This is a genomic window from Paenibacillus ehimensis NBRC 15659 (assembly GCF_004000785.1).
GTDB lineage: Bacteria > Bacillota > Bacilli > Paenibacillales > NBRC-103111 > Paenibacillus_G > Paenibacillus_G ehimensis.
The window spans coordinates 1-101,592 of sequence record NZ_BILX01000020.1; the positions used below are offsets into that span (position 1 = coordinate 1).

87 protein-coding genes and 1 pseudogene are annotated in these 101,592 nt (G+C 57.1%); 32 read left to right on the forward strand and 56 right to left on the reverse strand.

The window, feature by feature from the left end; translation table 11 throughout:
• Positions 1-80 precede the first annotated feature (80 nt).
• The 3 genes from PEH01S_RS13730 to PEH01S_RS13735 form a co-directional block, all read right to left on the reverse strand.
• Positions 81-2,837, reverse strand: a complete 2,757-nt coding sequence (locus tag PEH01S_RS13730) for an adenylate/guanylate cyclase domain-containing protein (protein WP_127486081.1) — start codon at positions 2,835-2,837, stop codon at positions 81-83.
• An 81-nt stretch (positions 2,838-2,918) separates the two neighbouring features.
• Complete coding sequence (locus tag PEH01S_RS34590; RefSeq protein ID WP_164827829.1) at positions 2,919-3,065, reverse strand: hypothetical protein; 147 nt, start codon at positions 3,063-3,065, stop codon at positions 2,919-2,921.
• The gene (locus tag PEH01S_RS13735; protein ID WP_127486083.1) at positions 3,062-4,513 is read right to left on the reverse strand and encodes a TolC family protein; all 1,452 of its coding nucleotides are present in this window, start codon (positions 4,511-4,513) and stop codon (positions 3,062-3,064) included. Before PEH01S_RS13735 ends, PEH01S_RS34590 begins: the two co-directional genes overlap by 4 nt.
• 214 nt (positions 4,514-4,727) lie before the next feature.
• Between PEH01S_RS13735 and PEH01S_RS13740 the strand changes: the two genes are divergently transcribed.
• Together PEH01S_RS13740 and PEH01S_RS13745 are read left to right on the forward strand one after the other, a co-directional pair.
• Complete coding sequence (locus PEH01S_RS13740; RefSeq protein WP_127486085.1) at positions 4,728-5,114, forward strand: DUF4280 domain-containing protein; 387 nt, start codon at positions 4,728-4,730, stop codon at positions 5,112-5,114.
• 14 nt (positions 5,115-5,128) lie between these two features.
• On the forward strand, positions 5,129-6,676 hold the full coding sequence (locus PEH01S_RS13745) for an MORN repeat-containing protein (RefSeq protein WP_127486087.1): 1,548 nt from the start codon (positions 5,129-5,131) through the stop codon (positions 6,674-6,676).
• A 76-nt stretch (positions 6,677-6,752) separates the two neighbouring features.
• Here PEH01S_RS13745 and PEH01S_RS13750 read toward each other — a convergent pair whose 3' ends face one another.
• The 20 genes from PEH01S_RS13750 to PEH01S_RS13845 form a co-directional block, all read right to left on the reverse strand.
• Positions 6,753-8,099 carry a hypothetical protein gene (locus PEH01S_RS13750; protein ID WP_127486089.1) on the reverse strand — a complete coding sequence of 449 codons (1,347 nt, stop codon included), beginning with the start codon at positions 8,097-8,099 and terminating at the stop codon, positions 6,753-6,755.
• Between the two features lie 365 nt (positions 8,100-8,464).
• Positions 8,465-10,159 (reverse strand): hypothetical protein, encoded by a 1,695-nt coding sequence (locus PEH01S_RS13755; RefSeq protein ID WP_025846059.1) that lies wholly within the window; start codon positions 10,157-10,159, stop codon positions 8,465-8,467.
• Positions 10,160-10,187: 28 nt separating this feature from the next.
• Positions 10,188-12,269, reverse strand: a complete 2,082-nt coding sequence (locus PEH01S_RS13760; protein WP_025846057.1) for a phage tail protein — start codon at positions 12,267-12,269, stop codon at positions 10,188-10,190.
• Positions 12,270-12,285: 16 nt separating this feature from the next.
• The gene (locus tag PEH01S_RS13765; RefSeq protein ID WP_127486090.1) at positions 12,286-14,541 is read right to left on the reverse strand and encodes a putative baseplate assembly protein; all 2,256 of its coding nucleotides are present in this window, start codon (positions 14,539-14,541) and stop codon (positions 12,286-12,288) included.
• A 20-nt stretch (positions 14,542-14,561) separates the two neighbouring features.
• On the reverse strand, positions 14,562-17,615 hold the full coding sequence (locus PEH01S_RS13770) for a putative baseplate assembly protein (protein WP_127486092.1): 3,054 nt from the start codon (positions 17,613-17,615) through the stop codon (positions 14,562-14,564).
• A 36-nt stretch (positions 17,616-17,651) separates the two neighbouring features.
• Complete coding sequence (locus PEH01S_RS13775) at positions 17,652-18,050, reverse strand: GPW/gp25 family protein (RefSeq protein ID WP_025846052.1); 399 nt, start codon at positions 18,048-18,050, stop codon at positions 17,652-17,654.
• Positions 18,051-18,071: 21 nt separating this feature from the next.
• Positions 18,072-18,803 carry a phage baseplate assembly protein V gene (locus PEH01S_RS13780; protein WP_127486094.1) on the reverse strand — a complete coding sequence of 244 codons (732 nt, stop codon included), beginning with the start codon at positions 18,801-18,803 and terminating at the stop codon, positions 18,072-18,074.
• A 1-nt stretch (position 18,804) separates the two neighbouring features.
• Positions 18,805-19,896, reverse strand: coding sequence for a phage late control D family protein (locus tag PEH01S_RS13785; protein WP_127486096.1), 1,092 nt, complete (start codon positions 19,894-19,896; stop codon positions 18,805-18,807).
• A gap of 47 nt (positions 19,897-19,943) precedes the next feature.
• Complete coding sequence (locus PEH01S_RS13790) at positions 19,944-20,567, reverse strand: CIS tube protein (protein WP_127486098.1); 624 nt, start codon at positions 20,565-20,567, stop codon at positions 19,944-19,946.
• A gap of 43 nt (positions 20,568-20,610) precedes the next feature.
• A complete protein-coding gene (locus tag PEH01S_RS13795; protein WP_127486100.1) occupies positions 20,611-24,444 on the reverse strand; it encodes a hypothetical protein in 3,834 nt (1,277 codons plus the stop codon).
• Between the two features lie 49 nt (positions 24,445-24,493).
• A complete protein-coding gene (locus PEH01S_RS13800) occupies positions 24,494-24,937 on the reverse strand; it encodes a phage tail protein (protein WP_025846045.1) in 444 nt (147 codons plus the stop codon).
• A gap of 5 nt (positions 24,938-24,942) precedes the next feature.
• On the reverse strand, positions 24,943-25,134 hold the full coding sequence (locus tag PEH01S_RS36010) for a DUF6760 family protein (protein ID WP_127486166.1): 192 nt from the start codon (positions 25,132-25,134) through the stop codon (positions 24,943-24,945).
• Positions 25,131-25,508, reverse strand: a complete 378-nt coding sequence (locus PEH01S_RS13810; RefSeq protein WP_025846044.1) for a hypothetical protein — start codon at positions 25,506-25,508, stop codon at positions 25,131-25,133. The genes PEH01S_RS36010 and PEH01S_RS13810 overlap by 4 nt, the downstream gene beginning before the upstream one ends.
• Before the next feature lie 83 nt (positions 25,509-25,591).
• A complete protein-coding gene (locus PEH01S_RS13815; protein WP_025846042.1) occupies positions 25,592-26,026 on the reverse strand; it encodes a phage tail protein in 435 nt (144 codons plus the stop codon).
• Positions 26,027-26,059: 33 nt separating this feature from the next.
• Positions 26,060-27,790: a phage tail sheath family protein gene (locus tag PEH01S_RS13820; protein ID WP_025846039.1), complete on the reverse strand. Its 1,731-nt coding sequence runs from the start codon at positions 27,788-27,790 to the stop codon at positions 26,060-26,062.
• Positions 27,791-27,905: 115 nt separating this feature from the next.
• On the reverse strand, positions 27,906-28,733 hold the full coding sequence (locus tag PEH01S_RS13825; RefSeq protein ID WP_127486102.1) for a hypothetical protein: 828 nt from the start codon (positions 28,731-28,733) through the stop codon (positions 27,906-27,908).
• A gap of 2 nt (positions 28,734-28,735) precedes the next feature.
• Positions 28,736-29,311: a DUF4255 domain-containing protein gene (locus tag PEH01S_RS13830; RefSeq protein ID WP_025846036.1), complete on the reverse strand. Its 576-nt coding sequence runs from the start codon at positions 29,309-29,311 to the stop codon at positions 28,736-28,738.
• A gap of 27 nt (positions 29,312-29,338) precedes the next feature.
• Positions 29,339-31,549 carry an ATP-binding protein gene (locus PEH01S_RS13835; protein WP_164827831.1) on the reverse strand — a complete coding sequence of 737 codons (2,211 nt, stop codon included), beginning with the start codon at positions 31,547-31,549 and terminating at the stop codon, positions 29,339-29,341.
• 5 nt (positions 31,550-31,554) lie between these two features.
• Positions 31,555-32,052 carry an eCIS core domain-containing protein gene (locus PEH01S_RS13840; protein ID WP_025846032.1) on the reverse strand — a complete coding sequence of 166 codons (498 nt, stop codon included), beginning with the start codon at positions 32,050-32,052 and terminating at the stop codon, positions 31,555-31,557.
• Between the two features lie 236 nt (positions 32,053-32,288).
• A complete protein-coding gene (locus tag PEH01S_RS13845) occupies positions 32,289-32,972 on the reverse strand; it encodes a hypothetical protein (RefSeq protein ID WP_025846030.1) in 684 nt (227 codons plus the stop codon).
• Positions 32,973-33,397: 425 nt separating this feature from the next.
• Here PEH01S_RS13845 and PEH01S_RS13850 point away from each other — a divergent pair, with 425 nt between their 5' ends.
• From PEH01S_RS13850 to glsA, 3 genes are all read left to right on the forward strand, one after another.
• Positions 33,398-33,868, forward strand: coding sequence for a GNAT family N-acetyltransferase (locus PEH01S_RS13850; RefSeq protein ID WP_025846026.1), 471 nt, complete (start codon positions 33,398-33,400; stop codon positions 33,866-33,868).
• Positions 33,869-33,871: 3 nt separating this feature from the next.
• On the forward strand, positions 33,872-34,492 hold the full coding sequence (locus tag PEH01S_RS13855; RefSeq protein WP_025846024.1) for a pyridoxamine 5'-phosphate oxidase family protein: 621 nt from the start codon (positions 33,872-33,874) through the stop codon (positions 34,490-34,492).
• Positions 34,493-34,621: 129 nt separating this feature from the next.
• Positions 34,622-35,566, forward strand: coding sequence for a glutaminase A (gene glsA, locus PEH01S_RS13860; protein WP_025846023.1), 945 nt, complete (start codon positions 34,622-34,624; stop codon positions 35,564-35,566).
• Between the two features lie 698 nt (positions 35,567-36,264).
• On the opposite strand, the gene kduI is transcribed toward glsA, so the two are convergent.
• Together kduI and PEH01S_RS13870 are read right to left on the reverse strand one after the other, a co-directional pair.
• Positions 36,265-37,098 carry a 5-dehydro-4-deoxy-D-glucuronate isomerase gene (kduI, locus tag PEH01S_RS13865; protein ID WP_025846022.1) on the reverse strand — a complete coding sequence of 278 codons (834 nt, stop codon included), beginning with the start codon at positions 37,096-37,098 and terminating at the stop codon, positions 36,265-36,267.
• Between the two features lie 149 nt (positions 37,099-37,247).
• Entirely contained in the window at positions 37,248-38,024 is a 777-nt protein-coding gene (locus PEH01S_RS13870) for a DeoR/GlpR family DNA-binding transcription regulator (RefSeq protein ID WP_025846020.1), read from the reverse strand.
• Between the two features lie 246 nt (positions 38,025-38,270).
• Between PEH01S_RS13870 and PEH01S_RS13875 the strand changes: the two genes are divergently transcribed.
• The 4 genes from PEH01S_RS13875 to PEH01S_RS13890 all read left to right on the forward strand — a co-directional run bounded on the left by PEH01S_RS13875 (position 38,271) and on the right by PEH01S_RS13890 (position 41,992).
• Complete coding sequence (locus PEH01S_RS13875) at positions 38,271-39,578, forward strand: aminotransferase class I/II-fold pyridoxal phosphate-dependent enzyme (RefSeq protein ID WP_025846019.1); 1,308 nt, start codon at positions 38,271-38,273, stop codon at positions 39,576-39,578.
• Positions 39,579-39,828: 250 nt separating this feature from the next.
• Positions 39,829-40,194, forward strand: coding sequence for a hypothetical protein (locus tag PEH01S_RS13880; protein WP_127486106.1), 366 nt, complete (start codon positions 39,829-39,831; stop codon positions 40,192-40,194).
• 55 nt (positions 40,195-40,249) lie between these two features.
• Positions 40,250-40,747 carry a cation:proton antiporter regulatory subunit gene (locus PEH01S_RS13885; protein WP_127486108.1) on the forward strand — a complete coding sequence of 166 codons (498 nt, stop codon included), beginning with the start codon at positions 40,250-40,252 and terminating at the stop codon, positions 40,745-40,747.
• Between the two features lie 3 nt (positions 40,748-40,750).
• A complete protein-coding gene (locus PEH01S_RS13890; protein ID WP_127486110.1) occupies positions 40,751-41,992 on the forward strand; it encodes a cation:proton antiporter in 1,242 nt (413 codons plus the stop codon).
• A 60-nt stretch (positions 41,993-42,052) separates the two neighbouring features.
• Here PEH01S_RS13890 and ilvA read toward each other — a convergent pair whose 3' ends face one another.
• The gene (gene ilvA, locus PEH01S_RS13895; RefSeq protein WP_036712675.1) at positions 42,053-43,306 is read right to left on the reverse strand and encodes a threonine ammonia-lyase IlvA; all 1,254 of its coding nucleotides are present in this window, start codon (positions 43,304-43,306) and stop codon (positions 42,053-42,055) included.
• Between the two features lie 232 nt (positions 43,307-43,538).
• Between ilvA and PEH01S_RS35130 the strand changes: the two genes are divergently transcribed.
• A complete protein-coding gene (locus PEH01S_RS35130; RefSeq protein WP_218032698.1) occupies positions 43,539-43,853 on the forward strand; it encodes an MBL fold metallo-hydrolase in 315 nt (104 codons plus the stop codon).
• A gap of 21 nt (positions 43,854-43,874) precedes the next feature.
• Positions 43,875-44,381: an MBL fold metallo-hydrolase gene (locus PEH01S_RS35135; protein ID WP_218032699.1), complete on the forward strand. Its 507-nt coding sequence runs from the start codon at positions 43,875-43,877 to the stop codon at positions 44,379-44,381.
• A 91-nt stretch (positions 44,382-44,472) separates the two neighbouring features.
• Here the strand turns inward: PEH01S_RS35135 and PEH01S_RS13905 are convergent, their stop codons facing one another.
• Positions 44,473-45,711, reverse strand: coding sequence for an S-layer homology domain-containing protein (locus PEH01S_RS13905; protein WP_025846009.1), 1,239 nt, complete (start codon positions 45,709-45,711; stop codon positions 44,473-44,475).
• Positions 45,712-46,052: 341 nt separating this feature from the next.
• Between PEH01S_RS13905 and PEH01S_RS13910 the strand changes: the two genes are divergently transcribed.
• From PEH01S_RS13910 to PEH01S_RS13930, 5 genes are all read left to right on the forward strand, one after another.
• Positions 46,053-47,675 (forward strand): FAD-dependent oxidoreductase, encoded by a 1,623-nt coding sequence (locus PEH01S_RS13910; protein WP_127486112.1) that lies wholly within the window; start codon positions 46,053-46,055, stop codon positions 47,673-47,675.
• A gap of 167 nt (positions 47,676-47,842) precedes the next feature.
• Positions 47,843-48,289: a MarR family winged helix-turn-helix transcriptional regulator gene (locus tag PEH01S_RS13915; RefSeq protein WP_127486114.1), complete on the forward strand. Its 447-nt coding sequence runs from the start codon at positions 47,843-47,845 to the stop codon at positions 48,287-48,289.
• A gap of 57 nt (positions 48,290-48,346) precedes the next feature.
• The gene (locus tag PEH01S_RS13920; protein WP_127486117.1) at positions 48,347-49,828 is read left to right on the forward strand and encodes an MDR family MFS transporter; all 1,482 of its coding nucleotides are present in this window, start codon (positions 48,347-48,349) and stop codon (positions 49,826-49,828) included.
• A gap of 211 nt (positions 49,829-50,039) precedes the next feature.
• Positions 50,040-52,019, forward strand: a complete 1,980-nt coding sequence (locus PEH01S_RS13925) for an AraC family transcriptional regulator (RefSeq protein WP_127486119.1) — start codon at positions 50,040-50,042, stop codon at positions 52,017-52,019.
• Positions 52,020-52,023: 4 nt separating this feature from the next.
• Positions 52,024-52,779, forward strand: coding sequence for an IucA/IucC family C-terminal-domain containing protein (locus tag PEH01S_RS13930; protein ID WP_127486121.1), 756 nt, complete (start codon positions 52,024-52,026; stop codon positions 52,777-52,779).
• A 54-nt stretch (positions 52,780-52,833) separates the two neighbouring features.
• Here PEH01S_RS13930 and PEH01S_RS13935 read toward each other — a convergent pair whose 3' ends face one another.
• The 3 genes from PEH01S_RS13935 to PEH01S_RS13945 form a co-directional block, all read right to left on the reverse strand.
• Complete coding sequence (locus tag PEH01S_RS13935; RefSeq protein WP_127486123.1) at positions 52,834-53,376, reverse strand: hypothetical protein; 543 nt, start codon at positions 53,374-53,376, stop codon at positions 52,834-52,836.
• 86 nt (positions 53,377-53,462) lie between these two features.
• The gene (locus tag PEH01S_RS13940) at positions 53,463-54,887 is read right to left on the reverse strand and encodes a DEAD/DEAH box helicase (RefSeq protein ID WP_025845999.1); all 1,425 of its coding nucleotides are present in this window, start codon (positions 54,885-54,887) and stop codon (positions 53,463-53,465) included.
• A gap of 82 nt (positions 54,888-54,969) precedes the next feature.
• Entirely contained in the window at positions 54,970-55,824 is an 855-nt protein-coding gene (locus PEH01S_RS13945; RefSeq protein ID WP_127486168.1) for an alpha/beta hydrolase family protein, read from the reverse strand.
• An 88-nt stretch (positions 55,825-55,912) separates the two neighbouring features.
• Here PEH01S_RS13945 and PEH01S_RS13950 point away from each other — a divergent pair, with 88 nt between their 5' ends.
• Positions 55,913-56,191: a DUF2573 family protein gene (locus tag PEH01S_RS13950; protein ID WP_025845995.1), complete on the forward strand. Its 279-nt coding sequence runs from the start codon at positions 55,913-55,915 to the stop codon at positions 56,189-56,191.
• A 33-nt stretch (positions 56,192-56,224) separates the two neighbouring features.
• On the opposite strand, the gene PEH01S_RS13955 is transcribed toward PEH01S_RS13950, so the two are convergent.
• The 10 genes from PEH01S_RS13955 to PEH01S_RS13995 all read right to left on the reverse strand — a co-directional run bounded on the left by PEH01S_RS13955 (position 56,225) and on the right by PEH01S_RS13995 (position 65,226).
• Entirely contained in the window at positions 56,225-57,001 is a 777-nt protein-coding gene (locus PEH01S_RS13955; protein ID WP_127486125.1) for an SDR family NAD(P)-dependent oxidoreductase, read from the reverse strand.
• Between the two features lie 132 nt (positions 57,002-57,133).
• The gene (locus tag PEH01S_RS13960; RefSeq protein ID WP_025845992.1) at positions 57,134-57,592 is read right to left on the reverse strand and encodes a chemotaxis protein CheX; all 459 of its coding nucleotides are present in this window, start codon (positions 57,590-57,592) and stop codon (positions 57,134-57,136) included.
• A gap of 179 nt (positions 57,593-57,771) precedes the next feature.
• Entirely contained in the window at positions 57,772-58,629 is an 858-nt protein-coding gene (locus PEH01S_RS13965) for a VanW family protein (RefSeq protein ID WP_127486127.1), read from the reverse strand.
• A 136-nt stretch (positions 58,630-58,765) separates the two neighbouring features.
• Positions 58,766-59,218, reverse strand: a complete 453-nt coding sequence (locus PEH01S_RS13970) for an NUDIX hydrolase (protein WP_127486129.1) — start codon at positions 59,216-59,218, stop codon at positions 58,766-58,768.
• Between the two features lie 94 nt (positions 59,219-59,312).
• Positions 59,313-60,116, reverse strand: a complete 804-nt coding sequence (locus PEH01S_RS13975; protein WP_025845989.1) for an ABC transporter permease — start codon at positions 60,114-60,116, stop codon at positions 59,313-59,315.
• A 25-nt stretch (positions 60,117-60,141) separates the two neighbouring features.
• The gene (locus tag PEH01S_RS13980) at positions 60,142-60,945 is read right to left on the reverse strand and encodes an ABC transporter permease (protein ID WP_174807134.1); all 804 of its coding nucleotides are present in this window, start codon (positions 60,943-60,945) and stop codon (positions 60,142-60,144) included.
• The gene (locus tag PEH01S_RS13985) at positions 60,942-61,928 is read right to left on the reverse strand and encodes an ABC transporter ATP-binding protein (RefSeq protein WP_025845987.1); all 987 of its coding nucleotides are present in this window, start codon (positions 61,926-61,928) and stop codon (positions 60,942-60,944) included. Before PEH01S_RS13985 ends, PEH01S_RS13980 begins: the two co-directional genes overlap by 4 nt.
• A gap of 227 nt (positions 61,929-62,155) precedes the next feature.
• The gene (locus PEH01S_RS13990; protein WP_127486131.1) at positions 62,156-64,189 is read right to left on the reverse strand and encodes a methyl-accepting chemotaxis protein; all 2,034 of its coding nucleotides are present in this window, start codon (positions 64,187-64,189) and stop codon (positions 62,156-62,158) included.
• A 271-nt stretch (positions 64,190-64,460) separates the two neighbouring features.
• Positions 64,461-64,625, reverse strand: a complete 165-nt coding sequence (locus PEH01S_RS34595) for a hypothetical protein (protein WP_164827833.1) — start codon at positions 64,623-64,625, stop codon at positions 64,461-64,463.
• A gap of 103 nt (positions 64,626-64,728) precedes the next feature.
• Positions 64,729-65,226, reverse strand: coding sequence for a cysteine dioxygenase (locus tag PEH01S_RS13995; protein WP_127486133.1), 498 nt, complete (start codon positions 65,224-65,226; stop codon positions 64,729-64,731).
• 336 nt (positions 65,227-65,562) lie between these two features.
• Here PEH01S_RS13995 and PEH01S_RS14000 point away from each other — a divergent pair, with 336 nt between their 5' ends.
• From PEH01S_RS14000 to PEH01S_RS14010, 3 genes are all read left to right on the forward strand, one after another.
• Entirely contained in the window at positions 65,563-66,255 is a 693-nt protein-coding gene (locus tag PEH01S_RS14000; protein WP_025845983.1) for a response regulator transcription factor, read from the forward strand.
• On the forward strand, positions 66,248-68,056 hold the full coding sequence (locus PEH01S_RS14005; protein ID WP_025845980.1) for an ATP-binding protein: 1,809 nt from the start codon (positions 66,248-66,250) through the stop codon (positions 68,054-68,056). The genes PEH01S_RS14000 and PEH01S_RS14005 overlap by 8 nt, the downstream gene beginning before the upstream one ends.
• A 136-nt stretch (positions 68,057-68,192) precedes the next feature.
• The gene (locus tag PEH01S_RS14010) at positions 68,193-68,990 is read left to right on the forward strand and encodes an HAD-IIA family hydrolase (protein ID WP_246062920.1); all 798 of its coding nucleotides are present in this window, start codon (positions 68,193-68,195) and stop codon (positions 68,988-68,990) included.
• Here PEH01S_RS14010 and PEH01S_RS14015 read toward each other — a convergent pair.
• The 4 genes from PEH01S_RS14015 to PEH01S_RS14030 form a co-directional block, all read right to left on the reverse strand.
• A complete protein-coding gene (locus tag PEH01S_RS14015; protein WP_127486137.1) occupies positions 68,987-69,865 on the reverse strand; it encodes a DinB family protein in 879 nt (292 codons plus the stop codon). The two genes, PEH01S_RS14010 and PEH01S_RS14015, sit on opposite strands and share 4 nt — an antisense overlap.
• Before the next feature lie 144 nt (positions 69,866-70,009).
• Positions 70,010-71,380: a dicarboxylate/amino acid:cation symporter gene (locus tag PEH01S_RS14020; RefSeq protein ID WP_051570195.1), complete on the reverse strand. Its 1,371-nt coding sequence runs from the start codon at positions 71,378-71,380 to the stop codon at positions 70,010-70,012.
• Between the two features lie 130 nt (positions 71,381-71,510).
• Positions 71,511-71,723 (reverse strand): hypothetical protein, encoded by a 213-nt coding sequence (locus PEH01S_RS14025; RefSeq protein WP_025845974.1) that lies wholly within the window; start codon positions 71,721-71,723, stop codon positions 71,511-71,513.
• A 28-nt stretch (positions 71,724-71,751) separates the two neighbouring features.
• Positions 71,752-76,299: a DEAD/DEAH box helicase gene (locus PEH01S_RS14030; protein WP_127486139.1), complete on the reverse strand. Its 4,548-nt coding sequence runs from the start codon at positions 76,297-76,299 to the stop codon at positions 71,752-71,754.
• A gap of 233 nt (positions 76,300-76,532) precedes the next feature.
• On the opposite strand from PEH01S_RS14030, the gene PEH01S_RS14035 reads away from it, so the two are divergent.
• A complete protein-coding gene (locus PEH01S_RS14035) occupies positions 76,533-76,967 on the forward strand; it encodes a MarR family winged helix-turn-helix transcriptional regulator (protein ID WP_127486141.1) in 435 nt (144 codons plus the stop codon).
• 106 nt (positions 76,968-77,073) lie between these two features.
• Here the strand turns inward: PEH01S_RS14035 and PEH01S_RS35410 are convergent, their stop codons facing one another.
• The 3 genes from PEH01S_RS35410 to PEH01S_RS14050 form a co-directional block, all read right to left on the reverse strand.
• The gene (locus tag PEH01S_RS35410) at positions 77,074-80,514 is read right to left on the reverse strand and encodes a PQQ-dependent sugar dehydrogenase (protein WP_127486143.1); all 3,441 of its coding nucleotides are present in this window, start codon (positions 80,512-80,514) and stop codon (positions 77,074-77,076) included.
• 391 nt (positions 80,515-80,905) lie between these two features.
• A complete protein-coding gene (locus PEH01S_RS14045) occupies positions 80,906-81,460 on the reverse strand; it encodes a PadR family transcriptional regulator (protein WP_246062921.1) in 555 nt (184 codons plus the stop codon).
• A gap of 21 nt (positions 81,461-81,481) precedes the next feature.
• Positions 81,482-83,044: an MDR family MFS transporter gene (locus PEH01S_RS14050; protein WP_127486146.1), complete on the reverse strand. Its 1,563-nt coding sequence runs from the start codon at positions 83,042-83,044 to the stop codon at positions 81,482-81,484.
• A gap of 241 nt (positions 83,045-83,285) precedes the next feature.
• On the opposite strand from PEH01S_RS14050, the gene PEH01S_RS14055 reads away from it, so the two are divergent.
• Both PEH01S_RS14055 and PEH01S_RS14060 read left to right on the forward strand, forming a co-directional pair.
• Positions 83,286-84,188, forward strand: coding sequence for a LysR family transcriptional regulator (locus PEH01S_RS14055; protein ID WP_025845965.1), 903 nt, complete (start codon positions 83,286-83,288; stop codon positions 84,186-84,188).
• 9 nt (positions 84,189-84,197) lie between these two features.
• Positions 84,198-85,004: a histidinol-phosphatase gene (locus tag PEH01S_RS14060; RefSeq protein ID WP_025845962.1), complete on the forward strand. Its 807-nt coding sequence runs from the start codon at positions 84,198-84,200 to the stop codon at positions 85,002-85,004.
• 88 nt (positions 85,005-85,092) lie between these two features.
• On the opposite strand, the gene PEH01S_RS14065 is transcribed toward PEH01S_RS14060, so the two are convergent.
• Positions 85,093-85,617 (reverse strand): hypothetical protein, encoded by a 525-nt coding sequence (locus PEH01S_RS14065; protein ID WP_127486148.1) that lies wholly within the window; start codon positions 85,615-85,617, stop codon positions 85,093-85,095.
• Positions 85,618-85,773: 156 nt separating this feature from the next.
• On the opposite strand from PEH01S_RS14065, the gene PEH01S_RS14070 reads away from it, so the two are divergent.
• The 6 genes from PEH01S_RS14070 (at position 85,774) to PEH01S_RS14095 (ending at position 90,892) form a co-directional block, all read left to right on the forward strand.
• A complete protein-coding gene (locus tag PEH01S_RS14070; RefSeq protein ID WP_127486150.1) occupies positions 85,774-86,253 on the forward strand; it encodes a GNAT family N-acetyltransferase in 480 nt (159 codons plus the stop codon).
• Between the two features lie 32 nt (positions 86,254-86,285).
• The gene (locus tag PEH01S_RS14075; protein ID WP_025845959.1) at positions 86,286-87,017 is read left to right on the forward strand and encodes a response regulator transcription factor; all 732 of its coding nucleotides are present in this window, start codon (positions 86,286-86,288) and stop codon (positions 87,015-87,017) included.
• Positions 87,014-88,417: a HAMP domain-containing sensor histidine kinase gene (locus PEH01S_RS14080; RefSeq protein WP_127486152.1), complete on the forward strand. Its 1,404-nt coding sequence runs from the start codon at positions 87,014-87,016 to the stop codon at positions 88,415-88,417. The genes PEH01S_RS14075 and PEH01S_RS14080 overlap by 4 nt, the downstream gene beginning before the upstream one ends.
• An 83-nt stretch (positions 88,418-88,500) precedes the next feature.
• A complete protein-coding gene (locus tag PEH01S_RS14085; RefSeq protein WP_127486154.1) occupies positions 88,501-89,412 on the forward strand; it encodes an ABC transporter ATP-binding protein in 912 nt (303 codons plus the stop codon).
• Positions 89,409-90,140 carry an ABC transporter permease gene (locus PEH01S_RS14090; RefSeq protein WP_127486156.1) on the forward strand — a complete coding sequence of 244 codons (732 nt, stop codon included), beginning with the start codon at positions 89,409-89,411 and terminating at the stop codon, positions 90,138-90,140. The genes PEH01S_RS14085 and PEH01S_RS14090 overlap by 4 nt, the downstream gene beginning before the upstream one ends.
• 26 nt (positions 90,141-90,166) lie before the next feature.
• Positions 90,167-90,892 carry an ABC transporter permease gene (locus PEH01S_RS14095; RefSeq protein WP_164827835.1) on the forward strand — a complete coding sequence of 242 codons (726 nt, stop codon included), beginning with the start codon at positions 90,167-90,169 and terminating at the stop codon, positions 90,890-90,892.
• 168 nt (positions 90,893-91,060) lie between these two features.
• Here PEH01S_RS14095 and PEH01S_RS14100 read toward each other — a convergent pair whose 3' ends face one another.
• Positions 91,061-91,501 (reverse strand): hypothetical protein, encoded by a 441-nt coding sequence (locus PEH01S_RS14100; protein ID WP_127486160.1) that lies wholly within the window; start codon positions 91,499-91,501, stop codon positions 91,061-91,063.
• A 303-nt stretch (positions 91,502-91,804) separates the two neighbouring features.
• Here PEH01S_RS14100 and PEH01S_RS14105 point away from each other — a divergent pair, with 303 nt between their 5' ends.
• A complete protein-coding gene (locus PEH01S_RS14105; RefSeq protein ID WP_127486162.1) occupies positions 91,805-92,188 on the forward strand; it encodes a winged helix-turn-helix transcriptional regulator in 384 nt (127 codons plus the stop codon).
• 375 nt (positions 92,189-92,563) lie between these two features.
• On the opposite strand, the gene PEH01S_RS14110 is transcribed toward PEH01S_RS14105, so the two are convergent.
• The 4 genes from PEH01S_RS14110 to PEH01S_RS14125 form a co-directional block, all read right to left on the reverse strand.
• The gene (locus PEH01S_RS14110) at positions 92,564-92,944 is read right to left on the reverse strand and encodes a hypothetical protein (protein WP_174807135.1); all 381 of its coding nucleotides are present in this window, start codon (positions 92,942-92,944) and stop codon (positions 92,564-92,566) included.
• An 84-nt stretch (positions 92,945-93,028) separates the two neighbouring features.
• Positions 93,029-93,898 (reverse strand): glycine betaine ABC transporter substrate-binding protein, encoded by an 870-nt coding sequence (locus PEH01S_RS14115; protein ID WP_164827837.1) that lies wholly within the window; start codon positions 93,896-93,898, stop codon positions 93,029-93,031.
• A 26-nt stretch (positions 93,899-93,924) separates the two neighbouring features.
• A complete protein-coding gene (locus PEH01S_RS14120) occupies positions 93,925-94,770 on the reverse strand; it encodes an ABC transporter permease (RefSeq protein ID WP_025845945.1) in 846 nt (281 codons plus the stop codon).
• Entirely contained in the window at positions 94,760-95,968 is a 1,209-nt protein-coding gene (locus PEH01S_RS14125; protein WP_025845944.1) for a quaternary amine ABC transporter ATP-binding protein, read from the reverse strand. Before PEH01S_RS14125 ends, PEH01S_RS14120 begins: the two co-directional genes overlap by 11 nt.
• A gap of 272 nt (positions 95,969-96,240) precedes the next feature.
• Here PEH01S_RS14125 and PEH01S_RS14130 point away from each other — a divergent pair, with 272 nt between their 5' ends.
• Both PEH01S_RS14130 and PEH01S_RS14135 read left to right on the forward strand, forming a co-directional pair.
• Positions 96,241-96,816 carry a GbsR/MarR family transcriptional regulator gene (locus PEH01S_RS14130; protein WP_025845942.1) on the forward strand — a complete coding sequence of 192 codons (576 nt, stop codon included), beginning with the start codon at positions 96,241-96,243 and terminating at the stop codon, positions 96,814-96,816.
• A gap of 240 nt (positions 96,817-97,056) precedes the next feature.
• The gene (locus PEH01S_RS14135) at positions 97,057-99,648 is read left to right on the forward strand and encodes an Ig-like domain-containing protein (protein ID WP_246062922.1); all 2,592 of its coding nucleotides are present in this window, start codon (positions 97,057-97,059) and stop codon (positions 99,646-99,648) included.
• A 54-nt stretch (positions 99,649-99,702) separates the two neighbouring features.
• On the opposite strand, the gene PEH01S_RS14140 is transcribed toward PEH01S_RS14135, so the two are convergent.
• The 3 genes and pseudogenes from PEH01S_RS14140 to PEH01S_RS14150 form a co-directional block, all read right to left on the reverse strand.
• Positions 99,703-100,629 carry a DMT family transporter gene (locus tag PEH01S_RS14140; RefSeq protein WP_127486175.1) on the reverse strand — a complete coding sequence of 309 codons (927 nt, stop codon included), beginning with the start codon at positions 100,627-100,629 and terminating at the stop codon, positions 99,703-99,705.
• A 19-nt stretch (positions 100,630-100,648) separates the two neighbouring features.
• Complete coding sequence (locus tag PEH01S_RS14145) at positions 100,649-101,065, reverse strand: MerR family transcriptional regulator (RefSeq protein WP_127486177.1); 417 nt, start codon at positions 101,063-101,065, stop codon at positions 100,649-100,651.
• Positions 101,066-101,200: 135 nt separating this feature from the next.
• Positions 101,201-101,592 (reverse strand): annotated as a pseudogene (locus tag PEH01S_RS14150) (glycoside hydrolase); the annotation flags it as partial.

A 101,592-nucleotide genomic window follows, 5' to 3' on the forward strand; every position in this document is an offset into this window, starting at 1 on the left:
AAAAAAAGAAACGGCCGGGCCCCTCTGCCCGCCGTCTCTTTGCCGCGTACCCAAACCGTGAACCGAATCCGCCCCTCCGATCAGCTCAGAATCAGCGTGCCGTCCCAATCCGCAGGCGCCCCGTTCTGGAAGTAGTCGTCGCACAGGTAAAAATACAGCCGTGCCGCTTGATCCCAACGGTTGCGCCTGATGATTTGCAGGAAAGCCTCGCGGGCATCGTAAAATCGTCCGTTCTGATACCATTCGACGGCCGCTTCAAAGGAGGACCGGGTCTCCTCCTTCAATTTCCGCGCCTCGGCCCGGTCTCCCTCATAAACATCGTAGAGCCGGATCGCGCGATCCTCGCCGTACGGAAGCACCCGACCGAGCGACCGGATGGAAAACTCCGCAGGATTCGCAAGCTGCTTGTAGAACGCCTCCGTGATCAGGACGGATACCCCGAGCTTGTCCGTTAAGGCTTCGAGCTGCTCAGTCCGGTTCACATGCTCGGAGATGACCCCTCCCTCCATCCGCTTCTCTTCCCCGATAACCCCCAGCATGACGGGACCGTGATGAATGGCGATTCCCATATCGATTGGCGCTTTGCCTGCGCTTGCCCGCCCGTCGTTATATTGCTCGAGCACCCTTCTCATCTCCGTCGCCGCTTTCAAGGCCCGATCGGCTTGCGACGGAAACAATGCCAGAAAGCCGGCGCCAAAATATTTGCTGACGAAGCCCTCCTGTTGGCGGACGACCGGACCGAATCGTTGCAAATAGGCGTTAATGAGGTTGAAATTTTGCTCCGGCGTCAGATCGCGTGAAAACCGGTAAAAGTCCCTCATATTCGAAACCAGAATGCACATTTCCTGCTGCACCTGATCGCCCAAGTGCACGTCCACAATGCTGTCTTTGCCGATAAACTTCAAAAACTGCTGCGGGACAAAGCGGTAGTAAGCCTCGCTGAAGCTGGTGATTTCAGCGATGTAATTTCGGATATGGAGCGCCATCATGTTGAAGCGGTCCCCCAAATCCGCAAGCTCGTCCCGCGAACGGATATCGACAGCCGCTTCCCATTTTCCGCCTGCGATTTCGTTGACGCTGGCGCGCAACCGGCGGATCGAGATCGAGATCGACAAGGCGATCGCGCTGAATAAGAGCAAAATAACGAGCGTGATCAGCCCCATATTGCGGATAATGACCAGCTTCAAGTCCTGATTATGCTCCTTGAGGCCGTTCGCGTCCTTGCCTGTTTCATAAACCCCGACCATCTTCCCGGAGGAGTTGTACACGGGGCTGAGCGCATATATCCAATACCCTCTGGAGTCGTCCGTCGAGCCGGTAACCGCCTTCCCCGTCTCGATGGCCTGCCGGTAATCCGGCGTCAGCTCCATCGGCCGGAACATCGGCACGCTGCTGTCATCATCCATGACGATAAACAGCTTCCCATTCTCCAGCTTGTATAAGGTCGTATACTGCCCTTCGCGTTTGCCGCCCAAGGAGCCGTACAGCGCCGATAGGCTGTCGTGAATCGTGCGGTAATCCCCGTTCATGTAATCCAGCGGGGAATTCAGCCTCTCCAATTCGTCGCCCTTTACAAAATAATTGCTTCCGGCGGCAACCAACAGGAAGTTATTCTCCACCTCATGCTCCAGCTTCTCCGACACTCGCTGGTAAACCACCTCCGACAGCCAGAGCATGGAAGCGATGACAATCGGCACAAAGGCGATCAGGAACTTGAGCATCAGCGGTACCTTCCGGTCCAGCATATGAACGTAAACGAACCGGTGCAGCCAAATGACCAGTGCCAGCTCCGCCAGGGCAAGAAACCAGAATAGGTAGCCGAGGGCCTTGTCTTGTGCCGTATAACCGAAGGATGAAAAAGATTGCGCGATCGTCCCGTCCCTGTCCCTCTTGACGAACTGGTTCTCGGTCACGGCAAACAGGCTGCCATGGGGCGATGCATATACATGCAGCAGCGTTCCCAGCTTGCCCCGACCGGCTCTGTCAAAAAGCGTCTGATTCAACAGCGATTCGACGACGTACGGCTCCTGCGGATCGAGCCGGCTAATATCGTTCAACTGCTCGTTGACAAACACGAGGCGCTGCTGCGGATCGACCCGCAAGGACAAGGCGATGTCGCGGCTCGTTCTGTCCATTCCAGGCAGCGGATAAACCAGACGGGATTCCCCATTCGGAAGAGCCTGGTATATCCGGTCCTTTTTGGTGGAGTAAAATCGCCCCTCCGGACTTACGCCCGCCACATCGGCCGGCAATTCGCCGTCCGGCAGCGCCGTGCGGAACACTTCCTCGCCGGTGCCGCCGCTCAGCGGCAATGCATGCAGAATGATCGAGCTGCCGTCCAAGATGTAGTAGTACAACCGGTTGTCCTGCACCGTCAACGATCGGATCTTCCCGACGCGGAGCATCGATTCGGAAGGGGTGTCGTAGCGGTATTCGGCCAGTGTGCGGATGCTGCTTCCGTCCGCATTGATTTTGACGATGTTCTCCCCGGTCACGTACAGGCCGTACGGATCGAGCCGCGTATTCAGCGCATAGACGTTGCCTTCGTCGTCGGCCGCCAAGCCGTTATATTGATTCATCCCGCCCGATCCATCCTTGCTTGCCGAGTGGGTGAACAATATACCGCCGTCCCTGTCCGTTTTGATAATCGAGCGCTTGGACTTGCCGATGAAATACAAGCGGTCCGCCGAATCTGCGGTCACCTTGAAGATGCCTTCAAACGCCAAGGAGCGGTCCCACGGAAGAAGAGCGACGCCTTGCTCCGCCGTGCGGTATAGTCCCCAGCCCGTCAAGCTAATGGCCGCGGCCAGCAGTAAAAGGAATATTTTCTTATTCATCCGCTATGCTTCTCCCCTATTCGTCGAAGCCGTCGATCGGCTCCGCTTTCTTCACGCCGTTCCATTGCTTCCGCAGCTTCGTCAGCGCACCCGAAGAACCGTCCCGTCCAGCCGAACTTTGCCGCCAATCGGCTTCATCTTCGTGAGCAGCGCAAAGGCGGTTGCGCCCAGCTCCTTCGGCACTTGGAGCGTCAGCTCGCCGGTGACGCCGTCGACCGTGTCTTTCACGGCCCATTGTACGCTGAAGGTACGTCCCCGCCCGGTTCGGACGGCTGCTCCTTGATCGGCTCCAGACCGTCGTCAATGGTTAGGTAAGGCAGCGGTCCCGGCTTCCAGGCCGAATCGAGCGCGCCCGCGGATACGACGTTCAGCGCCGACAAGGCGCTCATGTAAGCGTAGTACCCGGATATCGCCCCTTTTTGCGCTTCTTCCGAAGCCTGGCTCGCTTTCTCGAATTCGTCATCCTTGATCCAGCCGGCGGCGTGCTTTTTGCTTGCCGCCTCCAGCTCGGTTTTTCGCGTGTCCGCCAGCTTTAACGCCTGCACATAAGCTTCCTCGGCCGTCTTGGCGTCGAGGTACGACTTTTTCACATTGTTGATCAGCTTCTTGCGGGTATCCTGTTCTTTCAGCCGGGCTTTGTCCGCCTCCAGCATCGACACCGGAAGCGAATACGGCGATTCGTCGAAATAACGCAGCCCGCCATATTCCCCCTGCAGCAAAGCTTTAGGCACCGGCAGTATGATCGGAACGACAGGAACCGGGATCAAGAAAAGCCCCTCCCACTTCCGCTTAATCTCGCCGAGCAGGCTGTCGTAGTTTGCCATGAACGGCTCGTAAGCCATCGCCGGAGTAGAATACATCGCTTCGATCAGCCGCATGTCCTTCCCGCCGAATTCGGCGGAGTACAGCTTGCGCGTCAGATGGACTTTTTCCTCTGCCATTGTCCGGGTTTCCATATCTTTATACAGCTCGAAATCATGCTCCTCCGCATAAGCGACAAACTTCCACATTTGCTCCTGCGTGAGCACGACATAATCGGGCTTGGCCTCGACCGTAAACGCCGATGCCGGATCGATGCCCAGCTTCTCCCCGAGCTGCAGCTTGGCCGATTTGAGCGCCAGACGGGCGGCTTTCAGCTCGGATTGCGCGCGATCCACGGCTTCCTTCTGCTTATCCGCCTCGTCTTGTCCGGCGGCACCGAACTTCAGCTTCGTCTCCAGCGTGGCCAGCCGTCTTTGCGCCTGCGCCCATTTTTGCTCGAGCAGCGCTGCGTTATCCGCCGCTTGAAGCGTCGTGAAATACAGCTTCTCCACCTCCGAGCGCAGCTGCAGCTCCTTGCTCGCCAGCTCCCGTTTGGCCTCACCCAGCAGCTTGCGCGCTTCCGGAACCTTGAGGCCGATGTCCAAATCCTGGGCTAAGCTGTGCGGCTTCGCAATCAGGCTGCTGTCCTTTTCGCTCCGATTCGCTGCGGCGCCCTGCGCTTGCGCCAGCTCTATGGTCTTCGCTTGAATCTGAAGGCGGGATTGCGCAAGCTCCCCCGACTCCGCCGCTGCCAGCTTTAACGCCTCCTCAAGCGCAATCCGCCTCTCTTCCGCCAGCGCGCCCGAAGGCATCGAGCACTGTACGATCACTGCTGTTGCCGCAAGCACGACCGTTGCTTTTTGCAGCCTTCTCAAAAAATCCACTCCCGCCTATTCATTTCGACATTTTTCGATATGTTTCGCCATTCCTTTTTTTCCATGTCTCCATACTACTATAAATTCCCAATTCGACACATCCATTTTGTTCTAAAAATGTAGAACTTTCGTTGCCTGCTTGGGGTGAGTATAGTAGTATGAAGGTAACAAAACAAAGCCTGCGATGATAGAAAATAAAAAGGGGTGCGGCAAGATGGGACAACTTGTATGCGGAGGGGCGACGATCCGTTGCAGCTTCGGCAATGCGCCGGCTTCCCTCCAGGTATTGCCGGCAAACCGGGTCACAACCTCCATGCCGATCGCCAATATTATGGACAACAAGCCGATGGTCAACGTGCTTCCTTTCGGCATGTGCAGCTCTATGGCCAACCCGCAGGTCGCTGCGGCAACGGCGGCCAAGTTCGGCGTCATGACCCCCATGCCTTGCGTGCCCGCGACCGTCGCGCCATGGGCGCCAGGCTCTCCGACCGTTCTTATCGGCAACATGCCCGCCCTGAACAACAGCTCGAAGCTCGCCTGTTCCTGGGGCGGATTGATCGAGATTGCAGTTCCCGGCCAAACGACCATTCAAGTGCCGTAGAAGGAGCGACAGTAATGATTGAATCGATGATCAAGCCGTTTATCGCCCCGCTGCAGAAGAAATTAGCCGCTCCGCTGAAGCAAACGGCCGCTCTGCCGAAGCTGGCGGTCAAGAAGGCTGCCGAAGCCTGCAAAACGATTCTGAACGCCAAGGAGGTCACCAGGCAAAGCTACGTGCCGATCGGCAATTACTATGTGCAAAAGAAGCTGATCGTCATTGTCATGCTGGTCCTGCTGGCGCTCGTCTATTTCATCTGGATCAAGCCCCCCGCCTTCGTGAGCCGCATGTTCGGATTCGTACCCGCCTTCCATGAGCAGAGCGGAACTCCTCTCACCTATACGGGCAAAGCCAAAGTATTTGATCAAACCGGCTGGTTCAAATACGAAGGCGAGTTAAAGGACGGCGTCTTTCAAGGCCCCGGAAAGCTGTACGATCCCAAGGGGTGGCTGAAGCGGCAGGGGGATTTTGACAAAGGGCAGCTTGCCTCCGGCGAAGAGCTCGGTCCCGACGGCACGCTGCTTTACCGCGGAGGCTTTGCCGAAGGACTGTATGCGGGCACGGGCACCCTGTTCCACCCGAACGGCAAAATCCGCTACCAGGGCGAGTTTCAAGCGGGCATGCCCGCAGGCAAAGGCAAGGCGTTCGATGAGAACGGCAAGCTCGTCTACGAGGGAAGCTTCGCCGGCGGCCTCTACTCCGGAGACGGCACCGAATATGATTCCGGCGGCGCCGTGAAGTACCAGGGACAGTTTCTGGCAGGAAAATATAACGGCGCGGGCAAGCTGCTTGCCGAATCGGGCGCAGTGCTGTACGAAGGCGGATTCACCAACGGATTATACTCCGGAGAAGGCACGGAGTATTTTGGAACGGGCTCGGCCAAGTATAAAGGGGCATTTATGGCAGGCCGGTACAGCGGAACGGGACAGGCCTATTACGAAAACGGAAACCCGAAGTACAGCGGGGACTTTGTCGCCGGCGTATACAGCGGGAACGGAGAGGCCTTCTCCGAAGAGGGCCGGCCGGTTTATAAAGGAAGGTTCGCAAACGGACTGTACGATGGCTTGGGACAGCAGCTCGGCAAAGATGGAAAGCCGACCTATCTCGGTTTCTTTCGGCAGGGCCAGCCGGATTATACCGCTTTTCTGGGGATGACCGGAGCCAAAATCGAAGAGCTGCTCGGTAAGGCGCCGGAAACAACTGTCATCGACACGCCCGACGGAACGCCGGAGCTGCTTATGAGCTACCGCAATTACCGGATGGCGTTTACCGTGAAGTTATCGGAATCCGACCCGCAGACCACCTATATTGCGGCCGTGAAGCTGACCGATCCGGATACGATCGAAGCTCTTGCTGCGAGCTTTGACGAGCGTTACCGAAAGCTTGTCAAAGACGATCCGAAGCAGATGGTGCTGGCGAAAACAAGCCTCAGCGTATCGCCGGACGAGCGGAGAGACATCTATATCGCCGATTCGTATGTTTACCGGTTCCTTTACAGCCCCGCCCATACGCTGAAGGAGCTGGAGGTGTCCGGCGGCCAAAAAGCGGAGAAATCGAAGCATTAGCGTCGTTTTCCGCTCGGCCGCCGGCCTTCCCGATCGGCTGTCTTACTTTGCTCGAATTGCGTTCCCATAATCGCGTTCACCGTTTTCGTTTGCCAAGTGCCGAACGTATGTCGTCTTCTCGTTCATCGTCCGCCCATTCACTCAGCTCCATTTCATCCTCGTCCTTTAAAGAGCTCCTTTCTTCCTCGTCCATGAAAACGCTTGATTCTTCTTCCCCTTCCGCCACATCCATCGGCAATCCGTATTCTTCTTCCTCGATCCAGAACGGTTCCTCCTCTTCCAACGTATGACTCCGTTCGTCTCCGTCCATTTCATCCTCCGATTCGGACTCGTCCACATCCGATTCCGAATCGGTATCAATGTTGTAAGAGAACTTGGGAACGTAGTACGGATCTTTGTCCATCTTTTCTTTTTCCGACTTCGGAATACTGGCGTACGTTCTCGGGATGAGTTGGTTAACCGTGTCCGCATTCGCTTCAATATCGTATCCGTAAGTTGCCGCCTCGCTCAACCATCCCGGGCCGCTGTGCTCCGGAATATGAGGGCATTGGTCCATCCAGTCGTCGTTGCCGGCCTTGTACTCCCCGTAGTTGGCCATCATGCAGATTAAGCAAGGACGCTTCAAGCCCTTCACATGCCCCGCTCTAAACTTCTCGTCATCGTTCAAATATTTCTTGATCCGCCGCTCCGCATGGAGATCCACTTTCTTCCCGTTTGCTTTCTCCGCTTCCATCGCAACGATCGGCTTGGCGTTAAGGGCATCCGACAAATGGGCGTACTCCTCCGGCAGTTCATCCTGCAAGAGACGCGCTTTAATTTTTTCCAAATGCCGGATCACTCGTTCCTTCACTTCCGGGAGCATGCCGGGAAATTTTTCGGCTTCGGTTTCTTCGTATTCGTTCACAATGTTTTCCAACAATTCCTTCGTGCTTAGTCCGGTCTCATCCACCTCTTGCTTTTTGTTTTTCCTGACGAAATGTCTCTTATTCTGATTCTCGTTCGCAGCGAGATAAAACCGGTTATCGTCGAACAGGCCGGCTTGAACCTCTTGCGTCTTCCCTTTAAGCTTGAAGTAGAAGGCGGACGAAATCCAACGCAGCACTTGATCCGTCCGGTTGTTCTCATAGCTTTTGGGTGCTATCAAGGACTCCGTGTTATGGTTATACAAATCGTTGACGCCGACGTGCTCTTGATCCGATCCCGCTTTTTTCTCTGCCGCAGCTGCGAACTTTAAAGGAACCTTATGAATTTCCCCAGCCGCCAAGCTTACGTTCGAATTTTCCCATTTGGTGTCGGTTAATCCTTGATTCAATTTGGCTTTTACTTTCTTGAAAAAGGCCTTCTTCTGCTCCAAACGTCTTTTGGCCAATGCCGATTGCTGCTGCTTCCGTTCTTCTTTACTCAGCTTTTTGGATTTGATCACTTTCTTTTTCTTTTTTTCCGGTTCCGCATCGTCTTTTGTTTTTTTCCTTTTCGTTCCTCGTTTAGACGTATCAGACGCTTCCCCCTTCTTCCCCATAAGCTGCAAGACCGCTTGGTTCCCCACGCTCCTCTGGAGCTGTATCATCGCTTGCAGGGGCGAAAGTAAAGCCCCCGATCCCGCTCGGGTCCTTGCTTGGCCGGATTCCGACGCAGAATCGGCCGTTCTGTGCACAATCGTCGGACGAATGGGCATTGGAGGTTCCTCGCTTTCTGGCTTTTGGGCAATCATCCGCCGGACAGGGGCTTCCTCTGTGAAAACCCGGGATGCCTCACCGGGGCTTCGTCTCGATTTGTCGCACGCGCCGCTTATTTGCTGTCCGTACCGGCTGCCGCTTCGCGCTCGGAAAAGGATAGATCGGTTGCGGCCGCCTGTTGTGCCGTGTCCTTGCTGCTGCGCACCGCCCACCATCTCAACCGCAAACTGGAGCCTTCGGCCGGAGACAGCAGCTTCAGCCCGATCCGAAACGTTCCTCTCCGCGGGTAGACGACGGTCCCTACGGATACTTTAGGGAGGCCGATATCGTAATCGCTTCCCTGAAACACATCGGAAGCTCCGTAAAATACGCTCTCGTTCACATTCAGAAGATCAGGAATCATATCGTTATCGGCGACCTCCACGCCGACCGTAACCATAACCTGCCCCGGCCCAAGACCGTGGCTGATCTCGTCCGTATAATAGCTCCGCTCTTGCTTGCCGAACGAAATCATGCCGCTTTTGATGATCCCTCCGGCCAGAGGAAGGTCCACGACGCCGCTGCCGATGTCTTCTTGAGCGGACTTCTGCTGCGGCAGCCCTAACGTGAAGTCAAAATGGCCCTTGTCCGCCCGGTAGCCTACGGAGAACTGCGGCGGCTCGTCCGCTCCCAGCTGATGCACGGAGGCGCCGGCCGTAAACGCCGCCCTGTCGCTGCCGCCGCCCGGCAAGCTGCCGCCTGTTCTCCTTGCCAGGATGCCCAGCAGAGGGGAATTCGCGATCAGCTCGTTAAACGGCAGCGGCGTCACATGGTCGATGACGTAGCTCGGTCCCATCTGCAGCAGGCTGATTTTGGCCAGCACGACCTCCGGCTCCGCCGGCGAGCCCAGCGCCTCGTCCATCGATCGGGACGCATATGCCTCCCACAGCTTCTCTTCCACATCCTCGACAATTTCAATCGTCTGCGAACAGGCGGACTCCACCTGAATGCGCCGGTCGCCGATCGTGAGAACCGCCGTACCGGGCTTCGAGCCGAAGTCTCCTTTTTCCCCGGCGCGTCCGGCTGCCCTTACCGGCCACCGGGCGACGAAATCGTCAGATTTATTGTCCGATGGTACATCGACCCGGATTTTGCCGGCGGTTGCTGAACCGGAGCCCTCCACTAATGGAAAAAGCCCGCCGAGCGGTTCGTATTCAAAGGTAATCGGCGGCGTTTGCAGCGTTTTCTCGACCCGGAGCCGGGCTTCGAACGCCTCGCCCTCCGTCACATACCGGGGCACGGTTTGCAGCACCCGAACGTGCCCGTCATCGTACAGGACCGCGGTCCCCAGCGCGAACTCGTTCCACTCGAATTGCGCGGGCTCCGGCGCGTCCTCCCGGATGAACAAGCGGTACCCCTCCACCACCCGGTTATATTCGCTGATCTCATCCGGGCGGGCCGAGCTGTTCGCCACCGCATGCACGGGCTCTTTGCCCTTCTCGTCATAAGCGATGCACAGGTAGACGTTTTTGGCGTAATCGTTATTGTTGAAGCCCTCCATCATCGAGAGCTTGAGCGTTACCGGCGAAGAGACGGTAATTTCCCGTCCGAGGCCGTCCAGCGCGAGCCCGGACTGCACCGATACCGACTTGTCGTCCACCGCGACCACCTGCAGGCCCGCCACCACACCGCTTCCGAACAGCAGCCGGTTGAGCAGACGCCGCTTGTCGTTGAAATATTTTTGTTCGGATTCGAAATCTCGGACCGTCAGCAGCTTGCCGTAAAAGTACCGGTTGCGTTCAAACGGAAAAAACCTGGACTTTTTCATGCTCCGCTTCCTCTTTCATCATTTAATGTTATTCAAGCTCCGAATCGAGACCGAGTCTCGTATGAATGTCCATGCGGTTGTCGCGCTCCACATCGATCAGCACCGTATGGTAGGGCAGGGTGGCGCGATGGTCCAGCTTCAGCCAAGACGGCTCGGCCAAAGTCGTATTGATGCCGAGATACGTATGCATATCCATATTCATCCACGGCTGCAGCACAACCAGCTTAGCCTCCGTGAAGGCCGGCTTCTGGGCGTCCAGCAGTTGCTGCAGCACATATTTTTGTTTATCCGATGCGGCATGCTCCGGTTTCACCAGCACGCAGAATGTGTAGGGATCGTCGCTGTACAGCCGGCTTGCGGTTTCGCGGAACTCGGCATTTTCCAGCAAGTGCCGGATTTGAAAATGCTCGATAATCATCGGCGCCTCGCCCGTGTAAATCTCCACCATCCGCGATATGGCCGCCCGGGTCCCCCGGAACCGGTATAAGTCGGGGGCTTCGCGCATCCATAATCGCAGCTGCTGCTCCGTCCAGTGCTCATCCGGCGAAAGGCCCAGCCACGAGGCAAGCCAACGCAGGTAAGGGCCGTCGGTCGCGTCCGGGTCGAAATAGCGCGCGATTCCGGCGATCGTCTCGTCCATATCCTCCATGAAGGTCGCAAACAGCGATAAATATCGTTCCAGAAAGCTCCGGCTCTTCTCGTCCTCCTGGTACACGGCCGGCAGATACGATAAATAGGACATGCGCGGATCGTAAATGCGAAGCCTGCGAAGCAGCGGGGAGGCCGTTTCGCTGCCGACCCACTCCAGCTTTAACCATAAGTACCGCCCCTTCGCCGACACCAGCAGCGCATCCTGCGGATTCGTCAGCGTATGCGTCCACAGCGGTTTCAAAGTTTGCAGCTTCTCCTCGGCCGGGATGTCGGGATCGGAGATATATTGATCCAGATCGAGCACGCGTCCGCCGAGCGCCACCGTTTTACGGTCGGATGCGAACCAGGACAGACGCAGCTGCAGCCCCTCTTCCACGTCTGCCTCCAGCACCGCTTTGTGCCACTCGTTCTCGCTGCGGGTGCTGTCCAGAGAGCAGGAGATCCATGTTCCTTCGTAGCGGCCATTCCCGCAGGAATTCGTGCGGGGCAGCAACTGCAGCACGGTGACGGTCGCTTCGGCGCGGTTCCAGGCATAGAGCTGTCCACTCGCATTCGTCAGCAGCTTGTCGGACCGGCCGTGGTACGAGGCCATCGGCCGGACGGTGCATTGTTCTCCGGACATTTCGGCCAGGAGCAGGGTATGCCGGTTATCGCCGGCCGCTTCGCCCGAGGCGTCCCCGATAAACAAACTTCCCCGTCCGTCAAGCGCGATGCCCGAAGGCGTTGGCTGCCGGACGGCTTCGCTAAACCACTCCGGCTCGCTGCCGTCCGGCAGGCGAAGCAGCCGCCCTGTCCCGGTATCCAGCAGCCAGGCGGTCCCGTCCTCCGTTCCCGCCAGTTGAAACCGGCCCTGCAGCGCTGCAAGCGGCGCTTCCATTCCTTCAGGCAGCACCCGGGCCGAATCGATCTCCGTTTCCGCCAGCAGCTGACCTGAGGAACCGAGCCTCAGCAAGACGATTCTGCTGTCATCCGCCATGGCGAGCACCAGAAAACACCCGCCCGCCTGAGTTGCGCTCAAGGGATATAGCCTTTCTCCACGGTAATCACCGTAGCTCCATACCGCCTGACTGTTGGCGGCATGAAAGGCAATAAGCGGCGTATCGGCATAGGGATCTGCGGCCAGCACCGTATCTCCTGCGGCCGCCAAATAAGCGGAGGAGGTGAATATGCCGTGCCCTTCGCGCAGCAGCGGCTCCAGATGACGGTTATCCGGATCGTAAAGCCACAAGGCGGCGGACTCATCCAGCAAATAGATGCGGTCCTGCCGGCCGGGAGCCAAATCCGCAATCGCTCCGGGTCCCTCGACTTCCCATTCCGACAGTGAAATTTTCGCCGCAATGCCGTACTGCTCCGTTTGCTTGAGTGCCAATCCGGCGGAATCGATGCTGACGTTGCAGGTCATTCCCCGTTTCCAGTCCGACGGCTTGTTCAGCGAGAAAAAACGGAAAGGTCCCATCATGCGCCCGCCCCTTTCGTTACAGCTCGGTCAAGCTGATCAGTTCAATATCATGCTCTCCGGAATACACGAGCCCATGCGGCGGGATTTGAATATCGCCGTCGGCATCTTTGTGAAATCCTTTGCCTTCGGCCGAAATCCATAAGTCCTGAATGTAGCTGACTCCTGGAATCCGATTGATGACGCCGTAAATGTCTCCCTTGTACACGGTCCGCCCGAAAGCCCAGCCGCTCGTTCCGTCCTTGTTGTCGAAAGGCTGCAGCAATCGGGTTAGCTCCCGGATGACGATGTTTGTTTCGTCCTTGAACGAAGCCTCTACCACAATAACGGCATGCACGCTAATCCCGATATATTCCGGCGGCAAAATTTGAATATCCGTCGTTATCATCCGGTGCTTGTCCAGATGCCGTCTCACGGTTTCCATAAAGCCGCGGCTCGGCAACGGCTTCGGCGATTCGCTGTAGGGCACCACCACGACGGAAAGGGCCGCCGGCGCCCGATCCGCAGGATACTGCTTCAGCCCTTTGCGGAATAAAGGCAGCGCCCGCGCTCTGGCTACGCGAAGGCCCGGCGTATGCAGCACGATCCGCTCCACGTCCTCCGCCGTTACGGCCGTTGCGGGCTGCTGGAGCTCCCTTCTCGCTCTCAGCTTGGCCTCCTCCAGCGTTTCCGGAGCGCAGCCGCCGGAAGCGACCGTCCGGTTCACGGGACGCACAAGCTCCACCTCCGGCCACGGCTCGGCCAGACGTTGCATCAAAGCGGCGTTAATATTCCCGGATACGCCTTCGGTCGAACGAAGTGAAATCACGACGATGTTCGGCTCGTCGGATGGCGGAGGCGCCATTCCTTTCTCGTTGTTGCCGAAGAGGACGGTCCCGTTCAGCGGATCGAGAAGAAAATGCCGGTCGGCCGGACCGGACCGGTCAAAATCGTCGACCCGGTGCCAGTCATACCACAGCCAATCGCCGGATACAGGGTCTTTTTCCCCGATTTGAAGCCGGAATGCTTCGGCAACGACGGAAGCGCAAGGAAGCTCGAAGCGCTGATGGGGCAGCCCGTTTCCGGCGCCGAGCCTCCGCTGATCGCGAAACCGTCCGGAATGGCAAATGACCCTTACCCGTGCAAGGCCGTCCGGCGGTATCTGTCCGTCCGCACCAGCCCCGAAAGCGATCCGAACCGTCTTGCTCTCGCGGTTGCGGCTTAAAGCGTAAGCTTTCCTTTGCTCCCCAGGGACAAGAGGCGGCAGCTCGCCAGCCTCGCTCCATTCCTCCCAGACCCCTTGGTCCTCCGTACGCACTTGAATCCGCAACGCGCCAAAGAAAGCCAAATAATGACTGATTTCCAGCGATTGTCCTTGTCCACTCGATCCGTCCCAGTCGAACTCCTCCATCAGACTCCAGGTGTCGTACTGGAAGGCGGTCACCGCATTGAACGCCACATGCTCGATCTTGGGCGGAAGCTCGAAGCCCGGTTCGACGACCTCGCAGCAGATCCAATACCGCTCCCGGTCCGACGCCGGTCCGACGATACTCGGCTGCATAGGCCGCTCCAGCCGGAACAACAGCTTGCCGCTTTGCGACAAATGGTTCGTCTCGTCCCGCCGCAAAACGATCGGCTGCCAGTCCGCCGGAAGTCCCTCTCCGCTGTCGCCGAACATCCGCCACGCCAGCCTGGCCGAAGGAATGCGTTCCCTTTCGGTGTCCTGCACCGGAACGATTGGATAATTCTCGTATAACCGGATCGACAGGGTAAGCAGCCGATTCGTCGGCAGCGGTTCGGCGAATCCGATGTACAATCGGCAGCCCGCTTCCGCTTTGGCCCCGAATGCCGGAAACGATACGTTGCGCCCTTCGTTGGAAGCGGTATAGTCGAAATAACCGGAGTCGGTGGAGACCATCAGCTTGTCCGGGATGGCAGGAACGAGCAGGAGCGGCTCCGCCGTCTCGAAGATCAGCCCGCCCGCTAACAGCTTGGTTCCTCGGGGAAGCTTGGATTGTACGGCGACGCCTTCGAATTGAACTTCGACCGAAGCCGGTACGGCTCCCTTGGGCTTCACGCCAAGCAGCTTGAGAAATTTCAGCTCGTTGGCTTCGGTAACCCGGTTTAAGTAATACTGCTGCATCTCGATAAGCCAAGTCAGCATTTCGAGCATCGTCATGCCCGGATCATGCGCGTTCTCGTCGGTCCATGCCGGATAAAGCGCAGGGATTTGCTTCCGGGCCGCCTCCACCATGTGCTCGTACAGGCGGTCATCCAAATTCGGCAGCTTGAGCACGCTTGCTTACCTCCCTCCCTTTAAACGATCTCGATAGCCAGCTTATGGATGCCTTCGGTAATGAGTCCGTGCGGAACCAGGGACATGTTCTCGGGCGGCAGCTCCGTGCGCTCTCCGTCCTCCAGCTTCGTTACCGTCATCGTCAGACGGTCGACATGATGGATCGACCCGATGGACTTCAGCAGCGCATAGAACATGGACAGGTGCAGCGGCTTGCCGATTTCCCATCCGTTTCCGTTCAAGCCTCCGTACAGCGGATGCAGGAACCGGCTGATTTTGCCAAGCGCCTGACTTTCAACCGCAGCCGCTTCCTCTATGCTTTTCACGGCCAACACCGCTTGCGCGCCGATCTCCAGCCAGGCAGGCCCGATCACTTGAATGCTGCCCGGGAAAGCCGTCGGATAAGCTGCCCGCTCCCGGAGATAGCGCTCGACCCGCTTTTTCAGCTCGACAAAAGGCGGGCCTTCCGCAAAGCCTGTTTTCGGCAGGACGACCAGCGTGACGCAGCCCCTTTCTTTCTCCATGCGGACGTTGCGGCCGGGCAGGCATTTCACCTTGCCGATGCCCGGATAAGCTTCCCGCACGAGCCATTCATAATCCTCCGCGGTCACCGCGCGCCCCCGGTGCTTGACCAGCTGCGGCCCGCGTTTCAGCGCCTCCTGCAGCGATTCGGGCTCGCAGCCGCCGGAAGCGGGCTCGTGGTTCACGACGCTCTGGATGAAGGCAATGGACGTTTGCAGCTGGTTGATCGCCAGCCGGTCCAAATTTCCCCGTGCTCCTCCGCCGGTCTTGTAGTTCACCTTGATCCGTTCGATATCCGAGTTGGGAAGACGCTTGCCGTGAACCCCGTCCCCGAAATAGATCCGGCCGGTCGAACGGTCAATCCGGTAGTGACGGTCGGCCGGACCCGAATTGAGGAAATTCGCCACCGGCTCGTAGCGGATCCAGCACTTCAGCACTTGGCCTTCCGAATCCCGCACGATGTCCGCCCATTCTTCGGCAGGCCCCAGCCCGGCCAGCTCTTCCTCGGTCAAATGCCCGGTTTCGTCCACCCACACTTCCTCCGAAATGACCGGTGTGCGGGCCAGGACGACGGCGGGCGTCTCATCGGGGAATTCGCCGGCGGCCGACGCCTGCGGCGTTTCCTGCTTGACCGTCTCCTGTTGGGTCGCCGCCACAGTGTTCAAATGGACCCCCCGGACTTGCGGACAGGGGCTCGGCGGGCCGTCCGAATCGAACCTTGCGTCCTTATTCACCGCGCGAATCCAGTACCGGTCCCGACCCCACATCCGAAGCTCCGCCAAGTCGGACGGCGAATAAAAAAGAACCGTCCCGCTTTGCGTAAACCCGTTCGTGCCATCCGTCGTTTTCAACGGACGCCAGCTTCCCGCGCCCGTCCCATATTCCCACTCGATAAGCGGGATGTCGCCGGACGCCGCTTTTTGCGTTAATACGGAAAAATATAGACTGATCGGCCCGCGGACGGGAGCCCGGTCAAATCCGAAATAAACGGCCGGCTTGCCGCCTTCCGGCAGCCGGAAAGGAGCAAAGGGACGGCCGGTGCCCCCGGTTAGAGCAGAGAAGTCCCGGCTCTCCGCGTTGTTGCGGGTCCAGCACGCTTCAGGAGGGTAGAGCGGCTCGTCGTAAGCGTATTTCAGCCGGACCTGCTCGATCCAGGGCGACAAATAAACCGCGTTGGCCGAATACAAATGCTCGATATGCAAAATCCGCGCGCGAATCCAGTAGTTCCATTCCGAATTGACGAACGTCTGCTCCAGGTCGGCCGGACAACCAAAGGCAAACTCCGCGCGGCCCTCCACAGGGTGATAAAACAGCGTTTCCGCCGCTGCCGGAACAGGCAGCCTCACCCAGGCCGAACCGTTCCAATATTCCCAAACGACGCGGGTGATCGAAACCGGATCGGGGATATCGATCTTGTCCATGTCTTTCTTCTTCATGATCGGCTTCCAGTCGATGTGCGGCGGCTTCTCCGGGATCAGCCGGTGCTCTCTGCGCGATAAACGGAAGCTGACCGTTATTTTGCCGCCCCGCTTGCTGAGCGGTTCCGCGCAAGCGGCATAAAACGTCCCGAACGGCGCGAACAAATCCCCGAACGGGTAACCGCCTCCCGAATCGATTTGGATATCGCCGAAATACATCCGCTCCGGCTCGATCCCGCCGTTGCCGTGCAGGTCCGCATAATCCGCCTTGAGTCGCAGTCCGTCCAGCTCCAGCTCCGCCAGATCGGGGGTGCCCGCAGCTCTGCCGAGCGAACGAGCCTTGCACCGCAGCCATCTTCCGGCGCCTTCCTCCAGCTCCGTTTCTTCCCAAGGGGCAAGCGAACGTTTGGTCAAAATCAAGCGGTTTCCCCGGCTTTCCACCTCGTCGAACGGAACCCAGGCCCCGCCCGAGGTATAGCTCCACGTCACCGCCCTGCTGTCCGCCAAACGTTCCGATAAGGCGGCCTCCATGAACCGCTTCAGCGAATGCGTCAGCTCCAGCTCGATTCTTGCCTCGTGCCGCAGCCGGAACAAGTGGTCGTGCTTCAGAAGCAGACTGTGCTCCTGCACGTCGCCCTCCGCCTCGAACCGGAACAGCGCCGCCGGCTGTTCCTCTCCCGAGGGAATGTCAAGCCGAACGATCCGGTCGTGGCGGACGCTCACATTGTACACGTCCGTTAGACGGGCGGGCGTCACCATGACGGGATGCGCCGTTTCGAAGATGACCGGCTCCCCGCCCTCCGGAGACGTGCCGGCCACCTTCGTTCCTTTTGGCACCGGAACGGTCTCCTGCGCTCCCTCGCTTAAATAAAAGGTAAGGTAGCCCTTGGCCGGAAGGGAGGACTGCTGGGACACATCCAGCATATTGAGGAAAGCGACGAAATTTTTATGCGGGACTTGGTTGAGCCTGGAGATATTGTCCCCCAGCATCCTCGCGAACAGCAGAAACAACGCCGTTCCCGGATCGGGGTCCTCCGGCGTGAATCTCCATTCAGGCGTATAGAAGGGCGTCATCTCCTGCATTTGTCGAATCAGCGCCGGGACATCCCGGGCATCGATCGGAGGAACCCGCATCCGTGAACCGCCTCCTTTCCCAGCCTATTCGGCTGCTCATTTCGTGCCTTCATGAATGTAGAACGGATACACCTGATTAAATAGGTTGTTCGTCGACCGGACCTCGTACCGGATACGGATCATCACTTTACCGGGATCGTCCGTATCCGGCTCCGCCCGGACCTCGACCTCGTGCACCCGGGGCTCCCAGACGCGGATCGCTTCCGCGATCTCCGACTCCAACAGATGCATCGTCGTCTCGTCCGTCGATCCGAACAGAAAGCGCGCCACGCCGCAGCCGAAATCCGGCCTCATCACACGCTCCCCTTTGCCGGTCCATACAATAATGCGAATCGCTTCCGCGATGTCCTCTTCATATTCGGACATTTTGACCCGGCCGGTCACCTCGTCCACTTCGACGGGGAACTTCCATCCTCTGCCCAAAAACGACTTCACCCGTGCGCCTCCCTTGGCCGATTAGTTGATTTTGACCAGGCTGCCCTTAATGTTCACGACCCCGTCCGATTTGATATCGACGGAGGCGCTGCCTTTCAGCGCCAGACTCGCGGAAGCCTCGATGTTGACCTGGGTCGATTTGACGGTAATTTGCTTGCTGCTCTCAATCTGGATATCGCCCTTGGCGCTCATCGTAATGACTGAAGTGCCCGACGTGATTTTAATTTCGTTCGCGGACCCGCCTTGAACGACAATGGAATGGTTTCCGCTGGAATCGGCGATTTTGACCGAGCTTTCCTTATCCAGCAGCTCGACGATCTGGCCTTTTTGGGTCTTGACCGTGATCTTGCCTTCCGTGTCATTGTCGTCAAAAATCAGCTCATGGCCCGCCCGCGACTTGAATTTGCGCACGTCGTTCTTGTCGTTCTTCCCCTCGGGAGAAGGGTCCTTCTTATTCCAAAGCGTGCCGATCACATAAGGCTGCCGGGCCTCCCCGAGATGAAAGGCGACCAGCACCTCGTCCCCTACCTCCGGAATGAACAGCGTTCCGCGGTCTTTCCCGGCCATCAGCGTGGCGATCCGGGTCCAATCGGTTTCCGTCTCCCCTTCGCGCAGCGGGAGCTTCAGCTTGACCCTGGCCAGGTTTTCCGGGTCCTTGTTGTCCGTCACGACAGCCACCATCACGCCGTTGATCTTCGGCGTCAGCGATTCCAACGCCTCGTTCGGATTGAATGAGAAAGGAAACTCGTTCATGTCAGCCCACCGCATTTCCTTGAACTTTAAATGAGGTCATATACCCGGATGCGTCGATCCGGTGCGTAGAGGAGGTAATATAATACGGTTGATTGAGTACCCGGCCTAATCCCTCCAGCCGAATATACCGGCCCGCGCAAATTTCAGGCAGGCCGATGCATTCGCCATGTCCGGAAACCAGCTTCATGGCCCGCTCGTTCATAACCGCCTCCGCCTTGGCCTTCGCCTCTTCCACGGAATCGACATTCGCGCCAATATTTTCCTCGAACTCGCCGTGCGTTTTCAACAAATCTTTGCCCGTCTTGGAGCCGGAGCCAAGCTTGGCGATCTCGCTAGCCGAAGCGACGATCGGCTTCTGCTGCTTATCGTCCCAACCGCGCACCGTCACTTTGGTAATCTGGTCGGCGAGGTTCATATCGGTGGAGAAGCTGCGCAAGTTTTGGCCGTAGCTCAAGGTCAGCGCGCTGGAAGTACCCGTAAGCGGCTTGCGGAAATACATCGTTTTACCCACGAGAAAAAAGTCGTAATTGCACATCAGCGCCATATATTTAAGAAATTTAAAGTCGCTCATTCCTTTTTGGTCGATCGTGCCGATTACGGTTTGGGTATCGTCGACGATCACTTTGGGCACATATTTTTGACCGATCTCTTTGGCGACGTCGCTGTACTTTTTGTCCATCCAATAGCCGGCCTTTGAGCCTTTCATCATCAGCGTTGACTTGTCCATTCCCTTCACCCGGAGGGTAGGATGACCCTGTGCCGGATAATCGGCGGTAACGGAAGTGATGATCCCGTAAAATACCGTTTTCAGCTTGTCCGTGTACCCCATCTTCACTTCCAGCGTTTTACCCAGAACAAAGTATTGGGCCAGCCATTTGAAATCCCGTTTGACGATATCGTAGGCATTTTTCACGGAAAAATCGACGTAGTTCGCTTTAGGTTCAACGCTTGTCGTTACGGTAATGGAGGGAATGGCCATGCTTTCGGTGACAATATTGGAGCCGTCGATATAAATCTCGTAGGCGGGTGCGTAGAAATTCCGGTATTTGCTTTCCAGCTCGTCAAACGTATACGTTTTCGTTTCCAGCACCATGGCCATTCCCCTTTCTTTCGTATGTATCGGCAGGACGATGGAAGCGGCTATTCCAGCCTTGGAACGACCAGTCTGCGCCCGGCTTCGATATGCCTGGGGTTGTCGATCTTGTTCGCCCTGGCAATTTCGCGCCATAGTCCGGGATTTTCGTATTCATGGGCGGCAATCATCCACAGCTGGTCGCCTTGGTTGAACAGCTTCTGCTTCGTACGGTCGGCGGACTGGCGGGGAATATGCTGGAACTGCTCTTTCATGCTCATGACGGCCTTAAAGGTCACACGAAGCGTAGCTCGCACCGGTATTCCGGAATCGAGAAACATCGTAAACTTTTGCGAAACTTTTTCGGCGATGCCTTTAAAATTCAAGGACCCCCATACAAAACGGCAGGGCGGCGGCGCGTGCAAATCTTTATCCACGTCGAGAAGCTTAACCACCTTCGAGGTGTGGGCGCGGACATCCGTGCCCTGCTCGTAGCTGTCAAAGAACAAGTCCATCGACAACGCAGTCGCTTCCCCGCTCACAAACTGGGCAATGGGCGCGTTTAAGCCGGGAATCATTTGCCAGGCAAACTTGTTGGACGATTCCACCTGGTATTCCTTCGGATTAAACAGCACCTCGATCTCCTGCCGGCTGCTGCCTTCCACAATAATTTTGGCTTTCGTTAAGGCCATGCCGTCTCATCCTTTGCAAGTCCGGGAATCGCGGCAGCAGGGGTCAAAGCCCGCTGCGCTGCCGCTCGAATTTGATTTTGTTTTCCAGCTCTCTGTACACTTGGTCGACAAAACGGTCCAAGTCCGGCAAAGCGGCCTGGGACGCGGTCGAAAGCTCGATTTGCATCGCTTCAAGCTGGGCGGAGACCTGGCTGACGGCCTGGGCCGCCGCTTGCTTCGCCACGGTCCGGGTATCGGGCTTCTGCTTTTTATGGTATTCAATTTCGGAGCGCGCAGCCCGGTAGGACGGGCTCGTCACGGCGGCGGCCTTGGCCGGCTGCTGAGCCGTGCGCGCCTGCAGCGGGACGCGAAGCGTTAAAGCGCCCGGGGCGTGGGCCGCTACCGCGGGCGGACGCTGCGCAGGATGCAACGGCAGCGGCGCTATTGGCGTCTGCGGCGGTTGGGCAGCCAAGGCGCTCGCAGGCGTCGCGGACAGACGTTGCAAAGCAGCTGGCGACCGATTCGGCTCCGACAGCGACGACGCTGTTCGGGGCGATAAGACGCCTGAGACTCTCGCCGGCAGCGCGAACAGCCAAGACGCGACCGTTTGCGAGCGATGCAGCTCCAACCACGACGACTTTGATCGGGGCGATAAGACGCCCGGAACGTTTGCGGGCATCGCCGACGGACCTCGCGTGCCAACCTGCGAGCGATTCAGCTGCAACGGACGATGCAGCCTGCGGGACGGTAACACACCCGAGGCGTTGGCGGGCACCGTTAACGGCCGATCCGCGAATGCCTGCGGCTGATTGAATTGCAGCGACGGCAATGCCTTTTGAGGCGAAAAATCGCTTGAGATACTCGCGGGTATCGCGGGCGGGCGCTGCGCGTCAGCCTGCGCCGGGTGCAGCCCCAACGGACGAGGCGGCGCTCCGGGCAGCAAGACACCCGGGGCAGTCGCAAACACCGCGGACGGACGAGGCGCGACAGCTGGCGAGCGATTGAACTGCAACGGACGATGCAACGTGAGAGGCGATAACGCGTCCGGGACGCCCGCAAGCGTCGCGAACGGCCAATCCGCACGAACTTGCGGGAGCTTGCTTGCTCTGCTCGCGGACGCACGAGGCGAAGTGCCCGGCATGGCTTGTACAACCGCCAGTCCGAATACAATGGCTGCTTGACCCGGCTCGGCATGCTGCGACAGGATGGCCCTGAATTGAGCAACCGGTGCCATTGCTAGCATGCTTCCTGCCGGATGTCTGCGCATCGTCCGTTTTTCCGCACGGTGCTTCAGGCTTCTACGGCCCCCTGCGATTTCCGCTGCAAAATCCGTTACGCCCGGGAAGAAGGTGCTGAATCTTCCCTCCAAACCTAAGCCGACCGATTTGTAACGCATAGAGGAATGTACGGATAAAAACCGGGATTTTTTATGTCCGGCCGGTACACCCGCATGTCTCTTCACATCTGCCGAATTCCAGTCCCGGCTTTCCGATTCGCGTATCACGCTTGGCGTACTCCGATGCACAGTGCCCGCAAGGACCGAACCCGCCCCATCGGTAAAGCTGCTGCGGATTACCGGATTCGCAGAGCCCGAAACCGGCCCGCCTGCGAAGCCTCGAACCGCTTCGCCCGCAAAGCCTGGGACCGCATCCTTCGCATCGTGCCGGGCATGCTTCCCGCTTGTTGGCGCCGGAGCCGATCGGGACCCTTGATGCCGGCGAACGGAGCGCTGCCTCACCGCCTCTATAGAGCCGGCTGCATAAATCTGCGGCCCAATAGCCGCAGCCCCTCCTCCAAACGGCAGAGAATGGGGGCGGAATTGCAGCCCTTCGACAATGGGTAACCTTATGGCCAAACCGATCGGCGAAATGAGGTTCGCTCCGGATACGTTTATCGTCGGCATGCCGGTTTTTGCAGCCGCCCGCTTAGGCAGAGCGGCTGCAAGGCCCGCTCCTTCTTGTCGGGCAGGAACGATCGAACCAGCCCTCATCTCTGCGCTTTCCGCCTCGGCTATGCGGCTGTGATACAGCCATCCGCTCGACGAGGGCACTTGACTGCGAAGCGGAACGGAGCCGGCCGAACGCGCCGAATCAGCATATCCAACCGCGGAAATGCCGTTGGAGGGTACGGCACCGGCAAGCATCGGAACGAAACCGCTGCCGCCAAATTTATTACTGCTTCGCCCCGGACACCGAGTGACAAATTCAGCATCTCTAGGTAAGGATACGCTCGACGGAGGGGGCAATAAAATGGAAAGCGCCGCCTGATCTCCTGCCTTCCGCTGCACCGGAAAAGGCGCCCGACCGTAGATAAGGCCGGCATTCGCCTTTTGCCGAAGCCCCCGTTCCAAAACGGTTGCCGTTGACCAAAAGTCGCCAGGCCAAGGCCGGTTCATCAGCACGCCATCATGAAGATCTCTGCGTAGGAAGGCGGTTGACAATATAACCGTCTCGTCATGGTCCGAGATGTTCCGCATGGATGATGTGGCTAAAAGCTTAGCCGAATCAATCATGCGCAACGGTCCAAGTACAGACGAGCGGCCTTCCAATGCTGGAGCGGCATCCGTCTGGCGTCTTCCCTTCGCACGCCCGTTGTCAAACCATGCATCCGACGTCCGATCACCATACAAGGAGCCGGCCTCGAACAAGCCGCTGCGGTGCCGCAGCAAAGCTTCGATGCCGGAGGAGGACATCCCCTTCGGCCTAAGCCAAGGCAGCCCGGCAACAATTGCTTTACCAGGGTCTTTCCAGCCTGTACTTCGTCCCCCGTCTCCCTCAAGCGTCCGATGCCTCTTACCGTAAGCGTCAACCGGGCTTGCGGCTGTTATCGCGCGAACGTAGGTACCACCGCCCCGACTCTCGCTTACGATTCGTCTCTTGTCGTCCGCAGCAAACGGACTTGACGCATTTTCCGAACGTAAGCGCGAACGGACAGCACGATCCCTGCTTACGTTTTGAACTAGGACATCGTCGGCCATAACCGGGAAAGGCTGCTGCCGCAACGCAACCCGCTTCCATTCTAAAACCTGCCCGAAGGCCTTTTCCTGTCCCGGTTTATACGACTCCCGCTCTGACAGCGGACTTCGTCTGCCTTCTCCCGGCAAAGGCCCCTGCTGCAAGCCGGGTTTCCGTTCGTCGCGTCGATCCTTTATTTTCGCTGCCGTATCGCGTCTTCTTAGTACCGCCATCGCCTTGGATTCGGGCTTCCGTCTGGCCTGCACTTGTTCGTCGGATACATGGCGCTTGCCTGAACGTTCGGCCAAGCGATAATCCTTGCGCAGCGCTAGCGTCTCCTTCGTCCCACGACCGTGGAAACGTCTGGCCGGATGAACCATCGGCTCTGCCGGGACCGGCCGCATGGTTCCTGCATCCGCAAAGCTTCGCACACCGGCCGCTTTTCCATTCACCCGGGCGTGTCGTTGTACCTCCACAGGCTTGGGCGTAGAAGCGAACGCTCGTTTCGTTCCCCCGACATTCGAACGTAACGCCATGCCTTCCTTCCGATCCGCCCGCGCCGTACCGGCTGCCGAAGTCGCCGCAGCAATCCGCGATACCGCTCCCCTGCCAGCCGGTGAAAAAGTGCTTGCCTTGCGTTCCGAAGCGTCATGCCGCCGGGCCAGCTTTTCCAGCAGATGAAGCGTCCTCCGGTACGAGCGAAGCATGTCCCGCTCTTCTTGTTTGAGCAATTGCAGCTGTAATCGCAAATGAAGCGTAAATTGAACCAAGGAGACATGCGGAGCGGGAGAATCCCCTTCCCCGGGCTCAAGCAGGGTTAACCTTTGCGGTCCCAGGTAGTTCCTGGACGCAAAGCCGTATTTTCGCGTGATTTGCTCGGCGAACCGGAGATGCCCCGGCATGTCGGGCGCCGCCCCCGCTTGGATGCGCTTCGTCGTTCTCATCGTCCGTGCCCCTTGCTTTCAATGTTGCCCCTCATCCGCATTCCCCCCGCTAGCGGGCGTAAATGGCCTTCAATCCGTTGTGCACCAGCTCGATCGTCTCCACCGCCACCTCGCTGCTCGAAGCGCTCAACTCGGGTCCGGTCCATTTGACCGGGTAACAGCCAAAAAAATTCCAGCGGATCATTTCCTGCCACGAGGCGTCATACATAATAATCGAGCCGCTTTTGCGCTTTACCTTGCCTCCTGCGGCGCTGAAATACCAGTCCCACAGATCGCTCGATTTCGTGATTCCCCGTTTCAATACGATCGGAGGCGATTTCGCCCCTTTCGGCAAGCGGTGCGTGTATCCATTCACCCCGCCCTCGGCGACCTCCTCGTACTCCAGCTCCGACTGCAGTCCGCTAACCTCGGAGAAGCCGGCGACCAGCATGCCGTCAAGCTCCACCATAAAACGAAATGCCTGCCCGAATAGTTCCGGCTCGGCTGCGCTCATGGGCGTCACCTCTTTTTAACGACGTCGAAGGGGTTGTCCGGCTCATCGTTCAAGCTCCGGTTGATGCGCGAAATTTCCGAGCACCACCGCCGCCGTTCGCGATGCTCCATGTTCATGATATCGTCATGAGGCCAATGAAAATAATAAGCCAGAAACGCGGCTTCCTCATAGATTTTGTCCGCCGGATAGACCGTCAGTTCCCCTCCGTCTCGGCTAAAAAAGAGATGTCCACCTCAAATTCGTGATCGCATTTCGGACAGACGGTACGCACGCTGAGCTTTTCCACTTCGTTGATCTGCCGGTAAAAATTTTGCAGAAAAGCAAGGTCGGACGTAAACAGCCTTTCAACCACCTTCGTGTCGATCGCCCTTAAGTCGCCCAGCTTGGTGATGACTCTGGCCAGCAAAATGATGCTCAAATAACTCGGATTTTGCTGCACGCGTTGATCCCGCATCGGCAATATCTCATCCGCTGCGGTTGCCAGACGCATCACGCCCCGTTTGTGCAAGCTGCCGTTTTCATCGACATAACCGCGCGGAAGCTCGAATTCGTATTCCGTTCTGAACTCCATGATGTCCTCCTTTTATGAAAAGCCTGCCGGAAGAATACAAAAGTAGCCCCGCTGCCCTTGTTTCCTTCCGGCCCTTCCGTTCGTTACTTCGTCCGCGTCATTCCTTCGTGCGCCAGCTCCAAATTTTCAATGGCGACTTCGGAAGCCGTAGCGTTGAAATCCGGTGCCGTGTATTTGCAGGGCCAGGCTTCGATAATCTGCCAGGTCGCCACATCCTGCCCTTCTTCGTCAATGGCGATAATGGTGACGGTTTTGCGGGTGACCTTGCCTTGTACGCATTCCGAAATCCAGTCGTACAAATCCATGGAGTCGGTCACGCCCCATTTCAACGTAATATTGCCGTATTTGGCCAACCCCGGGAGCTTTCGGGGAGTAATGACCTCATTCCCGTTGCGGTATTCCACGACATCGAGCGAAGCGTCAAAGCCGGAAACCTCGCTGAAGCCCGCTTGTTGAATCCCTTCCACCTCAACCCTGTATCGAAACTTGCGGTACGGATCGGTGCGTTCCACTGCCATGCTGAGCTATACCCCTTTCTACTGTAGCCGTTGTTATTCCGAACCGGTTTTTTGCGTAATCCGGAAAATGACGAATTCGGCCGGCTTGACCGGAGCAATGCCGATCACGCAAATCAGGCGGCCGTTATCGATGTCGTCCTGCGTCATTGTGTTGCGTCCGATTTGAATATAGAACGCTTCGCCCGGGCTTGTCCCCGCGAGCGCCCCGTCCTTCCAGACACGGGTCAGGAACGCGTCGATCGTACGATGAACGCGGGCCCACAGCTTCTCGTCATTCGGCTCGAAGACGACCCAGTTCGTGCCGTTCTTGATCGAGCCTTCCACGAAAATGAACAAACGGCGGACGTTCACATACTTCCACAGCCCGTTCGAGGAAAGCGTTCTCGCGCCCCATACGCGAATCCCTTGGCCCGTAAAGGAACGGATCAGGTTGACGCCGCGCGGATTCAAAATATCCTGCTCGCCTTTGTTATACTGGCAATCGAGCCCGACACAGCCGCGCACCACTTCGTTCGCGGGCGCCTTATGAACCCCCCGCGTATTGTCGCTGCGGGCATAGATGCCGGCTACGGAGCCGGACGGCGGTATGTAAATATTACGCTTATCCAGCGGATCGAACACCTGCAGCCAAGGATGGTACATGGCGGCATACTGCGTATCGAAAATATCGCGGTGCGTCATCACGTCGGCAATTTTCGTTTTATCCCGCGGAATGTCCAGGATCGCGAAACGGCTGCCCAAATTTTCGCAGTGCGCGACGAGCGCAAGCTGCACGTTCGGATCGGTTACGCCGGGCACGGCCATCAGACTGACTTCGTCGTTGTCGATAAAAGCCTGGATGCCCGTTCGTTTGCCGGGACCGAGATCCTGCCCCATAAAATCTCCCGCCGACAGGGCGTCTGCGGAACCGTCGCTGCCGCCCGACAGCTCGATCACGAACTTGGCGGCCTCTTCCGGTTGTCCGGAAATGACTTCGAACGGATGCACCGCGCCGTGGTCCGCTCCGTCGCAGGAGACGCCGATAATGTTGGACTTGCCGATCACTTTCTCCACGTGATTCGGGGCCGTCACGTTAAGGGAAACGCGCTCGTACGTTTCCGCTTCGTCCCCGTAGAACGCATGCAGCGTAAACTCGCATGTCGTGAGCACCTTCGCCGGAAGCAGGTTGGCGTCGACGTTTGCTTCGCCGCCTTCCAACGGGCGTTCCAGCTCGATGATGTTGTTCTGCGACGAAACGACACGATTGTACTGTTTGCCCTCACCGTTATCGAAGGCTACGATGTCGCCCGCTCTAAAGCCGGCATTGCTTTTCACCCGGAACTTCTTCGATGCGGCGGCATCGCCCAAAATTTCGTAGATTTGCGTCTTCGCTTTGCTGACCGGCTCCAACACGACGCGGACCCGGTTCCCCCATTCGCCCGGATTTTTGGCGAAGAGCCGAAGCGCGGAGCTTGCATCGTTCGACGCGGACTTCGCATCGGACGGCGCCACCCTCATCACATAGCAGCGCGAGCCGCCGTTCACGAAGAAGTGCTCGACCGCATAGGCCAAATACCGGTAAGAGCCAAAAACGTTCTCGGCGAGATATCCGCCGAATTGCCGCGTAAAGTCGTTCATGCTGGTGATGAATTGCGGCAGCCCTTCCACCGGCCCTCTGGCAGCGAGACCGATAAAGCCCGCCGTGCTGGTGCTGACCCCGCCCAGCGGTACACCGCCGCTGTCGAACTCTTCCACGTATACTCCCGGCGATAAATATTCAGCCATTTGTTCCTGATCCGGATATCGTCATGGTCCGAATCAGTTCCCTCCCTCCCAATCGTCATCGCTAATTCGAATGCTATCGATTTCTTGGATGTATGCAGGCTTATGGATCGATACCTTACTTCCCTCCGCTTCCTTGTTCATCGGTAGACGGGAGCCCTCCGAGCTGTACCGGCCGTCCCTCTTCCACTTGCACCTCCTGATCCAGAATAAGCGGTTCGTCGCCGGGCGAAAACAACTGAACCGCACAGACAAAATGCTTCACGCCCTGTGGCGGAAAAGCGGCCGTCCATTCCCCTCTGCCGTCGGCAGCGCCTTCCGCCACATCCGTCACGACGGTTCCTTTGCCATGTGCAAAACGGAACGGCGTCTGCAGCTTCGCTCTGCGCCCTGCTTCATGCAAAGCGGCAATGCGGATAAATTCCCTTTTCGCCGGGTCGCGATCCAGCACGTAGTAGCATCGGCCGGCGACCAGCCGATGCGCGGCGCCGAACGCAAGCTCCGCTTCGCCTGCGTCCGCCTCTTGGCGAAGCTTGGCGCAGGCCAGATTCCCGTCCGTCACGGCCGCCCGGATGATAGCGGAATCGTTCGCGGAATTGGGCATGCCCTTCGCCCTGACACGAATCAGCGTCGTTCCCGGCGCAAAAGGATACGAGGACGTCGGCAGCATCGGCACCAGCTCCACAGGCTCCAGCGGGGACAGAGCCGCCGTATCGACAACGGCCCTGCCGTCCGCATAATGCGGCGGAGCGCTGAGGACGATGCGGTAATCTCCCGGCGGCAGGCCGAGCAGCAGGAACGTTCCGTCCGGCTTGCGAACCGGCCGGCACGGAATGCCTTCCAGAACCAACCGCGGTACGGCGGCCGGCGCAAGCCCGGTGACAACATCCACCGGCTTGACGACCAGAGCCAGCTTGACTTTCACCTCGCTGCGCAAACGCTCCATGATTAATTTCCTTCCCGCTCTTCCAGCTTGAACTGCGCCTCCGCAACGCGTGTCGTTTGCTTCGTGCGGGTAGAGTCCAGATAAACGGGCCCCACCATGTAGCTGAGCGATAATTTGTAAGGCGTGTTGGAGAATAGACTGACCGCGTTTTCCAACGTAATCGGCTGCGGCGTAATCCGGATCGCTTCATTGCTGTCGGCCAGCGTTCCTTGCAGGCTGGAGCCGCGCAGAACGGCATGGTCGTGAAACACCTGCATCACTTTCCCCATCATCCGGTGCTCGTCAAAGGAACGGGTCGCGAGCTCCGAAGCCGAATGGCAGGTAACAAGATAAACCAAATTCAAAGACATCGGCGGATACTGCAGCGTGTCCGTTCCCCTTCCGATCATCGCCGTTCGCCGGTTTTCGGCGTTTTCCTGAATGCTGTATAAAAACAGCGTTAGCTGAAAATCCCCCTTATCCGTCGGCGAAGCGAGTCCGATCGATTCCGGCTGAGACAGGAGCTGAGGGGTCAAATGCTCTCTTAACAGCTTGACCAGCGTATTTCCCACGTCTGCGATTACCGTGTAATCGGCCATGTGCTTCCTCCCTCCCCTTTTCTCGCCTCAATCGAACAAGTCGGCGTATTCTCCCATTTCCTCGCGAATCCAGATCTTCCCGTTCTTGCGCAGCTCGTTGCGCGCCGCAAGCATGAGCTGCTTCATGCCGATGGCGCACCGCTGCTCCGCCGCCATAAAGGCAGCGGACAGCACGATATTTTTGATGTATCCGCCGGTCAACTCAAACTGGGACGCCAAAAAGCGAAAATCGATATCGTCCTCCACCGGAGCTTCGGACGGAAGCAGCCCGCGCCAGATTTGCTCGCGGTGCCCGGCATCCGGAAACGGAAATTTCACGATAAAGCCGAAACGCCGCATGAACGCTTCGTCCAGATTTTGCTGAAGGTTGGTGGCCAAAATCGTAATGCCGTCGTATTCCTCCATCTTTTGCAGCAAATATGCAGTTTCCACATTGGAATACTTGTCATGCGAGTCCTTGACCTCCGACCGCTTGCCGAACAACGCATCCGCTTCGTCGAAAAACAGGATGGCATTGCTGAGCTGCGCCTCGCTGAACACCTCGTGCAGGTTTTTCTCCGTTTCCCCGATGTATTTGCTGATCACCTGCGACAGATCGATTTTGTAAATTTCCAGCTGCACCTCTTTGGCCAGCACCTGTGCGGACATCGTTTTGCCCGTGCCCGGAGGCCCCGCGAACAGCAGGCTGACGCCTTTGCCGTAGGCGAGCGCACGGTCGAATCCCCAGTCGCCGAGCACCGTGCCGCGGTATTGAAGCCTGGCGCAAGCGTGCTTCAGCTGTTCTTTTTGCTCGGGAGGCAGGATGACCCGGTCCCAATCGTATTTCGGCTCGATTCGCACGGCTTTTTTCTTCAGGCTATGCTGCACCTGGGCATAACAGGCCCGGTACATCGTATCGGATACGCCGGCCCGATTCGTTTCGGAGCCGTTCCAGCGCAGCAGTTGAACCGCATAATCGAGAGAGGCCGCAATCTGCCCCGGCGAAAAGCGAAACTTTCCGGCAACCGCTCCCCAATCGGCGGCATGCTCCAGGCGGCGTTCCGCACTCCAGCTTTCCCATAGCTTCCGGCGCTCAGCCGTTTCGGGTATGGGAACCTCCGCTTCCAGAAACAATTTTCTTCCTTGCAGCGGCCGGGGATTCCAAGCTTGCTCCGACAAGAGGAAAAGCGGCTCCTGCACCGATTGAAGCCGGTCCAACAGCTCCATCCTTTTTTTTCCGATGCCTTCGTCCTCTCCCCAGAGCAGGTGAAAGCGGTCGAACGCAACGACCGATCCATAAAGCATCCCTTCGCGCAGCACCTTTACGATCAGCTCGGAAAACGGCCGTTCGTCCCGAAGCATGCTTTCGACATTCGCCACCAGCAGCGGCTTGTCCCAATGGGCCGCCGCGTGCCGCGTCTGCAGCTTCTTTCCGGCCCCCGGCTGCCCCCATAAGCAAAATACCGGGAGCGGGTCGGACGCCGTCCGTTGCTCGGCAAAAGCGCGCAGCCGTTCTTGCAGCTCCCGCCCCGTTTCCAAATCCGGCAGGTCCGAGTCCGCCTCGTACAGCCTGATGCACTGTCGCAGGGACACATCCGTATACCCGATCCCCAACAGGAAAGCGGTCATCCGCTCATCCAGCCGCAAGGGACGCGGAAGCAGCGGGCCGTTTGCCTGTTCGGCCGTCCGGCCTTCGCCGCGAAAAAACCATTCCTGCAGCCGGCTTCCGTTCATAAAAAACTTAAGCAGTCCGCCCCCATCCGTTCCGGACAAGCCGTACAGCCGCATCGCAAGCTCAGGCGTCAAATACTTGCTGGTGGCGTCATCCTGAACGTAGGCATACAGCTTTTCGTACTTGCGGTCCGTCTCCAGGGCAAGCGCCATCAGCAGCGTCTGCTCTTCAAATTCATTTAACCCGAACACCTGCGAGACATAAGGGACCGGCAGGAAGCCCCCTTGCTCCAGGGAGGCCTGCCGTTTCCGGGCCAGCTCCCGGTCCATCGCGGCCAATTGCCGGCGCAGCTCCGCAAGCTCGGCATCCTCCTCTCTGTCGTCCCCGTCATAGAGCAGCCTGTGCATTTCTTCTTCCGTCAGCACGAGTCCTTTGAACGGCAGGAGCGAAGGATCGGCCGGCGCGTCGGGCTCCTCCATCAGCTTCATCAGGATCGCCAGCCGCAAATCGAGCCTCGCCCATTCCTGCTCGTAATGCTCCCAAGCCGTTGCGTATCCCGGCGCATCCTTGTTCTTTTTACCGGACACCACCATCAGTCTCCAAAGCCGGCCCGGTAACGGGCCGAATCCAGTTTCGTTTGCGCCGCTTTGCTCCCCCATTGATCGGCTTCCCGCTCCAGCGAAGGATCGTCGTTCACCGCCACGCCGTTGACTTCGGTCGTCGGCCTCACCCGTCCTTGCTTCTGCTGAACGATGTGCGCAAGCTCGTGACCGAGCAGCTCCTGTCCCTTGGAAGTTTCGGGATCGTATTGGCCGGGCGCAAAATGAATGTCATTGCCCTGGGCATAAGCGAGCGCGCCGACCTGCTCCGCCTGATTCCCCGTATGCACCCTCACGTCGGAAAAGTCCGTTTCGAATGCCTGCTCCATCTTGGCCCGGACAGGCTCCGGCATCCCTTCGCCTTTTCGCTGCACGGGCGAAGCAGATTTCATCTGGAGTTCGTCTTCTTCTCTTACCGTCCGCTGGGCCGTGCCGCCGGACATCATTCGCCGGACCGCGCGATTGCCCGAAATCTGCTGCATATTCCTCATCTGGAAAGCCACCGGACTCTCGGAACGCAAGGGAGCGCTTTCGGATGTTGAAGCAAGGGGAGGGGCTGAAAGCTTCTTGTCGAGGGAAGCGTCGCGAATCATTAAAGGATCACACCTTTTTTTACTAACTTAACTTGATTTTTACACAGGAGGCGCTTTATAAGCAATATATCTTTCGGTATATTTTGACGAAATTCATCTCATCGCAGCAAGATTTTCCCTGAATTTGTCGAAAATCATTTACGCCCGCGGGAAAGCCGGGACCTCCCCGGTTGAAAAGCGTTCCATTCGTTTGCCGCATCCTTCCCCCGGTCCAGCCAACGGGCGAGATTTTCCGCTGTGCTTAAACGGACCTCCGCTTCCGCCCATCCGTCCGCCATCGAATTATGGGCTGCCGGCCGTGCGGATAGATTGGCCGGCGCCGGCGGACGGCCGTCGTTCTTCCACATATACTGCTTATAGAGCCGCAGCGTTGTTCCCTGCGCGGTTTTTTTGCGGATCTCTACCACGTGGTATTCCGGATGACGGGCTAAAAAATGCTTCAGCGCCTCCTCTTGGTGCCCTCCGGCAATCCCCGTTTCTTGAAAAACGGGCAGCGGCGCGGCGATCGGGGCGGCATAACGGCTGACGGCATGCCTCCGCCACAAGGCGCCGATGTCTTTGCTCACTCGCGCGCAACGGGCTTCAACGCCGGTCACCTGCCGTAAAAGTTGCCCGGCCCCGAAGGCGGCTTCGGCCTCTCTGCGCTTCAGCTCCGTATCGTTGAGAGCCCCGGGCTTGCCGGAAAGCGCATCCATTCTGGCGGCAAACTCGGCGAAGGCCCTGTGGAGCTCGGAGGCTTGCCTGAGAAGATGGGTCATTTCAGGCTCCGTATCCGCTTTGTACCGCTGCACCTCATTGACCCGGTCCCCCGCGGACATCACAGACCTCCGTAGAAAGCTCCGAACGGACGAAAGTCTCAACCAATGCTGCACCGCCCGATTTCCCGCATGTTGCTGAAGCCTCCGAATGTGCTCGAAAGTCAAATGCCGGGTCGGGTCCCGCTTCCACGAAGGAGCGCCATGCGGCGCACGCGGATCTATTCCCTTGGCCGCAGCGCCCCGGCTTCCGATCCTTCCCGAATGAAATGGCATGGCAACGTTTTCCCTTCCTTCATCTCTTAAATTCATCATAACACAAAATGTGGCAGCAGAAGGAAAGTTTAACGATCGGAAAACATTTTAAATGGTCTAATGAAAAAGCGCATAATTGGCTCTTTTCTATTGTCAATAATCGAGGTACGATGGCGAATATTCAGGAACCGCCTGCACCTCGGCGGCAGCTACCGGAAGGAGAGTACGATTCGATGAACCCTTCGCATTCCTTGACCGTTTGTCAAGCCGGGCACGGCGATATTGAAGCGCTTGTGCCGCTGTTTGACGCGTACCGCCAGTTTTACAGACAGCCCTCCGACTTGGAGAGGGCCGAGCGCTTTCTACGCGACAATCTGGAGCGGCAGCAGTCCGTCATCTTCTTCGCCTATACCGGAGACCGAAGCCGTCCGATCGGCTTCACCCAGCTGTATCCGACGCTTTCCTCCATCGCGACGAAGCGCGTATGGACGCTGAACGATTTGTTCGTCCATCCGGATGCCCGCAAGCAAGGCGTCGGACAGGCGCTGATGAAGGCCGCCGAGGCCCACGCCCGCGCAACACAGGCCAAAGGCTTGCAGCTATCCACTGCCGTCGACAACGTTACGGCGCAGCGTCTGTACGAGGCGATGGGCTATGTGCGCGACGACGCGTTCCTGCACTATTATTTGAGACTGGAGGACTGAACGGTGAGAAGAAAAGAATTCGAAATGATGGACGCTCAGGAAACGGAGCAATTTTTGCAGGAAATGAGCTTTGGCGTGCTCGGCACGACGGGCGAAGACGGATGGCCGGAGCTGACGCCGGTGAACTTCGTTTTTCACGAAGGGGCGCTCTATTTTCACGGCAGCAAAATCGGGCAAAAAATGGCCAATTTGAAGGCACGGCCTCAAGTCACCTTCTCCGTCGCCAAGGAATACGCCATCGTGCCGTCCTATGTCCTCGATCCGAAGCTCGCTTGTCCGGCTACGGCCTACTTCAAATCCGTCGTCATCAAAGGCTACGGCGAGCCGGTCGACGATCTGCAGCAGAAGGCGGAAGCGCTGGGCGCGTTCATGCGCAAGCTGCAGCCGGAGGGCGGCTACGATCCGATCGACGCGGCCGATCCCGCCTATGTGCCGCAGCTTAAAGCAACGTCCGTCGTGCGCATTCGCGTGGAGCGACTCACGGGGAAATTCAAATTCGGCCAAAATCTGAAGGAGCCCCGGTTGAGTCAGGTCATGGACGGACTGGAGCAGCGCGGCGGCGAGCTCGATGCGGAAACGATTGCGCTCATGAAAGCATACTGTCCGCACCACCAAGAGAAGTAAAAATGAAAGCTTGCGGGAGCATCCGGTGCCTGATGATTACCTGAAAATCCCCGTCTTTTCATCCCGGCGCAAAAACGGTATGCTAAAGATAAATCGCACTAATGGACCCCAAGGAGGCTCCCGCAAACCATGACATCCGAAACCGAACTGAACCGGCTGGCCGAGCTTCTTCCCGCCTGGCTCGAAACGAGCCGCAAGGAATCCCGGCACGGCCAGCCCGCCTCCTACATTCCCGAATTGGCGCACGCGCCCGGCGACGCCTTGGGAATCGCGCTGCTCGACGCCGCAGGACGCGAAGTAACAGCGGGCGACAGCCAATTGTCCTTCACCCTGCAAAGTATCTCTAAAGTGTTCACGCTGCTGCTCGCTTTGATGGATCAAGGCGAAGAAGGCGTTTTCCGCAAGGTCGGCATGGAGCCGACCGGCGACGACTTCAACTCCATGCTGAAGCTGGAGCTGGTCGAGCCCGGCATCCCGTTCAACCCGCTCATCAATGCGGGAGCCATCGCCGTCTCGTCCTTGATCCGGGGCGCTACCCCCGCGGAAAAGACGGAGCGAATCCTCTCCTTCTTCCGCGAGCTTGCCGGCGATCCGACGCTAACCTTCAATGAAGCGGTGTACCGCTCCGAAGCCGCTACCGCGCACCGGAACCGGTCTCTTGCCTACTTCCTCAAAGACAACAATGTGCTGGACGAAGAGGTGGAGCCGGTGCTGGACGTCTATTTCAAGCACTGCTCCGTGGAAGCGACCTGCCGCCATGTGGCGCGCATGGCGCTCGTTCTGGCGATGAATGGAACCGACCCGCTTACGGGACGGGAGCTGGTGCCGCGGCGCTATGTGCAGATCGCCAAAACGTTCATGGTCAGCTGCGGCATGTACAACGCCTCCGGCGAGTTCGCGATCCGCGTCGGGCTTCCGGCCAAAAGCGGCGTCTCCGGCGGCATTCTCGCTCTCGTGCCGGGACGGTACGGCATCGGCGTCGTCGGCCCGGCACTGAACGATAAGGGCAACAGCATCGCCGGCGTCCATCTGCTGCAGACGATGTCGGAAGCGTTCGACTGGAGCATGTTTTAGCTGGAGCGGATCGCCGGAAGACGGCCGCAAGAGCAGACTAGCCACCGGATAGGCGGTACGCGTCAGGACGCCGCGCGGCGGGTGGTCAGACCCCATTGTGAACCGGCGCCACAGCGCGCCCAGGCTTGAGCGGGAAGCACGGTTGCTGCCGCTCAAAGCCTCATGCCCCCGGGCGCGGCACGGCTCGCCTCTCCGGCGGTCTTGCACGACGCAGGTTAGACGCCGCTCAAACGGCTCATCGCCTCGAATGACGCTTTTGCGACTCATGGCGATGTTTCGCGCTCCATGAGGCTCTTCCCGGAACATCGTCTCCAAAATCCAAAATAAAGGAACTTCAATGAGCTATCGCTCCTATGAAGCCAGCCTCGAATCACTTAACGCACCTTCAGTGCTCTATTCGTGTCGAATTGCGGTCCCCTTACCGAAAAAAGCCCAACTAACTCATTTCCCGTGCTCTATTTCCCAAAAAACAGCATCCCCAACCAAATTAAGTGCATCGCAGTTCCGCTATTTTCCTCCGGGCACTCGCTCACAATCGCCAGTCGACTTATCCCGACCGCCCTCCCCACACCGCTTTATAAGCCGCTTATGCAACCAAAAACATCGCCAGGCAGGCTGAACGCAAAAAAGCACAGCCTCTTGAGCCGTACCCGTAAGGTCGTGCCTCGAAGAAACTATGCTTTTTCCCTATCGGTGCTTTATTTCAAATCCTTCATGGCGACCGCGTCCATATCGGAGAACTCCTGGTTCTCTCCGGCCATGGCCCAAATGAACGTATAATTGCTTGTGCCTACGCCGCTGTGGATCGACCAGCTCGGGCTGATGATCGCCTGCTCGTTGCGGACAACCACGTGACGGGTTTCCGTCGGCTCGCCCATCAGATGGAAGACGACGCCATCTTCCGGCATATCGAAGTAGAAGTACACTTCCGAGCGGCGGTTATGCGTATGGCAAGGCATCGTGTTCCACATGTTGCCCGGCTTCAGCAGCGTCATGCCCATGACGAGCTGACAGCTTTGGATGCCGTTCAAGTGAATGTATTTGTAGATGGTGCGCTCGTTGGAGTTGGTGATCGAACCGAGATGCTGCGGCTCGGCCTCGCTGATCGCAACCTTTTGCGTCGGGTAGTTTTTGTGCGCAGGAGTCGAGCTCAGGTAGAAGCGGGCCGGATTCGCGGCATCCGCGCTCTTGAACACGACTTGCTTGTTGCCGAGGCCGACGTACAGGCCGTCTTTGTTCTCCAGCACGTAATCGGTGCCGTCGACCGTGACGATGCCTTGGGCGCCCACGTTAATGATCCCGATTTCGCGGCGCTCGAGGAAATAGTCCGCCCCCATGTCGTGCTTATCCGCTTCAAGCAGAACCGGCTCCGCTGTCGGTACCGCGCCGCCCGTAATGAAGCGGTCCACGTGGCTGTACACCAGATTCAGCTTGCCCGGCACGAACAAGCCTTCGATCAAATATTCTTGGCGCAAACGTTCCGTATCGTACGTTTTCGTTTCCGTCGGGTTAGTCGCGTAACGAATTTCCATAGACATCGTATAATTCCTCCCGTAATTTACATGGTCAATGCTATTATAAACCATACGTTCATTTGAGTTCAAATGAATTATTTTTGAACCAAAATGAACCCATATGGACATGCGAAACCGCAGACGCGGATATCGAGCCGGAGCGTTCGCTATCTTCCGGCCCGGCTCCACAGGTTCCGCTCGATACGCATGCCCGCCGCTTCGTAGCTTCGCGCCGTCTCCTCCGGCAAATACGGATCGGTCACGATCACGCCGATTTCGGACAGCTTCGCGAACGTGATTAGAGCACACTTGTCGAATTTGCTGTGGTCCGCCACGCAAAACACCTGCTTCGCGGAATCGATCATCGCCCGTTTTTGCCCGACGTGGGAATGGGTGAAGATCGTAAACCCGTACTCCGGATGAATCCCGGTCGTGGACAGAAACGCCTTCTGTACGTTCAGCCGGCCGAGAAATTCCGCGGCTTCTTCGCTGACCAGCATGTTCCGGCTGCGAAAGCCGCCGGGGACGACCAGCCGGATGCGGTCCTTCTTGATCAGCTCGCTGATGATATGCAGATCGTTCGTGATGACCGTCAGCGGCGCATTGTCGAGCAGCTTGGCCATCTCCAGCGTCGTGCTGCCGCTGTCGAGCGCGATAATGTCGTTCGGCTCGACGAACCGCAGCGCCCACTCCGCCGCCTCCCGCTTCTCGTCCCGATGCTTCGGGTTCGGCGCGAGCCCGGCCAACAGGCCGGAATAGCCTTCATTGGCCAGCACGGCGCCGCCGTGAGTCCGGTGAAGCAGCCCTTTGCTCTCCAGCTTCTCGAGATCCTGGCGGATCGTCTTTCCCGTCACCCCGAGCTTGCCCGCCAAATCCGCGACGGACACCTCGCGGTGCGCCATGAGCAGCTCCATAATTTTCTCGTATCGTATGATGGCTGACATCGTTGCCCCCCGCTCTGCGGACTTGCTTCCCTCCTGCCAATCCGCACCCATATTTTTGCTGCCCCTATGGTAACACAGCTTCTTCGGGAAAACCAAGCACCCCCGGCAAATACGCCCGTATGTCCGTTCCGCTCCCCTTTCGAACGGACTCCGCCGCAAAATCCGAAACTCCGTGACGCTGCCGTACCAAAGTGTTATAATATGGTCTAATGTAAGGAATGAAGAAACATGGAAGGATGGACCGTTATGAACCCTCTTGCCCAAAGTTTAAATGAGACCATTCAAAAGGAAAGCCCGCACGTCTACGAGATGCTGTCCGAGCTCGGCAAACAGATTTATTTTCCGAAGGTCGGCATCCTGAGCCAATCCGCCGAAGCGAAGGCAAAGGCCAAGAAGTTCAACGCCACCATCGGCACGGCGCTGGAGAACGGTCAGCCGATGCATCTCAAGGTCATCCAAGATACACTGTCCGCTTATAATCCGAAGGACATTTACGAATATGCCCCGCCGGCGGGCAAACCGGAGCTGCGCGCCGCATGGCGCAGCAAGATGATCGAGGAAAATCCGTCCCTTCAGGGCAAAAATCTCGGCAATCCGATCACGACGAACGCGCTGACCCACGGGCTGAGCATCGTGGCCGATTTGTTCGCAGGCCCCGGAGACGCCGTCCTTATCCCGGATAAAAACTGGGAAAACTACGAGCTGACCTTCGGCATTCGCCGCGGCGCCGAGCTCGTGTACTACCCGCTTTACACGGAAGACCGTCTGTTCAACGCCGCAGCGCTCCGCGACGCCCTGCTTGCACAGAAGAACAAGGGCAAAGCCATCGTCGTGCTGAACTTCCCGAACAATCCGACCGGCTATACGCCAGGTCCGGAAGAAGGGCGCGCCATCGTAGCGGCGATTAAGGATGCGGCGGAAGCCGGCATCAACGTCGTGGCTGTCACGGACGACGCTTACTTCGGCCTGTTCTTCGAGGATTCGCTGCACGAGTCGCTTGCCGGCCAATTGGCCGGGCTTCATCCGCGCGTGCTGTCGGTCAAGATCGACGGCGCAACGAAGGAAGAATACGTGTGGGGCTTCCGCGTCGGCTTCATTACGTACGTCGGTCAAAGCGATGCAACGCTGGCGGCTTTGGAGCAAAAAACGATGGGCATTATCCGCGCGGCGATTTCGAGCGGTCCGCACCCGTCCCAGACGTTCGTGCTGCATGCGCTGCAATCGCCGGACTTCAAAGCCCAGAAGCAGGAGAAGTTCGAGATTATGAAGGGCCGCGCCAAGCGAGTCAAAGCGCTGCTCGATACCGGCAAATTCGATCAGGTCTGGGATTACTATCCGTTCAACTCCGGCTACTTCATGTGCCTGAAACTGAAGACGGTCGACGCCGAAACGCTGCGCCTGCACCTGCTCGATAAGTACGGCGTCGGGACGATCGCCCTCGGCGAGACGGACCTTCGCGTCGCCTTCTCCTGCATTGAGGAAGCGAATATCGACGAGCTGTTCGAAACGATCTACCAAGGCGTTCTGGATCTCCAGAATGTCGCCGCAAAATAAGAAAAACTTCTATCGAAGTCTATTCATGGATGAGCGACCGCGGTATAGCGGAAGCTTTTCTTGCGATATAGAATTCATTCAGCTCCGCTGATAACTTATAAATTCTATATCAAAACGAAATCCGTAAAAGCCGGGGTTCGCAAGAGCCTGCGGCTTTTTTTGCATTTGCAATCGACCGAAAAGGAATGCTACAATAAATCTATGTTAACACCTCGGTTAAGTGAGGTTTTGTCCGAAAGGAGGAATGTGGATGACAGCCTGCCGACATAAGCACCCTCTTCATGTCCTTTTTGTGCTGCTTACCGGTCTGTTCCTCACGTTCTCCTGGTTCATCCCGATTGCCGAAGCGGAAAATCCGCCGCTCACGCGCTCGATGACGATAGGCCAATCGGGCGCCTCCCACGTTGTCTCCACCGCTTCCCGTCAGCAGACGGACAACGACATGCACACACCCGTGCAAGGCTTGCCGGTTCTCCGTTCGGAAGCGATCCGGTTCCCCATGCCTGCCTTCATACTAGACCAGCGATCGGACCGTTCCATTTTCCTCCTGCTCAAGCAGCAGCTCCTCATGCCCTTAAAATTTACGGTGATTACGTACCTCGCTCCCCAAGCTTGACCGTTTACGGGCTCCGGCAGCCGGACCCGCAATCCAAAGCTTGGGAGGAGATTCCATGACAGATATCCGAGAGTCCGATCTTCCGGGAATCGGACGTAAATTTCAACTGCACGCACGCGGAGGCGATAAACTGGTCGTGGTCGTCCACGACGACGGAAGAAGAGAGCTGTATCATTTTGATCCGGACGATCCGGATGAGACCGTCTCCACGGTAACGCTGGACGACGACGAAGCCAGAATGATGGCCGGCATTATCGGCGGCATGAGCTATCGGCCCAAATCGCTCGAAACGATGGAAGTGGCGCTGGACGCCCTGGTCGTGGAGTGGTTCAAGATCGAAGCCGGCGCAGGCAGCGTCGGGCATACGATCGGCGGGCTGAACGTCCGCAAGCAAACGGGAGCGACGATCATCGCCGTTGCCGAGAAAAATCATACGCACTGCATTAATCCGGGCCCGGAGTACCGGCTTCACGCGGAATCGACGCTCGTCGTCGCGGGAGAACGCAAGCAATTGAAGGCGCTGAAGGAGCTCCTTCGGCAAGGGAGCCTGTAGCCTATGGAGCACATCGTTCTAGAGATCGGGCTGGCGATTTGTCTCATTGCCGTTGCGGGCTGGCTTTCTACGAAGCTGCGATTTTCCGTCGTTCCGTTTTACATTTTGATCGGGATGGCGGTCGGCCCCCATGCGCCGAAGTTCGGGGCATTCGATTTCCGCTTCATCGACAGCGCTCCGTTGATCGAATTTATGGGCCGCCTCGGGGTGCTGTTTCTGCTCTTTTATCTCGGACTGGAATTTTCGGTCGGCCGGCTGATCAAGTCCGGGCGCTCCATCGCGGTCGGGGGCACGATCTATATCGCGATCAATTTCACGCTCGGGCTGCTGTTCGGCTGGCTCTCCGGATTCCCGCTGAACGAAACGCTGGTCATTGCCGGCATTACGACGATTTCCTCCAGCGCGATCGTCGCCAAAGTGCTCGTCGATCTGAAACGGACAGCCAATGCCGAGACGGAAATGATTCTGGGCATCATCATGTTCGAAGACGTGTTTCTAGCCGTCTATATCTCCATTCTGTCCGGACTGCTGTTAAGCGGAGCCACATCGGTAGGGGGCATTATCCTGTCCGCGCTGCTCTCGCTCGGCTTCATGCTCGCCTTCCTGATCGTCGGGCGCAAAGCGGTGCCTTGGCTGAACCGCTTCCTGAATATCCGGTCCAACGAAGTGTTTCTGCTGTTCGTCTTCGGCTTCCTGACGGTCGTGGCGGGCTTCTCCGAAACGATTCATGTCGCGGAAGCGATCGGGGCGCTGCTCGTCGGCTTGGTGCTGGCCGAGACCGAGCACAGGCACCGGATCGAGAAGCTGATTCTTCCGTTCCGGGATTTCTTCGGAGCGCTGTTCTTCTTCAGCTTCGGCCTGACCATCGATCCGCTCACGCTCGGCGGCGCCGTCTGGCTTTCGCTGGGCGCTGTGCTGCTGACGCTAGCTGGCAACTACGTGGCGGGGATGCTGGCCGGGCGAAGCGCCGGGTTGTCCCCGAAAGCGTCGTCCAACATCGGGCTGACGATCGTCTCCCGGGGAGAATTCTCCATCATTATGGCCAACCTCGGCAAAGCCGGCGGACTGATGACCGTTCTGCAGCCGTTCGCCGCGCTATATGTGTTAATCTTGGCGATTCTCGGACCGCTGCTGACGAAGGAATCGAAGCTCGTATACGGCGTGCTGAATCGTTGGTTTAAGCTCGACGCCACGGCGGCCGCGCCGCCGGACCGCTCCAAGGCGCAGGAAAACCATCCGGCCTGACGACGAAAAAAGCCTGACGGAAGGGACCGCTCCCTTTTCGTCAGGCTTGTTCATTTTGGCTCAGATCAACAAATTAAACAAGTTCGGGTCCTTGTTAATCTCGCTGAACCGCAGTCCCCGCTGCTCCATCCGCTCGATCAGCGGACCGTAATCGTCCTTGTGCTTGAGCTCGATGCCGACAAGCGCAGGACCGTTTTCCTTGCTTGTTTTCTTCGTATATTCGAACCGCGTAATGTCGTCGTTCGGTCCGAGCACATATTCGAGAAACTCCCGCAAAGCGCCCGCGCGCTGCGGAAAATTGACGATGAAGTAATGCTTGAGGCCCTCGTAGATGAGCGACCGCTCCTTGATTTCCTGCATCCGGTCGATGTCGTTGTTGCCGCCGCTAATGACGCACACGACATTTTTCCCGGCAATTTCCTCGCGGTAAAACTCCAGCGCCGCCACCGTCAGCGCTCCCGCCGGCTCGGCCACGATGGCGTTCTCGTTGTACAGCTCGAGAATCGTCGTGCACACCTTGCCTTCCGGCACGACGATGATGTCGTCGACGACTTCGCGGCAAATGTCGTAGGTCAGCTCGCCGACCCGCTTCACCGCCGTGCCGTCGACGAATTTGTCGATCTCGCCAAGCGTGACGATCTCGCCCGAGTCGACCGATTGCCGCATCGAAGGCGCCCCTGTCGTCTCCACGCCGATGACCCGGGTGGATGGGCTGACGCCCTTAATATACGTGCCCATCCCGGCAATGAGTCCGCCGCCGCCGATCCCGGCGAATACATAATCGACCTGCCCCTGCATGTCGTTCATCAGCTCCAGACCGACGGTGCCCTGTCCGGCAATGACCTTCGGATGATCGAACGGGTGAACGAACGACAGCCCTTCGCGCTCCCCGTAATCAAGCGCTTCCCGCAGCGAATCGTCAAAGGTGTCTCCGATCAGCACCACTTCGACGAACGGGCCGCCGAAGAGCTTGACCTGCGATATTTTTTGCCGCGGCGTTGTGGTCGGCATGAAAATTTTCCCGGGAATTTGCAGCGCATGGCAAGAATAGGCCACGCCTTGGGCATGATTGCCGGCGCTGGCGCAGACGACGCCTTTGCGCAGCTTGTCCTCGGGCAGGCTGCGGATCATATTGTAGGCGCCGCGAATTTTGAACGAGCGGACCACCTGCAGATCCTCCCGCTTCAAGAATACGTTGCAGCCGTATCTTTCGGATAGAATGAAATTTTTTTGCAAAGGGGTCTGATGCACGACGTCCTTCAGCAGATGGCTGGCGACGAGAATATCCTCTAGTTTCATACTTGGTGCGGTCATAATCGTTTTTTCCTCCAACCCGGTGTACGCAAGTCTCGCGCCCGGCTTAACGGGCTTGCTCGCAATTTCTCCTAATTATACACCGTTCGGCGCATCTGTCCATCCCCTATGGCAATTGCCAGGATAACCCGCCGCCGATGTTGCAAAGCGTTGTATGATCGGGTACGATGACGGTATCGGGGCATGACCTCGACGCCATTTCTGCGGCAATTCCATAATCATGGAGAAATTTATGAAAATAACGACGCTAATCGAAAATTTGAAGAATGATTCACAAGATTTAATCAATGAATCCGGCTTATCTCTTTACATAGAACTAGATAACAAACGTATCCTGTTTGATACCGGAAAAACCGGCAGCTTTATTACGAATGCACAGAAACTGGAAATTCATTTAGAGCATGTGGATGCCGTCGTGCTTTCTCACGGCCACCATGATCATGGCGGAGGTCTTCTGCCGTTCTTTAAGGTAAACAGCAGAGCCAAAGTCTACATGAAGAGGAAGGCTGCAGGAGATTATTATTTTCATATCCTGGGTTTTAACTAAAACATCGGCATCGATAAAAAAGTGTTCGAGGAGTATTCCAACCGAATTGCTTATATTGATCGTTTTACCGAAATCATGAATGAAATTTATATAATTACAGACATCGAGGAGCAGGATTTGACCCCTAGGGGAAATAAATATTTATTTGCCAAAGAGGGGAATAAGCGGGTTCAAGATAAATTTGAACATGAGCTCATGATGGTCATCAAGGAGCAAGACGGGATCTGCGTATTTACGGGATGTTCTCATAAAGGTACCCCCAATATGATACGAGCCGCCAGAACTATTTTCCCCAGTCTAGATATTAAAGCGGTTATAGGCGGCTTTCATCTCATGACGATACCGATGCTAAAATCATTCAGCGTTTCCCAGGAAGAGATTCAGGCCATTGCCCAAATGATCGTCGACGAAAATATCCAAAAAGTATATACAGGGCATTGCACGGGGGTAAAAGCTTACAAAAATTTAAAACATATTTTGGGTTCCAAAATCGAGTATATTCGAACAGGATCTCAGATCTATGTGTAAAAAAACGGACCTTCCTGCAGACGTTTAACATGGCTGCAGGAAGGTCCGTTCCCCGTTGTAACTCTAACCTTTTTTAATCGTTCTCTCTCGTTTATCGAATAATGATGGTGTGGACGAGTTGGTTTTTGCCTCTCAGCTCCAAGGAACGTCCTGCGGTCAGCTGGCTGACGTCGCCGGAAATGTAAACCTCGGATGCGATTCCGTATACGGCCGTTTGCACGCCGCCGCCGTTCACGTTTTGGTTAATCGTAACGTTGGCGAGGCCGCCCTTGGAGTTCAGCGTGTAGCTGTTCAGCGTTCCCGTTACCGTGAAGTCGGTTTGCTGCTGCGGATCGTTCGTCGTGTTCAACACTTCGACGTAGATCGCTTTGCCGCCGTACGTGCGGACCAGCACTTGATCGCCCGTACGCAGGTCGCCGGGAGCCACGCGGGAGCCGCTGCGGAACACGAATACGTTCGAATCCAGCTCGACGTTCAGCACCTCGTTGTTTTGCAATTTAACCGGCAGCAGGTTGTTGTTCAGCGCCCCGTTCACCGTGCCTTTCACCGATGCGCGGTCCGGCAGCTGGCTGCCCGTACGATCCAGCAGCGCAGCAAGCTCGGCGCGGGTCACCGGCTTGTTCGGGCGGAACGTGTTGTCCTCGTAGCCGTCGATCAAGTTTTTCTCGATCGCCACGGCCACGTAGCCTACGGAGCCGGCGGAAATTTTGTCGGCATCGCGGAACGGAAGCTTGGCGTTCATTTTGGCTTTGGCTTCGTTCTGCAGCTTCATCGCTTTGACCAGCAGCGTTGTCGCCCACAGGCGGTCCGCTTCCTTCTCCGGCTGGATCATGTCGTCCGTCTCGGCGAACAAGTCGTTTTGCAGCGCGACGGAAACGTAGCCGGTCGCCCACGGATATTTTTGCTTTAATTTGTCCGCATCCTTGAAGTTCAGGTTAGCCGCCTTCGCATCAGCCGATTCGGCTTGATCGCGCAGACCCATCAAGCGGACCGCAGCGGTAATCGCCTCGATGCGGGTGATCGTTTTGCGCGGCTGGAACGTGCCGTCCTCATAGCCTTCGAAGACGCGCTTGGAAGCGAGGGAAGCGATGTAACGCTGCGCCCATTCCACGTCCTTGCCCTTCAGATCGTCAAACGTCAGCTTTATATTGATATTGACATCGTCGTCAAAGTCCACTTTTTTCTCGATCTTGTCGCGTTTTTCCCAGTCGCGGTCTTTATCCTTGTCATGACCTTTGCCTTTGCCGTCGGCGAAAGCCGCGGTCGATCCGCCCAGCACCATCGCCAGGGTCAATCCGGAAATCACTGTCTTCTTGAAAGCTTTGCTCATCATTCATTCTCCTTTGCCGAGTAGGTTGAACCGCAGTCCGGCTCCTGACGAACACATGGACAGCACAGGGCCAGCCGCCGCCTCGAATAGCGGAGGAAGTCCGTCGCACGTCGATTCCGCGAGCAGATGCGATACATGATATGAGTATGAAAAGAGGATGTTTCAGAACCTTCGCGAAGAGTTCCTGGATTCACTTACATCGTTCGCCCTTCCGAAATTGTTTAGGGGGGTCCCTTTAGATCGTCTGCCAAAAATGTTAAACTTAACTGCATACCCCCGGGACTGTCCGTTTTCGGACCTGATCCCGGCTTCTACCATAAACGAAAGATAAGGAGAGAGAGATGAAACTAAGCGGCAAAAAGCTGACGGTTGTTCTGGCTCTGGTGGCCTTGGTCGCCTTGGCTGCGGTCTATACGTTCCTGCAGCGGAGCGCGCCGGACAAGCCGTCTCCGAACTCAACGGCAACCGCAGGCACAGACGAATCGAACGGCGGCAAGAGCACAACCGCCTCCAAGACGGACAACAAACTACCCGACATCCCGACGGAGCAAACGGATATCGTCGTGATCGGCAGCGAGCTGGAAGGGCTCTATCTGGCCCGCGCCGCGGCGGACGAAGGATTGAAGGTCAAAATATTGGACCCGCGCCATGCATTCGGCGGCCAAGTGCTGCAGGGCGAGATGCTGTTCCTGGACGAAACCCGCGACGATCAGCACCGGCTGCTGGTACAAGGCCGGGCGAAGGAGCTGTTCGACGGCTTCCGCAACGGCAAAATCCGCAAGCTGAAGGAGTTCGAGCAGTATTTTGACAAGCTGAAAAAGGACATTCCCGTGGAGCAAGGGATCAAGATCGAGAGCATCGAGCAAAATCCCGGGCAATTCGGCGGGCAGGCATTAAACGGCATCGTCTACACGACCAAGGACGGCCAAAAGAAACGGATTGCCGCCTCCTATTGGGTGGAGAACACCGATTATGCCGCAATGGTCAGCAAGCTTCAAGCGACCCGGATGCCGGGACTGGAGAAGTTCTACGGGCAAAATAACATCGAGTATATGAGCTCCGGCATGATGATGAAGTTCAAAAACGTCGATTGGGCGAAATTCCAGCAGAGCTTCAACAATATGCCGAAGGAAGAGCGCAGCGCCAAATTCGGCTGGGGCTCGGTGGACAACAGCTTCGCCATCAGCCTCGCGGGTATGACAAGCAAGTACAAGCCGACGAACGACCGCGTGTTTCTGCGCGGGCTGAATGCGGTGAGCCAGCGGGACGGCGAGGTAATCATCAACGCCTTCCTGATCTATACGGTCGATCCGTCGGACGACAAATCGGTGGCCGAGGCGATGGAGCTCGGGAAGAAGGAAATTCCTCTGATCCTGGACCATTTCCGCAAAAGCTTGCCCGGCTGGGAGAAAGCGGAGCTGAACGGATTCCCGAACTACTTGTACATCCGTGAATACAACCACTACGAGACGGATTACGTCTTGAAGCCATCGGACATGCTCGGGGCGAAAATGTTCTGGGACAACGTGAGCATCGGCGGCTACCCGCTCGACCTGCAGGGCACCAGCGCCAACAAATGGGGCATCGAGATGGGACGCCCGGACAAATACGGGATGCCGCTGCGCAGCTTCCTGCTTAAAAATTACGACAACGTCATTATGGCCGGCAAAAACGTCGGCGCCTCCGCCATCGCTTACGGCAGCGCGCGCATTCAGCCGAATACAAGCTTGGCGGCCGAATCGATCGGCGTCATTCTGGGACAAATTCAAGGCAAGAAGAAGCTTCGCGAGCTGAAGGAAGCCGACATGCCGCAGCTTCAGCAGTACCTCGCCTCGAAATACAACATCAAGGTGACCGGGGTCACCGGCAACAACAAGCTGGCCGGATGGTCGGCGGACGAAATCGCCAAGCTCGATACCGGCGAGATCGTTTATGCGTCTTATGTGAAAACGCGCAAAAAATAACAAGCAAGCCCTCCTTCGCCGGGAGCATCCGGTGCGGGAGGGCTTTGTTTGTATACTTCTTCACCTTTTGACACATCGGGCAAAACGGAGTACAATAATTTAATTCAAAGTTTGAATTATTCATAAACAAAACTATTAAGAGCTAAAACTCAAAGGGGGGAGCCGTTATGCGGGAGCAAGGGCTTCATGCGTCCACGGAGATTGAAAAGTGGACCCGGCTGGCGATGCGCCAATGGATCTCCGAAATGACCGGCCGATTGAAGCACGGACTGCCGATTCAGCAGTACTATTTGCTGGAAAGCCTTCGGGCGAACGGGACGATGCGGTGTTCGGAGCTGGCGGACACGCTGCAAATCACGCTGCCGGCCGTGACGAACCTTGCGAATAAGCTGGTGGCCGGCGGGTATGCGGAACGGGCGCATAACGAAACGGACCGGCGGGTCGTCATGGTGACCATCACGCCGAAAGGTTTGGACGCTTTGCGCGAGTTGGACGAGAAAGCGGCGGAATTGGTTGGGTGGTTCTGGCAAGGGCTGGAGCCGGACGAAACCGCCGAATTGACCCGGCTGCTCCGCAAAGCGGTCGAGTATCGAACTGTTAAGGATAAAGACTAGAGAACGGGCTTCGGCTTACCGGAGATCCCGACAGCAGAGAGAAAAGGAGAGAATATCATGGCTTCGCTTGAAAGCACCGAGAAACCCGTGCCGTTTTGGCCGGTCATGATCGGTATTTTTTTCGGCTCGTTTCTGGCGATTCTGGGAACCAGTTCCATTAATGTGGCCATTCCGATCTTAATGCAAGACTTTCATACCGATTTAAATACGGTACAGTGGACGCTGACCGGCTTCATGCTCGCGACCGGAGTCATCGCGCCGATCACCGGCTATCTGGGGGACCGGTTCAGCACCAAATATTTGTATGTCGCGGCCCTGATCGGGTTTACGTTCATGTCGGGGCTGTGCGCCGTAGCCTGGAATATTCATTCGCTGATCGTGTTCCGCATTCTGCAAGGGGCTTTCAGCGGCATGGTCATGCCTGCGACCATGACGATCATTTACCAGGTCATTCCCCGAGAGCGGCAGGCGTTCGCCATCAGCATGTGGAGCTTGGCGGCCATGCTGGCCCCGGCGCTCGGCCCGTCGCTGGCCGGCTGGCTGATTCAAACCTTCGACTGGACCTGGCTGTTTCTGATCAACCTGCCGTTCGGGATCATCGCCATCGCGCTTGCGATGAAGCTGATTCCGTATTACCGCCTGACGACGCCGAAGCCGTTCGACCTGTTCGGGTTCTTGGCCGTCATTCTCAGCAGCTCCGCTCTGCTCATCGCGTTCAGCGAAGCGCACGCCTGGGGATGGGGGTCTTGGCAGACGATATCCCTTCTGGCCTTCGGAGCGCTGACGCTGATTGTCTTCGTCCGTTACGAGCTGCGCAAAGCGGGGCCGCTGTTGAACCTAAGAGTATTCGCTTATTCACGGTATACCTACAGCCTGATTCTCAGCTGTATCATTACGATCAGCTTGTATTCCGGAACATTCCTGACGCCGGTGTTTCTGCAAAACATCCAGCATGTCTCCGCCTTCGATACGGGCTTGATTCTCCTCATCCCGTCGCTGGCGATGGCGGTCTGCATGCCGCTTACCGGCAAGCTGTATTCGCGGGTAGGTCCGATGCCGCTTATTCTGTTCGGTATCGTGCTGATCGGCGTCGGAACGCTGGCCATGGCCCATCTGAGCGTGGATGTGACGCACGGTTATATTATCCTATGGATGACCGTCCGCAACCTCGGCATCGCCTTCTCGACCATGCCCGCTTCCAATGCCGGCATGGAGGTCATCCCGCGCGAACTGTCCGGGCACGCCTCCTCGGTGAACAACTGGATCCGCCAAGGGTTCGGCTCATTCTCCATCGGCCTGTTCACTTCGATGCTCGCCTCCCGCGTTGCCGCTCACAGCATGGAGCTCGGCAAGGCCGGCGGGCTGAACGGGCAACAGTTGCAGCAGCAGGCGTTCACGTTGAGCGTCAATGACGTATACATGGTGGCTACGGTTGTCGTGCTGATCGGCTTGCCGCTGGCCTTGACGCTGGGAAGCCGGCGCGGCAAAAGACGGCAAGAAGCTGCGCCGGGTCCCGGCTTGCCGCAGAAGACGTCGTAAGCGAGCAGAAAGACGGACGGGTTGTGAAATCGAGATTATTTCATAATACGAAACGTGGAACAAGCCGATATCTGAACGATTCAGATGTCGGTTTGTTTCGTTTATAAAAGGCTCCACGCTTACTCATGCGGAGACGAAACGATTGCTATTGAGAATCGTTATCAATATAATAAACATACATAGATCGACGGATTGAAGAAGGTGAGCCGGAATGGCATTTCAAGATCATATGTTAGTGTGGAACCATGCGGCCTTGAAGGTGCTGGACGTAAGGCATGCTGTCATTCGGCCGGGAGATGGCTTGTACGGTTATCAGCTCCCGGCTAACGTATTTTTGTATTCCGCTTGCGGCAGGGCGCAACTGGTGCTTGACGAGCTGGAATACGCCGCAGACAAGTGCTTCGTGTGTCATGCCGGCAAAGGCACGTTTCTCGATATCGTTCATGTAACGGAAACGTTCGAATATTACATGGTGTACTACAGCGCCACGATGACTCTCCCATGCCGGCGGGAGCTGCTGCGGCTGTACAAGGACGACAATCCGTTTCAGCTTCAATACGGGTTCGCGCCGCAGTACCCGATTCCGCTGTTTTTGCGAATTGAGCAAATGATGCGCGAATGGCAGCGGGGCGGCCAGTTGGACAAATTTCATGTCAAAGCGCTGTTTCATCAATTCGTATACGAACTGATGAAACAGCTGCAAACGCAGGGAGGAACAGCGACGAAGCCGAATGTGGCTGCCCAGGCGATCCGCTACATCGACGAGCGCTACGCCGAGCCAGTAACGCTGCATTCATTGGCATCGTTGTTCCAATGCAGCGTGCGGCAATTACAGCGGCTGTTCAAAGCGCGACTGCAACTCGGGCCGATGGAATATTTGATGCAGGTCCGAATGCAAAACGCGAAAGCAATGCTGCGTCAGACGGACGCTCCGCTGCAGCATATTGCCGAATCCGTCGGCTATTCGGACGGCTATTATTTTAGCCGTATGTTTAAAAAGTACGTCGGCGTATCTCCGCTCCTCTATAGAGAGCAGGCTCAACCGAAGGAACACCGTCGCTTAAATCCATCCCGTCTGTCGCGATTTCCCATTGGCTCTGGAAGGCTGCGAATGTATAGTCGTATTGACGATGAAAATCATTATCAATACAAAGACGGAGGAGTACCACCCATGTACAAAAACATAAAAGCGATGCCGACGGTAGGCCTCATGCTCTGCTTGCTGCTGCTGCTCTCGGCCTGCTCTGCCGCTCCAGCCAACCAAGCCGGCCCGGGAAGCGGGGGAACGAACCAGGCCGCTTCGCAATCCGCTCCGGGAGCCGATTCGAAGCAGGCCATCAAGCCCGATAGCTCTGTAACAATCAAGCACATGAAAGGCGAATTGACGTTAGAGCGCCGACCCGAGAAAATTGCCGTCCTCGATTCCCAATTCGTAGACCAGCTGATCGCGCTGAACGAGCAGCCGGCAGGAAGCGTCATTACGACGGCTGACAAGACGCCGTTTCCGGAATATTTGAACGGCAAGCTGAAGGACGACATGAAATTATTGGGAACGAAGGACGAACCGAATCTGGAGGCCGTCATCGCAATGGCCCCCGATTTCATTATATGCACCCAGTTTCAGGAGAAAATGTACGACAGCCTGGCCAAAATCGCTCCTACCATCATGATGGACCGCAACGAGGATTGGCGCGATTCCCTGGTCACGATCGGGAAAATCGTAGGCAAGGAGAAGGAAGCGGAGAAAGTTCTAAACGACTATAACGAGAAAACCGCCAAGCTGAAAGCCGAGCTTACGGCCAAAATGGGCGGTCAGACGGTGGCCTTGATCAGGCCAAGGGACAACAACATCCGGATTCATACGACAGCGCACCGTACGGCCGCGATTTTGTACAAAGACTTGGGGCTGACGCCTCCGAAGCAGCTTGTCAACGATAAAGAAACCAGCTCGATGATTTCTTTGGAATCTTTGACAGAGCTGAATGCGGATCATTATTTTTACTTGACGGACGATCTGTTTCAAAAGCTGTCGGAGCAAATCCAAAGCACCGCGGTCTGGAAAAATCTGAATGCAGTCAAGCAAAATCATGTGTATCCGGTTAATGCTACATTGTGGATCGGATATTACGGGCCTATTGCCATGAACCTCGTTGTAGATCAGATTGCCGAAGCGCTGCTGAAAGGAACATAAGCCGATGAAACGGCTAACCTCATTTGACGCGGAGCAAAGCGATTATTTAGCGGAGGAGTTTCATCTGTCCGTAGATCGCAGGCCGGAGCCGGCGCGTTCCGTTCCTGTAACGGACTTGCTGGACGAGGCGGCTTGCGGGGCCTATCTGGACGCGGTAACGAGCTTGATTCTGTCCCCGTCCAGAATGGTTACGGCCTCGGCCTTCTCCAAACGGTATGCGTTTTTAACCATTGCCCCCGTTTTATATGCGATGACGATGTATAATAAAGGGCTGGATTTAACTATGGACCGATGTGCCGTTCCGTGGCCTGACGATACCCATGGCTCCTGGCTGCCGGGCATCATCTTAACAACAGCTCGCATTACTGAGCCAGCCGCCGGAAGACGGGCTGAATGGCGGGAAGAAACGATAAGCACTCTGTTCTCCGGTCATATTGCCCCCCTGTTCCGGTCTTTATCGAAAGCAGCCGCCGTACCGATCTCTATCTTATGGGAAAATGCAGCCGTCCGCCTGTACTCGCTGTATGAGAAACGGATAGGTGAAGGAGCCGTTAGCGGGGAGGACTTCGCTTATTTGATTCATGCCGCTCCGGCGAGACTGTTCGGGGAAACGCGGAATCCGCTGGCCCGATTTTACGGCACGGCAAGCCGCAGGGGGAATACAAGCTCGCCCGCGCGAACACGGGCAACGTGCTGCTTCTATTACGAGGTCGGCTCCTCGGATGGCAGCTACTGTTCGAATTGCCCGAAAGCTCTATAAGAGAAAGGGACTTTCTCCTTCGATTCGGAAGGAAAAAGTCCCTTTTGCTTTCACTCATAAGCGCAGCCCGAAGGTCACCCGTACCGCAGACTCTTCAAAAGCAACGCCCCGAATCGCTACATGCTTCGGCAAATAATGATTCAGATCAACCTCGATCGGCCGGAGGCTCAGCCATTCGGCCGGTACGGCAACGTCCCGGACGACGGTCCCCGTATGGACGGCCGTCAAATAAGGCTCGCTCCAGGCAAGATCGAAATTGAGCCGGGCGCCAACCTTCCAGCGGTCTTGAAGCAGCAGCGTCACGTCTGCCGCGAGCCGCTCCCCCTGGAGGAAAAACCTCGCTCCCGTCAGCTTGACGCCGGGACGCAGCTCGGATCTGCGGGCAAGCGCTTTTTTCAGCAGATCGCCCACCTCCTGCTCCGTGAGCACCGTTTCCGGCTTCCGGTGGATGACCATCGCGGCGAGCTTCTCGCGCACCGGAAGATCGTTGTACGACAAATCCAGCGCCCCTTGCGGCTGCGCGTACCATAGTGCCCCGGCGGCCAGCAGCGCGCCCACAATCACGATCGTGACGATTCCTTTGAAGAGCGATCTCATCTGACTTCCCCCTTAAAGGAGCCGGTCCCAAACCTGAGCCTGGTGCCCTCTCCCGGAATCAGACAGGCGGAACCGGCAGCTCTTCGTTACCTTTTCGGCTTACCTGACGAATCGCGCTTTTCCTTGAGCCAGCGCGGCGCTCCTTTGTTTTTGCGGTCCCGTTCCCGGTCCGCCTTGCGTTTGTCCGGGGCAGCCGGAGCGGGGGTGCGGCCCGTGCCGGCCTGCGCCGGCTTTACGCTCTTTCCTTCCGTGCGGGGAAGCTTCGGAGCACCTGCCTGGGCAATACGCGCTTCGGGGTTTTCCCTTCCCGACGGCGCTGCGTCGGTAACCCGGCGTTCCACGAGCTTCTTCGTTTCCCGGCGAATGGCCCGCTCCTGCTCCGGATCGACGATTTTTCCATGAAACATCGTCCGCCGCTTGATGTCGATACCGAGCGCTTTGGCAAATTTATCGATAATGAACTGCTCCCGCGGCGTAATGATCGACAAGGCCGTGCCTTTGCGGCCCATCCGCCCTGTCCGGCCTACGCGGTGCACGTAATGGTCCGCATCGACTGGCGGGTCAAGGTTGATCACATGCGTAACCTGCGGCAGGTCAAGCCCGCGCGCGGCTACGTCGGTCGCGAGCAGCAGCTGGAATTTCCCGGCGCGGAACGCCTGCATCGTCTTGGCCCGCTCCTGCTTGAAGGAATCGCCGTACAGGCCTTCGACGGACAGGCCGACATACTGGAGCTTCGCCACCGCTTCCCCGATGTCGTCGGTCTCGTTGACGAACACGATCGCGGCCTTCGGATTGTACAGACGGACAAGCCGGCGAAGCGTATCGATTTTGTCCCGTTCCTCACATACGAAATACAAGTGCTCCAGCGTTTCCGAGGTGCGTTGCGCCGGATTTACCCGGACGAAGACCGGATCGCGCATCCAGCGGTCGATGACGGCCTGCAGCGGCGGCGGGAACGTCGCGGAAAAAAACAGCAGCTGCCGGTCGCGCAGCATGCCTTTGAACAACGCCTCCACATCCTGCATGGACCCCAGCTCGAACACTTGATCGACCTCGTCGACGACGACCGTGCGGATCCCGTGCAGCTTCAATTTGCGGAGCTTGACCAGCTCCTGCACGCGGCCGGGCGTCCCTACCACGATCTGCGGCTTGAGCTTCAACCGGTCGATCTGGCGCTCAATGGAGGCGCCGCCGATCAGCTGCTGCACGCGGATGTCGCTATCTTTCACAAGCTGCTCCAGCGTCTGCACGATCTGCATGCCGAGCTCTCGCGTCGGCACCAGGACAAGAGCTTGTACCTCTCTTGCGCCCGTGTCTATTTTATGCAGCAGCGGCAGCGAATAAGCCAACGTTTTCCCCGTACCGGTCTGCGATTGCGCAACGATATCCTTTCCTTCAAGCGCGACGGGTATCGCTTCCGCCTGTATGTCCGACGGCTCCGTGATGTCCAGCTCCTGCAGCCGTTTGACATACTGCGGAGCGATATGTAAAGCTGCAAACCCCGTATTCATTCGATCATCCTCTCTTCCCTTGCGTTTCCTTAGTATACCAAAATATGCGGGCAATTGCCCTACCCGGCGGGAAGACAGCCGGTTACCGGCCCCGGCCCTCCGCCCGCTCCCGTTGACTTGCAATCCATCCGAACACCGCATCGAGCGCACGTTCGTCGTCCTCCTTCGGAAAGCGGTGCCCGAGCCCGTCGTACAGCTCCATCTTGTACTCCTTTCCGGCCCGCTCCAGCGCTGCTCCCAGCTTGCGCGCCTGCTCTACGCTGACCTGCGCATCCGCCGTGCCGTGCACGATCATGACGGGCACGCGGATCGCGTCGACCCAACGGACGGGCGAGCGCCGCTCGTAGCATTCGGCCTGCTTGCGGGGATGGCCGACGACCCTCTTCAGCATCCGCCTCAGATCGACGCGCTCTTCGTAGGTATCGAGCAGATCGCTCACGCCCCCCCACACGACGACCGGGCCGGCGCCCTCGCACTCTTTAGCCGCCAGCAGCGCCATCAGCGCGCCGCGCGAGAAACCGATCAGCGGAATCGGTCCGGACTGCACCTCCGGCAGCGATTGCATGAGAGTAATGGCATGATGCACGTCGAAGCGGTCTTCCCCTCCGAAGTCCTCCCGTCCCTCGCCGCCTTCGTTGCCCCGATAGAACGGCGCAAATACCGCATACCCGCGCCGCGCCATCGAAAAAATGCGGCGTTTGCGCACCATCCCGACCTTACGGATGCCTCCCCGGCAGTAAATTAAGCCGGGAACGGGCATGGCCGCATCGGGCACGGCAAGATAACCTTTCACCTGAAGTCCTTGGCTAATATATGTCAGCCGGTAAAGCGATATGCCCTTCGCCAGGCTGCGGAGAAGCTCCCTTTGAACCAGCGTGCCGTCCGCCGGAACGCCGCCGGTGGACCCGCTTTGCAGGATGTTTGTATCGGTAGGTATAGGCATGTTCGGTTCACTCCATTTTTTGACACAAAGTCGTTCCGGCGTTACACTAAGATGTATTATGACCGGAAAGGTGGATTTTCAAATGAATTCCCGTTTTGCCGCCGAATTCGAAGGACTGGTTGAGAAATATGCCGAGCTGCTGACCGGCGACGCTTCTGCCGAAACGGTGGAAAAAATAAAGGTTTGGGCGATCTACAACCATATCCACAAAACGATGCCAGCTCTTGCAAGCCATTGGAATCAGCAGCATCCCGAGGGCAAAGCCGACGTCCGCAAGCTGTTCGAAGAGGTTCGCGACCGCAACCAGAAGCTGAAAGCCGCAAATCAACAGCAGGAAGCGAAGCCGGAGCCGGAAGCCTGATCGCGTGCCTTCGCCTTACCTCCCGGCTTGCGGCTATTTTTTGTTGAGCAGTTTATAAGCGATTCCGTCGAACAGCCGCGGAAACAATTGATACAGCTTCACCCCGGCGGCCGCCATGAACGGCAGGTTCACCTCGGGCGTCCCCCGCTCGATGGCTTCCAGCACAGCCCGGGCGACACGCTCCGGCTTCAGCATAAACCACTGGACGTTCTTCACATAATTCCCCGAAGGGTCGGCCCGGTCAAAAAACGGCGTATCGATCGGCCCGGGATTGACGGCCGTCAGACGAACGCCGGTGCCGACAAGCTCCTGCCGCAGACAGTTGGTCAAGCCGAGCACGGCATGCTTGGTGGCGGAGTAGGCGCTCGATTTGGCCGAGCCGATCTTCCCGGCCATGGAGGCGATGTTGACGATATGGCCGCTCCCCTGCTTCAGCATGGAAGGCAGCACCGCTTTCGTACAGCGGACCGTCCCCATATAATTCACGTCCATCATGCTCTCGAATTCACTTAAAGGCGCCGTCACGAACGGATCGAACACGCCGTAGCCCGCATTGTTGATCAGAATGTCGATCCGCCCGTATTCGGCGATCACCCGCTCCATCGTTGCCGTTACTTGCTCCGCCGACGTTACATCGAGCCGGTATATGCCGTGCTTGCCCTCTATTTTAGCGGACGCCTCCGCCAGCTTTTGCTCCGATCGCGCCATCAGTACAGGAACGGCTCCGCGCTGCGCCAGCATCTGCGCCATCAACGCGCCGATCCCGCTGGACGCTCCCGTGATTACCGCGATTTTTCCATGAACATCCATCCTCCGGTTCCCCCTGTCTTCTATCGAACAAAAAAAGCGAAGCGCTCCCGGCGTTATCGGAACCGGAGAAGCGTTCGCTTACAGCTTACACGTAATGGACTTGTCATTTCAACTACAGGGCATGCCGCTTGCTTAAGCGATCAGCACTTGAATATCCAGCTCACCGATGCCTTCCATAATCAGCGGGATCGTCAGCGCCTTTTGCGCGTTGAAGCCGGCCGCATGCGCGGAATGAAGCAGCTTGGGCGGCGTAATATCGACGCGGACCCCTTGATTGAACAGCATCGTGCTCGCATTGCCGCTGATCATATTGCTGAGCTCGGAAATGGCGCTTTTGCCAATGTCGTCCATTTCGGTGATCGAAAAACCGCCCATCATGGCGGACACGACCTTGAGCGCTACTTCCTCGTGCAATCCGAAGACGATGTCCCCTTCCATTTGCCCGGTCATGCCGATTTGAATCCAAATGTATTTTTCAACAAACTTCACGTCTTTGATGCCGAGCTGTCCGGTGGTCGGTCGTACATTGGCGACTTGTTCGATGACGATTCTGGCCGACTCCAAAAACGGGTTGATAAGCTCTGCCTTCATAAGATGACCGGTCTCCTTTTTTCGACAATATGCCGCAGATCCATAGGACTTTTTTGTTATTTCATTATACCTAAATTCATGGTGCAAGTATAGAACTTTTGTCGCGTTTTGTGTGAAATATAACAAAAAGGACAGGATTGAAGCACCTTTCAAAGAAACCGTCTGATTCTTTATACATGCTACAAGCTGCCCCGCCCGGGGATTTCGCCGACGCCGGCTTGCTCCGGCAAGCAGGGCTCATACATCATGATGGCGTGGTTCTCTGCAACGAACTGTTCGTCCAGCCAGTGTCCTTCCGAATCGAACCGGTTGCGGCATATGACGTTATGACGAACATATCCGCCGCACCATTCCTGGGTAATCCAGTGCTTGGTTTCGGTAATCTCGTAACGGCACGATGCCGGACTGTCGGCCCGCCATTCTCCGACCAGATCGGTGTCCGTCAGCCATACCCGGAGCTGATAGCTCATCTCCGTGCGGTTCTCGATCTGCAAATCCAAATAATTGTAAAAGCAAGTCGCCCCCGTTCCGAAAGGCTGCTTTCGTCCTGCATCGGGAAAGACGTCGTAGCCGTGCCGGTATCTCTCCGTCACGGTAAGCGGCGTATGCAGCGTCATCCAGTAGATCAGATTGGAAAGCTGGCATAAACCGCCTCCCACCCCGGCCCGAACCGTGCCGTGATGCAGCACCATACCGTCCACATAGCCTTGACGGCGGGTCGGTTTGCCGATCGTCCTCCAGTACGAGAACGTTTCGCCCGGCTGAAGGACCAGACCGTCCAGCCGCTTCGCGGCGAGCCTCAAGTTGATCATTTTGTTGTATTGAAGCTGCATCTCCACATTCCGAAGCTGTCGAAGCAGCGGCGTCCGGTGGGTAAAATGAACGTGCCGCAGCGGTTCTTCCCGGCGCACTCGCGCAAAGCGTTTGTTTCCGAGCATCCAGCTCACGCGGCGGCGCAGCCGGTAGTACGCAATGCCCGCCGCGGTCCGCCATCGGCTGCGGCGCTTCGGCTTCGGCACCGACGATGGACCGAACATCCGTCCTCCCCCTCCCTTCCTTCATTCTAGCAAAATCCCGATCGCGTTACTACGACGAATCGACACATGCGTCGAATTTTCGTCTAAGATGGCAAAAGGCGGCTGAGCTCCCGAACGGGCCTCTCCGCCGCCTGCATTATTGCTGCCAACCGTAGCTGTCGTAAAATACGCCCGCCAGCACGTTCTCAACCGCCTGGCGCACATGGGGAATCATATCTCCCGGAAGACCGTCCAGCGGATACCACGCCATTTCGGAGCATTTGTCCGGTTCCCGGTTGTACGGCTCCCCCTCCCAGCGCTTCACGGTCAGAAAAAAATCGATCCATTCGCCCGTATCCGAAAGCCGGTGCATGACGCTCGCCACTTCCAGATCGGCCGGGTCCACCCGGACGCCGCTTTCCTCCCACGCTTCACGCGCAGCCGCCCGCTTCACCTCTTCGTTCCCGTCTATTTTACCGGCCACCAGACTCAGCTTGCCATCCTCGTAGCCGGTATTGGTTCGGCGAAGCAGCAGCAGCTTGTTCTCCCGCACAAGGAGCAGATACACGGCGCTGTGTACCCGAAACCACTCTTTTTCGGTCGTACTCATAAGCTGTCCTCCGCAATCATTTATCATGGGGTCGATGCCTAAAATCAAGCTTCTCCGTTCGTTCCAGAACCATTATACACCCTTCGGACAGCTTTCACATCCGCAGCCCCATCGCATTGCCGGAGCTGTACCGCCGAAGGCCGCGGTGAAAGAACCATAGACCGGCCGCAGTCACGAGCGCCGTCATGCCGAGCGCCTGCAGCGTAAACGCAAGATCCGCTTCCCGCAGCAGTCCGATCGGCAAATAGCTGATGAACCCGGCGGGGATGACCGTAAACAGAAGCAGCCGGCCCCAGCCGCTGAAAATGCCCGTCGGGTAGGTGGAAAAGGCAAGAATCGCATTGAACATCTGCTGGCCGATCCCTTCGGCTTGCCCGATATAGAAGGCGAGCGACTGCGTCGTCACCACGAAGAACAGAAAAATCAGCATCGCGATGAGCAGCGCCAGCGCGAATTTGAGCAGGCCGAGCGGCGAGCGGTCCCCGAACAGCCCATACAGCAGCAGGGCGAACAGCACGTCCCCAATCGCGGAGACGGACATCCGGCTGACCAGAATATGAAGCAGCACCGGCTTCGGCTGCGTCAGGTACAGATCGAGCTGACCGCCCGCAACCAGCGAAGCCAGCCGGTACGCGTTGCCGAACAGCACGGCGGACAAGCCGAAGCCGCCCGCGCTCACCGCCCACATCATCATCACGTCGTGAAGCTCCCAGCCGTTGACGACCGGAAACCGCCGAAAATAAAGACCCCAGAAAAAAATCCAGACGGCATTGTTTACCATCATCATACCCGCAGTCATTAGAAAGCTCAGCCGGAATTCCATCGCGCCGGCCAAATTGAGCTTCCAGCACGTCCATACGAACCGCAGCAGCGGCGCCAGTTTCCAATTCTGCCGCATTTCGTTCCCCTCCCTTCCTGGCGGCTCAGCCGCCGTTGACGTTCAGCTTGCGGACGCCCAGCCGGTAGACGAGCCAGACGACCAGCGCCAATACGGCCGCCCACGTCCACTGTACTGCCAGCATCGGAGCGAGATGGATTTCCTCCCAGCGGACGGCGGTTTTGGCCGGGAAATACAAGACCGCCTGAAACGGCAGCCAGCGGCACACCTGCTGCAGCGCTTCGGGAAACAGCTCGAGCGGCATCAGCATGCCGCCGATCGTAAACAGCAGCTTATGGTACACGAACTCCAGTCCCCGCGTCTCCTCGACCCAGAACGCACACAGCGACAGCGCCATATTGAGCATAAAGTTGACGGTCATCGCGCCGAGGCTCATGACGAAAAATCCGAGCCAGCCCCAGCCGAACGACGGAGGACCGAAAAAGGCGAGGCCAAGCGCGCAGCCAACGGCGAGGTTCACAAGCAGCCGTACCGTTACTTCGCTCACGTAAGCCATATAATGGTAGCCGATATAGCTGAACGGCCGCGTCAGCTTGTAGCCGACATCGCCGCTTTTCACTTCTTCCTCCACGCGGGTGCACAGGCTGGGAAACGCCATGGTCAGCGCCTCGGCGAATAAAATATACCAAATGATCTGCCCGAAGCTGTAGCCTTCGATGAGCTGCGACCCTTCCCCGCGGTACGTCGTCTGCCACAATTGAATGAAAATGTACATGATGATGATCAGGAAAATCGAGCGGATTAAAAAGTCGAGTACGTAAGCAAAATGATTCCGCAGGCTGATTCGCCCGATCGCGCCGTATTTCAGCAGCTTCGGCCCCAGATTCATACGCTTCCCTCCCGCTCATAAATATGCGTAATGATGCTCTCCATGGAAGGATCTTCGATCGTGATGTCCGAAACCCGGTACGCCGCGACGAGGCGGGAAAGCACCTCCTGGGCAGCGATCGCCGACGTATCGACGGAAAGCGCCAGCTCCTGGTCCGTTTGCGCCAGCACTTCTACGCCCTCATGCCGGAACGGCGGGCCCGGCTCCAGCAGCTTGAGCCGGATCGTCTTGCCGGTCAGCAGCTCCCGCTTCATCGCCTCGACCGTATCGTCAAAGATCATCTGCCCGTGGTTGATGACCACGGCCCGCCGGCACAGCTGCTCGATATCTCCTGCATCGTGGGAGGTCAGGAACACGGTCGTCCCTTCCTCCCGGTTCATGAACCGGATCAGCTCGCGTATGCTTTGCTTGACCACCACGTCCAGCCCGATCGTCGGCTCGTCAAGGAACAGGATTTGCGGCCGGTGCAGCATCGCCGCCGCAATCTCGCAGCGCATCCGCTCGCCGAGCGACAGCTTCCGCACGGGAGTATGCAAGTACGGCTCCAGCTCGAAGCGGCGGACGAGATCGTCCCGCCGGGCGAGATAATCGCTGCGCTTCAATTCGTAAATGCGGCTCATCAGCTCGAACGAGTCGGCGGGGGGAAGATGGTACCAAAGCTGCGATTTCTGCCCGAAGACGGAGCCGATCCGGTAAGCCAGTTTGCCGCGCTCCTTCCACGGACAGAAGCCGAGTACCTCCGCGTATCCGCCGGACGGATGCAGAATGCCGGTCAGCATCTTGATCGTGGTCGATTTGCCGGCGCCGTTCGGTCCGAGAAACGCCAGCGTCTCCCCCTGCGGGACGGTCAGGTCGATGCCTTGCACCGCCGTCTTCTCGCTGTACTGCGGGCGCAGCAGCGAACGCACCCCGGCCTTGAAGCCTTCCTCCTTCCGTTTCACGGCGAACCGTTTCGTCAGCCCTTCGGCCCGTATCGCATTCATGTTCCTCCTTCTCCTTTCCTCTGCTAAAGCAGAAAAGACCCCGTGCCGTTTCGCCTTGTCGGCGGAACTTGCACGAGGTCTTTTATCCCTACGGTGTAGCGCGGCTCTATCGGTGGCGCGCCGGCTCCGCTTGGTTCGCCCGGCCGCTTGGCCGTCGGATCCCTAGAAGCCCTTCCACGTTTAATTGTTATATACTACCACGTGATGTAAGGAATGACAAGATGCATTTAGACTTTAAATTTCGCGACGGTTTCTTGAAGCTCTTCCGCCATTTTGCTCAGCAGCGCGGAGGAAGATGCGATTTCTTCCATAGAAGCAAGCTGCTCTTCCGTGCTTGCCGCCACTTGTTCGATGCACGCCGCGGTATCTTCGGAAATATGCGATACGGCATCGACGGCGTTCAAGACATTTTCGGAATTTGCGGCCATTCCTTGCGTCGCTTGCGACACCTGAGCGATTTGAACGGTTACGCTGTCCAGCGAACTCAGGATTTGCTCAAACGACTTGCCTGCAATGTCCGCCTTAAGCATACCCTGCTCCACTTCTTGCGTCACCGTTTCCATGCTGGCCGCAGTCATGTCCGTATCCTTTTGAATCGCGGCGATCAATTGCGAAATCTGCTTGGCCGAAGCGCTGGACTGCTCCGCCAATTTCTTGATTTCGGCGGCGACAACCGCAAAGCCTTTTCCCTGCTCTCCGGCCCTGGCGGCTTCGATGGAGGCATTGAGCGCAAGCAGGTTGGTCTGGGAAGCAATCTCCGCAATCACGGTTGTGAAGGATACAATTTGCTTGGAACGGTCCCCGAGCCCCGCCACATCGTCGGACAGCGTCTTCACTTTTTGCCCGATCGCATTCATTTGATCGATTGCGGTCCGGATCGCTTCCGTACCGTCTTGTGCCGTCTCTTGCGTATGCTGTGCCGAAGCGGAAACCGCATCGGTGTTATGGGAGATGGCCTGCAGTTGGGATGCCATATCGTTCATCTCCCGGTTCGTTTCGCCGATTTGGACCACTTGCTGCGCCGAGCCGTTTGCGATTTCTTGAACCGCCTGAGCGACCTGCTTGCCCGCTTCCGTAATTTGCTCCGAGCTGGCCGACAGCTGTTCGGCGGACGCGGCAAGCTGCATCGCATTGTCATTCACTTTGTAGATCAAGGCCCGCAGCGACGAAGCCATTTTATTAAAGTTCGAGCTTAATGCTCCCAACTCGTCGGCACGGGTGATGTCGATTTGTTTCGTCAAATCGCCTTCGCTGATCAATAGCGAAGCTTCATTAATTTTCCGCAGCGGCTTCAGAATCGAGAAAATAATTGCAGCTACCATCAAGGAGCCGATCAATGTAGACAAAAGCAGCACAATGAGCGTGGATTTCAAAATCGGAGAAGCCGCTTCGGCAATTTCCGCTTCATACATGGTGCCGGCGATTTTCCAACCCGAAGAGGCATTGGTGGAAAACATCATTTTCTTCAATGCGCCGTCCAGCTTGTACTGAAAATATCCTGTCTCGGTTTTATACAAGTTGCTCGCCATCTCGTCCTCGGCCATCTGACTTCCGATTTCGCCGGTAGGATGGTATACGTATTTCCGGTCCTTGTCCGAGATGAACACATACCCTTCTTTTCCGATACTTACCGTACGGGTAATTTCGGCAAGCTTTTTGGTCGAGATCGACATGGCTGCGACGCCCCGGCCGTCAGCCGTTTCTTTCGCAACGGTGAACACCAGGTTCCCCGTAGCCGAGGAGACATAGGGAGAAGTGATGATGATCTTGCCCTTGTTCTCTACCGCTTGCTTAAACCAGGCACGCTCGCGAGGATCGTAATCGGCGGCAATTTTGGTCACGTCGGCGGAATCCATATACAAGCCGTTCTTGGTTCCGACGAAAACCATGTCGGCATCCTTTTCGATTTCTCTGTACATCAGAAGCTGATGACGCACCGAGTCCTGCACCCCGATATTGGAGTTGTCCGCCGCTTTTACGGCGCTTAAGTCAACGGTGCGTGACAGAACGTCGACCTGCTGCTTCTTGGCCTCGAAGAAATCGTTCAATAAAGCATCTATCAGCTTGACGGCTTCCTTCGACGACTGGACCATTTGACTGTCCACGTTTTGCCTTGCCGTTTGATACGAGACGTACGAGAGCAGAACCGTGGGAATAAGCAGTATAACCGCGAAAGTGAAGATGAGTTTGTTTTTAATCGTAAAAAATACTTTGTCGTTCGTAGACCTTTTCCATTTGCTCCAAATCTGCGACCTATTCATTTTTCTGCCCGCCCTTAGATGAAATTTATTGAATCCTGGTACAATACCCCCTTATATTTAATTCGACATATGACAACCAACTTTTTAACGGTATTTTTTGACAATCAATTAGGCGGCAGTAGGCTAACGCGGCGCACCGGCCATTACAGCCACCGGGCCGGTTCCTTCTTAGCGCGGATAGCGGAAGCATGGCGTGTCCAGGGAGTTCATCCATACTTCTTATGTATCACGTTGCCGCCGGGATTTTGCTCCGCGATCGTACGGTGCAGCTTCAAGCCGAACGCATGGCCGCCTGCACGATCCGTGCATCCAAGTCCGCAGGATCGTGCTTTCCGAGGCTGACGCCGCCCCCGGCACTGGCGGTTTTGCAAGCCAAGCATAGCAGCGCGCTTGTCAACAGCAGCATTTTTTTCATGGCGGCTCCGGTTTTCAGCATCCTTTCAGCCCCTTCCGTCATCATGCGGAAATGGACGCTGCTGCCGCTCCGAATGGCTCACCCGCGCTGCAGCTCGACCAATTATCGCTCTCCAGTCTAAAGATTAGATGACGTAATCCAGCACCTGCTCGTAGGGAAAATACGATTTCCCGGCAGGCGCGGGAGCATACAGATGGAAAGCCACCGCGCGCTGCGGGCCGGAATTGCGCAGCTGATGAATCTGTTTTTTCGGCGCGTAGTAGTAGCTTCCTTCTTCAATTTCGACCTCCCCGGATAAGCAAGGGTATCCGTAGCCGTCCAGCCGGAACATCCGGTTCGTGAGCTTGCCTTCGAGCAGCCGCGCGCAGCCGACGGATACGCCGTGATCGTGAATATACGTTTCGGTACCGGGAGGGAGATGGATCAGCACCGCTTCGGCGGCATCGGTCCGGCACAGGCATGTTCTCCCGTAAGGCAAGTCTGCAGGCTCCGCAATGAAGGGCGACAAGGCTTCAAGCGACAAATCCATGCCTCTCATGATCGCTTGAAGCTGCTTGGGCGAGGTTCTGCGCAAAGGCGGCAGCGTGTTCAGAACCCGTTCGATGGTTTCGATCCGGTTCATGGGCTTCCTCCGTTCATAACATTCTTTTACCGCTTTAATAAGTTCAGCTTATAATCCAATATATTCCTCTTATAACCAAAAAGTTACCTTTTCGTACAAAGCGGCGGCAATTTCCTCTTTTCCTTAAGAATGTTTTAAGGTTTTGAATCGTTCGTCGTTAAGATTTGCCGGTTATACTAGGCTACAGTCAACGTTAGGAAAGGGGAGTGGGCTGCATGCCGTTTGTCAAGGCTATCCCGGCGTGATATGCTTTTTTTGTCGTCGGCGCTGCCCGGAAAGCACGCCGACCCCACTCCGAAGCACCCGTGATTTTGGAACGAAAAGGAGGTCGGCCCCGTGGCGCAGCCTACCATATTGCTCGTCGACGACGAGAAAGAAATTATCGATTTGCTGGAAATTTATTTGAAAAACGAAGGTTACCGCCTGCTGCGCGCAGGCAATGGCATCGAAGCGTTACACGTGCTGCAAAAGGAAGACGTCGATCTGATTGTGCTCGACATCATGATGCCGAAGATGGACGGCATCGAAGCCTGTCTGAAAATACGCGAACAGAAGCATATGCCGATCATCATGCTGTCCGCCAAAAGCCAGGACATGGACAAAATTCTCGGCCTGAGCACCGGCGCGGACGATTACGTGACCAAGCCGTTCAATCCGCTTGAGCTGGTCGCCCGGATCAAGTCGCAGCTTCGCCGCTACACCCGGCTCAATGTGCAGCGGCCGAATAAGGAACACGAGCTGGAAATCGATGAGCTGACGATCAATACCGCGACGCACGAGGTTAAGCTGGACGGGCGGGATATCAAGCTGACACCGCGCGAATTTGCCATTCTGGAGCTGCTGGCCCGTCACCGCGGTACCGTTTGGAGCATCGAGAAAATTTACGAAGCCGTATGGAAGGAAGCGTATTTCGATTCGGACAATACCGTAATGGTTCATATCCGGAAAATTCGGGAGAAAATCGAGGAAAATCCGCGAAAACCGAAGTTTATTAAAACGGTTTGGGGAGTGGGATATAAAGTTGAGTAAAAAAGAGAAGATCAAACGGCCGCGCAAGCCCGTGCTTGACCGCTTCCCGTTCACCTGGTTCCCCTTCAATTTGCTGCGGGGCATGATCCTGTTCCTCCAAGACCTGTACAGAATGGGGCGTACCCAAGTGCAGCGCAGCATCCGGCTGCAGCTGATGCTGACCTTTGCCTTCTGTCTCGGCGTGTCGCTGATATTCTACGCCATCAGCTCGGCTCTGTTCGGCGCCGTCAACAAGAGTACGGTCATCGATTACAGCCAAGGGATGGAAAGCATCGATCGTGAAGCCCGTTCGCTTGCGGACCGGTTCCTTACGCCTTCGCGGTACAGCGGCAGCGAAGACGAGACAAGCGACGAATCCTCCGGCTCTGATCCGAATGCAGCAGTCGAATCCGGAAAACAGCAAGCGGCCGTGCCTCCGGGCTCCGCAGCAGGCGGGGGAACGCTGACGCCCAATGCCGGTGCAGCGGTTCCTGTCCCTGGCGTAAACGGCCAAGAGTCCGGCGGCGTGCCCGCGGCCCCGGCAGCCCCTCCGCAAGTTGTGCCGCAGCCGAATCCGCCGAATAGCCGGCAGGGAGAGAAAGTGGAAGACGCAGCCGTGCAGCGCAAAAATTTTGAGAATACGGTCAAACGGCTCGCCACCTACAACAAGCTCAAAATCGTCATTACGGATCTGGAAGGCAAAGTCGTCTTCCGCAGCGAGAATGCGCCGGAAACGTACGTCGACGTGCACAGCGTCATCCGCAACGCGATGGAAACGCGCAACCGGGAATCCGACTCCCGTTCGGAGTTTTCCAGCTTTTATCCGGTGACCTATAACAATCAGAAGGCATACTTAATCGTCAGCGGCATCCCTCAGCCGAACATCAGCTACCATAAGGGCGAGAACCCGCTTTCCATCTTGGCATCGCTTGCCGTCTTCATCTTTCTGTTTTACTTTTTAACGCAGCGGAAAATGAGATATATCGAGGAGCTTGCGAGCGGGCTTCGGATTATCGCTACAGGCAATCTGGACCACCGGGTCGTCGAGCGTTCTCAGGACGAGCTCGGATCGCTGGCGAGGGACATGAACTTTATGGTGACGGATCTGCAGCGCAGAATCGAAGAGGAACGGCGCGCCGAGCAGCTCAAGAACGAGCTGATCACGAACGTTTCGCACGATTTGCGCACGCCGCTGACGCTCATCATGGGGTACTTGCGGCTGCTGCACGACAAAAATTTCGAAACGCCCGAGCAGGCCGCCGGATATGTCAGTATCGCTTATAGCAAATCGGAGAAGCTGAAAGGATTAATCGATGATCTGTTCGAGTTTACGAAGCTCTCCAATCATGACGTTCCGCTGCACAAGAAGGGCGTCGTCATTAACGAGGTGCTGGAGCAGCTGCTGGAGGAATATGTGACCCTCAGCGAGGAGCAGCAGCTCACGCTGATCCGCAGTCTCCCGCAGGAGCGGCTGCCGGTGCGCATCGACGTGGACAAAATGATCCGCGTGTTCGAAAACCTGCTCGGCAACGCGATCAAGTACAGCCCCAAGCCCGGCGTGATCACCTTCGGCATGATCCGCGAGAACGGGCACGCGATCATCCGTATCTCCAACAAAGCGGACGCTTTGACCCGCGATGAGCTGGAGCAGCTGTTCGACCGCTTTTACCGGGTCGATAAAGCCCGGACGTCCGAGACCGGAGGCTCGGGACTGGGTCTTGCGATCGCAAGAAGCATCGTCGAATCGCACGAAGGCAGCATTTGGGCCGAGTCGGAGAACGGCGAAATCCATTTTTACGTGAAGCTGAAGCTGGCATCTTAGATGCCGGCTTTTTGGCTTGAGCGTTGCAGATAAAGCGGCCGTTCGCCTCGGAAGGCTATACGCGGTATAATGGAGCGGACAACGCGGCAACGATGCGGCCCGTACGGAACGCATCGCAAGAATGGAGAATCGGATCATGAGACATGGATTTTTGCTGGATTTGGACGGAACGCTGTACCATGGAGACCGCCCGATCCCTTATGCGGCGGAATTTATCCGCTGGCTGCGGGAGAAAGGACACCCGTTCTTATATGTGACCAACAATTCGTCGCGGACGCCCGAGCAAGTTGCGGCGCACCTCATCCAGACCGGGATTGAAGCCAGGCCGGAGGAAGTGCTCACGTCCTCGCAAGCGGCGGTGATGTATTTGCAGGAAACCGGCGCCCGGACCGGACGCGTGCTCTGTATCGGCGAGCAAGGGCTGAAAACGGCCCTCGAGGACGGCGGCTTCGAGCCGGTCGCGGAGGACGCCCCGGAGGGAACCGTCGCGGCGGTCGTCCAAGGCATCGACCGTACGTTCCATTACGGCAAGCTGCTTGCAGCCGTCCGCCACATCCGCGGCGGAGCTCCGTACATCCTGACGAATCCCGATCATCTGCTGCCGTGGAACGGCGAGCTGACACCGGGAGCCGGCTCCATCGCGGCTTCGATCGAACGGGCTGGCGAAACGCCGCCCGTTGTCATCGGGAAGCCTTCGCCGATCATTATGCGCTACGCCGTCGCCAAGCTGGGACTGGCCCCTGCGGAGATTTGGACGGTCGGGGACAACCTGAACACCGATATCCGCGGCGGGGCCGACGCAGGCTGCCGGACGGCGCTTGTGCTCACCGGACTGGCCAACGCCGCCAATGTGGACGAGCAGATGGCCCGGACGGGCGTGCGTCCCGAGCGGATCTGCGCGCATCTGATGGAGCTGGCGGAAAGCCTCGGCTAATCGACCGCATGCTGCTTCCGGATTTCGCCGATCCGGCGAATGTGGACGTTCGCGTGGCCGGCCATCATTTTCATCAGGCGGCCGGCCGTCTCTTCCCTGCCGGAGGCGATGACGCTGCGCGCCAGCGCTCCCGGCGTATGCTCGCATACGCAGAGCACGTGCTCGCGGAGCAGCCGAAACAGCGCGGCCTCGGCGCGGACCGGCCGCGCGGCGTATCGCATGCCCGCGGCCCACGCGTCCTGCGAGAAGCCGTTGCCGTTGTAGACGCGTCCGCGCTCCGGCCCGGCCAAAGCGAACTTGAGCTTGTGCAGCGCCGCAAGCTCCAGATCCACCACATGGAGCACCTGCTCGCGGATGCTCCATGTGCCGGGCGCCCGGGCCAGATCGAGCCCGGCCTCGCCAAGCCCCGCCAGCGCGGCCTCCAGCCGGTCCGGCCCCGCTGCGAACAAAGCGAGCGTTTCCTCATCGCTCGGAAACAGCTCCTGCCAGTACGCCGCGCGGTAGCCCTCCGGCGTCGTGATCGTGACGGTCCGCCAGCAGCCCGGCTCCGTCTCGTCCAACCAGCGCCCGCCCGCTGCCGCGGCGCGATGCTGGAGCCGCTCCAGCGCCTCGCCGGCCGGCGCTGTCACATAGAACCGGCCGCCGGGCGACAGCTCCCGGCAGCCCGGGGCTTGCAGGCGGCGGAGCGCCTCCGCCGCCGTGCCTTCCGCGGCGAGCAGCGCTGCATCGCCGCCCAGCAGACGCAGCAGCGCATAGCCCGCTGCCGCGCGCAGCTCCAGGCGCTCCCAGCCGAGCGCCTCCTCGTAAAAGCGCAGCGCCGCCGTCACCTCCGGCACGCGCAGCAGCAGCTTCGCTTGAACCGTGCTGGTCTCCATTCGCTTTCCCCCTTTGCGGAAGCTGAGGCTAGTTAGCCCTATTTTACCATATCCGGTCTAGCGAACGGCGAAAACGAACAAACACCGCCCTTGGCGAAAGAGCGGTGCTTGCATCGGTTCATCGTATTTTATTCCAGTTTCGTATTAACCGGTGACAACGGTTTTGGACCCGCCGTTGCGCGAAGACACGTCGTAGTTTTCAAGCTCTTCGTCCACTTCGTTGTTGAACGCCTCGCGGTCGAATTCTTTCTCCGTTACGGCAACCACAAGAGAGCTGACTGTCGTACCCGATGCGTTGATGGCCGTCCGGGCCATATCGAGAATCGCGTCGATGCCGAGCACCATCGCCATCCCTTCGATCGGCAGACCGACGCTGGCCAGCACGACCGTCGTGGAGATCGAAGCCGGCCCGGGTACCCCGGCCACCCCGATGGAAGCGATCATCGCCGAGCCGACGATAAGCAGATAATGCGTGATGGTGAGATCGATGCCGAACACTTTGGCGACGAAGATCGCAACAATCGCCGGATACAAGCCGCCGCAGCCGTTCATGTTGATGGTGGCGCCCAGCGGAGCGACGAAGCTGGCGATCCGGTCGGATACTTTAAGCCGCTTCGTGATAACCTCCAGGTTGACCGGCAGCGTCGCATAGCTGCTCCGCGTCGTGAAAGCGACGGCCAGCACGGGATAAATCTTTTTCAGGAAGCGGATCGGATTGACCCGCGCCACGAACGTGACCAGGAAGCCGTAAGTCAAGACGAAGTGCAGCAAGCAAGCGATGTAAACGGCGATCACCACTTTGCCCATCGGCAGCAGCGAAGCGAGGCCGTATTTCGCAGCCATCGCCGCCATCAGCCCGAACACGCCGTAAGGCGTCAAGCGGATGATCAGCTTCGTCACGCGGAACATCACTTGGGCGAACGAATGAATCACTTCCTTGATCGGACGGACGGATTCCGGCTTACGGTTGCCTTCGATCGTAATGGCGACCGCGACGAACATGGCGAATACGATAACCGGCACAACCTTGCCGGTAGCCATCTCGTTCACCGGGTTCGCCGGCACGAGATCCATGAATACTTTCAGGAACGACGGTATTTCTCTGGCGGCAAATTTGGCATCCTGCACATAAGGAATGCCCGCGCCCGGATCGATGATCACCGCAACGACGACACCGATCGCCGCCGCGATACCGGTCGTAATCAGAAACAATGCGATCGTTTTCGTGCCGATCTTCCGAAGCATATTCGGATCGGAAACGGACGTAATGCTGGAAATGATCGTGGCCACGACGAGGGGCATGACGATCATTTTGATCAGGTTGACATAGATGGAACCGATCGTTCCGAGATCGGTCGCCTCTTTACCGAACGCCGCACCGACGACCACGCCGAGCACCATGGCGATTAATACGCGCGTCCCGAAGCCCACCTTTTTCTTGGCCGCGAAAAAAAGCAACAGCAGGACTACGACAGCCACAGCCCAGCTGGCAATATACAGGGAATTCACAATCATGCGCCTCCTCAAGAATATCCTAACAATCCCCACTCGTTTACTAGGTATTCTATGCCCATTTTCTGCGGCTGTCAACAGTATTTTATTGCTAAATGATTTACTTCGCGGACGATCCGGCGGCAAAATCCGGCTATTCTCTTAAAGCGTCTCTTAATTTCGTCGATTCGTACCGCCGGTCCGCCGACTGCGCCAGCGCTTTGCGCAGCCGTTTGTTTTCGTCCGACAGCCGCTCGATCTCAGCAATCAGCTCCAGGGCGAAGGCTTGCGCCGCCTCGCCGGATTCCCGGCTTACGGAGTCCGCCCTTTCTTTATATTCGTTCAACCGCTCTTCTATGCTTTTCATCCGGTTCCTCCTCTCCCAAAAGCAATATTTATCGCAACGAGCTGGGCCACAGGACCAGCGAAGCGCGGTCGGCCTCCGCTCCGAGCTGCCGCAGCGTCCCGGCGGCAGGCGTATCCAGCACCGGCTCCCCGTTCCACGTATCGATGACCACTTTGCGGACGCCCGGCTTCTTCAAATACGATTGCAGCACGGCCCGAAGCGTCTGCAACCGCTCTTCCTCCGGCAGCCATGCCTCTTCCGGCGCGTCAGCCAACGCGTGCAGCGTATGCATGCGCCTGCCGTTATTTTCGCACCACAATACCCACCGGCCTCCGCAGAACACGAGGTCGTTGCCCGGCTTGCGGGCAAAAGCGACGCCCGGCACGGCCGGCCATCTGACCGTCAATCCGAACGGGTTGGCGGGATCGGCGGCCGGAAGCAGCACCGTTTCGCCGCCTCCCGCTTCCCAGACCGCCTCCCGGAGACGCCCTACCGTCTCCGGCGCGGCAAACTGCATCGCCGCTATATCTTTGACCCAGAAGCCGCGGGTCAGCATCCCCCACAGCTCCAGCTGCTTCAACGAGCCGTACACGTCGTCCCAGGACCATGGCAGCAGCGTACCGGCCAGGTCCCGCGTAAGCAGGACGCTGCCGTCCAGCGCTTGCTTTACCCAAGCGCCCAGCGAATCGCCTCCGCCCGGCTGCTCCTCCGCCAGCGTCTCCAACGCATACCAGCGGCCAAGGCCGGATTGGAATTTGGCGGCGGTTTTGGCGCCCCCCTTTTTGCCGCTTCCGTTCATGCGCAGCGGCGCAAACTGGTCGTTGGAGACAAGGCCCTCCCAAGCCAGCTCGATCAAATCCGCCGTCAGCTCCGACGGGACGCTTCCCCTTTCGCGGCTGAGCGCGGACAGGAAGCTTGCGCCCTTGCGCCGGAGCAGCTCCAGCAGCGGCTGATGCTTCGAGGTCGCTTCCTGCTTGAGCAGAGGAGCGTAAAGCTCCTTCGCCTCCGCCAGGAAGAAGGCTACGCGGCCCTCCTTCTCTCCCGGCTCCTTTCGCCCGATCCAGATCACCTCGCCCGCCGCGCACAGCCGGTCGAGCGTTTCTTTGCGGTAATCGGTCAAGCGCAAAGGAAACACCGACGCCTCCCATTCCGGCAGCGGCAAAAACCAGCCTTGCAGCTTGCCGATCACGTCCCGAAGCCCTTCTTCCCCGCTGAGGCGGCTGCCCGGCAGGACGTGCTGTCCGGCCATCAAAAATTGGCAGTACCGGACCGGATCGACCGGCTCGGCCTGCTCGCGCAGCGCCCGTTCGGCTCTGCGGATCCGGCGCGCCGCCGTTTCGCGGCTCACCCACATCCGCAGCCCGTCCTCGCTTCCGCCAAGGGCCGGTTCGACCGTTCCTTCCGCGGCCCACTGCTTTACGAGATCATCGACAAGCGGCAAAGCCGCGCCGTACCGGGCGGCTAACTCTTCGGCCGTAAACGACGCACGGTGCTCCATATAACGGGTTAGCACAAACCGGGCGGCCAGCGGATCGTCCGTAAACCGCGCATATGTATCCGCTTCGTCGGAGCAGACCCAGCGCTTTTCTCCGCCGATCTCCATCAGGCGGGCCTTCCCTTCCTCTTCCAATCGGCGAAGGAGCTTGCCGATCTCTTCCGCTCGCGGCGGCGCCGCAGGTTCTGCCGAACCCGTGCCGCTTCCGCTCTCCGCCTGCTGCTGTGCCCCATCAGCGCCGCTATCGGCGGCCAGCTTCGCAATCTCCGCGGCGGTCCGGTCGCCTCTCTGCTTCAAGAGGCGCAGCAGCGTCTCCGGCTGCTCCAGCGGGGCGGCAGCCGGCCACGGCTCCTCTTTCGCAGTTGGCTGCGCCGCCTCCAGCACCGGGCTCTCGCCGAACAGCCGTCCGGCCTGCGCCCGTTCCAAGCCGAGCAGCTGGAGTTGAATATCTTTGCCGACCGTATCGGACTCGTAGATTTGAGCGCCCATGAACTCGGCCAAAAACGCCGCTGCCAGCGGCGAAGGAAACAGGCTCTCGCGCACGTTCACCTCCAGCGCCCCGGCCTCAATCTGTTCGAGCGCCTCCCGCACGCGCGGCAGGTCCAGCTCCTCCTGCAGGCAAATGCGCATCGCCTCGCCGAGAAAAGGAAACCGCTCGGCGTACGGCAGCGATTCCCGCAGCAGCTCCTCGCTGCGCAGCCGCTTCTTCCATGCCGGCGTGCGCGTAAAGCTCCGCGACAGCAGCAGCGACGTCTCGGCCAGACGGCGGAACGCCGCCCCGAACTGCGGCGACGACGGCACGGCTTCGCGCAGCAGCGCTTCGAGCCGGGCGGATGTCACGCTGCGAAGCATCGCTACGAAGCTTGCGGTCATTCCTTCGTCGGCGCCGGACAAGACGAAATGAATACCATTGTCCTTGGCATTCGCAAACAGCCGCCCGGGAAACCGCTCCTCCGCATGCTGCCGAAGCGCCAGCAGCCACGTTCGGTTAAACGTCCGGCCGAACGTGCTGTGCACGATGACATGCCACTGCTTCAGCTCGTCCCGGAACCGCTCGATGACGATGCGGCGGTGCGTCGGAACCGCCGACACGGCCTTCTGCGATCGGACCAGCGCGATCAGCTCGCCGGCCGCTCCGGCGTCCAGCCCGTAATCCCGGATCAACCAGTCCAGCGAGCTGTGCGCCTCCTCCCGTTCGAGCCGGCGCTCCAGCTCGTCCATGAACCGCCCGATATCCCGCGACAGCTCAAACGTGCGGCCCTGTCCTTCGCCCCGCCAAAACGGAATCTCGCTGAACCGGTTGCCCGCTTCGACGACGTACACCCGGTCGTTTTTGATCGATTGAATTTTCCAGGACGACGTTCCGAGCTGGAACACGTCGCCGACCCGGCTTTCGTGAATATATTCCTCGTCCAGCTCGCCGATGTGCACGCGGCTGTCCGCATGATGCACCGGGTACGCGCTGCTCTGGGGAATCGTGCCGGCCCCCATAATGGCGGCCATGGCCGTTACCCCGCGGCGGGACAGTACGCCTGTGTCGCGGTTCCAGTCCAAGAGAGGACGAACGAACGGGTAGTACCCGGACAGCACCTGCAGCACGTCCAATAACCGCTGACGCGGGAAATCCCGGTACCCGTAGCTGCCGGCCAGCACGCACGCCAGCTCGTCGATCGTCCAATCGCCCCCCGCCACCATCGCCGCGATTTGTTGGCATAAGACGTCCAGCGACTGCACCGGGATGCGGATTTCTTCGATATCGCGCTCCAGTACGCGGCGGGACAGCACCGCGCATTCCGGCAGTTGGCCGCGGCTGCGCGCCAGAATGACGCCCCGGCTGACGCCGCCGACGCTGTGTCCGGCCCGGCCGATGCGCTGAATTCCCGCTGCCGCGCTCTTCGGCGAGTCGATCTGCACCACGAGATCGATATGGCCGACGTCGATACCCAACTCCAGCGAGGACGTCGCCACGAGGCAGCGAAGCTCGCCCGCTTTGAGCGCGCGCTCCACCTCGAGCCGCTGCTCCCGGGAGACGCTGCCGTGGTGCGAGCGGGCCATTTCGTAGCCGACATGGTCGTTCAGCCGCAGCGTCAGCCGCTCGCACAGCCGCCGGTTATTGGCGAAGATCAGCACGGACCGGCTCCCCTCCATGAGCTTCGCGAGTCGTTCGGTCACCGGCCCCCAGACGGCTTCCTGCTTATCCTGCGTAATGAACGTTTGCTCCGGCATCGTGACGACAAGCTGAAGCGCTTTGTGCATCCGGCTCTCCACAATGTTCACCGGACGAGGCCGCATGGGGATGTCCGCAATTGTTTCTTTACCGGCTTCTGCGCATATACCCGTCCCGGTATCGTCCGATCCGGCTTGAGCGGTGTCAGCCCCGGTTCCCTGTATACCGACAGCTCCCGCCTCTCCGTTCGCCTCCCCCGTCTCCGCAGGCTCCCAGCCTCCGAGAAAACGGCCGACCCGCTCGATCGGCTTCTGCGTCGCCGACACGCCGATGCGCTGCGGGGAACGCCCGCACCAGGCGACGAGACGTTCAAGCGTTACCGACAAATGGAGTCCTCGGGGGCCCTCGGCCAGATCGTGAATCTCGTCCACAATCACATGGCGAACGGTCCGCAGCATGTCTCTGCCTTTCAGGGACGTCAGCAATATATACAGCGACTCCGGCGTCGTCACGAGCACGTCCGGCGGCTTCCGCAGCATCGACGCCCGGGTGCTCTGCGTCGTATCGCCCGTACGGACGCCGACAGTCAGCCCCGGCCACGGCAAGCCCGTCTCCGCCGCCGTCCGCTCCAATTGATCGATAAAGCCGACAACGTGATGGTGAATATCGTTATTGAGCGCTTTCAGCGGCGTAACGTACAGCAGCTTTACTCCCCGGACGGGTCCGTCCGCGGACTTGTCCGCCACGATCCGGTCCAAGCAAGGCAGCAGCGCCGCAAGCGTCTTGCCCGATCCCGTCGGCGCGGCAATCAAGGTATGAGCGCCCGAGCCGATCGACTCCCATGCCCGCAGCTGCACCTCCGTCGGCTCCCCGAACGTCTGCCCGAACCAGGCGGTCAGCAGCGGATGAAACCGGATTGGCGACTCCGCATTCATGTTCGTTTCCCCTTCTTCCCCTAAGCTTTTTCCTAAGCGATCTGTTCGATATCGGTATCATACCAAAAAACGAGCGCCGGCACATCCAAGCGCAATTCTCCCCTTCCCCGCCGTCCGGGCCGCTGTCTTCCATTGACACATTTTGAACTCGGTGCTACGATTCATTCGAATAAATTAAATCTAACCTATCAACACTTTAAATATCGGATTATTCGAACGAGGAGCTGAAAAGCATGGCTGATCCTATGGATCACGCGATCGAGCGGTTTGAAAAAGCTTTTTTTACAATGTTCCAAAAACTCGGACCGGGATTGGCCCTGCCTGCCGATTTGAATTTGACGGGGCCGCAGATCATGATGCTGTATACGATCGTCCGATGCGAGCCGTGCCAGGTGGGCCGGCTGGCCCAACGGATGGAAGTGACGCCTAGCGCAATTACCGTCATGATCGACCGTCTGGTGCAGAACGGGTTCGTGCATCGGAGGCACGACGAGAACGACAGGCGCGTCGTTCTTCTGGAAGCGACCGAACAAGCGCGCGAGGCGCTGCGCCGCATCCAGGCGCTCCGCTCGGAAGTGATCAACACCTACTTGTCCTACCTGGAGCCGCACGAGCTGGAGCCGTTCCTGCAAAGCTTCGAGAAAATCGCCCACAAAATGTCCGAATAACACACATAAAAGGGACCGCCCCATGAACTGCCCCCAATGGTTAGACACAGCCTAACCCCCTTGGAGGCGAGATCGTCGGAGCGGTCCTCTTTATGATTTTTGCATTTTAAAAATTCGGTACGAGCCTTATCAATTTATCCGGGGTGCCGTCGCCGTTCTTGTCGCCGTTGTTGCTTGTAATAAAGTAGAGCGAACGGTCCGGCGCTTCAATGATTTCACGGATGCGGCCGTAGGTGTTTTTATACAGGTAGCTCAGGTTGCCGATCACCGGCTTGCCGTTCTCCTCTTTCACCTGCATGCGGATGATCTGCTTGCCGACGAGGTTGGACACGAGCAAATCGCCTTTCCACGGTCCGTCAGAGACGAACGTGATGCCCGACGGCGCCCATCTTGTATTGCCGCTGTGAATGAGGGGCGGCGTGATGCCCGGCTTGTTCTGGTTGTCGCCTTCGTAATCCGGCCATCCGTAGTTGGCTCCGGGTACGATATAGTTAATTTCGTCCTTGGCGGCTTCGCCGTGCTCCGAAGAGAAGAGACGGTTCGTCCCCGGCTGCCAGGCAAGCCCTTGCGGATTGCGGTGTCCTCGCGTATACACCGGAGAGCTGGCTCCGAACGGGTTGTCGCTCGGAATCGTGCCGTCCAGATTCAAACGGAAAATTTTTCCTCCCAGGTACGTTAGCGTATCGTCCGTTTTGCCGTAGTTGCCGTTGCTGAAATACAGCTTGTTATCCGGTCCGACCTTGAGCCGTCCGCCATTGTGATAGACGGCGCCGGGCAGCTTGTCGAGCAGCACTTTGTCGAGTTTGGCCGTATTGTTGTTCTCGATCAGGCGGACAAGACGGTTTTTCACCGTATTATTGGCATCCTTGTACGTGTGATACAGATACATATAATGGTTGGTCTCAAAATTCGGATCGAGCGCAATCCCCAGCAGCCCCCCTTCGCTTTTCGGCTGGTAGTAGAACGGCGCTCCGAGCGTAATGACCGGGGTGCTCCGCAGTTGGCCGTTGACGACCACCCGGACGCGGCCGCTGTTGCGTTCGGTGAAGAAGATCCGTCCGTCCGGAGCAAACGCCAATGCCCACGGAACTTCCAGTTTGTCGGCTACAACCTGCAGCGTATAAGGGTCGGAAGAAGTCCCCGAAGTCTTCACGGAAAGCGCATTGCTCGCCGGCGATACGTTGCCCGCCAAATCTCTTGCTTTTACGGTAAAGCTGTACGCCGTGTTCGCCTTAAGCCCGCTGACGGTAAAGGTGGTCCCGGTCGTGCTGTCCGCCAGCGTCCCGTCTTTGTACACCTCGTATTTGAACACGCCCACATTGTCCGTCGACGCCGTCCAGGCCAAGGAAACGGAGGAGGAGGTTTTGCCCGGGCTGGTCAGATTGGAAGGAGCCGTCGGGCTTTGCGTATCCGGCTGTGCCGCCGTCGTCACGCTGAGCGGTGTGCTGGGTTCCGATTCGCGTCCTGCCGCATCTTTCGCTTTCACGGTAAAGCTGTACGTCGTGTTCGCCTTGAGGCCCGTCGTCTTAAAGGACGTTGCCGTCGTCGTGCTGCCGGCAAGCACGCCGTCCCGGTAAACGTCATAGCCCGTGACGGCGATATCGTCTACCGAGGCCAGCCACGTCAGACCTACGCTGGTGTCTGTTTTGCTGTCCACAGTTACATTGGTCGGGGCTGTCGGCGGATACACGTCTCCCGACGCGTTGACGTTCACTTTGCTTATCGTAGCCGTGCTGGCCGTACTAACGTTATGGCTGGTGACCGCCAGACCGAAATATACGTCGGCCCCCATGCCGAGCGTAACGCTGCCGATGTCTCCCCAGTTCATGCCGTTGTTCGAGACATAGCCTTTGATCACGTTGCCGGTCCGCTGCAGCTTCACCCAAGCGGGGCTCGAAGACGCTTGCTTGATCGATTCCGTCGTTCCTCCCGCCGCGGTCCGGTACTGGAACGTAAAGCCGTTGGACGGGGACAGGAGCAGGTCGGCGTGCTTCGCGTCGGCATTCAGGTTCTCGCGGATCATCACTCCCGCTTTCGCCCAGCCGTCCGTATTCGTCTGGGAGGTGATCAAGGCAACGATCGTCCCGTCTCCGCTCCAAGGCCGGTACACATAGCGGAATTGGTCCGAGGTGCCCCAAATATCTTTGCCGGCGCCGGATACGGTGAATACATCGGTATTCGCATCGTACAGAGCGCTGCCGGCGACGGCCGGGGAGCCGATATCCTTCGACTGCCATGGAGCCGGAACTTCACCCGGTCCCGGAGCGTTCGTCGTGACCGATAGCGGCGGGCTGGCGGCCGACTGATTGCCGGCGGCATCCTTCGCCTTGACCGTGAACGAATAGGCCGTGCTTGCGGTCAGTCCCGTTACCGTGTACGACGTTTCGGCAACGTTGGCCTGAACGAGCGCCCCGTCGCGGTAAATGTCGTAAGCGGTCACGCCGACATTATCCGTCGAAGCGGTCCAGGTCAACGTCACGGTCGTGTCCGTCTTGCCGGCCGCGCTCACGTTCGTCGGCACGGTAGGAGCCGTCGTATCGGCCTTGGTCGTTACGCTGAGCGGGCTGCTGGCGGCCGATGAGTTTCCGGCGGCGTCCTTCGCCTTGACCGTAAAGCTGTACGCCGTGCCGGGCGTCAGTCCTACGACGGAATACGAGGCGCTGAGCGGGCTTCCGACCAAGGTCCCGTCCTGGAACACATCGTAGCCCGTAACCCCGACATTGTCCGTCGAAGCGGTCCATGACAGATCAATCGTCGTTTCGGTTTGGCCCGGCGAGGTCAGACCCGTCGGTACGGAAGGCGGCGCCGTATCCGAGCCGGCCAGGCTGACGTTGGCAAAGATGGCGGTGCTCAGCTTCGAAACGTTATGGCTCGAAACGGCTAAGCCGACATAAACGCCGCTTCCCATCGAAACGCTCGTCCGGCCTACTTCCGTCCAGGCCGATCCGTCCGTGGAATAAGAGCCTTTGAACGTATTCCCGTCACGTTCAAGCTTCAGCCACGACGGGCTCGCCGAATTCGTCTTTACGCTGGCCGTCGTCCTGCCCACCTCGTTTCGGTACTGGAACGTATACAGGCCGGACGGAACGGCGGCGATATCGACGTGCTTGGCGTTCGCATCAAGCGTCTCGCGAATCATAAGTCCCGCCTTCGCGAAGTCGTTGGTATTGCCTTGCTCCGTCACTTGCGCAATGATCGCGCCGTTGCCGGTTAACGGCTGATACACGTAATGGAATTGGTCGGAGGTGCCCCAGATATCCTTCCCGGCTCCCTTAACGGTGTACACGCCCGTGCCGGCATTGAAGTCCGCGCTGCCCGCCGTCGCCGGTGACCCGATATCCTTGCTCGTCCACGGGCTGGGAACGGCTGCCAACGCTCCGATCCTTCCGCTATCGTAGACGGCGGAAGTTGTCGTTGCCGGAGCGTTGGAGTTACCCGGTTCCAGGCTGCCTTGCTGCGCCTCCTGCCCGAACCCTTGAGCCGGCATCATGAGCTGGAGCGCGAGCAGCACGGAGATCCCTAATGCTTTTGCCGCTTTACCATTCATCCTCAAATCGTGCTCCCTTCATCAAATATTGAAAAAAATAAGGCCTGCAAGCCATAGCCCCCGGTTTCCCCCACCTCCCTTCATGCGCCATCGGCTGCTTGTTTTCCCCTTGCCAATTAAAAAAGAGACGGCGACCTTAGTTTTCAGAAACTTGAACTGAACAGAAAGGTGGCGTCTCTTGTTTAAGGGGATTTCAGGCAACGTCAAGCAGAGTGAATCCATTATAAAGACCAATACCCATATATTAACATTATCATACCGTCAAAACTGTAATTTTTCTATTTCCTTTATTGATCTTTTCCTTGCCGGATATTGACAAAGATTATGAAAAAAAGAACAGGCCCCTTTCGGGCCTGTCCTTCTTTTTAAAAATCCTTTTAATATCCGCCGCCTACTCCTCCAGCGGGTTGCCGAATTCGTAGAGCCTCCCTGCCGCGGCATCCGCGGCCAGCCGCTCCAGCCAGCGCAGCTCCGTGACGGCGTGCTCCCAGCGGCCTTTCATCAAATGCAGCACGCTGCGGGGCACGGTAGGAATATGCTCCTCGTAAATGCCGTGCAGCAAGGCGACGATGCGGCGCTGCTCCTCTACCTTTTGCGCAAGAATGGCATGAATGCGCTGCGCATCTCCATGGAAGGCGAACACCAGCGCCGCATACATCGGGTGGAAGACGGTCGTGCGGCTCTCGAACTGCTCCAGCAGCAGGCGGTGAAACAGCTGCCTGCCCTCCTCCGTAATCCGGTAGACGGTGCGGTCGGGGCGGCCGCTCTCCTTCACGATTTCCGTCGCCTCGACATACCCTTCTTTATTCAACGTATCGATGGCGTAATACAGCGAGCCTTCCTGCATTTTAATGTAATGGAGCATGGCCCGCTCCTTCATTTTATGCCGCAATTCGTAGGGATGGCTGTCTCCTTCCATGAGCAGACCCAAAATGACAAGCTTCATGGACAACGGTATTCACCTGCCTTACATATGCTGCGGGGCGTGAACGCCGGAGCCCTCTTCCGGGCTGCCGCCCTCCTTGCGGGGACCTTTTGCCGGAACTTCCATTTTGGCTCTGCCCATCAGCAGGATAAAGATAAGCGCGAGCACGGCCATTACGATTGTCACTTGAAACACATACGCGATCGAATCCGCAAGACCTACCATCATTTTCTCCAGCACCGGCTTCGGAACGTTCGCCTGAAATTCCGGCGACAGCAGCGCCCTCGGATCGGCCGGCGTCGTCGCCGCACCCGCTCCGGCGGGGAGCAGCTCGGACAGACGACGACTCAACGCGGACGCTTGCATCGCGCCCAGCACCGTCAGGCCGACCGCCGAGCCGATCGAACGGAAAAAGCCGACCAGCGAGGTGACGGTGCCGCGAAACCGGAAGTCGACGTTATGCAGCGAAGAAATCGACGTCACCGGGAAGCCCGTGCCGATGCCGAGTCCCATCAGAATCATATAGAGCGTAATTTGCCAACGGGGCGTATCGATGGACACGAGGCTGAGCAGCGAGGTTGCGATCAGCAGCAGCAGGACGGAGCCGAGCATGATACCCCGGTACGACAGCTTGCCGATAAACCGTCCGCCGATCGTGCTGCTCGCAACCACGCCGAGCATCATCGGCGTCAGTACGAGACCGGCGCTTGTCGCCGACCCTTGAAATACTCCTTGAATGAACAAAGGTATGTACGTCGCCGCGGAAATCATCAGCGCCCCGTAGAAGAAACAGACGCCCATGCTGGCGGTAAACAACCGGTTGCCGAAAAGCGGAAGCGGCACGACCGGGGAAGCGGCGCGCATTTCCACCCGGATGAACAGCAGAAGGAAGACGACCGCTATAGCGAACAGACCGATGATCTGTAGCGAATCCCACGCATACTCCTTGCCTCCGAGCTCCAAACCGAACATCAGGCTCAAGATCGAAACGGTGAACACAAGCGTCCCAAGCCAATCGATTCTCTGATTCGGATTATTCGGCAGCACCGGATGATAAAACAGCGAAATGAAAATCAATGACACGATACCGAGCGGGAGATTAATGTAGAAAATCCACGTCCAATCCACGTAATCGGTGAAATAAGCGCCCGCGAGCGGTCCGAGCACGCTTGAAATGCCGAAGACGGCACCGAACAGACCTTGCATCTTACCCCGTTTCTCCGGCGGAAAAATATCGAAGATAATGGCGAACGTAATCGGCATCAGCGCTCCGCCGCCGATCCCTTGAATCGCCCGGTAGACGATCAGCTGCGTCATCGTCGTAGACGTGCCGCAAAGCGCCGAGCCGATCATGAATACAACAAGACCGAGCAGGAAAAACAGCTTCCGGCCATACATATCGCCGAGCTTCCCGAAGATCGGCATCGATACGACGTTGGCGATCAAATATGCGGAAAAGACCCATACGTACTTGTCGAGTCCTCCGAGCATCCCGATAATCGTCGGCATGGCGGTCGAGACGATCGTCTGGTCGAGCGAGGCCAGCAGCAGCCCGAGCATCAGCGCGGCGACCGTCCATGCGGTATTCGTTTTCTTCTGAACCATAAGTTGCTCCTTACTTTACCTGAGTGTATTTTTAGTGCTAAACTAAATTATACTCAAATTTGAGTAGGCGGCAAGAGCAAGTGTGATTTTTTTCTCTGGGGCGTAGTTTGCCCTAATCCTGCAAGTATCATATAATGGAATAAGTCAAGAAATTGTATTTATGCTTCATAAACAAATGATAAAATTTGCTTATTTTGAGAATGCTATTGAAAGCGTTCGCGCCCCGGTGAGGAGGAACGTTGTGAATCTTAATCAGTTGGAAACGCTCATTACGATATCCAAAACCATGAGCTTTCGCAAAGCGGGCGAAATTCTGAATCTGACCCAGCCGGCCGTATCGGCTCAAATTAAAAGTCTGGAAGATGAATTCAAAACGGTGCTGATCGACCGCAATCAGCCGGTTACGCTGACCGACAGCGGTCAAGTCTTTCTTGAGCATGCGGAGATTATTTTGCAGACGGTCGAAGATTTAAAACAGCGGCTTTCGGATTTGAACCAAACGCCGCAAGGGCATATTCACCTCGGAACGACGACTTCGATCGCGATCCAGATTTTGCCGAGGGTGCTGTCTTATTTTCAGAACCAGTTCCCCTTGATCAAAACGACCATCCATTCGATGACCACCTCGCAAATTATGCACAGCGTCGAGAACGGTACGATCGATATCGGCATCACCTACCTGTTCGACAAGCATCCCGCACTCGAAAGCTCCGTGCTTTATTACGATACGTTCGAGCTGGTCGTCTCCCCCGCACATCCGCTTGCGCGTTTCGCGCATGTGCCGATCGAGCGGCTCCATGAGCTGCCGCTGATCATGCTGTCTCCGGAAACGGCCGGACGGAGGTTCGTGGATCAAATTCTGAAGCAGCTGTATATCACCCCGCAGGTGGTGATGGAGCTGTCCAGCAGCGAGGAAGTGAAGCGGATGGTGGAGCTGAATCTCGGAGCGGCGATCATCTCGAAGCTGTCGATCCAAAGCGAGCTGCGCCTCGGGACGCTCAAGATGATCAAGGTGAACGAGCTCGAGATTAGCCATCCGGTGGGGGTGGTGTACAAATCGGGCCGTTATTTGAGCTCGGCGCTGCACCAGTTTTTGCAGGATTTGAAGGGGATGCAGGAAACTCAATTCATAGGTTCGGAGTGAGGGAACGCCATGAAATTCGATTTGCATACGCATCATGAACGGTGCGGTCACGCGACCGGAACCATCCGCGATTATATCGAAGCGGGGATCAAGAACGGCCTGCAAGTCATCGGAATTTCCGATCACTCGCCGTACTTTGCAAGCAGCGTGGACCGGGAGCAGCCCGGCATCGCGATGGCGAAGAGCGAGTTCGCCCGTTATGTGGAGGAAGTGCTGAAGCTGAGGGAGGAGTACCGCGGACGTATCGACGTTCTGCTGGGAGTCGAGTCGGACTTCTTCCCCGAGGTGGCGGACGTGTACCGCAAGGTGTACGAGCAATATCCGTTCGACTATATCATCGGGTCGGTGCATTTGTCGGGCGGCGTCAGCATCTTCAACCGGAAGCGATGGAACGGACTGACAGACCGTCAAAAGGTGGAGCAAAAGGAGCTGTATTACGATCTGATCGAGCAGTCCGCGCGCAGCGGCATGTTCCAGATTCTCGGCCACATCGACGCGATGCGCGGCTTCTATCCGGCCTTCTCCGATATTCAGACCGACGCGGTAGACCGCACGCTGCAGACCATCGCCAAGTACGATATCGCCATCGAGATCAACACCTCCGGCAAAACGAAGGATTGCGGCGGCTGGTACCCGATCGACGAAATTCTGGAGCGGGCGCTTCATTTCGGCGTTCAGGTTTCGTTCGGCTCGGACGCGCACGTCCCTTCCCGGGTCGGGGACGATTGGGACGAGGTAGCGGCAAGGCTGAAGGAAATCGGGTTCCGCGAATGGGTGTACTACAAGGAAAAACAAAAGCAGGTCGTCCCTTTATAAAGCAAGGGCAAAAAAATATCCGGCAAATTCCCCGAGAGCCGAGGAATTTGAGCCGGATATTTGTGCTTTGACGGCCGCCCGGCCGCGCTCATCTTGCGGTCCGCTTGGGTCCTGCGGCTCGTGCGGGCTTCGCATGCGCCCGGGAACGGGACTTGCGTACGGCTTTGGCCGGAAGCGGAAGGCTCTTAACCTTCGCTCCGCCGAGCAGACCGCCCAAGCTCCCGAAGCTGCCAAACAGCTTGAAAATCGGGCCGATCTGCTTAACGATGGTGAACACCTTCTGCACCTTGCCCATGGTGGAAATGATGCCATCCAGTCCTCCGAGCGCATTGAAAAACGAAAGAAAGCCCCCGCCGCCGCCACCGGCGCCTTTGGCCACCTCCGCAGCGCCTACGCCGCCGCCGGCCACGCCGTTTACGGTACGTTCAATGCTGGAGAAGCCGCCTGCTCCCCCGCCGATGCCGAACGGGCTGAACAGCCCCCGCACTTGTGCCGTGTTCATATGGGGAGCGGAATGTACCGGGCGCAGCGGGCAGGCAGCGCCTCGTCTTGCCGATTGGGCTGTGCGCGCCGAAGCTTTTTTTGGAGCAACACGATGCTTTTTATTGTTCATTCGTCGATCCCTTCCTTAGCCGAGAAACTGAATCCGACTTGTCTGATACATCAGCGTATGTCGTTTCGCCCTTCCGCGTATGGGTAGGTGGACCGATCGAAGGAAAATAGGTGTATATTTAGGAAAAAACCATGTCCAAGGGGAGGGACTCCGAGCATGACGTTCCGCCGCGCTACAACGAATGACACGATGCCGCTCAGCGAGCTGTCGTTTCGCTCAAAAGCTTATTGGGGCTACGATCCGCAGTTTATGGAAGCCTGCCGCGAGGACTTGACGCTGCGTCCCGAACATTTCCGCTCGTCAGCCGTCTACCTGCTTGAGACGGACGGCGGTGACATCGCCGGCTTTTACAGCCTGCGGCCTCCGGGTTCGGGCGGTTCGTCCGATCCCGTGGCGGAGCTCGACAGCCTGTTTGTCGCCCCGGAATATATCGGCCGCGGGTACGGAAAACGGCTGTGGAGCCATATGCTTGCTACCGCCGCCGCGCTTCGCCTCCCGCGCATCCGCATTCACAGCGATCCGCATGCGGAAGCATTTTATACCAAAATGGGCGCGGTGCGTATCGGCGAGATCACATCCACCGTTTTCCCGGACCGGAAGCTTCCGCTGATGGAGTTGATTCTTACAGCCTATTGATATAGAACAAAACCTGCAAAGGAGGAAGCGCCATGCTCCACGAGATGAGCGATATCGCGGGCAAAAAAATCGTCATTATCGACGATGAACCGGACCTCGTCAACCTCCTCGATGCCGTGCTGCGCAAAGAAGGCTTCCGCTTGGTGTTCAAAGCGGCCACCGGCCTTGCCGGCATCGAGCTGTGCCGCAGCGAAAAGCCGGATCTGATCGTCCTTGACGTCATGCTGCCGGATCTCGACGGCTTTGCCGTCTGCCAGCAGCTTCGGCAATTTACGCTGGCGCCGATCTTTTTCCTGTCCGCCAAAAACGAAGACGTGGACAAGCTGCTTGGGCTAAGCCTCGGCGGCGACGACTATATTACAAAGCCGTTCAGCCCGAAGGAAGTCGCGTACCGGATGAAAGCGTATTTCCGCCGCAACCGGTACGCGGCCATGCAGGAGGAAAGCCGGAGCATCTACGAATTCGGCAGCGTGACGATCGATGAGAAACAGGGCGAGGTGCGCAAACAGGGCGTTCCCGTAACGCTCACCGCTAAGGAATACCAGCTCCTGCTGTTTCTGGCCAAGCACCCGGGGCAACTGTTCAGCAAAGCGCATTTGTACGAAACGGTATGGGGCGATTCGTACACGGGGTATGACAATACGGTGATGGTCCATATGCGCCACCTGCGGGAAAAGCTGGAGGACAACCCGTCGGAGCCGGAATATTTGCTGACCGTGCGGGGACTCGGTTATAAGCTGCAGCGAAAGGACGTTCGTCCGTGAAGTGGAAAGTCATTATCCAATTTCTGTTATCCATGTCGACGCTGGCGATCTTGATTCTGATCGTCAATTATACGGCGCTCTATTTTTTGGCCGGAGGTCCGGCCTTCGAAAACGGCAAGATGTCTGCTTTTGCCGAACGCTTTACCCACGATTTCGAGAACCGCATCGCCTTGCAAAACGGACGGCCTTACGTCACACCGGAAGGGTTGGAAGAATTGGACTTCCAGCGGGCCTGGATTCAAATTTTGGACGAAACCGGCGCGGAAGCATTCGCCTATCATAAGCCGGCTCACGCCCCGACGCATTACTCGCCCAGCGAAATCGCCTTTTTTTATAAATATGCCGTCAACGATTTTACCGTCTTTATCAGCCGTGTGGAAGACAATGGCTACCACTGGAGCTATATGATCGGGTTTCCCGTGGAAACGGTGGCCAAATATTTTCTATATATCAGCCCTAAAAATGTGCAAACCTTTTTTCCGAACGGCTTTTACATGCTTCTCGGGGTGACGCTGGGCGGTACGCTGGTCATCGGCTATTTGTTTGCCCGCGGGCTTTCCAGGCCGGTACGGACCGTCATCGACGCGATCCGCGAGCTTGCGGACGGCCGGTATGGGCTTCGCCTTGCGCCGAAAGGAATCTATAAAGATGTGTACCGCAGCCTGCTCCACCTCTCCTCTACCTTGTCCTCCCTTGAGCAGCATCGGGAGCGCGCGGACCGTATGCGGGAGGAATGGATCGCCGGCTTGTCCCACGATTTAAAAACGCCGCTTTCCTCTATCAAAGGCTACGGAGAAATGCTTGCCGAGCCAAGCTACGACCTCCGCCCCGACGAGCGGACCGGCTATGCGGCGACGATCGTGCGCAACGCCGCTTATATGGAAGGTTTGCTGGACGATTTGCGGCTCACGTCCCAGCTTAAGCACAACCTCCTGCCGTTGGATAAGCAGGAAAGCGATGTCGTCCGGCTGGTGCAGGAAGCCGTCATTCTGCTGCTGAACAGCCCGGAGGGCGAGGACCGGACGATTTTGTTCGATGCAAGCCCGCAGACGATCCCGCTGTCCTTTGACGCCAAGCTGCTGCAGCGCGCGTTTCTGAACCTGCTCTTCAACGCGCTCGTCCACAATCCCGCGGGGACGCAGGTGCAGGTTGCCGTCTCGAGCGACGAAAACGGCGTACGCGTGGTCATCTCCGACAACGGCGTAGGCATATCGAAGGAAGATATGGCCAAGCTGTTCGACCGGTACTACCGCGGCACGAATACGGCGGCAAGCCATCAAGGCTCGGGACTGGGCCTCGCGATCGCCCGGCAAATTATCGAAGCGCACGGCGGAAAGGTCGAAGTGGAAAGCCGGCTTGAGCACGGCACGACGATCATCGTCCATTTTCCGAAAACTTAAGCCCGATTTAAGGTAAACTGAAGCGAAGCTTAACTTCCATACGATACCATGCTCTTGTCGAACGAAAGGAGCATGGTTTTTTTATGAGCGAATTCATCTTGGAAACGAAACGGTTATCGAAACAATTCAAGTCGTTTGCCGCGGTCAAAGGGGTCGACTTGCAGGTAAGGCCCGGCGAAGTTTACGGCTTTCTTGGCCCGAACGGCGCAGGCAAAACGACAACGATCCGCATGCTGCTCGGGCTGATTCGTCCGACACACGGGGAGGTACGCGTCTTCGGGCAGGACTTGGCCCGGCACCGGCTCGATATTTTACGCCGGGTCGGCTCGCTGGTCGAGTCACCGTCCTATTACGGCAATCTGAGCGCCTACGACAATCTGGAAATCACCCGCAAGCTGCTTGGCGCCAAGAAAAGCGACATCGACAAAGTGCTCGAAACGGTAAGGCTGTCCGATTGGCGCAGCAAAAAAGTCAAAACGTTCTCCCTCGGCATGAAGCAGCGGCTCGGCATCGCGCAGGCGCTGCTGGGCAACCCGATGCTGCTCGTGCTCGACGAGCCAACCAACGGCCTTGACCCCGCCGGCATTCTCGAAATCCGCGAGCTGATCGCCCGCCTGCCGGAGGAACGCGGCTTGTCGGTGCTCGTCTCCAGCCATATTTTGAACGAAATCGAGCTGATTGCCAGCCGTGTCGGCATTATTTACAAGGGCGAGCTGTTGTTCCAAGGCTCGCTTCAGGAGCTGCGGGAGCAGAACAAAACGATGCTGCGCATCGATGCCGCTCCGCTCGTAGAGGCGGGCAATTTCCTGCTGGCCCGGGGCCATCAAGTGGAGAAGCGTCAGACCAGCCTGTACGTCGATATGTCAGGAACGAGCGCTGCCCGTTTGAACCGCGAGCTGGTAACGGCCGGCTTCGACGTCTCGCATGTCAGCGAAAATACACCGTCGCTGGAAGATATCTTCCTGACGATGACGAAGGGAGCGCAAAGCTTGTGAAGGCATGGAGCGTCATTGCGGCGGAGCTGTACAAGCAGAAAAAAGGCGTCCTGTGGAAGCTCGCCTTCGGCGGTCCGGCTCTCGTCTCCCTGCTGATTTTCCTGAACATGTCCATCCGCTACGATTATTTGATGCAGCGGCATGCAGGGAAAACGTCGTGGGAAGCGATGCTGAACGAAGTGTTTTTTCTATGGGCTTTCTTCCTCCCGATCGGGGTGACGCTGCTGGCGGCTATCGTCCATTTCCGCGAATATAGCGAGAACGCCTGGAAGCATCTGCTGAGCCTGCCGGTGCGGCGGGGACACGTGTATGCGGCCAAGTGGCTCGTCATTGTGCTCGCGACCGTCTTGTCGGTGCTGGCGCTTATGGCCGGCCTGCGGCTGTGCGGGCTCGTCATCGGCTTTCCCGAGCCGTTCCCTCTCGGCCTCTATGGACAGTACGCGTTGTACCTGACGTTCTCGTCGCTCGGCATCGCCAGCGTGCAGCATTGGCTCAGCTCCCGCTTCCGCAATACGATTATTCCGGTCGCCGTCGGCGTATCGGGCACCGTAGGCGCGATCTTTCTCGCCCAATCGGAATGGATGCGCTACTTGCCGTATGCGGCTCCGCTGTTCACCATGCCGGGTCCGGATGGGGATGCCGGCGTCTCCATCATCAGCGGGCTGATCTTCGGAACCGTCGCGCTGCTGGCCGGCATGCTCGAATTCGGAAAAAGGGATATTTTGTAACCGTACGCCAAGGAGGTATGCTGGAGATGAAGTCGTTATTCGCCGCCGAATGGCTGAAGTTAAAGCATTCGCGCATCTTGTGGATCGTTATTCTCATGCCGATTCTGTTAACCGCCCAAGGGGTCGGTAATTTTACCCGCTACACCGATGTGTGGACCCGGGACGATTGGACCGTCATTATCGAGCAGTGCCTCATTTTTTACCCGCCGATGCTGCTGCCGTTTTTTATTGCCATTGTTATCGCGCTTATGATCCGCGTCGAGCACAGCCATAACGGCTGGAAGCATCTGCTTGCGCTGCCGGTGAGACGCGGGCATATTTATACAGCCAAGTTCGGCCTCGCGCTGCTGCTGGTCGTTCTGAATATCGCCGTCTTCGGCGCAAGCATCGTCGCCGCGGGCCTGCTCGTCGGGGCGAACGGTTCTGTCCCGCTGGATCGGATCGCGCTGCCGCTTCTGCGCCTGATCCCGGGGGTGCTGCCGATTATGGCGATTCAATTCTGGCTCAGTCTGCGGTACCGTCATATCGGCATCCCGCTAGGCATCGGGATCGGATTGGCAGTCCCCGCAATCCTTGTGGCCAATACGAAATATTGGATCGTCTATCCGTGGACCTACCCGACGATGGCTGCGCTCGCGAGCCAAAGCGCCAAATTCGACAAAGGCCCGCTTCTGTACGGCGCGGTAGTCCTTGTCTTTCTTCTGGTCACCGCCTTCGGCTTCAACGAGTTCAAACGGCGGGACATTCTGTGAATCGTATCCTCTGCAAGCGAAGGCTTCTCATTTTCGGGCACCTTCGCTTTTTATTGTTTTTGGTGTTCAAAGATAATAAAGTAACCGGAACTCCTTATCTGTAAGGAATCCCGGTCATTTTCATTTCCACTATCGTCACCCCTCATCTACTATCCAGATTTCCAAATTTTAATTAAAAGCGTTAGTGGACTTAATGATTTTCCGTAATACCAAAATTAAAATAAGCATGACAATGGTGGAGACCGGCAAAAATAAAGCGGCATATATAGGTCCCCACTCCAAATACCCGGAGACATTAACCCCTTCATATCCGTACATCAATGAAGAAGCCGTAATAGCACCTATGGTTCCCATGAATAGTACATTGAGAAAACCACTACTTATGCAATATAACCAGAGCTTCAAGCGGCCCGAACCTTCAAATGCTCGATAATATCCTGCTAATCCCAAACTGACACAAGCTGGTACTGCCAATGTAAGAAAAAACCACCACCATCCTCCGAACGACAAACCACCTGCTAGTAAATTGCCCAAAATTGAAATAATAAGGCTTAGAATACCTGCTACTGTTAACCCCCAAAAAACACCAAGCAAAGATGAACGGACCATGAAAAAGGATCCCTCCGATCCTCAAATAATAAACACTACTACACCATAGACCAAATATATACCTTAAATGTTTTTTGAATTTCAATAAATTTGAATACAAACAGCTACTGCGGATAACTGCCAGTTCGTTTAGCGGAGCCGCAACCCGTGCAATTAGCAACATGGAAATCTATTCCTTTATCGGCTTGCGGACATATAGGAATTTTATCATACGATGGGCCAATTGTGTGATATACTTAACGAGCGCAGGTACATCCAAAAATGCTTATAGTATACATTTATATACCGAAAGGAAATGAGCGAATGAGCAAGAAGATGAACGGCGGCTGTATTGTTCCCAATTTAGAAGGGTGCCCTGTCGAGTTTACTTTGGATGTCATCGGAGGCAAATGGAAGGGCGTGCTGCTCTACCATCTGATCGGTGGAACGAAAAGGTTCAACGAGTTCCGCCGCATCTGCCCGGCCATTACTCAACGGATGCTGACCCTGCAGCTGCGGGAGCTGGAAGAGGACGGCATCGTGCATCGCGAGGTCTACCAGCAGGTTCCGCCCAAAGTGGAATATTCGCTCACCGAGTTCGGCCGGACGCTGGAACCGATCATTTTGCAGATGAAACAGTGGGGGGAAACGTACCGAGGCCGGATGAACGATACGGCCAAAGCCATGGCTGTGGAGCAAGAACGGTAGCTTTCCCTTGCTTGGGTGATCCATGGAAAAGTAAAGGAAGCGCTTGAATGTTGAAGGGCTTCTCTGAGCTTGTTGTGAAAGTGGTCAACTGAAGTAATAGATTTTACGAGGGGGTGGGTATCTACTTCCGGTCGATGCTCCACCCCACAAAGTGAAGTTGAATCAGGGAAGCTTAGTCCAAGTACTTTGCGGGGACCCCGGGTTCGCGGGAAACTTTGATTGAAGCCGCTTAAACAGCGGATATTTCCCGATGGCAGGCGAACGCTATCGCTCCTCCAGTAGATCCCCCACCTCCGTTGTTTTTCTATTCTTGTCAAAAATCACTTTCTCAACACTCTGAAGGAAGCCCTTGAACGCGAAGGACTTCCTTTTTTATTATTGAGCAGGACCATGAACCATAACCGCTAAGCCGGGGTAAGCGGCTGCGAGCCCGGATGCCCGCTCCTCGATCCGCTTCCGCTCAAAGCCAGCGCCGAACAGCTCGCGGTTCGGCCGGAACGTGACGCTCGTGTCTGTCGCCTCCGTCAAGCCGACCGTCAGCAGCTCCGTCTGCGGGATGCCCTGTCTATAGTCTTGACGGTGCACCTTCCCTTCGCGCTTGATTTCAACCGATAACGATTCGGAGAGCGCATTGACCACCGCGATGCCGATCCCTTTCTCCACACCGGGCGAAACAAACGGAGCATTGCTGCTCGACTCGGCAATATCGGTCAGAGCGCTTTGCACATTCGAGAGATTCGAGGAAGGAATAGGCATCTTTGTATTCGTTTTCGGCTTTCTTCATTAAAAAAACAGGCCGGAGAACGTCATACGTTCGTCCAGCCTGCTTATGCCTCGCCGTTACTTCTTCTTCAAGTCTTCGATCGAATTGATCTCCATATATTTCGGAACGACCAGACCGATCTTGGTCCCCTTCAGGTTCGGGCCGAGGTCCTCGAATTTGCCTTTGAACTTCTCGTAATAGTCTTTATGCGTCGTCGGCAGCCAAGCGGCGACAATCGCGTCGACGTCTCCGCCGGCGACCCCGGCCCACATCGGACCCGCTTCCACCTGCAGCATATCCACCTTGTAGCCGAGGCGCGATTCGAGTACCTGCTTGACGACGTTCGTGCTGGCGATCTCCGAATCCCAAGCGACGTAAGCGAGCTTCAGCTTCCGGCCTTCGGCCTTCGGCACGTCCTTCACCCAGCCGTCCACCTTGGCGGCGTTCTCTTTCACCCAATCGGCCGCGGCGGCTTCCGGCTTCTTGCCGTCCATGACCGCCCCCATCACTTTCTCCATGTCGGCCGCGGTCCATTCGAACTTGTCGAGCACCGCATAGGCGGACGGCTCCGCCGTTTTAAGCCCTGTTTTTGCGATCGTATGAATCTCCTCGTCCGCCCCGTAAACACCCTTCGGGTCCTCCAAATATTTCAGATCGTACTTGGCGAACATCCAGTGCGGCGTCCAACCGGTAATAATGATCGGCTTTTTCGCTTTATACGCTCTGTCCAACGCCGCGGTCATCGCCGTGCTGGAGCCTTCCACCAGCTTCCAGTCGGTTAAGCCATAATCTTTAAGTGCCTGGCTCGTGGCCTTCATAATGCCCGCGCCGGGGTCGATGCCGATAATTTCATATTTTACTTGATCCCCCACAAACGCCGAGGTGCCGGAGCTCTTGGCCCCGCACCCAACGGCAAGCAGAGCGGCCCCGAGCAAACACAACGTCATCAACAGCAGATTCCGGTTTCGTTTTTTCAATGCTTCTTCTCTCCTTTGGGTTTCATCTTAATCACATGCTGCGTCAGCCGGTCGAGCACAATCGCCAGAATGACGACGGCAAGCCCCGCTTCGAAGCCTTCGCCCGTCTTGAGCTGGGTAACGGCACGGTACACGTCCGCCCCAAGCCCTTGAGCGCCGATCATCGAAGCGATGACGACCATCGACAGCGAGAGCATGATCGTTTGGTTGATGCCGGCCATCAGCGTAGGCAGCGCCAGCGGGAGCTGGACCTTCCACAGCTTCTGTCCGGGCGTCGTCCCGAAAGCGTCGGCCGCCTCGATCAGGTCGAACGGCACTTGGCGGATGCCGAGATTCGTCAGCCGGATCGTCGGAGGCACCGCGAAAATAACGGAAGCGATAACGCCGGGTACAACGCCCAGGCCGAAAAAGGTAACCGCCGGGATCAAATAAACGAAGGCCGGCATCGTCTGCATGAAATCGAGCAGCGGCGTTAACGTATTCTGTACCGTCTTATTTCTCGCGGACCAGATACCGAGGGGCAGGCCGACGATGACCGAGAGGAAAGCCGAGGTCATGACGAGCGCCAGCGTATCCATCGTATGGTCCCAGAACCCGAGATTGGCAATCAGCAGCGTGCCAAGCAGGGTAAAAATGCCGAGCATGAGCCCTGCCGCACGGTAAGCCAGAAAAGCAACCAATACGATGAGCACCAGCGCAGGCGGAAAATGAAACAACAGCGAAAACAAATTAACCGTTCCTTCAATTAAGGAAGAAATAAAACCGAACAGCCACTCGAAGGTGGAGCCGAGCCAGTCGACGACTCCTTCGACCCATTCGGCAATCGGAAGCTTAGGACCCATCGGTGGTCACCGCCTCTCGAACCCGGTCGTGGTTGCCGGCTAATGCTCCGAGCACCGCACCGCGGATAATGACGCCGAGCAGCCGCCCGTTCTCGGACGTAACCGCCACCGGCACCCGGCTGGTGCTGACGGTATCGAACAGGTCGCTCAACAGCGTGTTAGGCGATACCGTCGGTACCTCGGATATAATGATCGCATCAAGCGTCAAATGCTCCCGGATCGCCCGGGCCGCGTCTTCGGCCGTCAATACGCCGATCAGCCGCTTGGCGCTGTCAACGACGAACAAGTTGGAAATGCCGTTCTCCCGCATCAGCTCCAGCGCTACGCGCGGCCCCCCGCGGTCGTACACGATCGTCTCCGGCCGGCGCATCACATGCGAAGCATTCAATACCCGGGACAGATCGACATCTTCAATAAATTTCTCTACATATTCGTTAGCCGGGGTGATCATGATCTCCTCGGGCGTGCCGATCTGGACGATGGAGCCGTCTTTCATCAATGCGATCCGGTCCCCGATTCGCAGCGCTTCGTTCAAATCGTGCGTGATGAAAATGATCGTCTTCTTCAGCTTTTCCTGCAGCTCGCGCAGCTCCTCCTGCATATCCTTGCGAATCAGCGGATCAAGCGCGCTGAACGCTTCGTCCATCAAAAGAACCTGCGGCGAATTGGCGAGCGCCCGGGCCAAGCCGACCCGCTGCTGCATGCCGCCGCTCAGCTGGTCCGGATATTGATCGGCCCATTCCTCCAGTCCGACCAGCGCAAGCGCTTCCCGCGCTTTTTCCCTGCGGATTTTGGCCGGTACCTTTTGCACTTCAAGCCCGAATTCGACGTTTTGCACAACCGTCTTATGCGGGAACAGCGCGAACTTTTGAAACACCATGCTCATCGCCGTCCGGCGGAATTCGCGCAGCCGCTCCTCGTTCATCTCTACGATATTTTCACCGCGGAATAGAATGCTTCCATCGGTAGGTTCAATCAGCCGGTTCAGCAGCCGGATCAAGGTCGATTTACCGCTGCCGGACAATCCCATAATGACGAAGATTTCTCCTTCTTTGACCGTAAAGCTGGCGCGGTTCACGCCTACGGTCTGTTTCGTCTCCGCAAAGATACGCTTCTTGCTCCAGCCTTGGTTGAGAAGCTCCAGCGCCTTCTCGGGATGCTGACCGAAAACTTTGGTCAAATTCTTTACTTCGATCAAAGCCGTATCCCCCCATTCTTTCGATGCTCTTAAGTTTACAGGTGCATAGGCCGATGGGTCAAAAGCGAAATAAGTTTGTTTCGTACGTACAGAAAAAACTTTACAAACGTATCGTACAGAATACTCCTATTTCCTCCGAATTCCTTTCCTGATAGTAGCTTTACTTTCAAATGCAGGTTCAATACAATACAATGAGAATATTTATTTTAGGCAAGCATTCTGCCGCGGCTCAGCACTACCGGCGGCAGCATCCGCAGGAGGCATAATTAATTATGAACAACTGGGTTGGGATGACGGAGGAACAAGCTGGCATCGTTCAAAAAGCCCGTAAACGCGTAATCGAATCCATCGGAAAAAATATGGATTTATATGGCGTCACCCTTTCCACCGGCCATTTGTACGGCATGATGTTTTTTCAGGATAAGCCTATGACGCTCGATGAAATGGGCGAAGAAATGGGCATGAGCAAGACGAGCATGAGTACGGGCGTACGCACGCTGACGGACCTGAAAATGGTGCACAAAGTGTGGGAAAAAGGAATGCGCAAGGATTTGTACGAGGTTGAGCCGGACTGGTACCAAACGTTCGCGGATTTTTTCGTGATCAAATGGCAGAAGTCCATCGAAATGAATGTGCAGGCGCTGCGCAAATCGTTGGTCGAGCTGAGGCGGCTTGCCGAGGAAGATCCGGGCAACGAGGCGCTGCAGAAAGTCGTCGCTACCGATACGCGCAAGCTGGAGGAAGCGATCCGGTATTACTTATGGCTCGGACGTCTGATCGATACGTTCGAATCCGGGGAAATTTTCAAGCTGGTGCCGAAGGAAGAGCCGCCGGCGGACTCCCATTAATACGCTGTATAGTATGGCAAGCCGTGCCGAACGATCCGGTACGGCTTTTTCGTGTCCGCAGAAATCGCCCTCCTTGCCCGAAACGGTTCGTCATTTTCCGGGAAATAATCCCCTGAGACACAGGCGAATAAGAAATTAGGTAACATTATCCAACAAAACTCTAAAGTTTTTCGCTCAAGATGCCGATATATGTACCATTGTCTGACCAGACGAATACAAACGGAACAGGAGTGAAAGAGCTTGCGCTTTAGAATGCAAAAAGTGTTCTTGTTGTTGCTTACCGTCATCTTGAGCACATGCAGCTTTGGCGTCATGAGCGCATCGGCCGCGGATGTCATCACGAAACTGGTTTTGAACAAAAATGAAGTTTCGCTGGACGTGGGCAGCACCGCCAACCTGACAGCCACTGCAATTTACGACAACGGAAAGACGGAAACGGTAACGATCAAAACGGAGTGGAATTCCGAAGACCCGAATGTCGCCTCGGTGTACGCCGGTGTCATTACCGCCAAAGCGGAAGGCGACGTTATCATTACGGCCAAATATATGACCGAGCAAGTTCCCGTCAAGGTAAAAGTAACCAAGCGGGTCAAATCGCTCATCAAAGACAAACAAAAAATCGATCTGCGCAAAGGCCAAGCCGAGCAAATTACGCTGAAGGCTTATTACGATGACGGCACGTCGGAAGATGTGACCGCCAAAGCGGAATGGACCATGGACAACGGCACCATCGCCACCCTCTTTAACGGAAAGGTGACCGCTCAAGGCTCCGGCTCCGGAACCATTACGGCGAAGTTCGGCAATCAATCGGTATCGATTCCGCTGACCGTCGAAGTGGTCAAACGCGTCGATGCCGACAAGTCCCGCGTTTCGCTGCTGCTGAATCAATCGGAAACGATCCGGCTGCTTGCCACGTATCCTGACGGAACGACGGAAGATGTGACGGAAAGCGCCGACTGGGCGTCCGACAACGCAGATGTCGCCGATGCGCTTAAAGGCAAAATAACCGGCTACGGTCCGGGACAGGCGAACATTACCGCCACATACGGAACGAAGACGGCCAAGATTAAAGTGGACGTGGATAACGCCATCAAGCTCGACCTGAGCAAGCAAAACCTTCTGATGAAGAAAAGCACGACCGAGCAGTTGAAATTGACCGCCACCTATCCGAACGGCAATACGGAAGATATTACCGATCGCGCCGAGTGGGCGTCCTCCGACGATACGATCGTTTATGTCGTCAAAGGTAAAATCAGCGCCAACAAAACGGGCGAAGCGACCGTCACAGCCAAATACGGCGAGAAAACCGTGACCGCCGTCGTCGATGTAGACGTGCCCCGCCGCCTGGAGCTGAGCAAAGACACGATTACGTTGAACTCGGGCAAATCGGAGCAGCTCACGCTTGACGCCACCTACGGCGACGGCAGCAGCGAAGATGTGACCAGCCAAGCGAAGTGGACCTCCGACAAGGAAACGATCGCCAGCGTCATTAACGGCAAAGTAACCGCCGTGAAAGCGGGCGAAGCGACGATTACGGCCCAATACGGCGAAAAAACCGTAACCGCCAAAGTATTGGTGGACATTCCTAACGTTCTTGTGCCGAGCAGCAAGAAAGTGAATTTCCAGATCGGAGATTCGGAGCAAATTACGCTGAAAGCCGTCTATCCGGACGGCGTCAATGAAGACGGTCTTGAGAAAAAAGCCGAATGGACGTCCTCGAACGACCAAATCGCCGAAGTGCGCGGCGGGATGATTACGGGGATCGGCACGGGTACCGCCACGATCACCGCAAAGTTCGGCAACCGCTCCACGACCATCCAGGTGTCCGTCGGCGTACTGAAAACGTTGACCGCCGACGCAACCAGCCTTGTTCTGAAAAAAGGCGATGTTCAGACGATTAAATTGGATGCGACTTATACGGACGGCAAGACGAACAACGTAGCGCAGGATGCGGAGTGGACAAGCTCCAATCCGGCGGTCGCTTCGGTCAGCGAAGGCACGATCAAAGCGCTCGCTTCGGGCGAAACGACGATCACCGCGAAAGTCGATACCAAGACGGTGACCATTACCGTGCAAGTCGATATGGCCAGCACGCTGAAAGCAAGCCCGGCGTCCATCCAAATGGACTTGGGCGAAACCCGCACGATCAAGCTGACTTCCATCGATGCCAACGGCAAAGCGGAGGATGTGGAAGGCACGGCCGAATGGACCTCGGCGAGCCCGACGATCGCGCAGGTTGAAAAAGGAGTCGTTACTTCCTTAGCCCGGGGCAAGACGACCATCACGGCCAAATTCGGCGGAAAATCCGTATCGATCCCGGTCGAGATCGGTTCCGTGTCGGACCTCGTGCCGAACAAGCGCTATCTTCCGATGAAAACGGGAGGCACCTTCCAGATTCAGCTGACGGCTACGATGGCGGACGGCACGACAAAAGACGTCACGTCGCAAGCCCAGTGGAAATCGACCAACTACAAATTGCTTGAAGTGGAGAACGGTCTGGTGAAAGCCGTCGCCTCCGGCAGCGCTTCGATCTCCGCGACCTTCAATGGCAAAAGCGTCTCAATCCCGGTCGACGTCGACCGTCTCAAATATTTGAAGACGGATGTCGTCACCGCGAATATGAAGCCGGGCGAAACGTTGAATGTCAAAGCGATTGCAACGTTTATGGACGGTTCGGATCTGGACGTGACCGTATCCGGCCTTTGGAGCTCCACCAACATTCGGGTAGCCGACGTGAAGGACGGGGTAATCAAAGCGACCGGAAAAGGACGCGCCACCCTTACCGTTGGCTATGCGAGCAAGAAAACGACCATTCTTGTGACTGTAAACTAAGCAAGCATAAAAACAACGTTCGGAACCCCGATACAGGGAACCGAACGTTGTTTTTTAGTATTCGGAAAAGGGTGATTTTTGATACGATGATACCGCTGCACGTTTTTCCGTATGGTGTTTCGGAATCGTGATGACCCCCGAAGCCGTTAAAACGCCTAATAGAATGAAAACCGTCCCAATCATTTGAAATACCGATACCGGCGTTCCAGTGGCAAATGAAATCATCATCGTTACAACGGGAACCAGATTAAAAAATAAAGATGTCTTACTTGCCCCAATTTCCTTCATGCCCTGATTCCACCACAGATAACCCAAAACCGTTGTAAAGAAAGCCATAAAAGCAACGGCTCCCCAGGCTCCAATCGGAATAGTCGGCAAAGGAACCGGTTTGGGCATAAAAAAGGAGACGACGATTAAGCTAACCGCACCGATCGTCATGGGATAAGTCGTTGCAGATAGCGGAGTGGCATCCTTGACAAACCGACGTCCAAGTACGCCATAAAGCGCCCAACAAATGTTTCCTCCAAAGATCATTAAGTCTCCGCCCGAAATGGATAAGGTCTTAACCGTTTCAATAGAACCTTGTGTAATGACTAACAATACGCCGATGAAAGCAAAGAAAATACCGGCCGCCTGTTTGGTTGTCATCTTATCCTTCAATATCATTTGTGCGAAAATCGTCGTTACTAAAGGATTCAGCCCCATGATTAATGCCCCGTTCACAGGAGACGTATATTTCAATCCTGTAAAGAACAAAGCGTTAAATCCAAAGATCCCCACAATCCCAAGAACCAGATAGGCAATGGCATTTTTCCGAAATTCATTTTTCCTCACCCCTTCGGTAACCATTAAAATCATCAGCATCACGACAGCCGCTAAACCGAAACGCCATGCCGCAGCAGAAAATGAGGAAAAATAGTCGACGGTATATTTGGCAACGTTAAAAGTAGCTCCTGTAAAAATGGCGAAGCCGAGGAGCATCAGGTAGATTTCAATGGTTTCATTTGTTTTTCGCTTCCTCAATCAACATGGAATAATAGGTATCCAGCTTTAGTCTGGTTGTAGCCATCACGGCTTCCAGCTCTCTCTTTTTGATTTCCATTTTCTCCAAGTGCTTGTTTAAAATCTCGATACGTTTGTTTATCGTCGGTGTGAACTGGGTTAGTTCACTATTCGAGTCGATTTTGTCGAAAATACATCCATCTTTCACGAACTCGTTTATATCGTCCAAAGACATGCCGGTTTCCTTCAAGCTCTTCAGAAAGGTCAGGAAACGAATATCTTTGTCCGTGTAACTGCGAAATCCGCTGTTTTTTCGTTTGGGCGGGGGGAGCAATCCCATTTTTTCATAATATCTTAAGGTGTACGAGCTGATGCCGGATTTTTCGGCGGCTTCCCGGATGGAGTACAATACGATCACCCTCTCTTTGATTTAAAGGTAGTTTATAACTTAGAGTTCGCTCGAAGTCAAGCAAATAAAAAACCTGCGATCGTATGGTTACGAATCGCAGGTTAATGAAAAATCGTATGACGTAAAAGGCGCCGGCAAGGCTTATCCCTCGGCCGCTTCCAGCGGCGCCGGCAGCTTGCCTTGAGCGGATAGCTCGCCAGCCAGCACGCGGGCCAGCGCCTTCATCGCGAACGGCGTATTCTCGTAGCATGCGAGGTAGGTTTTGACCTCCGCGGGCAAGACGCTGATATCGAACGGATTGCGCGCCGCCGCGACGACCAGCTTCGCCTTCGGCAGCGCCGCTAGCGCCTTGGCAAGCTCCACTTGCCCCGGCGAGAACGAGGCATTGTAGGTCACCAGCACGATCTGCTCGGCGTCGCGGGCAAGCTCAGCAATGTGCGCCTGCTCCTCCGCCGTCGGCTGTACGCCGATCCGCTCCTCGCGCACCTGGTAATTCAGCTGCGCCAGCCAGTAGCCCGCCGTCTCACGGCGGG

Bases quoted from the DNA above. Each gene is read 5' to 3' on its own strand.
- PEH01S_RS14140 (WP_127486175.1), bottom strand. From the start codon at position 100,629: ATGCTCCTCGGCTTCGCCATTTTTACAGGAGCTACTTTTAACGTTGCC.
- PEH01S_RS13850 (WP_025846026.1), top strand. From the start codon at position 33,398: ATGAACCCTTCGCATTCCTTGACCGTTTGTCAAGCCGGGCACGGCGAT.
- PEH01S_RS13795 (WP_127486100.1), bottom strand. From the start codon at position 24,444: ATGAGAACGACGAAGCGCATCCAAGCGGGGGCGGCGCCCGACATGCCG.
- PEH01S_RS13820 (WP_025846039.1), bottom strand. From the start codon at position 27,790: ATGGCTGAATATTTATCGCCGGGAGTATACGTGGAAGAGTTCGACAGC.
- PEH01S_RS14015 (WP_127486137.1), bottom strand. From the start codon at position 69,865: ATGGAGACCAGCACGGTTCAAGCGAAGCTGCTGCTGCGCGTGCCGGAG.
- PEH01S_RS13910 (WP_127486112.1), top strand. From the start codon at position 46,053: ATGAAACTAAGCGGCAAAAAGCTGACGGTTGTTCTGGCTCTGGTGGCC.
- PEH01S_RS13845 (WP_025846030.1), bottom strand. From the start codon at position 32,972: ATGTCCGCGGGGGACCGGGTCAATGAGGTGCAGCGGTACAAAGCGGAT.
- PEH01S_RS13825 (WP_127486102.1), bottom strand. From the start codon at position 28,733: ATGGAGCGTTTGCGCAGCGAGGTGAAAGTCAAGCTGGCTCTGGTCGTC.
- PEH01S_RS13810 (WP_025846044.1), bottom strand. From the start codon at position 25,508: ATGGAGTTCAGAACGGAATACGAATTCGAGCTTCCGCGCGGTTATGTC.
- kduI (WP_025846022.1), bottom strand. From the start codon at position 37,098: ATGGAAATTCGTTACGCGACTAACCCGACGGAAACGAAAACGTACGAT.
- PEH01S_RS13875 (WP_025846019.1), top strand. From the start codon at position 38,271: ATGAACCCTCTTGCCCAAAGTTTAAATGAGACCATTCAAAAGGAAAGC.
- PEH01S_RS14110 (WP_174807135.1), bottom strand. From the start codon at position 92,944: ATGCCTATTCCTTCCTCGAATCTCTCGAATGTGCAAAGCGCTCTGACC.
- PEH01S_RS13985 (WP_025845987.1), bottom strand. From the start codon at position 61,928: ATGAATGCGATACGGGCCGAAGGGCTGACGAAACGGTTCGCCGTGAAA.
- PEH01S_RS14060 (WP_025845962.1), top strand. From the start codon at position 84,198: ATGAAATTCGATTTGCATACGCATCATGAACGGTGCGGTCACGCGACC.
- PEH01S_RS35410 (WP_127486143.1), bottom strand. From the start codon at position 80,514: ATGAATGGTAAAGCGGCAAAAGCATTAGGGATCTCCGTGCTGCTCGCG.
- PEH01S_RS13880 (WP_127486106.1), top strand. From the start codon at position 39,829: ATGACAGCCTGCCGACATAAGCACCCTCTTCATGTCCTTTTTGTGCTG.
- PEH01S_RS13780 (WP_127486094.1), bottom strand. From the start codon at position 18,803: ATGAACGAGTTTCCTTTCTCATTCAATCCGAACGAGGCGTTGGAATCG.
- PEH01S_RS13870 (WP_025846020.1), bottom strand. From the start codon at position 38,024: ATGTCAGCCATCATACGATACGAGAAAATTATGGAGCTGCTCATGGCG.
- PEH01S_RS13830 (WP_025846036.1), bottom strand. From the start codon at position 29,311: ATGGCCGATTACACGGTAATCGCAGACGTGGGAAATACGCTGGTCAAG.
- PEH01S_RS14130 (WP_025845942.1), top strand. From the start codon at position 96,241: ATGAACAACTGGGTTGGGATGACGGAGGAACAAGCTGGCATCGTTCAA.
- PEH01S_RS14085 (WP_127486154.1), top strand. From the start codon at position 88,501: ATGAGCGAATTCATCTTGGAAACGAAACGGTTATCGAAACAATTCAAG.
- PEH01S_RS13745 (WP_127486087.1), top strand. From the start codon at position 5,129: ATGATTGAATCGATGATCAAGCCGTTTATCGCCCCGCTGCAGAAGAAA.
- PEH01S_RS13965 (WP_127486127.1), bottom strand. From the start codon at position 58,629: ATGTTCGGTCCATCGTCGGTGCCGAAGCCGAAGCGCCGCAGCCGATGG.
- PEH01S_RS14045 (WP_246062921.1), bottom strand. From the start codon at position 81,460: ATGAAGCTTGTCATTTTGGGTCTGCTCATGGAAGGAGACAGCCATCCC.
- ilvA (WP_036712675.1), bottom strand. From the start codon at position 43,306: ATGACCGCACCAAGTATGAAACTAGAGGATATTCTCGTCGCCAGCCAT.
- PEH01S_RS13890 (WP_127486110.1), top strand. From the start codon at position 40,751: ATGGAGCACATCGTTCTAGAGATCGGGCTGGCGATTTGTCTCATTGCC.
- PEH01S_RS13990 (WP_127486131.1), bottom strand. From the start codon at position 64,189: ATGAATAGGTCGCAGATTTGGAGCAAATGGAAAAGGTCTACGAACGAC.
- PEH01S_RS13960 (WP_025845992.1), bottom strand. From the start codon at position 57,592: ATGAAGGCAGAGCTTATCAACCCGTTTTTGGAGTCGGCCAGAATCGTC.
- PEH01S_RS14105 (WP_127486162.1), top strand. From the start codon at position 91,805: ATGAGCAAGAAGATGAACGGCGGCTGTATTGTTCCCAATTTAGAAGGG.
- PEH01S_RS13790 (WP_127486098.1), bottom strand. From the start codon at position 20,567: ATGGCCTTAACGAAAGCCAAAATTATTGTGGAAGGCAGCAGCCGGCAG.
- PEH01S_RS13995 (WP_127486133.1), bottom strand. From the start codon at position 65,226: ATGAACCGGATCGAAACCATCGAACGGGTTCTGAACACGCTGCCGCCT.
- PEH01S_RS13970 (WP_127486129.1), bottom strand. From the start codon at position 59,218: ATGAGTACGACCGAAAAAGAGTGGTTTCGGGTACACAGCGCCGTGTAT.
- PEH01S_RS14025 (WP_025845974.1), bottom strand. From the start codon at position 71,723: ATGAAAAGCATAGAAGAGCGGTTGAACGAATATAAAGAAAGGGCGGAC.
- PEH01S_RS13785 (WP_127486096.1), bottom strand. From the start codon at position 19,896: ATGGTGCTGGAAACGAAAACGTATACGTTTGACGAGCTGGAAAGCAAA.
- PEH01S_RS13940 (WP_025845999.1), bottom strand. From the start codon at position 54,887: ATGAATACGGGGTTTGCAGCTTTACATATCGCTCCGCAGTATGTCAAA.
- PEH01S_RS14075 (WP_025845959.1), top strand. From the start codon at position 86,286: ATGCTCCACGAGATGAGCGATATCGCGGGCAAAAAAATCGTCATTATC.
- PEH01S_RS13730 (WP_127486081.1), bottom strand. From the start codon at position 2,837: ATGAATAAGAAAATATTCCTTTTACTGCTGGCCGCGGCCATTAGCTTG.
- PEH01S_RS14010 (WP_246062920.1), top strand. From the start codon at position 68,193: ATGAGACATGGATTTTTGCTGGATTTGGACGGAACGCTGTACCATGGA.
- PEH01S_RS13840 (WP_025846032.1), bottom strand. From the start codon at position 32,052: ATGAGGAATATGCAGCAGATTTCGGGCAATCGCGCGGTCCGGCGAATG.
- PEH01S_RS13955 (WP_127486125.1), bottom strand. From the start codon at position 57,001: ATGGATGTTCATGGAAAAATCGCGGTAATCACGGGAGCGTCCAGCGGG.
- PEH01S_RS14070 (WP_127486150.1), top strand. From the start codon at position 85,774: ATGACGTTCCGCCGCGCTACAACGAATGACACGATGCCGCTCAGCGAG.
- PEH01S_RS14050 (WP_127486146.1), bottom strand. From the start codon at position 83,044: ATGGTTCAGAAGAAAACGAATACCGCATGGACGGTCGCCGCGCTGATG.
- PEH01S_RS14100 (WP_127486160.1), bottom strand. From the start codon at position 91,501: ATGGTCCGTTCATCTTTGCTTGGTGTTTTTTGGGGGTTAACAGTAGCA.
- PEH01S_RS14115 (WP_164827837.1), bottom strand. From the start codon at position 93,898: ATGACGTTGTGTTTGCTCGGGGCCGCTCTGCTTGCCGTTGGGTGCGGG.
- PEH01S_RS13800 (WP_025846045.1), bottom strand. From the start codon at position 24,937: ATGAGCGCAGCCGAGCCGGAACTATTCGGGCAGGCATTTCGTTTTATG.
- PEH01S_RS13885 (WP_127486108.1), top strand. From the start codon at position 40,250: ATGACAGATATCCGAGAGTCCGATCTTCCGGGAATCGGACGTAAATTT.
- PEH01S_RS13915 (WP_127486114.1), top strand. From the start codon at position 47,843: ATGCGGGAGCAAGGGCTTCATGCGTCCACGGAGATTGAAAAGTGGACC.
- PEH01S_RS13770 (WP_127486092.1), bottom strand. From the start codon at position 17,615: ATGCGGGTTCCTCCGATCGATGCCCGGGATGTCCCGGCGCTGATTCGA.
- PEH01S_RS13950 (WP_025845995.1), top strand. From the start codon at position 55,913: ATGAATTCCCGTTTTGCCGCCGAATTCGAAGGACTGGTTGAGAAATAT.
- PEH01S_RS14020 (WP_051570195.1), bottom strand. From the start codon at position 71,380: ATGATTGTGAATTCCCTGTATATTGCCAGCTGGGCTGTGGCTGTCGTA.
- PEH01S_RS13760 (WP_025846057.1), bottom strand. From the start codon at position 12,269: ATGATGGGACCTTTCCGTTTTTTCTCGCTGAACAAGCCGTCGGACTGG.
- PEH01S_RS35130 (WP_218032698.1), top strand. From the start codon at position 43,539: ATGAAAATAACGACGCTAATCGAAAATTTGAAGAATGATTCACAAGAT.
- PEH01S_RS14065 (WP_127486148.1), bottom strand. From the start codon at position 85,617: ATGAACAATAAAAAGCATCGTGTTGCTCCAAAAAAAGCTTCGGCGCGC.
- PEH01S_RS13930 (WP_127486121.1), top strand. From the start codon at position 52,024: ATGAAACGGCTAACCTCATTTGACGCGGAGCAAAGCGATTATTTAGCG.
- PEH01S_RS14095 (WP_164827835.1), top strand. From the start codon at position 90,167: ATGAAGTCGTTATTCGCCGCCGAATGGCTGAAGTTAAAGCATTCGCGC.
- PEH01S_RS13925 (WP_127486119.1), top strand. From the start codon at position 50,040: ATGGCATTTCAAGATCATATGTTAGTGTGGAACCATGCGGCCTTGAAG.
- PEH01S_RS13935 (WP_127486123.1), bottom strand. From the start codon at position 53,376: ATGAGATCGCTCTTCAAAGGAATCGTCACGATCGTGATTGTGGGCGCG.
- PEH01S_RS14120 (WP_025845945.1), bottom strand. From the start codon at position 94,770: ATGGGTCCTAAGCTTCCGATTGCCGAATGGGTCGAAGGAGTCGTCGAC.
- PEH01S_RS13755 (WP_025846059.1), bottom strand. From the start codon at position 10,159: ATGAAAAAGTCCAGGTTTTTTCCGTTTGAACGCAACCGGTACTTTTAC.
- PEH01S_RS13905 (WP_025846009.1), bottom strand. From the start codon at position 45,711: ATGAGCAAAGCTTTCAAGAAGACAGTGATTTCCGGATTGACCCTGGCG.
- PEH01S_RS34595 (WP_164827833.1), bottom strand. From the start codon at position 64,625: ATGCTGAAAACCGGAGCCGCCATGAAAAAAATGCTGCTGTTGACAAGC.
- PEH01S_RS13920 (WP_127486117.1), top strand. From the start codon at position 48,347: ATGGCTTCGCTTGAAAGCACCGAGAAACCCGTGCCGTTTTGGCCGGTC.
- PEH01S_RS13980 (WP_174807134.1), bottom strand. From the start codon at position 60,945: ATGAATCTGGGGCCGAAGCTGCTGAAATACGGCGCGATCGGGCGAATC.
- glsA (WP_025846023.1), top strand. From the start codon at position 34,622: ATGACATCCGAAACCGAACTGAACCGGCTGGCCGAGCTTCTTCCCGCC.
- PEH01S_RS14035 (WP_127486141.1), top strand. From the start codon at position 76,533: ATGGCTGATCCTATGGATCACGCGATCGAGCGGTTTGAAAAAGCTTTT.
- PEH01S_RS13815 (WP_025846042.1), bottom strand. From the start codon at position 26,026: ATGGCAGTGGAACGCACCGATCCGTACCGCAAGTTTCGATACAGGGTT.
- PEH01S_RS14030 (WP_127486139.1), bottom strand. From the start codon at position 76,299: ATGAATGCGGAGTCGCCAATCCGGTTTCATCCGCTGCTGACCGCCTGG.
- PEH01S_RS13740 (WP_127486085.1), top strand. From the start codon at position 4,728: ATGGGACAACTTGTATGCGGAGGGGCGACGATCCGTTGCAGCTTCGGC.
- PEH01S_RS13975 (WP_025845989.1), bottom strand. From the start codon at position 60,116: ATGCGGCAGAATTGGAAACTGGCGCCGCTGCTGCGGTTCGTATGGACG.